112 protein-coding genes and 2 tRNA genes (1 of these 114 only partly in view) are annotated in these 115343 nt (G+C 33.1%); 62 read left to right on the top strand and 52 right to left on the bottom strand.

The genetic code is table 11. The annotated features are described in order from the left end of the window. A protein-coding gene (locus tag FLACHUCJ7_RS03395) for a TspO/MBR family protein (RefSeq protein WP_180907912.1) crosses the window boundary here: on the bottom strand, positions 1 to 243 show its 5' portion. It extends 234 nt beyond the left edge of the window; only the first 243 of its 477 coding nucleotides appear in the window; the start codon lies at positions 241 to 243; the stop codon falls past the left edge of the window. A 146-nt stretch (positions 244 to 389) separates the two neighbouring features. Between FLACHUCJ7_RS03395 and FLACHUCJ7_RS03390 the strand changes: the two genes are divergently transcribed. The 6 genes from FLACHUCJ7_RS03390 (at position 390) to FLACHUCJ7_RS03365 (ending at position 5103) form a co-directional block, all read left to right on the top strand. Then, positions 390 to 1472 carry a diphosphomevalonate/mevalonate 3,5-bisphosphate decarboxylase family protein gene (locus FLACHUCJ7_RS03390; protein WP_180907911.1) on the top strand — a complete coding sequence of 361 codons (1083 nt, stop codon included), beginning with the start codon at positions 390 to 392 and terminating at the stop codon, positions 1470 to 1472. Between the two features lie 30 nt (positions 1473 to 1502). Beyond that, positions 1503 to 1727 (top strand): hypothetical protein, encoded by a 225-nt coding sequence (locus tag FLACHUCJ7_RS03385; RefSeq protein WP_078227044.1) that lies wholly within the window; start codon positions 1503 to 1505, stop codon positions 1725 to 1727. Then, positions 1724 to 2014 carry a type II toxin-antitoxin system RelE/ParE family toxin gene (locus FLACHUCJ7_RS03380; RefSeq protein ID WP_180907910.1) on the top strand — a complete coding sequence of 97 codons (291 nt, stop codon included), beginning with the start codon at positions 1724 to 1726 and terminating at the stop codon, positions 2012 to 2014. Before FLACHUCJ7_RS03385 ends, FLACHUCJ7_RS03380 begins: the two co-directional genes overlap by 4 nt. Positions 2015 to 2031: 17 nt before the next feature. Next, on the top strand, positions 2032 to 2970 hold the full coding sequence (locus tag FLACHUCJ7_RS03375) for a mevalonate kinase family protein (protein WP_180907909.1): 939 nt from the start codon (positions 2032 to 2034) through the stop codon (positions 2968 to 2970). A 32-nt stretch (positions 2971 to 3002) separates the two neighbouring features. After that, complete coding sequence (locus tag FLACHUCJ7_RS03370; protein ID WP_078227047.1) at positions 3003 to 3959, top strand: geranylgeranylglycerol-phosphate geranylgeranyltransferase; 957 nt, start codon at positions 3003 to 3005, stop codon at positions 3957 to 3959. Between the two features lie 235 nt (positions 3960 to 4194). Then, positions 4195 to 5103, top strand: a complete 909-nt coding sequence (locus tag FLACHUCJ7_RS03365) for a pseudouridine synthase (RefSeq protein WP_180907908.1) — start codon at positions 4195 to 4197, stop codon at positions 5101 to 5103. A 72-nt stretch (positions 5104 to 5175) separates the two neighbouring features. On the opposite strand, the gene FLACHUCJ7_RS03360 is transcribed toward FLACHUCJ7_RS03365, so the two are convergent. Further along, positions 5176 to 6276, bottom strand: a complete 1101-nt coding sequence (locus FLACHUCJ7_RS03360) for a DUF4407 domain-containing protein (protein WP_180907907.1) — start codon at positions 6274 to 6276, stop codon at positions 5176 to 5178. A 391-nt stretch (positions 6277 to 6667) separates the two neighbouring features. On the opposite strand from FLACHUCJ7_RS03360, the gene FLACHUCJ7_RS03355 reads away from it, so the two are divergent. Beyond that, complete coding sequence (locus FLACHUCJ7_RS03355) at positions 6668 to 9478, top strand: TonB-dependent receptor (protein ID WP_180907906.1); 2811 nt, start codon at positions 6668 to 6670, stop codon at positions 9476 to 9478. 73 nt (positions 9479 to 9551) lie between these two features. Beyond that, on the top strand, positions 9552 to 10610 hold the full coding sequence (locus FLACHUCJ7_RS03350) for a phytase (protein WP_180907905.1): 1059 nt from the start codon (positions 9552 to 9554) through the stop codon (positions 10608 to 10610). Positions 10611 to 10741: 131 nt separating this feature from the next. Here FLACHUCJ7_RS03350 and pckA read toward each other — a convergent pair whose 3' ends face one another. After that, positions 10742 to 12346: a phosphoenolpyruvate carboxykinase (ATP) gene (gene pckA / locus FLACHUCJ7_RS03345; RefSeq protein WP_180907904.1), complete on the bottom strand. Its 1605-nt coding sequence runs from the start codon at positions 12344 to 12346 to the stop codon at positions 10742 to 10744. A gap of 186 nt (positions 12347 to 12532) precedes the next feature. Next, positions 12533 to 12919 (bottom strand): DUF423 domain-containing protein, encoded by a 387-nt coding sequence (locus FLACHUCJ7_RS03340; protein ID WP_078227053.1) that lies wholly within the window; start codon positions 12917 to 12919, stop codon positions 12533 to 12535. Between the two features lie 329 nt (positions 12920 to 13248). On the opposite strand from FLACHUCJ7_RS03340, the gene FLACHUCJ7_RS03335 reads away from it, so the two are divergent. Beyond that, complete coding sequence (locus FLACHUCJ7_RS03335; RefSeq protein ID WP_180907903.1) at positions 13249 to 14613, top strand: saccharopine dehydrogenase family protein; 1365 nt, start codon at positions 13249 to 13251, stop codon at positions 14611 to 14613. Positions 14614 to 14677: 64 nt separating this feature from the next. On the opposite strand, the gene FLACHUCJ7_RS03330 is transcribed toward FLACHUCJ7_RS03335, so the two are convergent. From FLACHUCJ7_RS03330 to FLACHUCJ7_RS03310, 5 genes are all read right to left on the bottom strand, one after another. Further along, positions 14678 to 15412: an energy transducer TonB gene (locus FLACHUCJ7_RS03330; protein ID WP_180907902.1), complete on the bottom strand. Its 735-nt coding sequence runs from the start codon at positions 15410 to 15412 to the stop codon at positions 14678 to 14680. A 72-nt stretch (positions 15413 to 15484) separates the two neighbouring features. Continuing rightward, positions 15485 to 16708 (bottom strand): M56 family metallopeptidase, encoded by a 1224-nt coding sequence (locus FLACHUCJ7_RS03325; protein WP_180907901.1) that lies wholly within the window; start codon positions 16706 to 16708, stop codon positions 15485 to 15487. Beyond that, positions 16705 to 17076 carry a BlaI/MecI/CopY family transcriptional regulator gene (locus FLACHUCJ7_RS03320; protein ID WP_031454206.1) on the bottom strand — a complete coding sequence of 124 codons (372 nt, stop codon included), beginning with the start codon at positions 17074 to 17076 and terminating at the stop codon, positions 16705 to 16707. Before FLACHUCJ7_RS03320 ends, FLACHUCJ7_RS03325 begins: the two co-directional genes overlap by 4 nt. A 12-nt stretch (positions 17077 to 17088) precedes the next feature. Further along, entirely contained in the window at positions 17089 to 17511 is a 423-nt protein-coding gene (locus tag FLACHUCJ7_RS03315) for a hypothetical protein (RefSeq protein WP_180907900.1), read from the bottom strand. A gap of 313 nt (positions 17512 to 17824) precedes the next feature. Beyond that, positions 17825 to 19213 carry a dipeptidase gene (locus FLACHUCJ7_RS03310; RefSeq protein ID WP_180907899.1) on the bottom strand — a complete coding sequence of 463 codons (1389 nt, stop codon included), beginning with the start codon at positions 19211 to 19213 and terminating at the stop codon, positions 17825 to 17827. Positions 19214 to 19322: 109 nt separating this feature from the next. Here FLACHUCJ7_RS03310 and FLACHUCJ7_RS03305 point away from each other — a divergent pair. The 3 genes from FLACHUCJ7_RS03305 (at position 19323) to FLACHUCJ7_RS03295 (ending at position 20420) form a co-directional block, all read left to right on the top strand. Then, positions 19323 to 19404: transfer RNA gene (locus tag FLACHUCJ7_RS03305), tRNA-Leu, on the top strand. A gap of 154 nt (positions 19405 to 19558) precedes the next feature. Next, positions 19559 to 20074: a hypothetical protein gene (locus FLACHUCJ7_RS03300; RefSeq protein WP_180907898.1), complete on the top strand. Its 516-nt coding sequence runs from the start codon at positions 19559 to 19561 to the stop codon at positions 20072 to 20074. After that, positions 20067 to 20420, top strand: a complete 354-nt coding sequence (locus FLACHUCJ7_RS03295; RefSeq protein ID WP_180907897.1) for a hypothetical protein — start codon at positions 20067 to 20069, stop codon at positions 20418 to 20420. Before FLACHUCJ7_RS03300 ends, FLACHUCJ7_RS03295 begins: the two co-directional genes overlap by 8 nt. Positions 20421 to 20979: 559 nt before the next feature. Here the strand turns inward: FLACHUCJ7_RS03295 and FLACHUCJ7_RS03290 are convergent. Further along, on the bottom strand, positions 20980 to 21213 hold the full coding sequence (locus FLACHUCJ7_RS03290) for a hypothetical protein (protein WP_180907896.1): 234 nt from the start codon (positions 21211 to 21213) through the stop codon (positions 20980 to 20982). A gap of 82 nt (positions 21214 to 21295) precedes the next feature. On the opposite strand from FLACHUCJ7_RS03290, the gene FLACHUCJ7_RS03285 reads away from it, so the two are divergent. Then, positions 21296 to 21526: a helix-turn-helix domain-containing protein gene (locus tag FLACHUCJ7_RS03285; RefSeq protein ID WP_180907895.1), complete on the top strand. Its 231-nt coding sequence runs from the start codon at positions 21296 to 21298 to the stop codon at positions 21524 to 21526. 152 nt (positions 21527 to 21678) lie between these two features. Next, positions 21679 to 21966 carry a hypothetical protein gene (locus FLACHUCJ7_RS03280; RefSeq protein WP_180907894.1) on the top strand — a complete coding sequence of 96 codons (288 nt, stop codon included), beginning with the start codon at positions 21679 to 21681 and terminating at the stop codon, positions 21964 to 21966. 207 nt (positions 21967 to 22173) lie between these two features. Here the strand turns inward: FLACHUCJ7_RS03280 and FLACHUCJ7_RS03275 are convergent. Next, positions 22174 to 22246 (bottom strand) — tRNA-Phe (locus FLACHUCJ7_RS03275). Positions 22247 to 22389: 143 nt separating this feature from the next. Between FLACHUCJ7_RS03275 and FLACHUCJ7_RS03270 the strand changes: the two genes are divergently transcribed. The 7 genes from FLACHUCJ7_RS03270 to FLACHUCJ7_RS03240 all read left to right on the top strand — a co-directional run bounded on the left by FLACHUCJ7_RS03270 (position 22390) and on the right by FLACHUCJ7_RS03240 (position 29353). Next, positions 22390 to 23124, top strand: a complete 735-nt coding sequence (locus FLACHUCJ7_RS03270; RefSeq protein ID WP_180907893.1) for a type III pantothenate kinase — start codon at positions 22390 to 22392, stop codon at positions 23122 to 23124. Beyond that, positions 23117 to 24343, top strand: coding sequence for a hypothetical protein (locus FLACHUCJ7_RS03265; RefSeq protein ID WP_180907892.1), 1227 nt, complete (start codon positions 23117 to 23119; stop codon positions 24341 to 24343). The genes FLACHUCJ7_RS03270 and FLACHUCJ7_RS03265 overlap by 8 nt, the downstream gene beginning before the upstream one ends. A gap of 51 nt (positions 24344 to 24394) precedes the next feature. Then, a complete protein-coding gene (lptC, locus tag FLACHUCJ7_RS03260; protein WP_031454217.1) occupies positions 24395 to 24952 on the top strand; it encodes an LPS export ABC transporter periplasmic protein LptC in 558 nt (185 codons plus the stop codon). 10 nt (positions 24953 to 24962) lie between these two features. Continuing rightward, entirely contained in the window at positions 24963 to 25154 is a 192-nt protein-coding gene (locus tag FLACHUCJ7_RS03255) for a hypothetical protein (RefSeq protein ID WP_031454218.1), read from the top strand. Positions 25155 to 25160: 6 nt separating this feature from the next. Then, entirely contained in the window at positions 25161 to 26420 is a 1260-nt protein-coding gene (locus FLACHUCJ7_RS03250) for a hemolysin family protein (protein ID WP_078227068.1), read from the top strand. A gap of 108 nt (positions 26421 to 26528) precedes the next feature. After that, positions 26529 to 28628: a peptidylprolyl isomerase gene (locus tag FLACHUCJ7_RS03245; protein ID WP_180907891.1), complete on the top strand. Its 2100-nt coding sequence runs from the start codon at positions 26529 to 26531 to the stop codon at positions 28626 to 28628. A gap of 320 nt (positions 28629 to 28948) precedes the next feature. Continuing rightward, positions 28949 to 29353, top strand: coding sequence for a hypothetical protein (locus FLACHUCJ7_RS03240; RefSeq protein ID WP_223255415.1), 405 nt, complete (start codon positions 28949 to 28951; stop codon positions 29351 to 29353). Positions 29354 to 29379: 26 nt separating this feature from the next. On the opposite strand, the gene FLACHUCJ7_RS03235 is transcribed toward FLACHUCJ7_RS03240, so the two are convergent. Together FLACHUCJ7_RS03235 and FLACHUCJ7_RS03230 are read right to left on the bottom strand one after the other, a co-directional pair. Next, on the bottom strand, positions 29380 to 30300 hold the full coding sequence (locus tag FLACHUCJ7_RS03235; protein ID WP_078227070.1) for a GYDIA family GHMP kinase: 921 nt from the start codon (positions 30298 to 30300) through the stop codon (positions 29380 to 29382). A gap of 129 nt (positions 30301 to 30429) precedes the next feature. Next, positions 30430 to 31728 (bottom strand): hydroxymethylglutaryl-CoA reductase, degradative, encoded by a 1299-nt coding sequence (locus FLACHUCJ7_RS03230; RefSeq protein WP_180907890.1) that lies wholly within the window; start codon positions 31726 to 31728, stop codon positions 30430 to 30432. Positions 31729 to 31909: 181 nt separating this feature from the next. On the opposite strand from FLACHUCJ7_RS03230, the gene FLACHUCJ7_RS03225 reads away from it, so the two are divergent. The 5 genes from FLACHUCJ7_RS03225 (at position 31910) to FLACHUCJ7_RS03205 (ending at position 37527) form a co-directional block, all read left to right on the top strand. Continuing rightward, positions 31910 to 34081, top strand: a complete 2172-nt coding sequence (locus FLACHUCJ7_RS03225; RefSeq protein WP_180907889.1) for a S9 family peptidase — start codon at positions 31910 to 31912, stop codon at positions 34079 to 34081. A gap of 49 nt (positions 34082 to 34130) precedes the next feature. Then, the gene (locus tag FLACHUCJ7_RS03220) at positions 34131 to 35615 is read left to right on the top strand and encodes a peptide MFS transporter (protein ID WP_078227072.1); all 1485 of its coding nucleotides are present in this window, start codon (positions 34131 to 34133) and stop codon (positions 35613 to 35615) included. 48 nt (positions 35616 to 35663) lie between these two features. Continuing rightward, positions 35664 to 36131 carry a thioredoxin family protein gene (locus FLACHUCJ7_RS03215; protein ID WP_180907888.1) on the top strand — a complete coding sequence of 156 codons (468 nt, stop codon included), beginning with the start codon at positions 35664 to 35666 and terminating at the stop codon, positions 36129 to 36131. 229 nt (positions 36132 to 36360) lie between these two features. After that, positions 36361 to 36813: a thioredoxin domain-containing protein gene (locus tag FLACHUCJ7_RS03210; protein ID WP_078227073.1), complete on the top strand. Its 453-nt coding sequence runs from the start codon at positions 36361 to 36363 to the stop codon at positions 36811 to 36813. 264 nt (positions 36814 to 37077) lie between these two features. Beyond that, positions 37078 to 37527, top strand: coding sequence for a hypothetical protein (locus FLACHUCJ7_RS03205; RefSeq protein WP_078227074.1), 450 nt, complete (start codon positions 37078 to 37080; stop codon positions 37525 to 37527). Here the strand turns inward: FLACHUCJ7_RS03205 and FLACHUCJ7_RS03200 are convergent, their stop codons facing one another. The 5 genes from FLACHUCJ7_RS03200 to surE form a co-directional block, all read right to left on the bottom strand. Beyond that, positions 37528 to 39567 carry a ComEC/Rec2 family competence protein gene (locus FLACHUCJ7_RS03200; protein WP_180907887.1) on the bottom strand — a complete coding sequence of 680 codons (2040 nt, stop codon included), beginning with the start codon at positions 39565 to 39567 and terminating at the stop codon, positions 37528 to 37530. A gap of 48 nt (positions 39568 to 39615) precedes the next feature. After that, on the bottom strand, positions 39616 to 40098 hold the full coding sequence (locus FLACHUCJ7_RS03195) for a C40 family peptidase (RefSeq protein WP_180907886.1): 483 nt from the start codon (positions 40096 to 40098) through the stop codon (positions 39616 to 39618). An 11-nt stretch (positions 40099 to 40109) separates the two neighbouring features. Beyond that, positions 40110 to 41228, bottom strand: coding sequence for a lipid-A-disaccharide synthase (gene lpxB, locus FLACHUCJ7_RS03190; RefSeq protein WP_078227076.1), 1119 nt, complete (start codon positions 41226 to 41228; stop codon positions 40110 to 40112). A gap of 70 nt (positions 41229 to 41298) precedes the next feature. Continuing rightward, positions 41299 to 41571: a hypothetical protein gene (locus FLACHUCJ7_RS03185; protein WP_031454233.1), complete on the bottom strand. Its 273-nt coding sequence runs from the start codon at positions 41569 to 41571 to the stop codon at positions 41299 to 41301. Next, the gene (gene surE / locus FLACHUCJ7_RS03180; RefSeq protein WP_078227077.1) at positions 41564 to 42343 is read right to left on the bottom strand and encodes a 5'/3'-nucleotidase SurE; all 780 of its coding nucleotides are present in this window, start codon (positions 42341 to 42343) and stop codon (positions 41564 to 41566) included. The genes FLACHUCJ7_RS03185 and surE overlap by 8 nt, the downstream gene beginning before the upstream one ends. A gap of 201 nt (positions 42344 to 42544) precedes the next feature. Between surE and FLACHUCJ7_RS03175 the strand changes: the two genes are divergently transcribed. Next, on the top strand, positions 42545 to 44731 hold the full coding sequence (locus tag FLACHUCJ7_RS03175) for a carboxy terminal-processing peptidase (protein ID WP_078227078.1): 2187 nt from the start codon (positions 42545 to 42547) through the stop codon (positions 44729 to 44731). An 86-nt stretch (positions 44732 to 44817) separates the two neighbouring features. Further along, on the top strand, positions 44818 to 45597 hold the full coding sequence (locus FLACHUCJ7_RS03170; protein ID WP_180907885.1) for a DNA/RNA non-specific endonuclease: 780 nt from the start codon (positions 44818 to 44820) through the stop codon (positions 45595 to 45597). Here FLACHUCJ7_RS03170 and rpe read toward each other — a convergent pair. From rpe to FLACHUCJ7_RS03155, 3 genes are all read right to left on the bottom strand, one after another. Then, a complete protein-coding gene (rpe, locus tag FLACHUCJ7_RS03165) occupies positions 45574 to 46236 on the bottom strand; it encodes a ribulose-phosphate 3-epimerase (protein WP_078227080.1) in 663 nt (220 codons plus the stop codon). The two genes, FLACHUCJ7_RS03170 and rpe, sit on opposite strands and share 24 nt — an antisense overlap. 193 nt (positions 46237 to 46429) lie before the next feature. Next, on the bottom strand, positions 46430 to 47293 hold the full coding sequence (locus FLACHUCJ7_RS03160) for a sigma-70 family RNA polymerase sigma factor (RefSeq protein ID WP_007804760.1): 864 nt from the start codon (positions 47291 to 47293) through the stop codon (positions 46430 to 46432). Positions 47294 to 47378: 85 nt separating this feature from the next. Next, positions 47379 to 48341, bottom strand: a complete 963-nt coding sequence (locus FLACHUCJ7_RS03155; RefSeq protein ID WP_180907884.1) for a hypothetical protein — start codon at positions 48339 to 48341, stop codon at positions 47379 to 47381. 106 nt (positions 48342 to 48447) lie between these two features. On the opposite strand from FLACHUCJ7_RS03155, the gene FLACHUCJ7_RS03150 reads away from it, so the two are divergent. Both FLACHUCJ7_RS03150 and FLACHUCJ7_RS03145 read left to right on the top strand, forming a co-directional pair. Then, complete coding sequence (locus tag FLACHUCJ7_RS03150; RefSeq protein ID WP_180907883.1) at positions 48448 to 49527, top strand: fatty acid desaturase family protein; 1080 nt, start codon at positions 48448 to 48450, stop codon at positions 49525 to 49527. 34 nt (positions 49528 to 49561) lie between these two features. Beyond that, a complete protein-coding gene (locus FLACHUCJ7_RS03145; protein WP_180907882.1) occupies positions 49562 to 50389 on the top strand; it encodes an LA_2272 family surface repeat-containing protein in 828 nt (275 codons plus the stop codon). A gap of 88 nt (positions 50390 to 50477) precedes the next feature. Here FLACHUCJ7_RS03145 and FLACHUCJ7_RS03140 read toward each other — a convergent pair whose 3' ends face one another. The 5 genes from FLACHUCJ7_RS03140 to FLACHUCJ7_RS03120 all read right to left on the bottom strand — a co-directional run bounded on the left by FLACHUCJ7_RS03140 (position 50478) and on the right by FLACHUCJ7_RS03120 (position 55433). Continuing rightward, positions 50478 to 52613: a polyribonucleotide nucleotidyltransferase gene (locus FLACHUCJ7_RS03140; RefSeq protein WP_180907881.1), complete on the bottom strand. Its 2136-nt coding sequence runs from the start codon at positions 52611 to 52613 to the stop codon at positions 50478 to 50480. Between the two features lie 177 nt (positions 52614 to 52790). Continuing rightward, positions 52791 to 53057 carry a 30S ribosomal protein S15 gene (rpsO, locus tag FLACHUCJ7_RS03135; protein ID WP_007804772.1) on the bottom strand — a complete coding sequence of 89 codons (267 nt, stop codon included), beginning with the start codon at positions 53055 to 53057 and terminating at the stop codon, positions 52791 to 52793. A 112-nt stretch (positions 53058 to 53169) separates the two neighbouring features. Further along, positions 53170 to 54123, bottom strand: a complete 954-nt coding sequence (locus tag FLACHUCJ7_RS03130; RefSeq protein WP_180907880.1) for an energy transducer TonB — start codon at positions 54121 to 54123, stop codon at positions 53170 to 53172. Between the two features lie 132 nt (positions 54124 to 54255). Then, a complete protein-coding gene (locus tag FLACHUCJ7_RS03125; RefSeq protein ID WP_180907879.1) occupies positions 54256 to 54945 on the bottom strand; it encodes a toxin-antitoxin system YwqK family antitoxin in 690 nt (229 codons plus the stop codon). Positions 54946 to 54977: 32 nt separating this feature from the next. Then, positions 54978 to 55433, bottom strand: a complete 456-nt coding sequence (locus FLACHUCJ7_RS03120) for a GAF domain-containing protein (protein WP_031454243.1) — start codon at positions 55431 to 55433, stop codon at positions 54978 to 54980. Between the two features lie 70 nt (positions 55434 to 55503). Between FLACHUCJ7_RS03120 and xrtF the strand changes: the two genes are divergently transcribed. From xrtF to FLACHUCJ7_RS03090, 6 genes are all read left to right on the top strand, one after another. Beyond that, positions 55504 to 56040, top strand: coding sequence for an exosortase family protein XrtF (xrtF, locus tag FLACHUCJ7_RS03115; protein ID WP_078227086.1), 537 nt, complete (start codon positions 55504 to 55506; stop codon positions 56038 to 56040). Next, a complete protein-coding gene (locus tag FLACHUCJ7_RS03110; protein ID WP_180907878.1) occupies positions 56030 to 56476 on the top strand; it encodes an exosortase F system-associated membrane protein in 447 nt (148 codons plus the stop codon). Before xrtF ends, FLACHUCJ7_RS03110 begins: the two co-directional genes overlap by 11 nt. A gap of 45 nt (positions 56477 to 56521) precedes the next feature. Beyond that, a complete protein-coding gene (locus FLACHUCJ7_RS03105; RefSeq protein WP_180907877.1) occupies positions 56522 to 56914 on the top strand; it encodes an HYC_CC_PP family protein in 393 nt (130 codons plus the stop codon). Between the two features lie 115 nt (positions 56915 to 57029). Next, positions 57030 to 59036 (top strand): TonB-dependent receptor plug domain-containing protein, encoded by a 2007-nt coding sequence (locus FLACHUCJ7_RS03100; RefSeq protein WP_180907876.1) that lies wholly within the window; start codon positions 57030 to 57032, stop codon positions 59034 to 59036. A 45-nt stretch (positions 59037 to 59081) separates the two neighbouring features. Further along, positions 59082 to 59423 carry a heavy-metal-associated domain-containing protein gene (locus tag FLACHUCJ7_RS03095; protein WP_031454248.1) on the top strand — a complete coding sequence of 114 codons (342 nt, stop codon included), beginning with the start codon at positions 59082 to 59084 and terminating at the stop codon, positions 59421 to 59423. Between the two features lie 137 nt (positions 59424 to 59560). Further along, the gene (locus tag FLACHUCJ7_RS03090) at positions 59561 to 60241 is read left to right on the top strand and encodes a DedA family protein (RefSeq protein ID WP_031454249.1); all 681 of its coding nucleotides are present in this window, start codon (positions 59561 to 59563) and stop codon (positions 60239 to 60241) included. Between the two features lie 15 nt (positions 60242 to 60256). Here FLACHUCJ7_RS03090 and FLACHUCJ7_RS03085 read toward each other — a convergent pair whose 3' ends face one another. Beyond that, complete coding sequence (locus FLACHUCJ7_RS03085) at positions 60257 to 60844, bottom strand: DUF937 domain-containing protein (protein ID WP_078227088.1); 588 nt, start codon at positions 60842 to 60844, stop codon at positions 60257 to 60259. A gap of 278 nt (positions 60845 to 61122) precedes the next feature. Further along, on the bottom strand, positions 61123 to 61623 hold the full coding sequence (locus FLACHUCJ7_RS03080; protein ID WP_180907875.1) for a DUF456 domain-containing protein: 501 nt from the start codon (positions 61621 to 61623) through the stop codon (positions 61123 to 61125). A gap of 346 nt (positions 61624 to 61969) precedes the next feature. Between FLACHUCJ7_RS03080 and FLACHUCJ7_RS03075 the strand changes: the two genes are divergently transcribed. After that, positions 61970 to 62455, top strand: a complete 486-nt coding sequence (locus tag FLACHUCJ7_RS03075) for a hypothetical protein (protein WP_031454252.1) — start codon at positions 61970 to 61972, stop codon at positions 62453 to 62455. Positions 62456 to 62559: 104 nt separating this feature from the next. Here the strand turns inward: FLACHUCJ7_RS03075 and FLACHUCJ7_RS03070 are convergent, their stop codons facing one another. After that, positions 62560 to 63663, bottom strand: coding sequence for a glycosyltransferase family 2 protein (locus FLACHUCJ7_RS03070; protein WP_180907874.1), 1104 nt, complete (start codon positions 63661 to 63663; stop codon positions 62560 to 62562). Then, positions 63660 to 64604: a lysylphosphatidylglycerol synthase domain-containing protein gene (locus tag FLACHUCJ7_RS03065; RefSeq protein WP_180907873.1), complete on the bottom strand. Its 945-nt coding sequence runs from the start codon at positions 64602 to 64604 to the stop codon at positions 63660 to 63662. Before FLACHUCJ7_RS03065 ends, FLACHUCJ7_RS03070 begins: the two co-directional genes overlap by 4 nt. Positions 64605 to 64751: 147 nt before the next feature. On the opposite strand from FLACHUCJ7_RS03065, the gene ruvC reads away from it, so the two are divergent. Next, positions 64752 to 65306 carry a crossover junction endodeoxyribonuclease RuvC gene (ruvC, locus tag FLACHUCJ7_RS03060; RefSeq protein ID WP_031454255.1) on the top strand — a complete coding sequence of 185 codons (555 nt, stop codon included), beginning with the start codon at positions 64752 to 64754 and terminating at the stop codon, positions 65304 to 65306. 47 nt (positions 65307 to 65353) lie between these two features. Here ruvC and FLACHUCJ7_RS03055 read toward each other — a convergent pair whose 3' ends face one another. After that, complete coding sequence (locus FLACHUCJ7_RS03055; protein ID WP_180907872.1) at positions 65354 to 65902, bottom strand: DUF6252 family protein; 549 nt, start codon at positions 65900 to 65902, stop codon at positions 65354 to 65356. Between the two features lie 81 nt (positions 65903 to 65983). Between FLACHUCJ7_RS03055 and hemW the strand changes: the two genes are divergently transcribed. From hemW to FLACHUCJ7_RS03025, 6 genes are all read left to right on the top strand, one after another. After that, the gene (gene hemW / locus FLACHUCJ7_RS03050; protein ID WP_180907871.1) at positions 65984 to 67120 is read left to right on the top strand and encodes a radical SAM family heme chaperone HemW; all 1137 of its coding nucleotides are present in this window, start codon (positions 65984 to 65986) and stop codon (positions 67118 to 67120) included. A gap of 21 nt (positions 67121 to 67141) precedes the next feature. Continuing rightward, positions 67142 to 67918: a cyclase family protein gene (locus FLACHUCJ7_RS03045; protein WP_180907870.1), complete on the top strand. Its 777-nt coding sequence runs from the start codon at positions 67142 to 67144 to the stop codon at positions 67916 to 67918. Positions 67919 to 68034: 116 nt separating this feature from the next. Further along, a complete protein-coding gene (locus tag FLACHUCJ7_RS03040) occupies positions 68035 to 68439 on the top strand; it encodes a GNAT family N-acetyltransferase (protein ID WP_180907869.1) in 405 nt (134 codons plus the stop codon). Continuing rightward, entirely contained in the window at positions 68439 to 68789 is a 351-nt protein-coding gene (locus FLACHUCJ7_RS03035; protein WP_180907997.1) for a DUF4260 domain-containing protein, read from the top strand. Before FLACHUCJ7_RS03040 ends, FLACHUCJ7_RS03035 begins: the two co-directional genes overlap by 1 nt. A 6-nt stretch (positions 68790 to 68795) precedes the next feature. Then, positions 68796 to 69164, top strand: a complete 369-nt coding sequence (locus tag FLACHUCJ7_RS03030; RefSeq protein WP_078227097.1) for an MmcQ/YjbR family DNA-binding protein — start codon at positions 68796 to 68798, stop codon at positions 69162 to 69164. A gap of 105 nt (positions 69165 to 69269) precedes the next feature. Beyond that, positions 69270 to 69983, top strand: coding sequence for a PH domain-containing protein (locus FLACHUCJ7_RS03025; protein WP_031454262.1), 714 nt, complete (start codon positions 69270 to 69272; stop codon positions 69981 to 69983). Positions 69984 to 70029: 46 nt separating this feature from the next. Here the strand turns inward: FLACHUCJ7_RS03025 and rodA are convergent, their stop codons facing one another. The 6 genes from rodA to purH all read right to left on the bottom strand — a co-directional run bounded on the left by rodA (position 70030) and on the right by purH (position 77305). Further along, complete coding sequence (rodA, locus tag FLACHUCJ7_RS03020) at positions 70030 to 71265, bottom strand: rod shape-determining protein RodA (protein WP_031454263.1); 1236 nt, start codon at positions 71263 to 71265, stop codon at positions 70030 to 70032. An 18-nt stretch (positions 71266 to 71283) separates the two neighbouring features. Next, complete coding sequence (mrdA, locus tag FLACHUCJ7_RS03015; RefSeq protein WP_078227098.1) at positions 71284 to 73260, bottom strand: penicillin-binding protein 2; 1977 nt, start codon at positions 73258 to 73260, stop codon at positions 71284 to 71286. Further along, positions 73257 to 73763: a rod shape-determining protein MreD gene (locus FLACHUCJ7_RS25270; protein ID WP_078227099.1), complete on the bottom strand. Its 507-nt coding sequence runs from the start codon at positions 73761 to 73763 to the stop codon at positions 73257 to 73259. Before FLACHUCJ7_RS25270 ends, mrdA begins: the two co-directional genes overlap by 4 nt. Then, entirely contained in the window at positions 73756 to 74586 is an 831-nt protein-coding gene (mreC, locus tag FLACHUCJ7_RS03010) for a rod shape-determining protein MreC (protein WP_078227100.1), read from the bottom strand. The genes FLACHUCJ7_RS25270 and mreC overlap by 8 nt, the downstream gene beginning before the upstream one ends. A 107-nt stretch (positions 74587 to 74693) precedes the next feature. Further along, the gene (locus FLACHUCJ7_RS03005) at positions 74694 to 75722 is read right to left on the bottom strand and encodes a rod shape-determining protein (RefSeq protein ID WP_078227101.1); all 1029 of its coding nucleotides are present in this window, start codon (positions 75720 to 75722) and stop codon (positions 74694 to 74696) included. Between the two features lie 56 nt (positions 75723 to 75778). Beyond that, the gene (gene purH, locus FLACHUCJ7_RS03000) at positions 75779 to 77305 is read right to left on the bottom strand and encodes a bifunctional phosphoribosylaminoimidazolecarboxamide formyltransferase/IMP cyclohydrolase (protein ID WP_180907868.1); all 1527 of its coding nucleotides are present in this window, start codon (positions 77303 to 77305) and stop codon (positions 75779 to 75781) included. A 165-nt stretch (positions 77306 to 77470) separates the two neighbouring features. Between purH and FLACHUCJ7_RS02995 the strand changes: the two genes are divergently transcribed. Beyond that, positions 77471 to 78718 carry an ABC transporter permease gene (locus FLACHUCJ7_RS02995; protein WP_180907867.1) on the top strand — a complete coding sequence of 416 codons (1248 nt, stop codon included), beginning with the start codon at positions 77471 to 77473 and terminating at the stop codon, positions 78716 to 78718. Positions 78719 to 78763: 45 nt separating this feature from the next. On the opposite strand, the gene FLACHUCJ7_RS02990 is transcribed toward FLACHUCJ7_RS02995, so the two are convergent. The 4 genes from FLACHUCJ7_RS02990 to tamL form a co-directional block, all read right to left on the bottom strand. After that, entirely contained in the window at positions 78764 to 79375 is a 612-nt protein-coding gene (locus FLACHUCJ7_RS02990; RefSeq protein WP_078227107.1) for a hypothetical protein, read from the bottom strand. Between the two features lie 85 nt (positions 79376 to 79460). Next, entirely contained in the window at positions 79461 to 80315 is an 855-nt protein-coding gene (gene accD, locus FLACHUCJ7_RS02985) for an acetyl-CoA carboxylase, carboxyltransferase subunit beta (RefSeq protein ID WP_031454270.1), read from the bottom strand. A gap of 91 nt (positions 80316 to 80406) precedes the next feature. Continuing rightward, complete coding sequence (gene fbaA, locus FLACHUCJ7_RS02980; protein WP_078227108.1) at positions 80407 to 81474, bottom strand: class II fructose-bisphosphate aldolase; 1068 nt, start codon at positions 81472 to 81474, stop codon at positions 80407 to 80409. Positions 81475 to 81533: 59 nt separating this feature from the next. Then, positions 81534 to 84089, bottom strand: coding sequence for a translocation and assembly module lipoprotein TamL (gene tamL / locus FLACHUCJ7_RS02975; RefSeq protein WP_180907866.1), 2556 nt, complete (start codon positions 84087 to 84089; stop codon positions 81534 to 81536). A gap of 37 nt (positions 84090 to 84126) precedes the next feature. Here tamL and FLACHUCJ7_RS02970 point away from each other — a divergent pair, with 37 nt between their 5' ends. Further along, positions 84127 to 84855, top strand: a complete 729-nt coding sequence (locus FLACHUCJ7_RS02970) for a TrmH family RNA methyltransferase (protein ID WP_180907865.1) — start codon at positions 84127 to 84129, stop codon at positions 84853 to 84855. 9 nt (positions 84856 to 84864) lie between these two features. Here the strand turns inward: FLACHUCJ7_RS02970 and porT are convergent, their stop codons facing one another. From porT to FLACHUCJ7_RS02950, 4 genes are all read right to left on the bottom strand, one after another. Then, positions 84865 to 85581, bottom strand: a complete 717-nt coding sequence (gene porT, locus FLACHUCJ7_RS02965) for a type IX secretion/gliding motility protein PorT/SprT (protein ID WP_078227111.1) — start codon at positions 85579 to 85581, stop codon at positions 84865 to 84867. Between the two features lies 1 nt (position 85582). Next, the gene (gene ubiE / locus FLACHUCJ7_RS02960) at positions 85583 to 86314 is read right to left on the bottom strand and encodes a bifunctional demethylmenaquinone methyltransferase/2-methoxy-6-polyprenyl-1,4-benzoquinol methylase UbiE (RefSeq protein ID WP_078227112.1); all 732 of its coding nucleotides are present in this window, start codon (positions 86312 to 86314) and stop codon (positions 85583 to 85585) included. Positions 86315 to 86861: 547 nt separating this feature from the next. Further along, on the bottom strand, positions 86862 to 87344 hold the full coding sequence (locus tag FLACHUCJ7_RS02955; RefSeq protein ID WP_078227113.1) for a dihydrofolate reductase: 483 nt from the start codon (positions 87342 to 87344) through the stop codon (positions 86862 to 86864). Between the two features lie 12 nt (positions 87345 to 87356). Continuing rightward, a complete protein-coding gene (locus FLACHUCJ7_RS02950) occupies positions 87357 to 87701 on the bottom strand; it encodes a 2TM domain-containing protein (protein WP_078227114.1) in 345 nt (114 codons plus the stop codon). 239 nt (positions 87702 to 87940) lie between these two features. On the opposite strand from FLACHUCJ7_RS02950, the gene FLACHUCJ7_RS02945 reads away from it, so the two are divergent. Then, positions 87941 to 88237, top strand: a complete 297-nt coding sequence (locus FLACHUCJ7_RS02945) for an isoamylase early set domain-containing protein (protein ID WP_078227115.1) — start codon at positions 87941 to 87943, stop codon at positions 88235 to 88237. A gap of 38 nt (positions 88238 to 88275) precedes the next feature. Here the strand turns inward: FLACHUCJ7_RS02945 and FLACHUCJ7_RS02940 are convergent, their stop codons facing one another. The 4 genes from FLACHUCJ7_RS02940 to FLACHUCJ7_RS02925 all read right to left on the bottom strand — a co-directional run bounded on the left by FLACHUCJ7_RS02940 (position 88276) and on the right by FLACHUCJ7_RS02925 (position 91876). Next, positions 88276 to 89127, bottom strand: coding sequence for a thymidylate synthase (locus FLACHUCJ7_RS02940; protein WP_180907864.1), 852 nt, complete (start codon positions 89125 to 89127; stop codon positions 88276 to 88278). Between the two features lie 118 nt (positions 89128 to 89245). Next, positions 89246 to 89869 (bottom strand): bifunctional nuclease family protein, encoded by a 624-nt coding sequence (locus FLACHUCJ7_RS02935; protein WP_031454281.1) that lies wholly within the window; start codon positions 89867 to 89869, stop codon positions 89246 to 89248. 162 nt (positions 89870 to 90031) lie between these two features. Then, positions 90032 to 91000 carry an electron transfer flavoprotein subunit alpha/FixB family protein gene (locus FLACHUCJ7_RS02930; protein ID WP_180907863.1) on the bottom strand — a complete coding sequence of 323 codons (969 nt, stop codon included), beginning with the start codon at positions 90998 to 91000 and terminating at the stop codon, positions 90032 to 90034. Between the two features lie 129 nt (positions 91001 to 91129). Beyond that, positions 91130 to 91876 carry an electron transfer flavoprotein subunit beta/FixA family protein gene (locus FLACHUCJ7_RS02925; protein WP_180907862.1) on the bottom strand — a complete coding sequence of 249 codons (747 nt, stop codon included), beginning with the start codon at positions 91874 to 91876 and terminating at the stop codon, positions 91130 to 91132. 538 nt (positions 91877 to 92414) lie between these two features. Between FLACHUCJ7_RS02925 and FLACHUCJ7_RS02920 the strand changes: the two genes are divergently transcribed. From FLACHUCJ7_RS02920 to FLACHUCJ7_RS02865, 12 genes are all read left to right on the top strand, one after another. After that, a complete protein-coding gene (locus tag FLACHUCJ7_RS02920; RefSeq protein WP_031454284.1) occupies positions 92415 to 93392 on the top strand; it encodes a pyruvate dehydrogenase complex E1 component subunit beta in 978 nt (325 codons plus the stop codon). Positions 93393 to 93461: 69 nt separating this feature from the next. Further along, positions 93462 to 95963 (top strand): DUF5686 family protein, encoded by a 2502-nt coding sequence (locus tag FLACHUCJ7_RS02915; RefSeq protein ID WP_078227117.1) that lies wholly within the window; start codon positions 93462 to 93464, stop codon positions 95961 to 95963. A 262-nt stretch (positions 95964 to 96225) separates the two neighbouring features. Next, entirely contained in the window at positions 96226 to 96825 is a 600-nt protein-coding gene (locus FLACHUCJ7_RS02910; protein WP_180907861.1) for a DNA-3-methyladenine glycosylase family protein, read from the top strand. A 212-nt stretch (positions 96826 to 97037) separates the two neighbouring features. Beyond that, positions 97038 to 97568, top strand: a complete 531-nt coding sequence (locus FLACHUCJ7_RS02905; RefSeq protein WP_078227119.1) for an inorganic diphosphatase — start codon at positions 97038 to 97040, stop codon at positions 97566 to 97568. Between the two features lie 108 nt (positions 97569 to 97676). Continuing rightward, the gene (locus FLACHUCJ7_RS02900; protein WP_180907860.1) at positions 97677 to 100250 is read left to right on the top strand and encodes a sodium-translocating pyrophosphatase; all 2574 of its coding nucleotides are present in this window, start codon (positions 97677 to 97679) and stop codon (positions 100248 to 100250) included. 251 nt (positions 100251 to 100501) lie between these two features. After that, on the top strand, positions 100502 to 102310 hold the full coding sequence (locus tag FLACHUCJ7_RS02895) for a type VI secretion system Vgr family protein (protein WP_180907859.1): 1809 nt from the start codon (positions 100502 to 100504) through the stop codon (positions 102308 to 102310). Between the two features lie 18 nt (positions 102311 to 102328). Continuing rightward, a complete protein-coding gene (locus FLACHUCJ7_RS02890; RefSeq protein WP_180907858.1) occupies positions 102329 to 102496 on the top strand; it encodes a hypothetical protein in 168 nt (55 codons plus the stop codon). A gap of 5 nt (positions 102497 to 102501) precedes the next feature. Then, positions 102502 to 104046 carry a hypothetical protein gene (locus tag FLACHUCJ7_RS02885; RefSeq protein ID WP_180907857.1) on the top strand — a complete coding sequence of 515 codons (1545 nt, stop codon included), beginning with the start codon at positions 102502 to 102504 and terminating at the stop codon, positions 104044 to 104046. Next, the gene (locus tag FLACHUCJ7_RS02880; protein WP_180907856.1) at positions 104043 to 104816 is read left to right on the top strand and encodes a hypothetical protein; all 774 of its coding nucleotides are present in this window, start codon (positions 104043 to 104045) and stop codon (positions 104814 to 104816) included. Before FLACHUCJ7_RS02885 ends, FLACHUCJ7_RS02880 begins: the two co-directional genes overlap by 4 nt. 71 nt (positions 104817 to 104887) lie before the next feature. Beyond that, complete coding sequence (locus FLACHUCJ7_RS02875) at positions 104888 to 105088, top strand: hypothetical protein (protein WP_180907855.1); 201 nt, start codon at positions 104888 to 104890, stop codon at positions 105086 to 105088. Continuing rightward, positions 105085 to 105660 carry a hypothetical protein gene (locus FLACHUCJ7_RS02870; RefSeq protein ID WP_180907854.1) on the top strand — a complete coding sequence of 192 codons (576 nt, stop codon included), beginning with the start codon at positions 105085 to 105087 and terminating at the stop codon, positions 105658 to 105660. The genes FLACHUCJ7_RS02875 and FLACHUCJ7_RS02870 overlap by 4 nt, the downstream gene beginning before the upstream one ends. A 160-nt stretch (positions 105661 to 105820) precedes the next feature. After that, complete coding sequence (locus tag FLACHUCJ7_RS02865) at positions 105821 to 106303, top strand: hypothetical protein (protein ID WP_180907853.1); 483 nt, start codon at positions 105821 to 105823, stop codon at positions 106301 to 106303. A gap of 61 nt (positions 106304 to 106364) precedes the next feature. Here the strand turns inward: FLACHUCJ7_RS02865 and FLACHUCJ7_RS02860 are convergent, their stop codons facing one another. Together FLACHUCJ7_RS02860 and FLACHUCJ7_RS02855 are read right to left on the bottom strand one after the other, a co-directional pair. Further along, complete coding sequence (locus FLACHUCJ7_RS02860) at positions 106365 to 106979, bottom strand: deoxynucleoside kinase (RefSeq protein WP_031454292.1); 615 nt, start codon at positions 106977 to 106979, stop codon at positions 106365 to 106367. Further along, positions 106979 to 107794 (bottom strand): hypothetical protein, encoded by an 816-nt coding sequence (locus FLACHUCJ7_RS02855; RefSeq protein ID WP_180907852.1) that lies wholly within the window; start codon positions 107792 to 107794, stop codon positions 106979 to 106981. The genes FLACHUCJ7_RS02860 and FLACHUCJ7_RS02855 overlap by 1 nt, the downstream gene beginning before the upstream one ends. Before the next feature lie 233 nt (positions 107795 to 108027). On the opposite strand from FLACHUCJ7_RS02855, the gene FLACHUCJ7_RS02850 reads away from it, so the two are divergent. The 3 genes from FLACHUCJ7_RS02850 (at position 108028) to FLACHUCJ7_RS02840 (ending at position 113363) form a co-directional block, all read left to right on the top strand. Next, positions 108028 to 108924 carry a GLPGLI family protein gene (locus FLACHUCJ7_RS02850; RefSeq protein WP_180907851.1) on the top strand — a complete coding sequence of 299 codons (897 nt, stop codon included), beginning with the start codon at positions 108028 to 108030 and terminating at the stop codon, positions 108922 to 108924. Positions 108925 to 108967: 43 nt separating this feature from the next. Further along, positions 108968 to 111655: a carboxypeptidase-like regulatory domain-containing protein gene (locus FLACHUCJ7_RS02845; protein WP_180907850.1), complete on the top strand. Its 2688-nt coding sequence runs from the start codon at positions 108968 to 108970 to the stop codon at positions 111653 to 111655. A 235-nt stretch (positions 111656 to 111890) separates the two neighbouring features. Further along, on the top strand, positions 111891 to 113363 hold the full coding sequence (locus tag FLACHUCJ7_RS02840) for a M28 family metallopeptidase (protein WP_180907849.1): 1473 nt from the start codon (positions 111891 to 111893) through the stop codon (positions 113361 to 113363). A 119-nt stretch (positions 113364 to 113482) separates the two neighbouring features. Here the strand turns inward: FLACHUCJ7_RS02840 and metK are convergent, their stop codons facing one another. Then, positions 113483 to 114733, bottom strand: coding sequence for a methionine adenosyltransferase (gene metK, locus FLACHUCJ7_RS02835; protein ID WP_031454297.1), 1251 nt, complete (start codon positions 114731 to 114733; stop codon positions 113483 to 113485). Positions 114734 to 115343 lie beyond the last annotated feature (610 nt).

Genomic DNA, 115343 nt, shown 5'->3' with positions numbered 1-115343 from the left:
TAAAGCTTTTTTTACTTCTTCATTTTGCTCTTTTATTTTATCCCAGACCAATCCTGCGGCAATGGCCATAAAAACATAAAGTAAGGTCCAGACCGGCATGAAAATCCAGTTGGGCGGATTAAAAATTGGTTTTTCAATTGTAGGATACCACCCTACTACACTCGGTCTTGTTACCAGACTTGCAGAATATCCTACTGCTAAACAAACTACTAACGCTATTGCTATTTTTACGAACTTATTCATTGGGTCAAATTTTCTAGTCAAAAATAGTCAAAAAGAAAAATTTTAAAACCATATAATTCATATAAGTTCATTTTAGTAAAAGCTGCTTATATTTCTTATATAACTTATATGGTGAAAAAGTTATCTTTGTCAAAATTTTATATTTCATGTTTACAGCAGCTGATTTTATTCCTAAAACATATTCTTCAACAATTGAAAACGGAAACTTTGAATGGAGTGCTCCAAGCAATATTGCATTGGTGAAATACTGGGGAAAAAAAGAGAACCAGATTCCGGCGAATCCATCGGTAAGTTTTACATTGAATAATTGCAAAACGATTACGAAACTTGCTTTTGAAAAGAAAGAGAGTCAGGATGCTTTTTCATTTGATTTATTATTTGAAGGAAAAGCAAAAGAAGATTTTAATCCAAAAATCAGAAAGTTTTTAGAGCGAATTGAACTATATCTGCCTTTTTTGAAAGAGTATCATTTTACGATTGATACACATAATACCTTTCCGCACAGCTCGGGAATTGCTTCTTCTGCATCCGGAATGGCGGCTTTGGCAATGAATTTTATGAGTTTAGAAAAAAAGCTCAACCCGGAAATGACAGACGATTATTTTTATCAGAAAGCATCATTTTTAGCCCGTTTAGGTTCAGGAAGTGCATGCCGAAGCGTGAAAGGAAACGTTGTCGTTTGGGGCGAACAGAAAAATATAAAAGGAAGTTCAGATTTATTCGGAGTTGAATTTCCGCATGCAATTCACGAAAATTTCTATAATTATCAGGATACCATTTTATTGGTTGATAAAGGAGAAAAACAGGTTACGAGCACGGTTGGACATGATTTAATGCACAATCATCCGTATGCCTACAGCCGTTTTGCGCAGGCACACGAGAATCTTGATAAATTAATCGCTATTTTCGAAAGTGGAAATGTAGAAGAGTTTATCAAAGTTATAGAAAGTGAAGCTCTGACTTTACACGCCATGATGATGACTTCGATGCCTTATTTTATCCTCATGAAGCCAAACACATTACAAATTATTAACGCCATCTGGAAATTCAGAGCCGAAACAAAAACTCCGGTTTGTTTTACCCTTGATGCCGGTGCAAACGTGCATGTGCTTTATCCTGAAAATGTAAAAGAAAAAGTATTACAATTTATTAAGAACGAATTAGTTGGCTTTTGTCAAAATGGTCAGTACATTTGCGACGAAATTGGTGATGGCGCAATTGCATTATAATTTTGCGTATCTTTAGTTAAATTTTTGATTATGGACATTCAATTAGAAAAACTTGAACTGATAAAGTTGTTAGTAGATACAGAAGATCCGACTATATTAAAATCTATTCGAAAAATTTTCAAAAAAGAACAGAAAGATTGGTGGGATGACTTGACTGATGAGCAAAAAGAGGATCTTGAACTAAGCATGCAGGAATTTGAAAGAGGAGAAGTTGTGGGTTATGAATCAATTTTAAAAAGACACGGTTTAGGTTGAGAAATATCGAATTTACTCTAAGAGCCGAAAGATCTTTCGAAAAAATTTTGAGCTACATCGAAACAAAATGGTCAACAAAAAGAAAAATTGATTTTCTGAAAAAATTTGATAAATCAATTTCAGCAATTCTTTTACATCCGGAAAGTTTTCCTTACAGTGAAAAAAACAAAATGATTAGAAAATGTGTTCTAACAAGACAGACTACTTTTTATTATGTTTTTAGTTCAAAACAAATAACTATTATCAACTTTTTCGGCACCAGACAAGACCCAAATCAAATAAAGTAAAGACATAAAATAAACATATGAAAGGACCATTATTTTACTCAAAAATATTACTCTTTGGAGAATACGGAATCATTCGCGACTCTAAAGGACTTTCTATTCCTTATAATTTTTACAATGGAGCACTAAAGAAAGATGAAAACCCTTCTGCAGAAGCCATTGCCTCAAATGCAAGTTTAAAACGCTATACCATTTATCTGGAAAACTTACAAACAGAACAGCCTGATCTGGTTGCTTTTGATTTGGCATCTTTAAAAAGCGATGTTGAAACCGGAATGTATTTTGATTCCAGTATTCCGCAAGGATATGGAGTGGGAAGCAGTGGTGCTTTGGTTGCGGCTATTTATGACAAATATGCGACTCACAAAATTACGGTTCTTGAGAATCTGACCCGTGAAAAATTATTGCAGTTAAAAAATATATTTGCTCAAATGGAGAGTTTTTTCCACGGAAAAAGTTCCGGACTGGATCCGTTAAACAGTTATTTGAGTATCCCGATTTTAATTAATTCTAAAGATAATATCGAAGCAACCGGTATTCCGACGCAGAGTTTTGACGGAAAAGGAGCAGTGTTTTTATTAGATTCAGGAATTGTGGGGGAAACGGCTCCAATGGTCAATATCTTCATGGAAAACCTGAAAGACAAAGGTTTCCGTACGATGTTAAAAAACCAATTCGTAAAATATACCGATGCCTGTGTAGAAAACTTTTTGCACGGGGATATGAAATCGTTGTTTACCAATACTAAAAAGCTTTCTAAAGTCGTTTTAAACAATTTTAAGCCTATGATTCCGGAGCAATTTCACGGAATCTGGCAACACGGGATTGATACCAATGATTATTATTTAAAACTTTGCGGTTCTGGCGGTGGCGGTTACATTTTAGGTTTTACCGAAGATTTAGAGCGTGCTAAAGTTTCATTAAAAGAGTATAAGTTAGAAGTTGTTTATCAATTTTAAATTTATACTTTTCCAAACTTTAATTCCGTATGATGTTAAGCAGACAGCACAAACTTTTAGTAATGAAAATTGTCAGTCTGTTCTCTGTAGTAAGAGGTTACAATATTCCTATTATCATTTTAGCACAATATTTATCAGCTATTTTTATACTCGCACCTGAAAAAAGAGCACTTGATATTTTATTGGATTCTTATTTGTTTCTCATTGTATTTGCTTCGGCAGTTACAATTGCTTCGGGGTATATTATCAATAATTTTTACGACAGTCAGAAAGACTTAATCAACAGACCCAACAAATCCATGCTGGATCGTCTGGTAAGTCAAAAAACAAAACTTTCGGTTTATTTCTCTCTGAATTTTATGGCTGTTTTGATGGCTTTTATTGTTTCATGGCGTGCTTCTTTATTTTTTTCGTGCTATATTTTCCTCATTTGGTTTTACTCTCATAAAATAAAAAAATATGCTATTATCGGAAACCTAACAGCTGCCTTTCTGGCTGTTTTGCCTTTTTTTGCCATTTTGTTATATTTTTATAACCAAATTTCATTTGAAGAAATAGAAAACCACAGGAGCCATTTTACCATTATTTCATCTCACGCCATATTTCTTTTTTTATTATTACTGATTAGGGAAATGATAAAAGATCTTGAAAATTTAAAAGGTGATCTGGCCAATAATTACCAAACTATTCCAATACTTTATAATGAAGCTATTTCGAAAAAAGTTATTACGGTTTTAACCTTTCTAACGATACTTCCGGTTTACGTATTAATCAATGTTTATGACGTAGGCTACATGGATATTTATTTCTATGTATGTTTTATAACATTACTTTTTTTTCTGCTTTATTTATGGAAATCAAATTCCAAAGAGCAATACTTATTACTTCATAATGTGCTTAAGTTTTTGATTGTTTCGGGCGTTTTTTGCATTGTTTTGATTAACCCGAGTGTGTTGTGGCACGGAAAGCAGCTGATTTCGAATTTTTAGGGTTTATTTCGCAGAGATTCACATAGAATTCCGCAGACACACAGAGATTTATTAAAGAAACTTTGCGAAACTTGATCTTAACCTTTGTTAATCTCTGTGAGACATCCTTTATAATGATTAAAAATGCCAATTGTGAGCTCCTGACTCATCAAAACTGTATTGCTATCAATCTAACAACATTGAACTTAAGATTTATTAGCAGGAAAAAACTATCTTTGCACAAATTACAGAATTTATGAACAACAAGGAAGGGAATAATAAAAGAGGCGGATCGAGACCAAACAGCTCAAAATCAAACTCCGGCAAGCCAAAACCTCCTATGGCAAAGCGTGCTCAAGGGCCGAAGAAAGTGAACCCTGCTGTTAAGGCAGCCGAAGAAGAGAAAGCACAAAAAATTAAAAAACAAAATCAGGCTCCAAAAAGACAAAAAGCTTCTGACGAAATACGTTTGAATAAATATATTTCGAATTCAGGTGTTTGTTCGCGTCGTGATGCAGATATATACATTCAGTCAGGAAACGTTAAAGTAAATGGCGTTCCGGTTACTGAAATGGGGTATTTAGTAAAATTAAATGATGTGGTAAACTTTGACGGAGTGGTTTTAACTCCTGAAAAGAAAGAATACATATTACTGAATAAGCCAAAAAACTTTACAACTGCATTAGACGAAGGTCAGGAATATCGTAACGTTCTTGAATTAGTTCGTGGTTCTACAACGGCTAAAATTGCTCCGATTGGCAGAATGGACAAAAATACTACGGGATTGTTATTGTTTACGAATGATACAGACATGATTCGTAAGTTTACCTTACCGAGTCAGAAATCGTCTAAAATTTATCAGGTTTCATTAGATAAAAACCTGAAATTTGAGGATTTAGAGAAAATAAGCAAAGGTTTGGTTCTTGATGGACACCGGGTATTTGTTGAAGAAATCAGTTATATTGATAACGAACCAAAAAGTGAAGTTGGTCTTAAACTGCGTTCATCGAATGTAAAAGTGGTACGTGCTATTTTTGAAAACTTTGATTATGATGTCTTGCGTATTGATCGTGTGTCTTTTGCAGGTTTGACTAAAAAGAATCTGCCAAGAGGAAACTGGCGTTTTTTGACAGATCAGGAAATCATCAATTTGAAAAATGTTTAAGAAAAACGATTCAATATTATTTAAAAAACCTATTTTGCTTCAGTAAAATAGGTTTTTTATTTTCTTGTGTGTCTATAAAGTTGCCTTTTGTTTTTCTACAAAATTATGCGATTGCAGCTCTAACAATTCGGTTGCATTTTTTCGCTGTAGATTGTACAGGTTCCTATCTTCGGCAATATCAGCATATACTTTGTTGTGCATTTCCGCACTTGTTTTAATCAGTAACTCACGCTGGTATTTATTTTGTTCCAAAGTGGCTTTCATGGCAGTTTCAGCTTCTTCCTGTTTAATATCGAATTCGCCTTTTGGAGCCAGCAATTTGGCAATTATAGGAGAAGTTTCGATTGCTAAAAATAATAGCATAATAAAAAATGACGGTAGCCACGGTAATTTGTTCAATGCATTGATTCTCGCCATTAATCCATCAAAACCTTCAATGATTGGCTGTGTCTGTGAAACTTTTTTGTCTAAATCGGCCTGAAGCTGTTTGCCTGTTTTTTCTTTTTCGGCAATTTTGGCTTCGTTAGTGGCTTTTAAAGTTTCGAATTCCTTGAAAGCAGCATCGTGTTTTTCTCTCTTTTCTTTATAAACCGGGCCTTTTCCTAATCTTTTAGTTCCTGTAGTCCCTTCGGCTTCTGTAATGTAAGTTGAGTATAAAGCATTTACTTCTTTCTCTTTTTGCAGAATATCAGCTTTTAGAGCAGCAATTTCAGCCTTATTTTTATCCAAATCCGATTGAAAATAAGTTCCTATTTGCTTTTTATTCGCAAGTTCCATTTCGTTTTTTTCCTTTAATAAAACGGTATTGATTTCTTTTTCGAAAATTTTGATTTCGAGTGGTTTCGAAATTACAATAGCAATAATAATTGCCAGTATAATTCTGGGAGTCGCCTGTAGAAATTCATCCATTAGACGATCTCTTTTTTTAATAGTAGAAACGATAAAACGATCCAGGTTGAAAATAAGTAAACTCCATACAAACCCAAAAATCAGAGCAGGATAAATAGAGTCAAAAACGGTAAAAAGTGCATAAGCACTGGCCAGAAAAGCCATTACTGCAGTAAAAAAAACGGTGGCGCCAATACCAACATATTTGGTTTGTTCGCCTTCTGAACAGCTTTCGAGAAGCTTTCTGTCGGCTCCTGAACACAGGATAAAAAATTGTTTTAACATGATTGATGATTTTTGATTGATAAGGCAAATTTAACGCCAAAAATTCAATTGCAACGAAAATCGTTGATTTGTTTTTACTTGTAAATCAATTATTTGGTGTTTTTATAATTGTTTAAGTCCATAGTAATTAGTTTTTTGTTTATCGAATAAGAAATAAAATTCATTTGGCTATCTAAATTTCGGTCTTTATAAAAACTACAATGTTATTCGTGAATAACTCACACATTAAACTAATCACTAATTACTCAATGGATATGCTATTTCAATGTTACATAAACATTACTATTTTTTGTTTTGAAACACTCAATCATAACATTATATTAATTTTTTTTAACAGCTTTAATAACATTCAGGTTTTAGTTTCGCAACCGAAAATTAAACCAAACACACAATGAAAAATTTTTATGTGGCAGCAATGCTGTTTTTATTAACGCTGACGAGTTATGCTCAAAAAGCAATAATATCAGGAAAGGTATTAGATGCTGATGACAAACTTCCTTTACCGGGAGCGATGATTCAGATTGTTGGGGAGAACAAATACACTGTCTCTGACTACAATGGCCGTTTTGAATTGCTTAATATTAATATTGGAACGTATCAGGTAACTGTAAAATATATTGGATATACTGCCATTACTCAGGAAATCACAGTAGAACAGGGTAAAAACAACGTGATCGATTTTGCGCTTAAAACTACAGGAACAGAATTGAATGAGGTTGTAGTGGGAGATATTTTAAAAGGTCAGGCAAAAGCCCTGAACCAGCAAAAAAATAACAAGAATATCGGAAACGTAATTTCATCAGATCAGGTAGGCCGTTTCCCGGATGCCAATGTGGGTGATGCTTTAAAACGTGTTCCGGGTATCACGATGCAAAATGATCAGGGTGAAGCACGTAACATTATTATTAGAGGTTTAGCTCCGTCTTTGAACTCTGTAACGTTAAATGGTGACCGAATCCCATCTGCAGAAGGGGACAACAGAAACGTTCAGATGGATTTGATTCCTTCTGATATGATTTCGACTATCGAAGTAAATAAAACACTTACATCAGACATGGATGCTGATGCTATTGGAGGTTCTGTAAATTTAGTTACCAGAGCAACTCCAAATGGTGAGAGAATCTCAGCAACGCTTGCCGGAGGTTATCTTCCAATTCGTGAAAATGCTTCTTATACAGCCGGATTAGTGTATGGTAACAGATTTGCCAACAATAAATTAGGAGTAGTTGTTAGTGGATCTTACAATAATGTTGATTACGGTTCTGATAACATCGAAAACGAATGGGTAAAAGACGATTTCGGAAACCAGTATTTGCAGGCTTCAGAAATTAGAAAATATGACGTACAGCGTATCCGTAGAAGTGGGTCGATTGCTTTAGACTATAAATTTGATGAGAACAACAGTATTTTCGCCAATGCAATTTACAATTGGAGAGACGACAGGGAAAACCGTTTCAGAACTACTTATGATGATATTGAGCCGCTTTATAATGGCGAAGAAATTATTGGTTTTGAAGGTCGTGTAAAACGCCAGACAAAAGGTGGAGCAGATAATAATCGCAATAAAAACAGAAGATTAGAAGATCAGCGAGTTCAGAATTATTCGATTCGTGGAGAGCATTTAATCAGTTCAAAATTAGATTTAGACTGGTCGGCCAACTATGCAAAAGCAAGAGAGTATCGTCCTGAAGAGCGTTACATCGAATACCGTCAGAAAGGTTTAGAGATGTTCCAGGATTTATCTGATCCGAGATTTCCTTTACTGACATCTGTTGGTGAATCTACAGATGAATTTAAATTTAATTCAGTTTCAGAAAACACAGATGAGACAAGCGAAAGCGAATTTGGTGCAAAAGTGAATATCCGTTTTCCATTTTCTGTGATTGCGGGCGAAAAAGGAAGACTAAGAACAGGGCTTAGATTACGTTTAAAAGAAAAAGAAAGAAATAATAATTTCTACGCTTACGAGCCAATCAATGACGGAATGGAATTATTATCTGAAGTTCCAACCAGCTATTTTGATGGAAAAAACTTTAATCCGGGAAGTAAATATGTACCGGGAACTTTTGCTTCGGCTAATTTCTTAGGAAGTTTAGACCTTAACAACGCCAGTTTATTTGATAAAGAAGCAGATGCGGCTGAGTATTTGGCTGTAAACTATAACGCTAAAGAAAGAATTACTGCTGCTTATGTAAGATGGGATCAGGATTTTAATGATAAACTTTCAATGGTTTTAGGTTTCCGTGTTGAAAACACACACATCGATTATACAGGAAACCGCGTTTTAGATGAAGAAGAATTAGAAAGTCAAATCAATACGACAAACTCTTATACTAATTTATTGCCAAGTCTTTCATTTCAATACAATGCTACAAAAGATTTAGTTTTAAGAGCTGCTGCAACTACGGCATTAGCAAGACCAAACTATTATGCATTGGCGCCTTATGTAAACAATATTGCGGCAGATAAAGAAATTACGGCTGGTAATCCGGATCTTGATGTAACGTATTCATACAATTATGATTTCATGGTTGAGAATTATTTCAAATCGGTTGGATTAATTTCAGGAGGTGTTTTTTACAAAAAATTAAATGATTTCATTTACAATTACAGCGATAATCAATATACAGATGCAAAATTTGCTGCAGATTTCCCAAATCAGGTGAATCCAATTCCGGCTGGTGAAAACTGGTCATTTGTACAATCCAGAAACGGAGATCAGGTTGATGTTTATGGTTTTGAGGTAGCACTTCAGCGTCAGTTAGATTTCCTGCCTGGTAAATTCTTAAAAGGTTTTGGTATTTATTTAAACTATACATACACTAAATCCAAAGCAAAAGGAATTGCTGACGAAGACGGAAATGAAAGAAACAACATCAGTCTTCCTGGAACTGCTCCGCACATGTTCAACGGATCATTATCATGGGAAAACAAACGTTTCTCTGCAAGAATTTCTACTAACTTCACATCCGATTATTTAGATGAATTAGGTTCAGAAGCATACAACGACAGTTTCTATGACAAACAATTTTTCTTAGATGCGAATGCTTCTTATAAAATTACACCTAAACTTCGCTTTTTTGCAGAAGCCAATAACTTAACAAATCAGCCGTTGCGTTACTATCAGGGAATTGAATCGAATACAAAACAAGCTGAATACTATCAGGCCCGTTACAATTTCGGATTGAAATTAGACTTGTAAAACCTGTTTTTTAAAATTCTTAAATTAGACAGAGTTTAACGGCTCTGTCTAATTGCATAAAATACATTATAAAATGAAGAATAAATCTATAATTGCCCTTTTACTTTTAGCACTTTCATTCACAGCGTGTAAAGATGATAAACTGGCTCCTGTTGCACCAAATGCGGTAAAACCAACAGCTGTTACCGAAGCTTTGCCTCATGACACTGACGATCCTTCAATATGGATTCACCCAACTGATGCTACAAAAAGTATTATTGTGGGAACAGATAAAGATACAGACGGTGGTTTGTATGCTTTTGATCTGAATGGAAAAATTCTTAAAAAATCAATTCCTTTAAAACGCCCGAACAATGTTGATATCGCTTACGGATTGATTATTGACGGAAAAAAAGTTGATATCGCTGTTACAACTGAGCGTGAAAGCAACAAAATCAGAGTTTTCAGCCTGCCGAATTTAGACCCAATTGACAACGGAGGAATTTCGGTTTTTGAAGGGGAAGAGTTGCGTGACCCAATGGGAGTTTCTTTATACACAAGACCAACTGACGGTAAAATATTTGCTATTGTGGGAAGAAAATCTGGTCCTTCAGGAAGTTATTTATGGCAGTATGAACTTTCGGGTTCCGGTAAAAACGCTGTTGGAAAAGTAGTTCGCAAATTTGGAGCTTACAGCGGAAAGAAAGAAATTGAAGCCATTGCTGTTGATAATGAATTAGGCGCAATTTACTATTGCGATGAACAAGTTGGAATCAGAAAATACAAAGCAGATCCGGCTTTAAACGACAATAAAGAATTGGCTTTCTTCGGTCAGAAAGATTTCAAAGCAGATCATGAAGGAATTGCGATTTACAAAAAAACAGATTCTACGGGATATATTTTAGTATCAAACCAACAAGCAAACACGTTTATGGTGTATCCGAGAGAAGGTGTTAACGGAAATCCAGACAGCTATAAATTACTGGCAGAAGTTCCAACGTCAACAATTGAATGCGATGGTGCCGATGTAACCAGCGTTAATTTAGGCGGAAAATACAAAAACGGTCTTTTTGTAGCTATGAGTAACGGAATGACATTTCATTATTACGCATGGGATTTGATCCAGAAGCGTATTGACGAAGTAAAAAAATAAATTTTCAGTGTTGTTTTCAGTCGCAGTACAGTGTTTAGTGTTTATTTTTATTTTTTAGCTGCGATTGGAAACCAAACAAAAAAGCTGTTCATGACGAACAGCTTTTTTTAGTTTGAATTAAATAATCTTCCTTATTCTGTTTTTGGTGCGCCTGCTAAAATTTCAGCATTCGCAAACTCTTCAAATTTGGCAAAATTGGCTTTGAATTTCTGAGCCAGTTCGATTGCCTTTTTATCATATAACGCAGGATCTTCCCAAGTATTTCTCGGATTCAATATTTCGCTTGGAACATTTGGGCAGGATTGCGGTTTTGCAATTCCAAATACTTTATGGTTTACGTACTCCACATTGTCCAGTTCTCCGTTTAGAGCTGCCGTAATCATCGCACGGGTGTATTTTAATTTCATACGGCTTCCGGTTCCGTAAGCTCCGCCAGTCCATCCAGTATTGATTAACCATACTTTTACATCAGCATCTTTCATTTTTTTGCTTAGCATTTCAGCATATTTTGTTGGATGCAAAGGCATAAATGGTGCTCCAAAACAAGCAGAAAAATTAGGCTGAGGTTCTGTTACACCTGCTTCAGTTCCGGCTACTTTTGCTGTATAGCCCGAAATAAAATGATAAGCGGCCTGACCCGGAGTCAGTTTTGAGATAGGAGGCAAAATTCCGAAAGAATCTGCCGTTAAGAAAAATATATTTTTAGGATTATGGCCAATAGAACCCGGTTGAATATTATCGATATGTGTTATTGGATAGCTCACGCGTGTGTTTTGCGTAATCGAAACATTATCATAATCAACTTCGTTAGTTCCTGCTTTGAAAACCACATTTTCTAAAAGCGCTCCTTTTTTTATAGCTCTAAAAATATCCGGTTCATTTTCTTCAGATAAGTTGATTACTTTGGCGTAACAGCCGCCTTCAAAGTTAAAAACGGTATTTTCGCTTGTCCATCCGTGTTCATCGTCACCAATTAATTTACGTTCCGGATCTGCAGATAAGGTTGTTTTTCCTGTTCCGGATAAACCAAAGAAAATAGCAGTATCTCCGGCTTCACCCACATTGGCGCTGCAGTGCATTGGCAACGTATTTTCGAAAACCGGTAAAATGAAATTCAAGGCAGAGAAAATTCCTTTTTTCATTTCTCCTGTGTAACCTGTTCCGCCAATTAAGGCTACTTTTTTGGTAAAATCCAAAATAGCAAAATTAGACTGTCGTGTGCCGTCTACAGCAGGATCTGCCATAAAACCTGGCGCACAGATTACCGTCCAGTCAGGAGTAAAGTTAGCCAACTCGCTTTCTTCAGGTCTTAAAAACATATTGTAGCAAAACAAGTTCGACCAGGCTGTTTCTGTTACTACCCGAACATTTAGTCTGTAATTTGAATCGGAACAAACGTATGAATCGCGTACAAAAACTTCTTTGTCTGATAAAAACTGGGTTACTCTATCATATAGTTTTTCGAAAGCTTCTGGTGAAAACGGAATATTTACATTTCCCCACCATACTTTATCTTCCGTTACAGCATCTTTCACAATAAAACGATCCTGTGGAGAACGTCCTGTAAATTCGCCTGTATTAATGGCCAAAGCACCTGTAGAAGCTTCAACACCCTGCCCTGATTGTAGCGTAATCGCATGCAGTTCATCTGCAGATAATTGATAGTGAACTTTAGCATTTGTAATTCCTAAATCCATGAGCGAAATCGATTGCGAGGAAAGTGTATTCGTTTCCATAAATTTTTGTTGTGTTATAATTTACTTTAAAATGTCAATTTTAAAAATCCAATTAACCAGGAATTTGTGTTACATTATTTATTTATACTAATGAATAACATAAAAAACTCACAGTAATTAGGTTGAGTGTTATATATACAACAAAATTAGGTATTAAATTTTAGATAGAATTTTTTTAAACCAATTTTATGATTTTTTCTTAAAAAAAGTAGCTAAAAGTACAAACCAGGCGAAGATTAATAAGAAACCACCAATTGGAGTTACGAATCCTATAATTTTAAAGTCAACTGAAGTTACATTTTTTGTAGTCAGTAAATAGATCGAACCGGAAAATAATAAAACGCCTCCCAGCACTAAATTATAAATTACTTTTAATGTCTTCAAAGACAACTCTTTTCTGGAAGCGACAAAGAACAAAAAGAAAGCGTGATACATTTGATAACGAACTCCGGTTTCAAAACTTGTTAATTGTTCCGGAGACAATATCTCTTTTAAAGCGTGCGCACCAAAAGCACCAAAGATAATCGCTATCATTCCAAAAAGAGCTGCTGTAATAATTATTTTTCTTTCCATGTTTATGTATTTAATGACGTTGTTGAAATTTAATCAGGTATCAGGCTGGGTCCATTCGACTTCGCTCAGGATAAACTTAGTCGAAGCTCTTTCCGATTATTCTTTTGATCTGATTATTGTATCAAAATTAAATTTCTAATCAATTTCACTCAACGAAGAGTGTTTTTATTATCACAAAAATACTCTTAATTCGACCAAACAAAAAACAATTCAAATACACTTTTCAAAAAAATCTGATTTACTTTGTTTCATTTATTTTAAAAAGTTTACCATTCTTCAATTGTTATTTTTGTAACAATTTACTATGTTTGTGTTATATATGTAAATTTATGAGAACTATTCTAATCATTGGAGCGGGAAGATCCGCATCTTCCCTGATACGATATTTGCTTTTAAAATCTGAAAGTGAAAATTTACATATTGTAGTTGCCGATTTATCTTTGGCTTTGGCCGAAAAGAAAATCAATAAACAGCCTAATGCTACTCCAATTGCCCTTAACATTTTTGATGTTGAAGAAAGAAAAGCTGCCATTGAAAAAGCCTCTATTGTAATTTCGATGCTTCCGGCCTATTTACATATTGAAATTGCAAAAGACTGTCTGCAATTCAAGAAACATCTCGTTACTGCTTCCTACATAAGCGATGCCATGATGGAACTTGACGAAGAAGCCCGAAAAAACAATTTAATTTTCATGAATGAAATTGGTCTCGATCCGGGAATAGACCACATGAGCGCCATGAAAGTTATTGACGAAATTAGATCGAAAGGCGGTAAAATGCTGCTTTTTGAATCTTTCTGCGGCGGATTGGTAGCTCCTGAGTCAGATAACAATTTGTGGAATTACAAATTTACCTGGGCACCCAGAAATGTAGTTTTAGCAGGGCAGGGTGGTGCAGCAAAATTTATTCAGGAAGGAACTTATAAATACATTCCTTATGGAAGTTTATTTCGCAGAACTGAATTTCTTGAAGTTGAAGGTTACGGAAAATTTGAGGCCTATTCTAACCGTGATTCACTTAAATACCGGTCAATATATGGTTTAGATGATATTTTGACTTTATACAGAGGAACAATTAGAAGAGTTGGTTTTTCAAAAGCATGGAACATGTTTGTGCAACTGGGCATGACAGACGACAGTTATATCATGGAGGATTCTGAAAACATGAGTTACCGTCAGTTTACCAATTCATTTTTGCCTTATCACCCAACAGATTCGGTCGAAATAAAAATGCGTTTGATTTTAAAAATCGATCAGGACGATATTATGTGGGATAAACTTTTAGAACTGGATTTATTTAACCCAAATAAAAAAGTAAATCTTCCCAATGCAACTCCGGCACAGATTCTGGAAAAAATACTGACTGACAGCTGGACGCTTGAACAGGATGATAAAGATATGATTGTGATGTACCATAAATTTGGTTACGAACTGAATGGAGAGAAGAAACAAATCGACTCAAAAATGGTTTGCATAGGTGATGATCAGACGTATACGGCAATGGCAAAAACCGTTGGATTACCTGTTGCCATAGCCACATTATTGATTTTGAATGGAAAAATTACAACTCCGGGCGTACAGCTTCCAATCAATAAAGAGGTGTATTTGCCTATTTTAGATGAACTGGAAAGTTACGGCGTTATTTTTAACGAGCAAAACATGCCATATTTTGGATATAATCCGGACTTATTTTAACGGATTTATTTTTAGTTTTTGAATTTTAAAATCCGCTTCTTGTATAAAGGAGCGGATTTTTTAACTAATTTTCTGATTGAATTGTAACAGGCAGACTGTAAGCAGTGCTAACGGCTGTTCCATCTTTGAGTTTGCCCGGAATCCATTTTTTATTCAATTTTAAGCATCGTATGGCTTCCTCTCCTGTACCATAACCAATATCTTTTAAAATTGTAGTTTGTCCAATTGAACCGTCTTTTTCAATTACAAAAGCTATAACAAGCTTTCCTTTTAATCCCACTTTTTCAGGAGTTTTAAACTGTTTTGAAAGATCTTTATAAAAATTTTGCAAACCTCCCGGGTAAGTTGGTTTTTCAAAGACTTCTGCTACTGAATATATCTTTTCTTCAATCTTTTCAGTTGCTTCAATATTAATAGGTAAAGAGTATAAAACCCGAACCGTTTCTCCTTTGTATTTTCCAGGAATCCACTTTGGGCAATTTTGAAGCACACGGATGGCTTCTCTTCCTGTTCCATAACCAATATCTCTTAAAACTCTTATATCTACTAAAGAACCGTCTTTTTCAATGATAAATGTAACGTAGATTTTTCCTGCTAATCCCTGAATTTTTGGTGTTTGATAATTAGCTCCTATAAAGTCATAAAATTTCTGAATACCACCCGGAAAGGCTGGAGTTTCATCTAACTCGGACATGTTTTTATAGTCATTAGTAGCTGAGTTAATTTCTTTCTGAGCTTTTATTTCAAAGGAAATAAGGGCAATAAGCAACGAAAGTAGAGGTAAAAGTTTTTTTGTCATTCCCACAGTTTGGATGGTTTTTATTAGATTAAAACAACTGCAATTTTAATAAATAAGATAACACAAATGTTTTTATTTTTTTGCTGCCTGAATTTGGATTGGCAGACTATACAAAACCCGGACCGGTTTTCCTTTTACAGAACCCGAAGTCCATTGTGGAGAAAGTTTCAATACCCGAATCGCTTCTCTTCCCAGTCCATAGCCTAAATCTTTTAAAACTTTTATCTCAGACAAAGAGCCTTCTTTCTCAACTACAAATTGCAGGTAAAGTTTTCCTGAAACGTTGTTTTTAGCCGCTTTTGACGGCATTTTAAAATTTTCGCCTATAAACTTATAAAACGCTTCCATTCCTCCAGGAAATACAGGCTGTTTTTCAATTGAATTAACAGCCACTGCCTGATTATCATCTTTGAATGTTTCACTCTTTTCCTGAGCAACACTTTCATGACTAAATACAAATAATAGTAAACCTGAAAATGTAATTATAGTAAATGCTTTTAGGGCCGATTTGATTTTGGATTGTTTTTTGGTCATCATAACAAAACGTTTTTTGGTTATTAAATAATTGATAGTACTCGCCAAATTAATACTGGTTTTATCTGAAGCTATTTCAAGTAATAAATTCTGATATTCTGAAATTGAATTGTATCGAATATTAACTGCTTCGTCTGCCAGAAATTCATGATTAAGTTTAATCGCTTTTTTGTACAAAATAAGGACTGGATTAAACCAAAACACAATTTGTAAAATTTCTATAAAAAGAATATCCAAAGTATGTTTTTGCTGCAAGTGCGCTTTTTCATGCGTTATTAATTCTACTGGGATTTTGTTGTTTTCGAATGCTGCTTTATTAATGAAAATTGTATTCCAAAACGAATGTGGCAGTGTACTTTCTTCGATTAGAATGATTTTTTCTTCGTTTATGAATTGTGTTTCATTTACCTGAATTTTTCTATAGAATGTATACAGATTCAATATGAAACGAATAATTAAAACCGAAACCACAAGAAAATAGATTCCAAAAAGAACATTAGTCAGATTTAGATAATCAACTACTGTTTTTAAATTTTCATTGCTTTTCTGAACCACTAATTCATCTAAACTGAAAGATCCTATTTTATTGGAAGCGGCAGATTGAAATGAAATGATTTGTAATGGAATTAAAACACTAAAAACCAAACTCAAAAGCAGATAAGCCCGATTAAAACGAAACATTTTTTCGCTTGCCAGCCCTACTTTATATCCTGTATAAAAAAACAAAAACAGTAATCCTGATTTTAATAGATATTCAATCATTTTTTCTTCTTTTGAATTTCTGAATCGATTATTTTTTTAAGCTCTTCCAGTTCCAAAGTTGACAAATTGGTTTCGGTGGTAAAGAAAGAAGCAAATTGTGAAGCCGAATTATTAAAGAAATTACTAATCAGACCTTTTACATGTTTAGAGAAATAATCTGTTTTTTTGACCAACGGATAATATTCCCTTGAATTCCCAAATTCGTTGTAAGCCACAAACTTCTTGTCAATCATACGTTTTAAAAGTGTTGCAACGGTGGTTGTGGCAGGTTTTGGTTCCGGATACGCTTCTAGCAGATCTTTCATGAAGGCTTTTTCAAGCTTCCAGAGATGCTCCATTAATTGTTCTTCTGAGTTTGATAGTTGCATGTTTTGAGTTTTTTATTCTAAGTTTTGTTCTGAAACTAAATTCCCTTTATTGTATTTCCTGATTTCTGTTAACTTTCCTTTATCGGAATAGAATTTCCAGTCTCCAAAATAAAACCAGTGTGTTTCGATAGAATCGGTTTCTACTTTTGTTTTTCCTTTTGATTGCAGTTTTCTGTTTTGATGATAATATTTTACGGTACAGATTCCGTTTTTGTATTTTTCGGTTTTATAGATTTTCCCGTTAATGTAGGATTTCCATTTTTTTACCGGCTGGTCGTCTTTGTAATATTCGTACGATTTATAATGAGTACTGTCTTCAGAATATTCCTCAATCCATACTCCCTGCTTTTTCTTTTCAATCTTTTGATTGATTAAATGAGGTTTACAGCCAAGAAGAAATGCACCACACAAGAATATTACAAAAAGGTTTTTCATAGCGTTTGCTCTACATTTATAGATTTGTTTCTACAAATGTAGAATAAAATTTTAAATATGAAAGAAAAAAGTTTCAATATTTAAATAAAACTATAATTTTCAATACTTTGGGATTGCGTTAGGGATAGCAGCGGCATCCTTTTTATTTTTCCTTTAAAAATAAAAAGATATAGCGGATAGCCCGGCCGTAGGTAACGCCCGAATCAATAGCAATAGCAAATTTCAATGGCAAATTTCAATAGGAATATCAACTTGAAAACTCAAAAAAAAATCCGCTCATTGCTGAACGGATTTTGAATTTTTATAAAACGAATTACTTCGAAAGCGCTACAAAATATTTGTAAAACAACGGAATAGTCTCAATTCCTTTCAGGTAATTAAAGATTCCGAAATGTTCGTTTGGTGAGTGAATTGCATCACTGTCGAGACCGAAGCCCATTAAAATGGTTTTGCTTTTTAGTTCTTTTTCGAACAATGACACAATTGGAATACTGCCACCGGAACGAACCGGAATGGCCGGAACTCCAAAAGTTTCCGTATAGGCTTTGTTTGCTGCCTGATACCCAATACTGTCAATTGGCGTAACGTAACCCTGACCTCCGTGATGCGGCGTCACTTTTACTGTAACTCCGGCAGGAGCAATATTGGTGAAATGTTTGGTAAACAGTTCTGTAATCTCATGCCAATCCTGATTCGGAACCAGACGCATCGAGATTTTAGCAAAAGCTTTGCTGGCAATAACTGTTTTGGCGCCTTCACCCTGATAACCGCCCCAGATTCCGTTTACGTCTAATGTTGGACGAATTGAGTTGCGTTCGTTGGTTACATAGCCTTTTTCGCCATAAACATCAGCAATGTTTAAGGCATTTTTATATTTTTCTAAACTGAAAGGCGCTTTTGCCATTTCGGCTCTTTCTTCTGCAGATAATTCCTGTACTTTATCGTAGAATCTCGGAATCGTAATATGATTGTCTTCGTCGTGAAGAGAAGCAATCATTTTTGCCAGAATATTAATTGGATTCGCTACAGCTCCACCGTATAAACCGGAGTGCAGGTCGCGATTTGGTCCTGTAACTTCAACTTCTACATAACTCAAACCTCTTAAACCAGTTGTAATTGAAGGCTGTTGGTTCGAAATCATTCCGGTGTCTGAAATTAAGATTACATCGTTTTTCAGTTTTTCCTGATTGCGTTCTACAAACCAGGCTAAACTTGCAGAGCCTACTTCTTCTTCACCTTCGATCATGAATTTTACGTTGCAAGGCAGTGTATTGCTTTGTACCATATATTCAAGTGCTTTTACGTGCATGTACATTTGGCCTTTGTCGTCGCAGGCACCACGGGCGAAAATAGCGCCTTCGGGATGAATATCGGTTGTTTTGATAACGGGTTCAAAAGGGGGAGAGGTCCATAATTCCATTGGATCCGGTGGCTGAACATCATAATGGCCGTACACTAAAACGGTAGGTAAATTAGGGTCGATTATTTTCTCTCCATAAATAATTGGATAACCCGGAGTATCGCAAATTTCGACAAAATCGCAGCCTGCTTTTGATAAACTTACTTTTACAGCTTCGGCCGTGTCAATAACATCTTGAGAGTATGCGGTGTCGGCACTTACCGACGGAATTTTTAATAATTCGATCAATTCACTGATAAACCGATCTTTATGTTGTTGAACGTAGGACTTAATGTTTTCCATTTAAATTATTTTTATAGAAAACCAAATATACAAAAAAGAGAATTAATATTTTTTTTCAAATTTTTCTTTGAATATTCGAAAGTATGCTTATCTTTGCACCCACAATTACGCGGATATGGTGAAATTGGTAGACATGCCAGACTTAGGATCTGGTGCCGCAAGGCGTGTAGGTTCGAGTCCTATTATCCGCACTAAAAAAGCTTCTGAAGATAATTCAGGAGCTTTTTTGTTTAATTGCAATTCATTTTAATAGACATTATAAAACTTCTTATAAATCAAAAAACTTATGTCTACTAATAAATTATTCTTTTCTATATTTGACAGATTGCTAAACAAATACAGTAAATGATAAAACAAAAATTAGAAAATATTTTATCCTTAAATGGCATTTCAATTTTAATTGGAATTGTCGGAGGTGTTTTTGGCATAATATCAGTATTTATTGATTGGGAAACTCAATTGAGTATTAAGTGGTTTGCTGCTTTATGGATAGTATATTCATTTGTTCTAATTATCTCTATAAAATTAACTTATGATATTTCAAAGACTCATTCATTAAAAAGGATAAATAGTAAAATCCTTCAATTTTCAAGAGCAAATCTTCTTCTTTTAGCAGAAAATAATAACAATTTGGAATTTTCTCAAACAGTATCCATTTATTATATTAAAGACAATTTTCAATTATTCTTCGCAAATGGCTATGTTCAAAATATTCAAGAAAAGCTTGTACAAATAAAAATTATTTCATTCGACGAAGATTTTACAACGACTCATGATGAAGAATATAGCCGAATTCTTAACAATGAAAGCAACGCTCTATCATCACTATTAATTAATAATTATCTTCGCTATAATGGATAACTCAATAACAAATATTTTAGTAGCCAGTAAAATTGATGACTTTCAAATTGTCATAAATAAAGGATCCAATGATAGAGTCGGTTCTTATATGAGATTTCTTGTATATGAAGAAGGACAAGAAATTTTTGATCCTCATTCAAAAAAAAGTTTAGGAAAACTTGAAATTCCAAAAGGCTTTTTCAAAGTTCAACATATTCAAGAGCAAATGACCGTTTTAGTATCTGAATTAAAAAAAGAAAAAAATATATTCCAAATTGCCTTGTTGGTAAAAGAACTAGATGTAGAAAAAGAGATGTTGACTACAATTAAGGTTGGTGACAAGGTAAAGATCGTTAATCAAATATGATGTTAATAATCCATACTTATACCACATCTTGTTTTAACAATTTTCAAAATTTCTTCTTTAGTTCTAAAAAGGAAGCTTTTAAATATCTTTGTTGGTAAATTAGGAGAAAATAAAAAAAGTAACCCAATATTTGTCATTCCGAGGAACGAGGAATCTTCACAAGAAACTCGCCAACAGTGCGTGCTCAGCTCGTGGAGATTCCTCGTTCCTCGGAATGACAAACGGTACATAAAACAAACTACTCTCAACATTCAAATAAAGATCTAAAGCTTCTGTTAATCTATTTAGACAATAAATCAATACTATTAGTTAAGGGTGCCTTAAGAACACATCCAGATAATAAAAACTATAATTATTGAGATAACCACAATCACACTATGGGTTTGTTGATCTTTTGATTTGTCATTATTGCACCAATGACACACTTTACCACTAAATGGCGTTTCTTTACCACAGTTACTACATTTCATCTTAATTATTTGTTTCAATTAATAATAGTCAAAACTAATTTATAGAAATGATTGTACTTTACGGATTTCCATATTCTTCAAATCAAGTTTCACTCAACATCTAAATAAGGATCTAATGCTTCTGCTAATCTATTCATACAGTAAAAACTTTTTTCAAGATTGCTAATTTCAGTTTGTACGGTTTCGCATTCTCTTAATGCACTTAAAGCTAGTATATAATTTACTTGTCGTATTGCCTTAGCCATATCTTTAGGATTAATACTGTTCGTGAAAAAATCAATTAACCTAGTTTCTGTTTCTTTTGAAAGGCTTCCTGTAATCATTGTCTTGTTTTTTATTCAAATATAAAAATTTTAGACACAAATTTGTGTCTTATTAAAAAATAATTGTTATGACTTTTGAAATATGAATATTTCAGAAGATACTTTTATAACAAATCTTGGGATTCACATTAGACAACTGCGTGAAAAAAAAGGTTTATCCCAACAAGCTTTAGCTGATGATTGTGATATTCCAAGAAATCAAATTGGCAGAATTGAAAGAGCTGAAATAAATACAGGTATAAAAACTCTTATACGAATAGCAAATGCTTTAGATATTGATCTTAAAGAATTGCTTGGTTTTACTTTGAAATAAAAACCTATACTAAAGAAATGCTGCTATCTAAAGAAAGGAAAACAGAAATGTTCGTTTTTACATTACTAAGCATAATTCTCTTAAGCAGTTTTATAAACTTCAGAAATCTGCATGTGAAGTTTTACAACAAAACCGGAGAAAACATAGATTCATTGGTAGTAGCAGGAACTTTAATCGGCCACTTGAAAAATAATAGTTCAACCGAATATATTGATTTTAAAGATTTTCTTTTTGATGGCAGTGAACCATATGAACAAATTAGTGGCTACATGAATAACAAAAAAACACATCAACTCAATTGGAGCTGGTGTGGCACAGAGAGAAATAGAATATCTAAAGGATCATATATTTTTGACTTAAAGAAAAAAATAGATGAGAAAGGCAATACTTGTCTATACTTGGTAAAACATAATAAAAAAATCTTCTGGGAAGAAAACTAAATCAAAAACCATAAAAACACTTCCAACTAAAAGCAGTCGCAAAGTCTTTATTTTAAGAGGATTTAAAAAGATTCAGGCAGATTATTTCTAAAAGTTTTGAGAGGCTGCTTTATGCTCAAATTTATCACTTAACAAGTTTGGGATTGATCCGGAATCAATAGAAAATTAATAAAAACAAAAAACCCGAATATTGCTATTCGGGTTTTGTGGTACCTCCAGGGATCGAACCAGGGACACATGGATTTTCAGTCCATTGCTCTACCATCTGAGCTAAGGTACCGTGCTTATTAATTCACTTTGTTTCAGTTTTCGTATGTTTCTGTGAACGTGTTTGCGGGTGCAAAGATAGAATCATTTTTCGTTTATCCAAAACATTTTTTTAAAAAAATCAATTCGTACCTTCGCCGTGGTAAATAAATAAATATGGTTTTAACAGTTGATATTGGTAATACCCGAATTAAAGCTGCTGTTTTTGAGGGGAGTACTGTTTTGGGAAAATTTGTTTTTGAGAAAAATGAACTCGAAAAAAAAATTAAAAAAATTTTAAAAAAATTTCAAAACTGCTCTGATTTAGTCGTTGCATCAGTCGGAAATATCGAAAGACAATCTTTTTTGGCTTTAGAAAAAGAACTTAATATTCATTTTTTGACCCATGAGGATGTTTTTCCTTTTGTAAATAAATATGCAACCCCAAAAACTTTAGGAATAGACAGGATGGTTTTGGCTGCGGGAGCCACTTTACAATTCCCCAAACAAAACAGATTAGTTATTGATGCCGGAACATGTATAACCTACGATTTTATCGACGAATTTGATCATTATTTAGGCGGAGCAATTTCTCCGGGCCTGCGATTGCGTTACGAAACGTTACATAATTACACAGCTAAGCTGCCTTTGTTGAGTCTGGAAGCACCGGATTCCTATATAGGAAACAGTACTTTTCAGGCAATACATTCAGGGATTGTCAATGGTTTCGTCTATGAGATTGACGGTTTTATCGATGAATATCGCGCAAATTATTCAAATTTTATAATAATTTTAACGGGAGGTGATGCAGAATTTTTGGCTAAACGATTAAAAAATACCATATTTGCCAATTCAAATTTCTTACTTGAGAGTTTGAACCAAACATTTCAATATAAAATCAACAATGATTAAAAAAATTATACTAAGCGCTTGTTTGCTTATTTCGTTCGTTTCATTTGCTCAGCAAGGTACTGCTTCACCTTATTCATTCTACGGAATTGGGGATATCAAATTTAAAGGAACTTTAGAAAACAGGTCAATGGGAGGTGTTTCGGTTGAGCAGGATAGTATTCACTTAAATGTTGAGAATCCTGCAAGTTATGCCAGTCTTATGCAAACTACTTTTACGGTTGGTGGTACTTACGGAACTTCAAAAGTAAAGTCACAAACGGAGACAGCCAGTTCTACAAGGTCAACCTTTGATTATTTACTTTTAGGAATCCCAATGGGTAAATTTGGAGCAGGATTTGGATTGATTCCGGTTTCATCAGTTGGTTATAAAATTAGAAATGATAATTCAGGTACAGAGGGTCTTACAAGTTCTCAATATGAAGGAAAAGGAGGCTTGAATAAAGTCTTTTTGGCATTAGGCTACAAAATAAAACCAAATTGGAGTGTAGGTGCTGATATGCAATACAACTTTGGTAAAATTGAAACTACCAGTATAGAAGCCATTACAGGAGTTGCAAGCGCTACAAGAGAAATTAATACTTCAACCTTATCAGGGGTTAATTTTAATATTGGTACGATGTATCAAACTAAGATTTATAAAAAAACAGAATTATTTACCAGTTTGTCTTATACTTTTGGAAGCAATCTAAAATCAGACAGTGAAAGAACTATTGAGGTTGATGGTGATGCAACTTCAGTAGATGACCTGAATAGTTCTACTTTAAAATTACCAAACAAATTAACTATTGGTGCAGGTATTGGAGAGGCAAGAAAATGGTTAGTAGGTACTACGGTAGCTTTTCAGGGTAATGGTAAGTTTCAAAATTATTATAACACAAGTGACGATGTGCGTTATGAGAAATATGCAAAATATGCAATTGGTGGGTATTACCTTCCCAACTACGCTTCATTTACAAGTTATTTAAGCCGAGTTACCTATAGGGCAGGATTGAAATATGAAAAAATTGGTCTTATTGTAAATAATGAATCAATAAAAGATGTTGGTGTGACATTAGGAGCTGGTTTTCCTATTACGGGAACTTTTTCTAATGTAAATTTTGGAATTGAATATGGTAAAAAAGGAACGGTTTCTTCAAATTTGATTCAGGAAAATTACCTAAACTTTAGCTTAAGTTTCTCTTTTAATGACAAATGGTTCGTAAAAAGTAAATTCAACTAATGCTTAAATTTATGTTTTTATAAGCTCAATACAATTTACTACATTTGGCGAATGAATTTACCAAAAAGACATACTATTATAACCGTTGTCACAGTTCTTGCTGTGACACTGTTTTTTGGTTGCGAAAGTAATTTTAAAGAAGTTCAGAAAATTAACTTTTCAGAATTTTTTCCTGCAACAGATGCTGATACAATCAATATAAAATATACAGATTCTGGCCGTATAACCGGTGTTTTGAAAAGCCGTAAAATGTTGGATTATGCCAGTGTTGATTTTCCTTTTACAGAATTTCCTAAAGGAATTGATGTTACATTATATGATAAAAAACAAAAACGTACTTTTATAGTGGCAAATTATGCGGTTTCTTACAAGCAAACGGGCATAATTGATTTGCTGGGAAAAGTAAAGATTACGTCTGAGGCCGGGCAGGTGCTTGAGACAGAACAACTATATTTTGATCAGAAAAACGAATGGTTTTACACCGAAAGAAAATTTAAGCTTACGGATGCAAAAGGAGTTTCGCATGGTCAGGGAATAGATTTTAGCAAAGATTTTAAAGTGATAAATTCACAACGGGTAAGCGGAGAAATTGAAGCCGACGAAGAATAAAATATAAATTATGAATTACTTAAAATATACACAATACGTTTACTTATTAATTGCAGGTGCTTTTATTTATGATGGAATTACAAAGTTAAGCGATGCTGATGGAACTCCCTGGCTTAGTTTTTTGATTGCAGGTGTAAGTGTTTTTATGTTTTTCTTCAGAAGAAAGTTTTCTAAGAAATTTGACGATCATTATAAAAAATAGTAAAAAATGGAAATTAGTATTATAATACTATGTTTAATACTATCAGCCTTTTTTTCAGGAATGGAAATAGCTTTTATTTCCTCTAATAAAATTTATCTTGAAATCGAAAAAAAACAAGATAATTTTGTTTCCGGAATATTAACAAAACTTACAGAAAAACCATCCAAATTTATTGCGGCAATGCTTATTGGTAACAATGTAGCGTTAGTTGTTTATGGTTTTTTTACCGCAGATTTGATTCTGAAATGCATTACAAATTTAGGGTATCAATTTTCTGATTATACGAATTTGTTTCTCCTCACTTTAATCTCTACTTTTATTATTTTAATAACGGCAGAGTTTTTTCCAAAAGTTTTTTTTCAGATTTATGCCAATTCTCTAATTCGGATTTTTGCCATTCCGGCTTATATTTTTTACCGGTTGTTCTATTATATTTCAACTTTCTTTATTTGGATTTCTGATTTTATTCTAAGAAAATTTTTTAAGACAAAAGGAGATCAGGTACAGTTGTTTTTTAGTAAAATTGAACTTGGGAATTATATTTCTGAGCAGCTGAATGCAGCTGAAGACAATGAAGAAGTCGATTCTGAGATTCAAATTTTTCAGAATGCATTAGAGTTTTCAGGGGTAAAGGCACGAGATATAATGACCCCGCGAACAGAAATTGTAGATATAGATTTATTTGACAGTGTTTCTGATCTTAAATCTTTATTTATAGAAACAGGCTATTCTAAAATTATTGTGAGTCAAAATTCTTTGGATGATATTGTAGGATATGTGCATTCTTTTGATTTGTTTAAAAAACCAAAAACAATAAAGTCAGTTTTGATGGCAGTTGAATTTGTGCCTGAAACAATTTTGATAAAAGATGCTTTGAACTTACTGATCAAGAAAAGGCGAAATGTGGCTGTTGTTCTGGATGAATATGGCGGGACTTCAGGAATTATTACGATAGAGGATATTGTAGAAGAACTTTTTGGTGAAATTGAAGATGAACATGATCTGGATGAAGAATTAATCGAACAGGAAATAAAGGAGGGAGTATATCTTTTTTCGGCAAGGTTAGAGGTTGAATATTTAAATGAAACCTATAAATTAGGAATCCCGGAAAGTGATTCTTACGGAACCTTAGGAGGATTTATTGTTGACTATACGAAAGATATTCCTTATAAAAGCGAAAAAATTAGTATTGGAAATTATCGTTTTGTGATAGAAGAATGTTCCAACAAGAAAATCGAATTAGTAAAAATGACTATAAAAGAATAATTTTTTTAATAATTTTAAAAAAAAGTCGAAAATAAAACTCTAGTTGTATTGTTATTAACCAGATAATTGTATTTTCGCAAACTGAATATAAAATTAACGATAATAAAAATGGCAGTTTTAGCAAAAATTAGACAGCGTTCCGCATTATTGATAGGAGTTATTGCACTTGCATTATTTGCATTTATAATACAAGATCTTTTCAATAGCGGTACTTTTGGTCAAAGTTCAAAAGATGTAGGAAGCATCGATGGAAAGGATATTTCATTTGAAGACTTTAGAGTTAAAGTTAGTAATGTTGAAAAAAGTGGGCAAGGAATTACTTCCACTGAAGCTGCAAACAGAGTATGGGATCAGGAAGTTTCAATCGCTTTATTATCAACCCAGTTTGATAAATTAGGATTGAGAGTTGGAGAAAAACACCTTCTGGAAGTTTTAAAAGCGGATCCTAATATTGGTAAAAATCCAATGTTCTTAAATGCTGCAGGTATGTTTGATATTACTAAATTCAAAGAATACTTTAAAGCAAATCCTGAAGCAGCTCAGTTTATTACTGAAAAAGAAAAAGATGCTACTTTAAATGCAAAATTCCAAATCTACAACACTCTTGTAAAATCAGGTCTTTATACTACTGCCAGCGAAGGAAAGCTGAAATATGAAATGGAAGCAAACAAAGTAAATTTTGCGTATGCTGCCGCTTTATACTCTTCTATTAAAGATAGTGAAGTAAAAATTTCTGATTCAGAGATTGTGGATTACATGAAGAAAAACGAGAAAAAATTCAAAGCTGATGCAACTCGTGAAATTCAATATGTATTAGTTGAAGACAAACCTTCAAAAGAAGATGAAGCTGAAATTAAAGCTAAAATTACTGCGCTTTTAAACGGAAGAGTAGAGTATAATGCTAAAACCGGTAAAAATGATACATTACCTGGATTTAGAAATGCTACAAACGTAGCTGAATTTGTAAACGCGAATTCAGATGTACCTTATGATTCAACCTATATTGCTAAAAATTCTTTACCTGCAGTAGATGCGGATAAATTATTTAGTTTAGCTCCGGGTCAAATTTATGGACCATATGTTTTTGGAAAATACTATGCTATTTCTAAATCATTAGGATTCAAATCAGGTGTGAATGCTAAAGCAAGTCACATTTTAATTGGTTATGAAGGATCTCAGACTCCAAACCAAAAAGAAAAAAGAACAAAAGAAGAGGCTAAAGCTAAAGCCGAAGATATTTTAAAACAAGTTCAGGCAAATCCTGATAGTTTCATGATGCTGGCTTTTACAAGTTCTGATGATTCATCTGCTCAGCAAGGCGGTGATTTAGGATATTTTGGTCCAAACCAAATGGTAAAACCTTTCAATGATTTTGTGTTCAGTAACGGAATTGGAAAAGTTGGTTTAGTTGAAACTCCATTCGGATTTCATATTATTAAAATTACTGATAAACAAGACGGAATTCGTTTAGCTACCATTGCTCAAAAAATTCAGCCTTCTGAAGCTACTTCTGATAAAATATTTACATTGGCAACAAAATTTGAAATGGATGCCGCTGATAAAGATTTTAATGCTACAGCTAAACAATTAGGGTTAAAAGTTGAAGCTCCTATATCAGCTAAAGCTATGGATGAGTCTTTTGGTCCATTAGGAAACCAACGTGCTATTGTAAGATGGGCATTTGATAAAGAAACAAAAGAAGGAGATGTAAAACGTTTTGAAATCGCAAATATTGGTCACGTAATTGCACAATACAAAAGCGAAAACAAATCAGGTTTAGTATCTGTTACATTAGCAAGACCTTATGTAGAGCCAATCTTAAAGAACAAGAAAAAAGCAGAAATATTAAAAGCGAAAATGACAGGTTCAAGTATCGAAGCTATCGCTAAAACTGCTGGGGTTAAAGTTCAACAAGCAACAAATGTTACTATGGAAAACCCTACTTTACCAGGTGGAGTTGGTCAGGAGCCTAAAGTTGTAGGTAATGCGTTTGCATTGTCAGCTAATAAAATTTCGGCTCCAATCGAGGGGAATACGGGAGTTTATGTTGTAAAAAATATCAGTACTATTAAAGCACCAGCTATTGCTAATCATGCTGAATATGTATCGAAAGTAAAAGCTCAAAGCGCATCTGATGCAAGCAGAATTTTGCCGGCTTTGAAGAACAATGCTAAAATAGAAGATAACAGATTACAGTTTAATTACTAATCTTAGTAAAATAAAGTAAGACACAAACCCGAAACGTTTTAAATGTTTCGGGTTTTTCTTTGCTCTAAAAAAATGTTTTGTAAGATATTTTTGTAATAAACTGAGTTTCATAGCCTTAATCATATAGGGATAATAGAAATATGATTTAAAAAATTTGGGATATTCAATTTATTACAGTTAATTTGTCAGAATTTTTGTTTTAACAAAATAAATTTAATTAGGAAATATTAAAAAAATTACGAAAAAGATGATAGGTAAATGCTTTAATAATCAGGTATTTAATTTGTTTTATGTTTAAGTTTTTTAGCAAAAAACCTAAGGTGTATTCCAAAATTGAGAATCATATTTTTGGAATAATAACTGAACTTTTAAAAGTTAGTAACACAGACATTAATGTCGATGAATTAGGCGGCAAGTACTATTTAAGTAATGAAGAACAGCATTTTAAAGTTACCATATTAAGTAACGATTATGTTATACGACTAACCAATACCCGCGATTCTGTCGCTGAAAAGTATGACAAGGTTTTTGTTGAAGATGTTTTAAGAGCTGTAAAAGAAGAAAAACATCGCAGAATGGAATTAGTTTATGATTCGATTACCAATAGTATAGAGAAAATGGCTGAGCGCCTGCATAATACTCTTATCGAATCTAATGAACTGGAAAATGAGAAAGTCAGACATTTGGAATCTGAGCCTATTAGTGATCAGAAAGTAAATTTTTAATTAGTATTTTTTTATTGATAAAACAATTACTCTCGTAAAATCATTTCATCATAAGTAAGTATTGTATCATATCCTTTTGATGCAAAATAATGTCTTGGGTTATCTTTAGAAATTACCATTACAAAATCACCACCCCACGCACCAAGACTTTTAACAACTCCGTTAAAATCAGGAAAAGCCTTTTCCTTAATAGTTTGCAGCTCGAGTATATCACTAATATGAATCTCGTGATTTTGTAAAGATTGAGCAAATTCTTTCAATGTTTTTGCTTTGATAACCGCATCAGTAATTTTATTATTGTCAAGTATGTTTTTGCTTAAATGATTGTTTTTGTTGTTATAGTAAGCACTAATGGCTTGTTTGCTGCTTTGCTTTTTATTGAGATATACAAAATAAATGTTTTGAGAAAAATCCGGATTAAAATTTATGGATTCTACAATAGGGGAACTGTTTTCTAAGCGATAAATAATCGGACTATCGTTTTGTGCACAGGCGATATCGTAGCCACTTCCTCCAAAACTGTTTTTGAGTAGCGTGAAAGCATCAATTTGTGTCCACTGTGCAATGTTGTTGAGTAAAGTTGAAGATGTTCCTAATCCCCAGTTTTTAGGAAACGTCAGTTGTGTTATTGCTTTATATCCGTTAGCATTATCAATGAAAACAGGATTTAAAAGATAGGCTTCATGTAATATAGTAATCAGCGTTGTTTTTACGGTTTCAATTTCTGCCTTTACATTATTAATTATTTCATTGAACGAAATAGTATCTTCGAACCAAATTTTTTCATCAATATTGTAGCTTTTCCATTGAATTTCCTGATTTGAACCGTTTTCAATAATTAGATTTTGGCCAAATTTTGTTGGTAATGCAAAAGCTTTTGCGCCGTCAAGGACTAAATATTCTCCTGTTATTAAAAGTTTTCCGTTGCTGTAAAAGGTTCTTTTCATTCGTTGTTTTTTAGCCCCGATGGTAACGATATCTTTTTGTGGCTGACCCGATAGCTATCGGGAGCCACAAAAGAATTAGTGGACAGCGGGAATAGCTTCATCCATAGATTATGCTTCTGGATGATAATATTATTTTCTTAGATTTTCAATAAATTCTACTACAGCGTTATGAGATATGGCCGTTTTTTTAAAATGAGTTTTAATTAAATGGCGCTCTTCTTCGTTGGCCTCAAATTGATTGATTATATTATTGAGGTGCATTTTCATGTGGCCTTCCTGAATACCAGTTGTAGTTAGAGAGCGCAAAGCGGCAAAATTTTGTGCTAAACCCGCTACGGCAACAATTTCCATTAATTCTTTGGCTGAAGGTTTTTGGAGAATTTCTAAACACAATTTTACCAGGGGATGTAATGAAGTTAATCCGCCAACTGTACCTAAAGCTAGTGGGATTTCAAGCCAAAAAGTAAAAATTCCGTTTTCAATTTTAGCATGAGATAAACTCGCGTATTGTCCATTTTTTGATGCATAGGCATGAACACCGGCTTCAACTGCTCTGAAGTCATTTCCTGTTGCCAGAACCACAGCATCAACACCATTCATGATCCCTTTGTTGTGTGTCACGGCTCTGAATGGTTCAACCTCGGCAATTTGTACAGCCTGCACAAATCGTTCGGCAAAATCCCTGGGATTTGGGATATGTTTTTCGGTTAGATCTTCAATTTGACATGAAACTTCGGCTCTTACAATGCAATTTGGAACATAATTTGACAAAATGCTCATTATAACCTCAATTTCTAAGTTTGCATTTTGTGCTTCATCTTTTAAGGTTGTTGCAAATTGTTCCAGGCATGAATTAATAAAATTTGCTCCCATGCTGTCTTTCGTTTCAAATGTTGCATGTAACTGGAAGTAATTATCGAGCAGGTCTCTTTTGTCTTTTAAATAAATGTCCAGAATTCCACCACCACGTTGTTGCATGTTTTTAGTAATATTTTGCGTGTCAGAAAAGAATTTTGGCTTTATTTTATTGAAGAAAGCGTTTAATTTTTCAGCATCTCCATTAAAAGTAAAATGAACTTGTCCTATTTTTTCGGTATCTATTACGGTTGCTTTAAAACCTCCACGTGTTGCCCAGTATTTTGCAGATTTTGAGGCGGCTGCGACTACTGAACTTTCTTCAATTGCCATCGGAATGGTTTTGTACTTTCCGTTAATCAGGAAATTTGGAGCAACACCAAGCGGAATATATAAATTGGTTATAGTGTTTTCAATAAATTCATCATGTAATTGCTGAAGCTTTTCGTCTGTATTCCAGTAATTTCTTATAATGTTTAAGGCTTCTTCGGGGGTTGAAAAGTATTCATTTGCAATCCAGTTTATTTTTTCTTTTTTGGATAATTTAGAAAATCCGGCAACGGCGTTGTTCATTCTCAGTCTATTAAGTAGTGTAGTGGTTGCAAAGATACCATTTTAAGCGTTTTATTTGAAATGTTTTTTTTATTCAAAAAGGATTTAAATTTTATTTTTTTAACATTTAACAGTTAAAATGTGTATTATGTTCGATTTTTTTACTAAAATTGGACTCTTTTTTATATTTAAAATAATCCTGATGAATTCAAGTAAAATTACTGTAATGCTTTTGTTTTTAGTTGCTACGGTTTTTGGGCAACAAAAAATAACAGTCGAAAATATTTATAGCGGAGCATTTCGTGCTAAAGGAATGGACGAACTGCAATCGTTAAAAAACACATATCAATATACTGTTTTAAATGTTGATCAGGCCAGCAGAAGCATGCAGATTGATTTATATGATTTTGCAACCCTCAAAAAAGTATCAAATTTAATAGATACAAAAAATCATGCGGTACTTGCAGACGGTATAGACAGCTATACTTTTGATGCGTCAGAAAAAAAGATTTTAATTGCCTGTAACTCCAATCAGATATTTCGCCACTCGTTTACAGCAGATTATTTTTTATATGATATTACATCCAAATCACTAACAAAACTTTTTGATTTTCAGGTTCAGGAACCAACTTTTTCGCCGGATGGAACCAAAATTGCTTATGCCAAAGAAAATAATCTTTACGTATATGATGTTGCCTCAAAAAAATCTACAGCAGTCACCACTGATGGAAAGAAAAACGCAATTATAAATGGTATAACGGATTGGGTTTATGAAGAAGAATTTGCTTTTGTCCGGGCATTCGACTGGAGTAAAGACAGTAAAAAACTAGCTTATATCCGTTTTGATGAAAGTCAGGTTCCGGAATTTTCGATGTCTATGTTTCATAAAGATTTATATCCGTCGATTGAAACATTCAAATATCCTAAAGCAGGAGAAAAAAATTCAGAAGTTTCTTTGCATATTTTTGATGTAGCGGGAAATAGCACTAAAAAAGTTGATTTAGCAAATTATAATGACTTTTACATCGCAAGACTACAATGGACAAATGATAATAATACTTTATCAGCTCAGGTTTTAAATCGCCATCAGGATAATCTTGATTTGTTGTTTGTAGATGGGACTACGGGTTTAGCAAAAGTGGTTCTGAATGAAAAAGATAAGGCATATATTGATGTTACAGATAATTTGACATTCTTAAAAGATAACAGTTTTATCTGGACCAGCGAAAAAGATGGATTTAATCATATTTATTTATATGATAAAGCCGGAAAACTTAAAAATCAGGTTACAAAAGGAAACTGGGAAGTGACTTCATACTACGGTTTCGACGAAAAAACAAAAACTATTTTCTACCAGTCTACAGAAAATGGTTCTATCAACAGAGCAGTTTACCGTATTTCATTGGACGGAAAAAACAAAACAGCTTTAACTGCTAAAATTGGAACAAATTCAGCTACTTTCAGTCCAAATTTCCAATTCTTTATTAATACTTTCTCCAGTAATTTACAGCCTACAACTTATACTTTAAATGAAGCGAAAACCGGAAAAGAAATTCAGGTGATTGAAGATAATAAGGCACTTGCTACTAAATTAACAGCTTATAATTTACCTGCAAAAGAATTCTTTGTTTTAAAAACGGCTAAAGGAAATGAATTAAATGCCTGGATTTTAAAACCAAAAGATTTCGATCCTTCTAAAAAATATCCTGTTTTTATGTACCAATATTCAGGTCCGGGATCTCAACAGGTAAATAACGACTGGAACAACACTGATGATTATTGGTTTTTATCACTTACTCAGCAAGGTTGCATTGTAGCCTGTGTTGATGGTAGAGGTACAGGTTTTAAAGGTGCTGATTTCAAAAAAGTAACGCAAAAAGAATTAGGAAAATTTGAAGTAGAAGATCAAATCGATGCAGCAAAAGTAATAGGTGCTTATCCATATGTGGATGCTTCAAGAATTGGCATTTTCGGATGGAGTTATGGTGGTTTCATGGCTTCAAACTGTATTTTTCAGGGCGCAGATGTTTTCAAAATGGCAATTGCAGTTGCTCCGGTAACCAACTGGCGTTTTTATGATAGTGTTTACACAGAAAGATATATGCAGACTCCACAAGAAAATGCTAGCGGATACGATCAGAATTCTCCAATCAACCACGTTGATAAATTAAAAGGTAAATTTTTATTGATTCACGGTTCCGGTGATGATAACGTTCATGTTCAAAATTCGATGCAAATGATGGAGGCTTTAATTCAGGCTAATAAACAATTTGATTCTCAAATATATCCGGATAAAAATCACGGTATTTATGGTGGGAAAACAAGAATTCAGCTCTACAATAAAATGACTAATTTCATTAAAGAAAATTTATAATAAACATACGGAATAGAGGTATTTAATACAATTCAACTTAAATAAATATATGGAACAAAATTTAACAATAGAACAAATTCAAGACTTTAAAGGGAAATATCCAAAACAATTGTGGTCTTTATTTATGGTTGAAATGTGGGAACGTTTTTGCTTTTATGGCATGCGTGGGGTTCTTACTTTTTTTATGGTGGATCAGCTGCTTTTAAAAGATGACGCAGCAAGTTTGCAATATGGTGCTATTCAGGCTTTTGTTTATGCATTTACATTTATTGGCGGTATCTTTGCAGATAAAGTTTTAGGCTTTAAAAAATCGTTGTTTTTTGGGGGTGTAGTGATGATCCTTGGGAATTTGCTTATTGCTTTTTCCCCTCAAACGATGTTTTATTATGGAATTGCTTTCTCAATTATTGGAACTGGTTTTTTTAAACCTAATATTTCTTCTATGGTGGGTGAACTTTACCATGAAAAAGATCCAAGAAGAGATGCCGGTTACGGAATGTTTTATGCAGGTATAAATATTGGAGGGCTTTTTGGAGGAGCTTTGTGTATTTATTTAGGGAAATATCACTCTTGGTCATTGTGTTTTCTGGCCGCAGCAATAGTAATGGTTTTAGGATTGATCACTTTTTTATATACTAAGAAAAATTTAGGTCCAATTGGAAATTCTCCATTATTAGAATTGCCGGCACAAAAAAGAAAAATTCGTGAGATTGCAGTTTATGTAGGTTCTATATTAAGTATTCCGTTGATTTTTATAATGGTAAAGAATACAAGTTATACAGATTATTTCATGTATACTATAGGCACTGTTGCAGTTGGATACTTTATTTTTGAATTGATAAAACTGGGAGAGATTAGTTTGCAAAAGAAGTTATTTGCAGCCTTTATATTTATTTTTTGTTATTTCTTATTCATGGCTATATTTGAGCAAAGTGGAGGTTCTCTGTCTCTTTTTGCAAAAGATAATTTAAAAAGTAGTTTGTTGTTTTTTCATATAGATCCTAATATTGTAAATAATAGTTCGAATACTTTTTTCGTAATTGTTTTTAGTCCGCTGGCAGGTCTGCTTTGGCTTTGGCTTGCTAATAAGAAAATTGAACCTAATACGATTATTAAATTTGGAATAGGATTTTTGTTTTTAGCCGCGTCTTTTTTTATTTTTTACTACACCAGGTTTTTTGCAGATGAAAATGGAATGACTTCATTAAACATATTTACTTTAGCTTATTTAGTTACTACTTTGGGAGAGCTTTGTTTGGGGCCAATTGGGATGTCTATTATTACCAAATTATCTCCAAAAAGATTATTTGGTATGATGATGGGTTTGTGGTTCCTTGCAAGTGCATTTGGACAGTTAGCGGCTGGAAAATTAGGTGCTGAAATGTCGAAATCTAATACAGGGTCTTCATTGTTGTCTAAATTACAATCATATACAGATGGTTATTATCAATTAGCTATCTATGCATTGATTGCAGGGGTGGGACTTATTGTTTTGTCTCCCTTTGTTAAAAAATTAATGCAAGAAGTAAAATAGGCATTTTTCAGTAGTATTTTTGTTTAAATTTTAAGAAAATAAATCGACATGAAAAAAATATTTATACTGGTATTTTTTATAATTGGTTCTTTTGCTGTAAAGGCTCAGGAGCTAAATTGGCATACTGACATAAAGGAAGCAATAACGGTAAGTAACAAGGAAAAAAAACCATTACTCATGTTTTTTACTGGAAGTGATTGGTGTGGTTGGTGTATCCGTTTGCAAAATGAAGTCCTGAAAACACCAGAATTTCAAAAATGGGCCAAAGAAAATGTAATTCTGGTTGAATTGGACTATCCAAGAAGAACTGCTCAAACACCAGAGATTAAAACTCAAAATGCTGAATTGCAACAAGCTTTTGCTATCCAAGGATATCCAACAGTTCATTTTGCCAGTGCAGAAAGCAAGGATGGAAAAGTAAATTTTAAGGGGCTAGGACAGACGGGGTACGTTGCCGGAGGTCCAACGGCTTGGCTTGCTGTAGCTGATGGAATAATTAAATCTCAAAAGATGTAAAAAAACATTTTTAATAAATATTAAAAATCCTCTCACTTCAAAGTGAGAGGATTTTTTGTTTTAGTAAGAAAATGTGTTTTAATTTCTGTGTAGTAGTTTCGATAAATATTTTATATTGATAAAATATTATGGCTAAAAAAATGTATTGTATAATTTTAAGTGTAAAAAATCTTGTATAATTAAAATATAATGTTAATTTCGTTTTGCTAACCAACCAAATCTTTATATTATGAATAAAAAACTACTTCTATTAATTTTCTTTTTAGGGACAATAACTTTTCAAGCCCAAAATTTAGTTTGGAAGACCAGTATGGATACTGCTATCGCTGCAAGTAATGAAGAAAATAAGCCGATGTTGATTTTTTTTACTGCTTCGAGTGCTCCAAATAATCTACAAAATGAAGTTTTTAAAACACCTGATTTTGCAGTTTGGTCTAGAGATAATGTGATTTTAGTTAAATTAGATCTATCTGATGCTAATGCCTCAGATACGGATAAAGAGCAAAATGTCAAGCTTAAAAATGCGTTTGGCGTTGAAGATTTACCCGAAGTTTGCTTTGCAAGTGCATCCATCAGAAAAAATAAAACTACTTTTCAGGCTCTTGGTAAAATTGGATATAAGCCGGGAGGTGCTAAAGCATGGATTTCTGAGTCAGAAGCTATTTTGCATCCAAGTGAATAGTAGCTTAGGTAAGCTTCTTACTTTATTCGTACAACCCTTTCTTGGTAATTGCTGGAAAGGGTTTTTTATTTAAAAGAAATTAGGCAGTAGTTGAATAATTGAAATTTTAAAGTATTAAAAATTCAATTAAATTTAAAATTTTAATCATAAATTATTGATTTCATTTTAATACTTTTTAGCAATAAATATTGTTTTCAAATGGATCTTTCGATGTTTATTTTATGTTAATTTAGTTTTATTAATATAATCGAAAACCAATTAAATATGACCCGAAAATTACTTATTCTTGCATTCTTTCTGATTAATATTTCAATGAAATCGCAGGTATTAGAGTGGAAAACTAACATTACAGATGCTATACTTCTAAGCAATGAAATAAGAAAACCAATGCTAATTTTATTTACAGCAGCAAATGCTCCTGAAAATTTGCAAAATGAAGTTTTTAACACGGAAGATTTTGAGAAATGGTCTCGAAAAAATGTTATTTTAGTAAAACTTGACTTATCTGATACTGAAATGTCAACCGAAGAAAGAGATCAGAATATTAAATTGAAAAATGCCTTTGGAGTCGCAAATCTGCCCGAAGTGTACTTAGCAAAAGCTTTTATAAGAAATGATGAAAGATCTTTTAGTGTATTGGGTAAGCTGCCGTACAATTTCACAGGAGTTGATGGTTGGATAAACGATTCTAATTTAATATTGAATGCACAATAATTAATTACTTAGTTTGTAAAATCCTTTTTCAGTAATAGAATGAAAAGGGATTTTTTGTTTCACGCAAGTCGTTTTCCAATATTTTTGAATCGAATATGAATTTGATGCATCTGCGATAACAATTTTAGGGTGAGTGCTTTTTAAAAGACGATTTAAATTTATTTTTGGAGATTGTATTAGCAGCAAAATATCTGGTTGCACATTCTCTAAATAAATACCTGAACTATCAATAATAAAAATCTTTTTATTATTAAAATACAAAGTGTTTCTAATTTTTGTTTCCTTTTTCAACAGGCTAAAATTGCCAATTAAATAAGAATTTAAAACGTTATTTTTTGATATTTTTTTTAACGGCTCATTGTTGTAAAAAAGAGTAACATTTTTTCCGTTTCTTTCAGATATACTTGTTTTTTTCTTTATGTTGTAAACAATGATTTCTTGTTGGCTCTGGACTTCTTTTTTTGTAAGCAAAAAAGAAAGCTGTAAAATAATTACAGAACTCAAAACTGCAGTCAGTTTTAAATAATTTGGTTTTTTTATCCAAACTATAGTTAATGTTATCCATAAGTAAAAAGCAAATAAATAATAAGTGTTAAAACTAATGTCTCTTATTACAAATGAATCAAATGAAGCTACAAAATGAATGACCTTATTTAGCAGATAAATACTTTTTTCTAAGATTTTGACCAGGAATTGTGGTGCTATATTAAAAATAGCCAAAATCATGACTATTATTCCGATAACCATGATGAAAGATAAAATTGGAATAATAATAATGTTAGTTACAAAAAACAGTCCGGGAAATTGATGGAAATAATATAAACACAGTGGCAGGGTTCCAATTTGTGCAGCAAATGATACAGTTAAGACATTCCAGATGTTTGCGGTAATTTTGTTTTTGGGATTCCATAAACTTTTTAATATTGGCTGTAGCCAGAGAATAAAAAATAGTGCCAAATAACTTAGTTGGAAACCAATGTCCAATAAAAAGTAAGGCTCAAAAAGTAATATTAAGAGTATTGAAACTAATAAAGTATGATAGGTATTGCCATTTCGGCGTAAATGATTGCCAATGGCCAAAAATGAAAACATCACCACAGATCGTAAGACACAGGGAGATAAACCTGAAATTATGGCAAATATAATTAGTGAAGTTAAAATCGCAATTAACTTTATAAAAGAACCTTTTGGGGTATTGCCAATTGGTTTTAGAATAAAAGCAATAAACAACATAATAAAACCTACATGAAGTCCTGATACCGAAAGGATGTGTGTAGCACCTGAAAATTGATAATCCTGAACAATATCAGGTGATATTTCTTGTCTCTGCCCTAAGATAAGGGCTAAGGCGACATTCATTTCATTCGGATTAAAATGGTTTTGGGTAAGATTGTTTACAATCCTTGTATGCAATTTTGCTGTGTAATACCAAATGTCTTTTCGTATTCTTTTATTAATGCTGATTTCTGATTTTGCAGCATAAACCTGTGCATAGATTTGTTTGTCATTTAAGTATTTACTGTAATCAAACTGATTCGGATTTTTGGGAGAAGAATTGTTTTGTAAGGTAGTTTTTAGCTGAATTATATTTCCAATTATAAGTGAATTGGGTAAACAGTCTTTTTGAATGTTTATAATAATGCGCCCTGAATAATGCTGATTATCAATTTTACTGATTAAAGCAATATATCTGTCATTATAATCATTCGCTTTTAATTTTTCACGCAGACAAAGGGTTATGTTTTGTGGTTTTTCAAAAGCTTTTTTACAATTTGTATAATTTGTTTTTTGTAATGATTCGGTATGAAATAATAAAGTTACGCTGCCGATTAAAAATGATATCACATATGTATTTATAGTAAATAGATTAATGAATTGCTTTTTTTTCCTGGATAAAAAATAAGAGACAGTAAACGTAAGTAGTACAGTAGCTAAAGCAGAATTTATTGACAATAGAGGCGGTTGCCAAAAGTAGGCGGTCAAAATACCAATTATAAAACAAATTGTGATTTTTGTCAGAGGAAATTTTAATACTTTCATATCATAAAAGTATAAAAAAATGTAAGAAAAATACTTTTTTATTTGAGCTTATTCAACTATCCTGTTAATTTGAGCAAATGAATTTTTATAGTAAGTTTCTTTTGTTGAAGAAATAATTACTCCTTTTGACGTAGAGGAGTGTACAAATTTTATTTCTTCACGGTTGACTTCTGTTATGAGTCCAACATGATTAATTTGCTTGCTTTTATTGGTTTTAAAGAAAATTAAATCTCCTTTTTTGGCATCATCAAATTTGATTATTTTTCCAATCTTCGATTGTTCATAAGAGCTTCTGGGTAGTTTTATGTTTTCTTTTTCAAAAGTAGAATATACTAATCCCGAACAGTCAAAACCAGCTTTGGTAGTTCCGGCAGCTTTGTAACGAGTACCAATATTATCAGTAGCAGTTTCAATCAAATTATTTACAATGTATTTTGTTTCATGTTTAGATTCCTTACTAACATTAGTTGAACCTGTTTTGCATGATACTGACAAAATAGAAAATAGGATTAGAAATAGTGCCTTTTTCAAAACGATAAAATTTATTGTTTTTTTAAATCTTCAACTATAAGTTTAGCAGTTTTTTTACTGGCTCCAATTCCTCCAAGTTTTTGTTCTAAGATATCATATTTCTTTAAAAGATCCTGACGATAATCCGGTGTTAGTAATTTTTGTAATTCGTCTTTAATTCTTTTTGTATTGCATTCATTTTGAATTAATTCGGTTACTACTTCTTCGTCCATGATTAAATTGACCAGTGAAATATATTTTAAGGTTATAATGCGCTTTGCAATTTGATAGGATGCCCAGCTTCCTTTATAGCAAACAACTTCCGGAACTTTGAAAAGTGCAGTTTCTAAAGTTGCTGTCCCTGAGGTTACTAAAGCAGCTGTTGAAGATCGAAGTAAATCATATGTTTTATTCGAAATAAATTTGATGTTTTTATTCGAAATAAACTGTTGGTAAAAATCAAAATCCTGACTAGGCGCACCTGCAATTACAAATTGATACTCTTTAAAGTCATCAACAACGCTTAACATTACGCTTAACATTTTGGTAATTTCCTGTTTGCGGCTTCCGGGTAAAACTGCTACAATTGGTTTGTCACTCAATTGATTTTCTTTCCTAAAGATATTTTCGTCAAAAACAGGCTGGTTGTGAATCGCATCAATTAAAGGATGCCCAACAAATTCTACCGGAAATTCATGTTTATCTTCGTAAAAGCTTTTTTCGAAAGGCAAAATTACAAACATTTTATCTACATCATTTTTTATCGCAGTAATTCGGTTTTCTTTCCAGGCCCAAATTTGAGGAGAAATGTAATAATGAGTTTTATAATGTAATGCTTTTGCCCATTTTGCAATTCGCATATTGAATCCCGGATAATCAATAAAAATGATGACATCCGGTTTAAATTCTAAAATATCTTTTTTGCAGAATTTAATATTATTTAAAATGGTTTTTAAATTAAAAACCACTTCTATGAATCCCATGAAGGCCAATTCACGATAATGTTTTACTAAAGTCCCGCCTGTTTTTTGCATTAAATCTCCTCCCCAAAATCTAATTTCAGCTTTGGGGTCTTCTTCATATAAGGCTTTCATTAAATTAGAACCGTGTAAATCGCCAGAGGCTTCACCTGCAATAATGTAGTATTTCATGAGTAGATAGTGTTTCTTGAATAATCACCTGAATTTAATGAAGGTGAAAAATGTAATGCAAAGATATAACTTAAGTCAGTAAAGTTGAAATTGCCAAAACAATCACTGCTAAAATGACTCCGCCAGCCATAAACTCTTTGTCCTTTTTTAATAAAACCGCAAAAACGATAAGATCCAAAGTTGTGCCTAATGTGATGACTTTTCCTAAATATCCATTTTCTTTAATTGTTTGTATTCCAGTAGAAAGATCAAATTTTGTAAAAAAGGTAATGAACAAATAACTTCCAAATAAAGAAGTGAAAATCCCAATAATAAAGCCTGTAAATATGTCCTTTTTATTCATTTAGAGCCCATGTGTTTAGTTGTTGAATTGCATGATGTGCAGTTAAGTCAAATTGAACAGGAACAACAGAAATGTATCCATTTTCTAATGCCCATTCATCAGTGTCATCTCCTTTATCCTGATTTACGAATTCGCCTGAAAGCCAGTAGTAGTCCTTTCCAAAAGGCGTTTGTCGTTTGTCAAATTTTTCTACCCAGAGGGCCTTTGCCTGTCTGCAGATTTTAATGCCTTTGATTTCTTTTTCTTTTAACTTCGGGAAATTAACATTTAAAATAACACCATGAGGTAATTTTTTTTCAAGGGTTTCTAAGACTATTTTTTTCACAAATGTTTTGGCTGGCTCAAAATCAGCATTCCAATTATAATCTAGTAATGAAAATCCTATAGCCGGAATCCCTTCTATTCCCGCTTCAACAGCGGCACTCATAGTTCCTGAATAAATCACATTTATAGAAGAATTTGAGCCGTGATTGATTCCGGACACACATAAATCAGGTTTTCTCTTCAAAATTTCATTTACTGCCAGTTTTACACAATCTACAGGAGTTCCTGAGCAGCTATATTCTGTAATAGTGTCGTTTTCTTTTGATATTTTATCTAAATATAAAGTATTGTTGATAGTTATGGCATGTCCCATAGCACTTTGAGGCTTATCTGGTGCAACAACAATCACTTCACCAATAGTTGCCATAACATCAATTAAAGTTCTGATTCCGGGAGCTGAAATGCCATCATCGTTTGTTACTAATATTAAAGGCTTTTTGTTTTTCATGGTAAGAATTATTGTGAATATAAGATTTTGAAGACAAATGTAGGAACAGATTTTCTTAGAATAGTAACAAATGAACTAAAATTTGTCAACTAACTTATCTAAGCTTTTTGCGATTCAAAGATTTTCATATCTTTAACAAAAAATTATAGTAGACTTGGCTTTTTTGGCTTGGTTTTTACCATAACTTAGATTAAAAAATTGATGAATGCTATTATTAAATTTATGAAACGAAATTATAAAATCCTCATAGCCGTATTATGCTTGTCTGTAACTTTGTTTGCATTCAAAGTAAATGCAGATAAAACCATAGATCCGGATCCAAATAAAGACAAAATGCTTTTGGAGTTATTGGCCTTCGTTATAGAAAAAGGACATTATAATCCGCCACCTATAGATGATGAATTTTCAAAAGGAATTTTTAAAGATTATATTGAAGCGCTTGATCCTTCAAAACGTTTTTTTCTGCAATCTGATATTGATGAATTTAAGCAATATGAATTAATGCTGGATGATCAGTTTATTAATAAAGATTTGACGTTTTTTAATCTTACTTATACGAGATTAATGAAGCGTATGGAAGAAAGCAAAAAAAGGTATAAAGTTCTTTTGGCACAGCCATTCAATTATAATATAGATGAGACTTTTAATGCAGATTATGAGACGATTCCGTATGCAAAAAATACAGCTGAAATAAATGAAAGATGGAGAAAACAAATTAAATTGTCAACTCTTTCATCTTTAGTAACAAAACAAAAATTAGAGGAAGATAAAAAGAAAACGGATCCGGCTTATAAAATAAAATCGTTTGAAGCTTTGGAAAAAGAAACACGTGAAAGTTCTTTAAAATCTTTGGATGAGTCTTTTGGGAACATAAAAGATTTGGACAAAGGCGACTGGTTTTCGGTTTACATCAATTCAATTATGACTCGTTTTGATCCTCATACAAGTTACTTTGCACCAGAGGAAAAAGATCGTTTTGATGTAAATATTAGCGGAAAATTAGAAGGAATTGGTGCTCGTTTGACTAAGAAAAATGACTTTACTCAAATAGATGAATTAATTTCAGGAGGGCCTGCATGGAAAGGAAAACAGCTTGAAGCGGGTGATTTAATCATAAAAGTAGGGCAAGGTAATGAAGAGCCTGTAGATGTAGTAGGGATGCGTCTTGATGATGTAGTGAAAAAAATTAAAGGACGAAAAGGAACAGAAGTAAAGCTTACTGTAAAAAAAGTAGATGGAACAATCAAAGTTATTTCAATCATTAGAGATGTTGTAGAAATCGAAGAAACATATGCAAAATCAAGTATTGTTGAAAAAAATGGATTAAAATATGGTGTAATTTATTTACCTAAATTTTATATTGATTTTGAAAATAAAGATGGTAGAGATGCCGGTAAAGATATCGCAATAGAAGTTGAAAGACTTAAAAAAGAAAACATCAGCGGAATTGTACTTGATGTGCGTGATGATGGTGGAGGATCACTATCTACTGTAGTTGATATTGCTGGATTATTTATTGAAGAAGGCCCAATTGTTCAGGTAAAATCTGCGGGGAAAAAGAAAGAGGTTTTATATGACAAGGATAAAAAAATTGAATGGGATGGACCTTTGGTAATAATGGTAAATAGTTTCTCTGCTTCGGCATCTGAGATATTGGCAGCAGCAATACAGGATTACAAGCGAGGTGTTATCATTGGCAGTAAACAAACTTATGGTAAAGGTACAGTGCAAACAGTTATCGACTTAAATCAGTTTGTTCGTAATAGTGAGTTTGGAGATTTTGGAGCATTAAAAGCAACAGCCCAAAAATTCTACAGAATTAATGGTGGTTCAACTCAATTAGAAGGAGTAAAAAGTGATGTTGTTATGCCGGACCGTTATGCTTATTTAAAAATGGGTGAACGCGATATGGATAATGCAATGCCTTGGGATAAAATAGATCCTGCAAACTATACTATGTGGAATTCAAATGAAAATTTTAATCAGGCGATCCTTAATAGTAAAAACAGAATTGCTGAAAATCCTCAATTTAAATTAATTGAAGATAATGCAAAATGGATTGATGTTAAAAACAAAGAGAATACTTATAGTTTAAATATTAAAAGTTTTAAAGCAACACAAGAGCAAGTAGAAAGTGAAGGCAAGAAATATAAACCAATCGCTGATTATAAAAATAATTTAGTTTTTAAATCGTTGCCTTATGAAAATGCTGAAATTGCTAATGACGCTTCTTTAAAAGAAAAAAGAGAAGCCTGGCATCAGGCTTTGGCAAAAGATGTTTATGTTGAAGAGGCTCTGAACGTATTAGATGATTTACAGGCTAAAACCAATCTTAATAGACAAACTAATTCGTCTAAAATTAAAAAAGATAAACTGGTTAAATCATAATTTTTTGAAAATTAGTTGAATTTATAATCAAAGCTCCATATTTTTTAAAATTATGGAGCTTTTTTTCAAAAATATAATCATTGAACATGAAAAAAATACTCGTTTTATTTATAATCACACTATTTATTGTCTCTTGTAAAAAAGACAAAAACGAAAAAGAAACACTGTTGGCACAAAATACTTTTGTCACTTCAATACAAGATGTTTCAAAAGCGGGTTATACAATCGCATATTTACCTACTTCTACAACAAAGCAAATTGTAAAACATGATTATTACACATTGTCATATAATGAAAAATTTGAGCAGGCAGAATGGGTAGCATACGAATTGAAAAAAGAGTACTTGAAAAATAATGATTTCAAAAGACCTTATTTTATTGAAGATCCGAAGGTAACAACTGGCTCGGCAGATTGGAGAAATTATAAAAAATCCGGATACGATAAAGGGCATCTTTGTCCTGCAGGAGACATGGAATTTGATAAAAAAGCATACGACGATACATTTTATACTTCGAATATTTCGCCTCAGAATCATGAATTTAATAGCGGTGTATGGAATCGCTTAGAAAACAAAGTTCGTTATTGGGCAGAAAAATATAATGATGTATACGTTGTGACGGGAGGAGTTTTGAAAGATTCTGATATAAAAATAGGAACAGAAGAGGTTTCTGTTCCTAAATATTTTTATAAAATTGTTGTGACTAAATCAGGAAAGGAACATAAGGCTATTGCTTTTTTAATTCCGAATGAAAAAAGTCAAAAAGGAATTTATGAATTTGTAGTCCCAGTTGAAACTTTAGAAAAAATGACCGGAATTGATTTCTTCCCTAATTTAAAAAACTTAAAAAGCAGTAAGGACTTTTAAATCGGCAATAGTTGATGTTGGGTTTTCTGCTTTAAAAACAAAGCTTCCTGCAACTAATACATCAGCTCCTGCTTCTGTTAATTGTTTTGCATTTTTATTGGTTACACCGCCGTCAATTTCTATTAGTGTTGGAGCGTTTTTACGGTTAATTAATGCTTTTAGTTTTCTTACTTTGTCATAAGTGTTTTCTATGAACGACTGGCCTCCAAAACCGGGATTTACACTCATAATGCAAACTAAATCAATATCATTGATTACATCTTCTAATAAATCTATATTTGTGTGAGGATTGATTGCGACTCCTGCTTTCATTCCTTCAGCTTTAATAGCTTGAAGAGTTCTGTGCAGATGAGTGCAGGCTTCATAATGTACACTTAGGATATTTGCTCCTAAATCTGCAAAAGTTTTAATATATCGATCCGGATCAATAATCATTAAATGAACATCGATGGTTTTTTTTGCATGTTTAGCAATAGCTTCTAAAACTGGCATTCCAAAAGAAATATTCGGAACAAAAACCCCATCCATAATATCAATATGAAACCAGTCAGCCTGACTGTTGTTGATCATTTCGATATCACGCTGTAAATTGGCAAAATCAGCTGCAAGAACAGAAGGAGCAATAAGTGTATTTTTCATTGTGTGGTTGTTGTGTTATTTTTTGCAAAGGTAATTATAAAAAATAAAAAACTCCGGTAATCAGCCGGAGTTTCAATCATCAATCAAAAAACGAACAGTCAATCAAACTGTTGTCTGCGTTACAAAGGTTTCATATTTCATATATCAAGTTACAAAAAATAACCTGAAACTTTAAACCTGAAACAAATATTGTTTAACCTAAATAGGTTTTAAGAATTTTACTTCTTGAGGTGTGTTTCAATCTACGGATTGCTTTTTCTTTAATCTGACGTACACGCTCACGGGTTAAGTCAAAAGTTTCTCCAATTTCTTCCAAAGTCATTGGATGTTGGTCGCCAAGACCAAAATACAAACGAACTACGTCTGCTTCTCTTGGAGTTAATGTTTCTAATGAACGCTCGATTTCAGTACGTAAAGATTCGTGAATTAATTCTCTGTCAGGGTTTGGAGATTCTCCCGAACGTAATACGTCATAAAGGTTAGAATCTTCACCTTCAACAAGAGGTGCATCCATAGATAAGTGACGACCCGAGTTTTTCATAGATTCTTTTACGTCATTTACAGTCATATCAAGTTCTTTTGCAATTTCTTCAGCAGAAGGCGGACGTTCATTAGATTGCTCTAATAGCGCATACATTTTGTTGATTTTATTGATAGAACCAATTTTGTTTAATGGTAAACGAACAATACGTGATTGTTCTGCCAAAGCCTGAAGAATCGATTGACGAATCCACCATACAGCGTAAGAAATGAATTTGAATCCACGGGTTTCATCAAAACGCTGAGCTGCTTTAATCAATCCTAAGTTTCCTTCATTAATTAAGTCAGGAAGAGTTAATCCTTGATTTTGATATTGTTTAGCCACAGATACTACGAAACGTAGGTTGGCTTTTGTTAATTTCTCTAATGCTCTTTGATCACCGGCCTTTATTCTTTGTGCTAATTCTACCTCTTCATCGGCGGTAATTAGGTCAACTTTTCCAATTTCTTGTAGATATTTGTCTAACGATGCAGTTTCACGATTGGTTACCTGCTTGGTAATTTTAAGTTGTCTCATGTTGTTGTCTCCCTATTTTTTTAAAGTGTACAAATGGTTATACGTAAGAAGATGCAAAAAAGTTACAGATGAAGAAAAAATATTTTTAAAATAATAAATCAACTTCAGAATTTATTCTTTCCTGGTAATGATCTATTTTTCGTATTGCTCTGTTAAAGAATAGATTCTGTTCTTTAATTCCGGATTGTCCCAAGGGTTTTGAATTGATAATTTGCTGTTTAAAAAACTGATGTACATTCTTGCAGCTTTCTTCATTATCAGTAATGAAATATCCTAGCAGGGTATATGGAACAAACATGGTAAGTTTTTCAGGAGTTTCTATCATCATGTTGTTATTTAATAATATGAGTTCATTATAATAGAGGGCAAAATTAGTATTAGAAGCATTGCATTTTTCCTGAATTAAATGTACAATCCTTTTTAAGTCTTTACATAATGCATTTGCACTTTTTAGATTCAGTAGCCCTGATTCATAAAAGTATAAAATTTGCTGTAAACTGCTGTTGATTGTAGTGTCATTCCAAACTTCATTTACGCTAGTATTTTCATATGTTTTTTTTAGTGTTTGCATGTATTCCGAAAAAGATTCATCGATTACGAAATTTTCAAAAGCAACTTTCTTCTGGTTTGTTTTTAAAAGATTTAACCATACAAAAGCCTTAAATTTTGATAAAATTGTACCGTCCATAAAATAAAATAGCGGAATGTCTTTCGCGGAATAAAACAAGGTTGTTTTTGGATTTTTGGTTAAAAATGCTATCTGTTCAGCAGATGATTTGAAATACTGCAGCATGTCCTTTAAGGTTTCAATCTCAATTGTTTTTTCGATAATAACCTTTTCTTTTTTCGAAAATAAATTGTCCAAAGAAATATTGTAATGGCTAGCTAGTTTAATGGTCTCGTCGATAGAGAATTTACACTTTTGGGAGATTCTTCGGTGTGATGCATCGTAACTGATTTCCAGGATAGCGGCGATTTCATCTATTAACGATTCAGACTTAGAAACTTTACTTCTAATTGCTTTTAAAAAAGATTCCTGATGTTTCATAATTTGTGATAATCGCAAATATAGAAAATACTTTTATTAGTTTTTGCAAATGCAGATGTGATAATTGCAATAGTTTTGCTCTGTAATTTTAAAATAATCTATAATTATGAAAGCTAAATATTTCAATAAATCGGCAGATGAAAAGCTATTTTTTCTTGCTTTAAAAGAAAAAGTTAATGATAAACTCAAAGATAAAACCGTTTCGCATGGAGATGCAAGATTTTGGTTTAAAGGTTTATTTTGGACTCTAATCTGCTACTCGTCGTATTCGTTGTTATTCTTGAACATTGATAAAACTATTTTTTGGCTTTTATATGTGGTTTTTCAATTGTCAGGATTATTGATCGGATTCAGTTTTGGACATGATGCGTCTCATGATACGGCATTCAGAAATAAAAAAGCAAATTCAGTGTTACACTTTTTTAGTTTTGTGACAGTAGGAATCGATCCTTTACTTTGGGGATTAAGGCATATTCGGTCACATCATTTGTATGCAAATGTTGAAGGAAGTGATATTGATATAGATAAAAATCCATTTTTGAGGCTGAGCCCAACGCATCCATGGAAACCAAAGCATAAATATCAGGCATATTATGCGCCATTTGTTTATATGTTTACTTTACTGCATTCTGTTTTTATGAGCGATTGGGTGTATTTGTTTTCAGATGAATACGACTGGATGAAACGAGGAGTTTCAAAGGCTGAATTATACTTTAGATTTTTACTGTATAAAGTGTTTTATTTTTCTTTAGTGTTAGCGCTTCCGTTATTGTACGCTGACTTTTCCTGGACTTTTATTGTGTTGACTTTTCTAACCGCTAGTGCTTTTACATCGATGGTGTTTATTATCATGCTTGTGGGGACGCATTTTTTTGATGGAGCAGATTATCCACAGCCTGAGGGAGAATTTCTTGAGCATACCTGGGCGGTTCATCAATTATACACTAGTTGTGATTGGGATGCCAATAAAGGTTGGGCAAGGTTTTTAAGCGGTGGGTCAAATTGCCATGCGGCACATCACCTCTTTCCTAATATCTGTCATACTAATTATAGTGAAATAAATGAGATAATCGAAGAAACTACAAAAGAATACAAACAGCCTTATCATCATAAGACCTTATTTGAAATGATGTTTTCGCATTTTAAGCATTTACACAAAATGGGGAAGCCTGAATTTTATAATTAAAAAAGGTTTTAATGTGTAATTAAAATAAAAAATCATGAAAACATTAAATAAAAAAGGAGTTTTAAAACCAGGAAGATGTCAATATGCCTTAATTATAATAATGTTCAGTGTATTGAGTTTTGGACAGCATAATTTTTCAAAAGTGACAGATCATACACAGGTAAACAATATTGCTTTAGATTCTTCTGTAATATTAGATGGAAAAGAAATAAAGCTGGATTATTTCAGATGGAAATCTGATAATAATTTAAGAAATGACAGCGTTAAAATTTTCAGTTTGTCGCCAATTTCTAAAAGAGTTAATAAAGTAAATGGTTTTGCTCTGGGGGCAGGCCATTTTGAAAATCAAAACATTCAACTTCAGGTAATTAATGGGCTAAATATTGAGGCTAGTCCTATATCATTAGCTCTCATTTCTTTTTCTATAAATGTTCCATTTGAGTCATTATTTGTGGGGATTAATGACAATGTTATAAGTAATGTCGCTTTTTTTGATGACAACATAAAAAGTTATATAAAAGTAAATGGATTAAATGTGAGTTCGGGTGGTTTTATGGGAGGGGCAGAAGTGAGAGGAATCAATATTTCAATATTTTCAGGGATGAATAAAATGAATGGTTTTTCTGTTGGCGGGATATTAAATACTAAAAATTTCAACGGGTTAAGTATTTCAGGTTTAGCTAATTTATCTGATTTTGGGAATGGTATTCAGATTGGGATTTCGAATGTTTCACGAAGACATAATGGAATTCAGCTCGGATTATTTAATAATTCTAAAGAATTGCGAGGAGTGCAATTTGGGCTTTGGAATACAAATGGAAAGCGTAAACTTCCTTTTTTTAACTGGCAGTTTAAGAAATAAAAAGAAACGTATTTAATCGAAAAACCCCAAATTCATTTATTGAATTTGGGGTTTTCTATGAATAAACCTTTAGTAAACTAAGATCTGATTACTCTTTTTTCTCCTCACGTGGAGGTCTAGGAACAAGTGCTTTTTTAGACACTTTTTCTTTTTTAGTTTTAGGGTCAACTCCTAAGTATTTTACTTGGAATACATCTCCCATTTTAACTACGTCAGCAACGTTTTCAGTACGTTCCCAAGCTAATTCAGATACGTGAAGCAATACTTCGTTTCCTGGGGCAGCAGTATATTCTACAACAGCACCAAAATCTAACATTTTGATTACTTTAACTTCGTAAGCTTCTCCCATTTGAGGTTTGAATGTGATAGATTGGATTTTTGCCAATACCGCTTCAATTCCTGCAGGATCTGTACCTAAGATTTCGATAACACCTTGTTCGTCAACTTCGTTGATTACAATAGTTGTTCCCGTAGCTTTTTGTAATTCCTGAATTACTTTTCCTCCAGGACCAATTAATGCTCCAATAAAGTTTCCAGGGATAGTTCTGGTGATGATTTTTGGTGAATGTGCTTTTACATCAGCTCTTGGAGCAGCAATAGTTTCAGTTAATTTTCCTAAAATATGCAAACGTCCGTCGCGAGCCTGAGATAAAGCCTGCTCCATAATATCATAACGTAAACCATCAATTTTGATGTCCATTTGACAAGCAGTGATACCATCAGCAGTTCCTGTTACTTTAAAGTCCATGTCTCCTAAGTGATCTTCATCTCCTAAAATATCAGACAATACCGCAAATTTCTCTCCGTCAGTAATCAATCCCATAGCAATCCCAGAAACTGGTTTTACCATTTGAACTCCGGCATCCATAAGCGCCATTGTTCCGGCACAAACCGTTGCCATAGAAGAAGAACCGTTAGATTCTAGAACCTCAGAAACAATACGGATTGTATAAGGACAATCTGCAGGGATCATATTTTTTAATGCTCTTTGAGCCAGATTACCGTGACCAACTTCTCTTCTTGAAGTTCCTCTTAATGGTTTTGCTTCACCAGTAGAGAAAGGAGGGAAGTTATAGTGTAAGTAGAATTTCTCTTCGCCTTGTTCAGATGGAGAATCAATTTGGTTTGCTTCTCTTGAAGTTCCTAAAGTTACAGTTGCCAAAGCCTGAGTTTCCCCACGAGTAAATAAAGCAGAACCGTGAACTCTTGGTAGATAATCAGTTTCACACCAAATTGGTCTGATATCTGTAGTTTTTCTACCATCTAAACGAATTCCTAATTCTAAAACTACATTACGAACAGCTTCTTTGTTTGTTTTGTAGAAATATTTACCAACTAAATCACCGTCAGCAGCTAATTCTTCTTCTGTAAATAAGGCTTTTACTTCTTCTTTTACTTCAGCAAAAGCAGCGCTTCTTTCGTGTTTTGCAGATCCGACTTTTGCAATAGCATAAATTTTATCGTATGCCGCCGCTTTTACTTTTTTGTAAATTTCTTCGTTCTCTTTCTCGCCTTCGTAAGTACGGATTTCCTTTTTACCAAAAGCTTTCTGTAAACGATATTGAGCCTGAATTTGAACTTTGATAGCTTCGTGAGCGAATTTAATAGCTTCGATCATTTCAGCTTCTGAAATTTCTTTCATCTCACCTTCAACCATGGCAACAGAATCCATTGAAGCTCCGATCATCATATCGATATCAGATTTTTCTAGTTCTTCTCTGCTTGGGTTGATCACTAATTTTCCGTCGATACGTGCAACACGAACTTCAGAAATCAAGTTGTAAAATGGAATGTCTGAAACTGCTAATGCTGCAGAAGCCGCTAAACCAGCCAATGCATCTGGCATAACTTCTCCGTCGTGAGACATTAACTGAATCATAACTTGTGTTTCAGCATGGTAATCGTCTGGGAAAAGCGGACGCAATACACGGTCAACTAATCTCATTGTCAATACTTCGCTGTCGCTTGGACGTGCTTCTCTTTTAAAGAAACCTCCAGGGAAACGACCTGCTGCTGCAAATTTTTCGCGGTAATCTACCGTTAACGGTAAAAAATCAACGCCTGGGTTGCTGGTGCGAGCTGAAACTGCTGTTGCAAGAATCATCGTGTCGCCCATTCTTACTACTACAGAACCGTCAGCTTGTTTGGCTAAACGTCCTGTCTCGATTGTGATGCTTCTGCCATCACCTAAATCGATCTTTTCTACAAATAATTGTGGAATCATAAATTTTTTTCCTTATTGATTATACAATGGGTTTTAGTTGTGTTGTAGTGTTGTTGTGTGTAGTTGTTGTTATCTAAAACCCAATGAAAAACCAAACTTTTTTTCTTGTAACAGCCTGAAAGACTTGTATTTTGTAAAAACAAAAAGAGGCACTTTCGCACCTCTTTTCTATATTGATTATTTTCTGATATTCAATACTTTGATAATCTCACGATATCTGTTAATCTCTTTCTTTTTCAAGTAATCCAACAAAGCTCTTCTTTTACCTACTAATAGTACAAGAGAACGCTCAGTGTTGTAATCGTGACGATTTTTTTTCAAGTGTTCAGTTAAGTGAGAAATTCTGTAAGTGAACAATGCAATTTGACCTTCTGCGCTTCCAGTGTTTGTTGCACCACCGTGTTGTGCGAAAATCTCTTCTTTCTTTTCTTTAGTTAAATACATTCCAATATTATTTAATGATTTTTATGTATGTCTGACAACTTTTGTAAGACGGGTGCAAATTTACTATTTATTTTTGGAATTGCAAGATAATGGTAAATTTAAATTTAGAAGCTTACATATTAGTGGAGCTTTGAATAGTGATTGGTAATGTATATTGACATCTCACTTTTATTCCTCTGATTTCTCCGGGATTCCATTTTTCAGAATTTGTTATAACTCTTATAGCTTCTTCGTCAGTCCCATATCCAAAACTTTTTATTGTTTTGGGCTCCACAAGCTTGCCTTCTTCGTCAACTATAAAGCTAGTTATGACTTTACCGTTGATACCTGTTGGCACATTATATTTGAAGTTTCTCCCAACATATGCATAAAATTTCTCTAATCCATTTTTAGGTTCTGGTTTTTTCTTTATTACAGTATAATTGTGAGCTACTTTTTCACTGTCAATACTAACGCCCGAAACTAGTTTCTGGTTTTTATAGTTTTCACTAAAAGTATATCCTGTTTTTCTGTCGTAACCTTCCCAAAGACCATCTTTAAACCCATTTCTTACTTGTCCCGAAGCAAAGAACATTTCGCCGGTTTCTTCATACTCACCATTACCATCTATGACTTTCTGTTTGCTGTTACTGCTCCAAAATTGATTGACTTTATATAAGGATGTCTTTTTTTTCTCATCTACTATATATTCGCCTTCTTCTTTTAAAATTCCGTTTTCATACCATTTGGTTTCTTTGCCGCTTAAAAGATTGCTTACGTAATTTGAAACGGATTTTTTAATACCGTTTTCATAATAAAAAATGAATTCTCCTGTTTTTGAGTCGCCTTCTTTTGTTTTGGATAATCCTTCTTTTTCTAATACTCCGGATTTATAATAATCGCTGACTTGATAAATGTCTGGGTTTTTAGAATAATATCCTTTTATAACCCGGTAATATTTATGGTTTTCCTGAGAAGTTTTTTGCCATAATGAATCGAGATAGATGGTTTTGATATTAGAAGTTACTTGTGAAATAACTAATTTTGGAATTAAAAAAAATAGTACTGAATACAAAATCGGTTTCATAAATGTGGTTAGTTAGAAAACGAATGTATGATTTTTAATACAATTTAACAACTTATTGATTTACAATTCTAAAAGCATTTGTTTGTTTTGTGTAAAATGTATTCATTTTATAGCTGTTAATAATGAAATAAACTATTTCTGAATATTTTTCACTGTAGCTTTTTTATTTAAGGAAGAATAAGAAAGTTTAATATTGTTTTCGTCTATGCTAAATCCTGAAATTAAAATTCCCTGATCATAATTATCGGTAAATGAAATTTTACGGAAAGCATCGTTTCCAGTCCACACACCTTGTTTTAGTCCGTCTTTAAGAGTTCCTTTTTGTGTTACAAATTTATCTGTTTCTTCATATTCACCATTTCCGTCAATTACGGTTTGGTTATTGTTTTCATCCCAATAATTAAGAATTAAGGTTTGTGATGTTTTCTTTTTAGGATCCCATAGGTTCTGTTTTTCAGACTTTTTACTTTGGTTTTCGTACCAGTTAATTTCTTTACCGGACTTATGATCTTCAGAATAATTTACAACCGATTCCTTTGCGCCGTTTTTGTAATAATAGATAAATTCCCCATCTTTTTTCAAAAAATCTCTGTCTAAGGTTGCGCCTGTCATTTTTTTTCTTCCGTTTTTATAAAAATCAGTAACAACGTATCTGACACTTTTTTGAGAATAATTGGTAATTACCCGAGTGTAACTATAGTTATCTGGTTTTGCTTCACAATTTAACGAATCAAGAAAAAATTTTTTCGAGACCATGTTAATTTGTGCAAATAGGTTTGCTGAAACTAAAAGAAGAAATACTATGAAGATGTTTTTTTGCATTCAGGTCTATTTTTTATATAAAAATAGGGCTTCTAGAATAATTTAGCAACTTCTTGATTTACGAATTCAAGGAACCTCTCGTCAGCTTCTGTAAAAGGATCAATCACGTGACTGTCAATGTCAATCTGACCGATATTTATGCTGTTTACAAATAATGGTACCACTATTTCAGATTTTACAGTAAAACTACAGGCAATATAATTATCCTGTGCTTTTACATCGGGCACTACAAAATTAGCGTTGCTTTCGGCAACTTGTCCGCAAATCCCTTTTCCAAAAGGAATTACGGTATGATCTGTTTCGGCACCAACGTAGGGTCCTAAATGCAAGGTTTTGTTTTCATGATTGGCAAAATAAAAGCCAACCCAGTTATAATATTCTATATTTGTGTTTAGTAATTGACAGATTGCTAATAATTTATCATCTCTGTCCTTATTTGAATCAGCTACAATAGCGCTTACTTTGGGTTGTAATTCCTGAAATGTCATAATTTAAATATTTATACAAAAGTATTTAAAGCTGAACTCAAAAAATATATAAATTTGAAAAAAAAATCTTTTGAAAAAATATTTAATACAATTTAAACCCTTCCTTCTTTTTATAGGTACTTTTTTTTTAGCTTATATTATACTCACTTTAGGGTACAAGCTTTATTTAAACAGTTTTGAAGCGAATGATGTGGATGGAGTTACAAATATTGTTGGCCGAAATGTTGAACAAATAATGAATTTATTTAATTGTGATATCAAAATTCAAAAAAACCAATTATCTCCTTTTCTGGAAGTTTGGTATAATAAAAAACGTACAGTTCGAATTGTGGAAGGCTGTAATGCGGTAAGCGTGCTTATTCTGTTTGTCTCTTTTGTAGTTGCTTTTTCAGGAAAATTTAAAGCAACTATATTATTCATCTTGGCAGGAAGCCTTTGTATTTATATTTTGAATGTGATTCGAATCGCTATTTTAACCGTTTTGATATATCGTTTTCCGGAAAATGTGCATATTTTGCACGGAGTCCTTTTTCCTTTAATTATTTATGGGTTGGTTTTTTTATTATGGATATTTTGGATTAATAAATTTTCAAAGTATGCTAAATAAAATATATGAACATAAAGCTAAAATTCTAATTGCAACATTGATTGTATTGTGTTTTATAGGAATAAGGGCTTTTGAAAGTCAATTATTTTATGATCCCTTTTTGAATTATTTTGAATCCAATTTTAAAAATGCACCATTTCCTGAAGTAGATGTTTTTAAACTTTTTTATGGACTTTTCTTTCGTTATTTTTTTAATACCCTTTTATCATTAATGCTTATTTATGTTTTATTTAGGGATCTTGAGGGTTTAAAATTCAGCACTTTTATGTATGGATTTTTTTTATTGGTATTGTTTGGGATGTTTTTTATAATTATAACTTATTTTCCAAAGGCAAATTGGTTACTTTTTTATGTGAGAAGGTTTATTATTCAACCCATATTTGTACTGCTATTCATTCCTGCTTTTTACTATCAGAAACAAAATATCAAAAAATAACATTTTATTAGATTGTTTTTAAAGGCTTTTAAATACTTTTGCAGTATGAATTTAAAGAAATGCACAGGACTATTTTTAGCTTTCCTATTGTTGGTTTCCAACATTGGATTTGCTCTTGATGTGCATTATTGCGGAGGAAAGATTGCTTCTGTTTCATTAAGTACTACAGTATCTCCTGTTAAAAAGTGCTGCGGAGATAAAGAGAAAAAGTCTTCTTGTTGTAAAGACAAAGTGGTTAAATTTGAAAAGAAATCAGATAATGCTACTGTTAAGGTGTTCTTTTTTCAACTTTCTTTTCCAGCGTTAATTAAGGAATATACACCAATTGCTTTTTTGTCTGTACCAAATTTCAAAAACAATCAGGTTATTTCGTATTATGCAGATGCAAATGCGCCCCCCTTATTCAAATTATACAATCAATACATTTTTTATTCCTGATTTTAATGTTTAGAATCAAGCCCTTTTATTGTGGCTTGTAACTGTCTGTTTTAATATTTCTTCTTTGTTAAGAATGGTTAAATCAGAATTTCTAAATAACATTAAAATCTTTTTTATGCAAAAAAATATCATGCTTTTTATGATGATTTTGCTTTCTGTTTCTGTGTTTTCGCAAGAAGATTTAGAGGAAGTAAAAATAACTAAAAAGCAAAAAGGAATTAAGAAATCCTATACCCTTACTGCTAATACAACTGTTATTACAAGTAAGGAACTACTGAAAGCTGCTTGTTGTAATCTTGCAGAAAGTTTTGAAACCAATCCGTCAATCGATGTTAATTTTTCGGATGCTTTAACGGGAACAAAGCAAATAAAAATGCTGGGATTGACAAGCCCGTATTTGATGATTACCGAAGAAAATATTCCCTCTGTTCGCGGTGCTTCTCAAGCCTACGGATTGTCATTTACACCCGGAACCTGGATAGAAAGTGTTCAGATTACAAAAGGTGCAGGAAGTGTAATAAATGGGTATGAAAGTATTTCGGGACAAATAAATACAGAGCTTTTAAAGCCTCTAAACGATATTCCCTTTTTTCTTAATGCTTACGGATCTACTGATGCCCGTTTTGAATTGAATACCCACTTCAATAAAAAATTATCAGATAAGTGGGCAACAAGTTTGTTTTTGCACGGAAATGCACGCGTGGCAAAAAATGATATGAACGATGACGGGTTTCTGGATAATCCGTTAGGAAAACAAATCAATATTTTAAACCGATATCAATATTATGATCCCGAAAGCGGTTTGGTAAGTTTTATCAATTTCAGATATATGAATGATAAAAAACAAACAGGGGAAGTGGATTTTGATAAAGACAGAGATCGTGGAACAACAAATCATTGGGGATCAGAAATCAATACAGAACGATTTGATGTTTCTACTAAAATTGGATACGTTTTTAAAGATATGCCATATCAAAGTATTGGTTTTCAAAATGCTTTTAATAGTCATAAACAAGATTCGTATTTCGGTTTAAATCAGTATGATATTAAGCAGAATAGTTTTTATTCGAATTTAATTTTCAATTCGATTATCAATAATACAATGCATAAATTTACAACGGGGTTGAATTTTACTTATGATCAATATCAGGAATTTGTTAACATAAACGATTATAGTAGAATTGATAATTCTGTTGGAGCATTTTTTGAATACACCTATGATAATGCGGATAATTTCAGTCTGATTTTGGGAGCAAGAGTAGATAATCATAACCGGTTGGGTTTTTTTGCTACACCTCGTCTTCATGTTCGCTACAATCCCTGGAAAGATGGGGTTCTTCGTCTTTCTGCTGGAAGAGGAAAACGTTCGGCAAATATTTTTGCTGAAAATCAACAGCTTTTTGCAAGCTCAAGAACTTTTTCAATTTTAGATAATAACGGAAAAGTTTATGGTTTGAATCCTGAAATTGCCTGGAACTATGGTTTGAGTTTTTCTCAGAAATTTAAACTTTTTAATAAAAATGCTGAGGCAGGTTTTGATATCTACAGAACTGATTTTCAAAATCAGGCCGTTGTCGATTTGATGCAAAGTCCGCAGGAAGTTTTGTTCTATAACTTAAAAGGAAATTCATTCGCAAATAGTTTGCAAGTAGAGTTTAACTATGAGTTGATTCATAATTTGAATCTAAGAACAGCATACAAATATTATGATATCCAAACAGATTATTTAAGAGGGACTTTTCAGAGACCACTTCAGGCAAAACATCGTTTTTCAGGAAACCTGGAATACGAAACTAATTTAAATGATGATAGACAATGGAAATTTGATTATACCTTTAATTGGTCCGGAAAACAACAATTGCCATATACTGCATCAAATCCTGTGTCCGATCAATTTTCAGATTTTTCACCTTCGTATGCTGTTATGAATGCACAGATAACCCGAGTTTTTTCATCAGTTTTTGAAGTCTATATTGGAGGGGAAAACATTGGAAATTACAAACAGAAAAAAGCAATTTTGGGTGCTGATGATCCTTTTGGCTCTAACTTTGATGCTTCTGTAGCATATGCTCCAATTTTTGGGCAGATGTATTATGCAGGATTGCGTTTTAAAATAAAATAATTACAATATCAATTTCAAAAATCAATAACATTAATATTTAATAAAATGAACAGAATAATTTTAATAGCATTAGTGACTTTTTTAGGATTTTCAGCTCAGGCTCAAACTAAAAAAAATAAAAACTTAAAATACACTACAGAGGTAAATGGTAATTGCGAACAATGTAAAAAACGAATTGAAAAAGCAGCATTTAGTGTGCCGGGGGTAAAAACTGCCAATTGGGATATCAGTTCACATCAACTGACGGTGATTTTAAATGAAGAGAAATCATCAACAGCAGATTTAAACAATGCAGTTGCAAAGGTAGGCCACGATACAAAAGAGGTAAAAGCAACTCAAAAAGATTATGACAATTTACACACTTGTTGTAAATATGAGAGAGAATAATTATTCACGGCCCGGGTTTAAAGCCTGGGCTTTTTAATAGTTAATTTATGTTTAAAATACCGTAATTTATTGTGGTTAAACTAAATTATTGTTAATTTCACAGCTTTATAATTTCAATAATAAACCCCCCATAGTATATGAATAATTTTGACTGGTCTCAATTAATAAATCCTGAGTTTTATATTAATTTAAGCATAGGCGGAATTCAAATAGGTTTGTATATTGTATTGTTTATTGTTTTTGCAGAAACAGGATTGTTTGCGGGTTTTTTTCTACCAGGAGACAGTTTGTTGTTTTTAGCAGGAATTTACAGTGGGGAACTGATTGAAAATATGATTTTTATTCCGAATGATTTCCTAAACGTCTTTTTACTATCGTTTTTGGTAGCAATCATGGGAGTTTTAGGAAATATGACCGGTTATTGGTTTGGTGCCAAAAGCGGTTATTATTTGTTTAAGAAAGAAGACAGTTTCTGGTTCAAAAAGAAATACCTCTTACAATCGAAAGATTTCTTCGAAAAGTATGGAGGTAAGGCTATAATTTATGCAAGGTTTTTACCAATTTTCAGAACATTTGCTCCAATTGTGGCAGGTATAGTTTCTATGGATAAGAAGAAATTTATGTTCTATAATATTTTGAGTTCCTTTTTATGGTCTTTTATATTGATATTCGCAGGCCATTACCTATATGGAGTGTTTTTAAAACAAGGAATTGACCTGAAACATCATATTGAATATATCATCATAATCATTGTAATTATTTCTACATTCCCTGTTTTATTGAAGCTTTTGAAGAAAAGACCAATTGAGAAAATTTAATTTTAGTTTATAAAATTAAATGTTTCCAAATAGATTAAAAATTGATCTTGCAAAACGCGAATTATTTTTTTCTTCTACAGTTTCATAACAAGAAAATCCTAAAATAATTTTTATTCCAGGAGGTATACTGTTCAGTATATCTCTTTTTTGTTCATCTAAAAGTAATTTTAAACTTGTGGTTACTTCCGCATTAAACTTCAAATAAGAAATAACGAGTAAAGTAGAAAAATTCAGCACTTCACGTGCTGTTTCACTTTTTATGCCAACTTCATTCGAAATCATTTCGGTAATTCTGGCTTTTTTACTGGTGAAAATCTGTTCTAAGAGTTGATTTCCTTCTAATTTGTAATTTTCGTCTACAGATAAAATTCGGGAAGAAGCAAAATCGACTTCTTTGTAAAATGCTGAGTCCTGAACAAGTTCAGTCATTTCTTCTAATGTTTTCTCATTAAAATTGTTGTAGCATCCCATTAACACAGTTCCTAACGAAACGTCGATAGCCTTAATTAATAAAGCATCATTTTCGAAGTAAAATTTGTTCAGTTTTGAGATAACATTGGACGAGATAAAGCGGCGTAGTTCAATTTGTAGATTTGGGGTCATAATTGTATACTGGATTAATTAATAAATGCTGTCAATAACCGATTAAATGTGGTATTTTGTCGTTTATAATGATAAAAATATAAAATAAATTAACATATCCAAAAAATAAGTTAAATATTTTGCTTTGCCTTTTTTGTAGTTTAATTAACAATTATTGATAATATCAATAAATATAAAGGCTACTTATTAAAATAAAGTAATAAATATTTAAAAATATTTTTATTTTTTAGATGTAAAGTTTTAAAATATAAGAAAAAACTTAAATTTAAATTATACGTTTAAAAAAGTAAACTTCTGTTCTGCCAGATTACATTAAGAAAAAGCCCCATATAAATTACACATAATAAAAAATTTATAAAACTGGATGCTAAAAACCCAATCAATGAACCTGTTGCGGCCTTAAATGCCCTTTTATGATTTTTCGAATCATACAGCATTTCTCCTATAAATGCACCTGCAAAAGGCCCTATAATTACTCCAAAAGGTATGGGTGCAAGAATGCCGACTATTAAGCCTATATTAGTTCCCCAAACACCGAAAGAACTGCCTCCAAAATGTTTTGTTCCTTTTGCAGGAATTATATAGTCCAAAATTGTGATGATAACCATGATTATAAAAGTGATTCCTAAAACCCAATAGTTGTTTTCGACTGCTTTTGTTAAATAGAGCAATAATAATCCAACCCAGCAACTCAGTAAGCCCGGTAATACAGGTAAAAAGCTACCCATAATTCCGATAAGCATACATATAAAACCAAGTAATACCAATAGTAAATCCATAATGTTTTTGTAATTAAATTTTTTTATTTTCAGATAATATTCCAATCTATTTATAAGGAGAAAGCAATCTTTAATTAATCCGCTAAAAGAAAAGTACACTATATAAATGTAATAAGAAAAAAGTTCAAAATTTTTTGATGAAGAATTTGATATGCTTTTATAATATTAATAAAAATAGAGTTTAAAATTATTTAACCTTATGTCTATTGTCTCGTGAACGAAAAGATAGTGGAATACAAATAAAGAATACGCATCATAAAAACTATGAAGAATATCTGGAATACGAAGGTTCTCAAAAAAAATAATTGTATTTTTATACCTTATAGTTCAATTCAACATCAAAATCTTGAAGCCGTATTTTCTTTTATTATTTTTTATATTTTTCAGTTCTTGTCAATATTTTGACAAGCAGGTTCCGTCTGAAAAAGAATTACTTCAAAAAGAATTAAAATCAATCAACTGGCAAGAAGTTGACGAATATCCATCAGTTGCAGATTGTGAGAAGATTAACGATAAAAAACAGCGTCAACAATGTTTTTTCGAAATCATGTCACAGCTTATTCAGGAAAAATTAGACATCGACACACTCTCAATTTTGTATCCCGAATTAGATACCATAGAAGTCAAAGTAACTGTTTTTCCTAATGCTACCCTGAAATTTGAACCGCAATTCCCTAAAGATTCAGCCACTTATGATACGATAAAAATAGACAGTATTCTTCGTGCCCGATTGATCGATTTTCCAAAAGTAAATCCTGCTATTAAACGCGGAATTCCGGTAAAATCACAATTTATTTTACCTGTAATTCTCAAGGAAAAAGATAGTAAATAAAATAAGAAGCTATTCCTGCTGTCCGCTGTATCTTTTTGTTTTTAAAGAAAAAACAAAAAGGATGTCGCTTCCATCTGGGCTAGGGCATCGGGATTCTAATAAAATTATATTTTAAAACGGCGGTCTTTCCATTCATAAGAACCAAACAAACTGTACAAAGCTACTGTTGTACTAAAAAAAGGATAAAGTAAACTGCTCAAAAGCAAACTTTTTATTTTTCCTTTAGTCAAAAAAAGATTGGTAACATAAAGCAAGACAAAGTCTGTCACAAATTTTAAAAAAGCAAACAAAACAAAAACCGGATAGGGCCAAATCCCAAAACAAACAAAGAAAAATCCGAGTACAAAACTCAAATTACCAAGAAAGACAACCAGTCCCAATAACTTTCCAAAGAGGCTTTGATATGAGCTTGTTTTTGCCGCCCAGCGTACTCGTTGATAAAATAAGCTTTTCAAGGTTTCAGTTGGTTTAGTGAGAACAATGGCTTCTTTAGCTTTTAAATAATGAACTTCTTTTGGAAATCTCTCAATCGCTTTTTGCAATAAAAAAACATCATCTCCACTGGCAATTTTATCGTTTCCGTCAAACCCGTTTAGCTTTTCAAACAATGATTTCGTGTAAGCAAAATTGGCACCATTGCACATAAAAGCCCGGTTAAGTCCAAAGCTCCCAATTGTAGCTCCTTGCAGACTGGTTAAATCTAATTGTTGAAAATGATCTAAAAAAGAGTTTTTACATTCATACGTTATAGCTCCTGCAAGCATCGAGATTTCATTTTTCTGAATGTAGTTGTCGAATGTCAGAAGCCAATTTTCAGAGGCAATACAATCGGCATCGGTAGTAATTACCCAATCGGTTTTTACATGCTGCATTGCGGTAGTGATGGCATCTTTTTTGGGTGAATTTGAAATACGAATATTGTCTGTTTGTGAAATGTGAAATGTAAAATGTGGAATGTGAAATTTTTCGTCAGAACCATCATCAACCAAAATCACTTTGAATAAATCCTTAGGATAATTAAGATTCGAAAAGCTCTCCAGAAGTATAGGCAAATTTTCTGCTTCATTGCGAAACGGGACTATAATCGTAAAACTTGTTTTGGGTTCTAAATTTGATTTTTGATATTTTTTGACTTTAAAAAAACCATAAATCAGCAAGCCGATTGTTATCACATAAATTTTTAATATGACGAACAATATCGGGATCATGCTGCTGTTTTGGTTTTAAAATTCAATACATAATAACTGCCTATAAGTACAGGTAAAACGACGTTTAAAAGCCACATGAGTGTACTAATGAAAACCACAATCCATTCGTTTACACCTAAAATTCCGAAGAAATAGATTGCAACGCTGCCTTTTACCGCAAAATCTAAAAACTGAAAAGTAGGTAATGAAGAGGCCAAAAAATAGACAGAAGTGATGGCCGCCAGTAAGGTCAAATAGGGTAAATGAACTTCAAAAGCGAGAAACAAAAAGTAATATTGGTGTGAGAAAACCAGATAACGGCAAATACCTAAAAAGATATTTTTCTGATGAATATGTTTTGGAATCTCATTGATCTTATGAATTAGTTTTTCAATTGAATATCCCTTTACTTTTATCTTTTTTATTGAAAACAATAGAATCAGGATCAGTAAAAATCCGCCAAATAAAATCAATACTGTTTTCGTGGTAATGACATTGTACAGCGCATTGAAATACAACAGACCAAAAATGCCAAAAATAATAGTGAGAATCATTTGTATTCCGTTGCATATTAAGTTCAGAAAAACCACTTTTTTAGCTTCAGATTTTGGGTAATACAACGCTTTTCCTGCGTATTCGCCAACTCCGTTTGGGGTGAAAATTCCGGCGGTTAAAGCCGCAAGAACCTGTTTTGTGGCTTCTCCTAAAGATATTGGGTAAATAACATTGACTAAATTCTGCCATTTTAAAATTTCAAAATAGCGGTTTAAAACACTTAAAAGCAAGATAAATCCAACTCCCAAAACCGACTGATTTTTTCGAAACAAGGTAATGAACTTCTGCCAGTCCAGTTTATCATTGTTCGCCAGCTGATCGTAAATAAAATAAAATGCACCGCCAACAATCAAAAGTTTGGCCACAAGAACAAGGAATTGCTTAGCTTTGTGAGGAATTGAAATCATGCCGCAAAAGTAATACAAAGTATTGTAATAATGCTATCCCACAAAGATTCACAAAGCAATCACAAAGACACACAGAGAAAACTAAAAAAACTTTGTTAATCTCTGTGTTAACTTAGCGGAACTTTGTGTAACCCAAACAAAAAACACTTGACAAAAGAACGCATCATATTAGGTATTGATCCCGGAACCACGATTATGGGTTTTGGACTGATTAAAGTAACCAATAAAAAAATGGAATTTTTGCAGTTGAACGAATTGCAGCTTTCTAAATACGACAATCATTACCAAAAATTAAAAATCATCTTTGAAAGAACTATCGAATTAATTGAAACGCATCATCCCGATGAAATTGCGATAGAAGCGCCTTTCTTTGGAAAAAACGTTCAGTCTATGCTGAAATTAGGCCGTGCACAAGGTGTTGCAATGGCAGCTGGGCTTTCAAGAGACATTCCAATTACGGAATACGAACCTAAAAAAATAAAAATGGCGATTACCGGAAACGGAAATGCCAGTAAAGAGCAGGTTGCCAAAATGCTTCAGCAACTTTTAGGCTTAAAAGAATTACCCAAAAATCTCGACTCAACTGATGGTTTGGCAGCTGCGGTCTGCCATCATTTCAATTCAGGAAAAGTTGTCGCCGGAAAAAGTTATTCGGGCTGGGATGCTTTTGTGAAACAGAATGAGGATAAAATTAGAAAGTAGCCAGATTAATTTTAATCAATCTGGCTAATGTGTAAAATTTGCAAATATTATTTTATATCCTCGTACTGATAATTAAATGTACCATCTGTAACAGTATAATTTGTGTCTTTTTGATCTGTGTAAGTTGAAGAAGTTGTGAAATTAAATTTCCCTTTTACAACTTTCTTTTGTGAGTTAATTTCGGTTATAGTAATCGAACCTTCTTTTGTATACTCCAATTCATTTGTTTCGCTGTCTGTTAAGTCGATTGCATGAGTAATTGGATTGTCTTGATCTGTAGTAAATTTGTAAGTTCCAACCTTAATATCTGTTCTTTTTAACCAAATATTGATTTCTGGATTACCCAAAATACCTCCTTGTCTTCCTTGAAGCATCACAAAGTCTGCTTTAGGATAATAAGACCAGATATTAGTTGAAGAATACAAGTTTGTCCCGAAAGGATTATTTGCTTTAAATGACTTTCCGTTAATTGTAGCAGTCATAGCAAATTCAGGTGATGTACCAGGATTTGGCTCATTATTTTCTGAACTATCATCTGAAGAACAAGAAAATAATAAAAATGGTAAAATAAGAAGCAACTGAGTAATTTTTTTCATGATATAATTTATAGATTTGGCCAAAACTAATAAATATTTTATACTTTATTAAGAATATTCAGTTTATTAAATAATAATTTTATGTCTGGAATCTACATTCATATACCATTTTGTAAACAAGCTTGCCACTATTGTGATTTTCATTTTTCAACTTCAATGAAAAAGAAAGACGATATGGTTTTAGCATTAGCTAAAGAAATTGCCATGCGTAAAAAGGAGTTTGAGCATGAGATTGTAGAGACCATATATTTTGGAGGAGGAACGCCTTCAGTTTTAAATAATGAAGAAATCAACTTTTTGATTTCAGAAGTTTACAGGAATTACAAAGTCACCAAAAAACCTGAAATTACACTTGAGGCAAATCCTGATGATTTGTCTTCAGAACGAATTTTAGAATTGTCTAAAAGTCCTGTAAATCGTCTCAGTATTGGAATTCAGTCTTTCTATGAAGACGATTTGAAGATGATGAATCGTGCTCATAATTCGGCGGAAGCCAAAAAATGTCTGGAAGAAGCGACAAAATACTTCGAGAACATTTCGCTCGATTTGATTTACGGAATCCCTGGAATGAGCGACGAAATGTGGAAACAGAATATTCAGACTGCTTTGGATTTTGGCATTCCGCATATTTCGAGTTACGCGCTGACAGTTGAACCGAAAACTGCCTTGAGCAAATTAATTCAAACCGGAAAAATTGCCGAACCGCAAGATGAAGCAGCTTCAAATCATTTTATGATTTTGGTTGAAATGCTTCAGAAAAACGGTTTCATCCATTACGAATTATCGAATTTTGGAAAAGAAAATTATTTCTCCAAAAACAATTCGGCTTACTGGTTAGGAAAAAAATACATAGGAATAGGCCCTTCGGCGCATAGCTATGATGGAGAAAAAAGAGGCTGGAATGTCGCAAATAATTCATTGTACTTAAAATCTATTCAGGAAAATGTTTTGCCTATAGAAACTGAAATTCTAACCGTTTCAGATCGTTATAATGAATATATTATGACAGGTTTACGAACTATTTGGGGTGTTTCATTAGATCGAATAGAGAATGAATTTGGCTTGGATTATTTGAATTATTTGCAAAAACAAAGCAAGAAATTTTTAAATGATGACTTGGTTTCGATTGAAAATAATATTTTGAAACCTACAGCTAAAGGAAAATTCTTAACCGATGGAATAGCAAGTGATCTCTTTTACTTAAATTTGGAAGAATAATAAACCTTGCGGTTAAACAATATGATAGCAAAAATCAGCAATTTTGAAATCGACTTATCAAAGCCTATTGATATTTCTATTCCGTTAACAAATACTGAGGAAAATCCAATTGCGTGGTACATCGAAAAACCAGCTATTGAACCAGTAGTTTTTGGTGACTGGATAGGGAAAGTTTCTGAAGGGAAATCATCTACCAACTTCAATAATATCTTTTTTAATCCGCATGGGCACGGGACACATACAGAATGTCTGGGACATATTACCAAAGATTTTTACAGTATAAATCAGTCTTTAAGAAAGTTTTTCTTTTTTGCGAGATTAATTACTGTTGAGCCTGAAAAAACGGGAGAAGATTTTGTGATTACGAAAGAGCAGATTTCAAAAGTTATGAATGTTTCGGGTTTTTCAAAAACAGAAGCGATTATCATCAGAACGCTTCCCAATCTAAAAGATAAAAAATCAAGAAAGTATTCAAATACAAATCCTCCCTATTTGTCTGAAGAAGCCGCGATTTTTATCCGCGAAAGCGAAATTCAGCATTTGTTAATTGACTTGCCAAGTGTTGATCGTGAGCATGATGAAGGGAAATTATTGGCACACAAAGCTTTTTGGAATGTTAAGAATACACATAATTTAAACAGCGATGCGCTTTTAGATGCGACAATTACAGAAATGATTTTTGTACCAAACGAAATTCAGGATGGGGATTATTTGCTCAATCTGCAAATTGCTTCTTTTGAAAATGATGCAAGTCCCAGCAAGCCTGTTTTGTATGCTATTTCAAACTTTCAACTGTAACTTTAGTAGTGCTCTTCGTTTTTTTTCAGCCAATTAAAAACGATAAAGAAATGAAAATGTAATGAATACGAAACAGCTTAAAAAAATTGTTTAAAAGAATAGAATGTTCAAAAATTATGAATCAGATTACCATCTCTACAGATAAAAGCAAACTTGATATTTTGTTCATTCAAAATTTTCTAAAAGATATTTACTGGGCTGCCGGAAGAACAATAGATGAAGTACAAACTACGATTGATGCTTCGGTTTGTTTTGGAATTTATTTGGATGACAAACAAATTGGTTTTGCAAGAGTAATTACAGATTATGTTGTTTTTGGATATGTAATGGATGTTTTTATTACAGAAGAGCATCGTGGAAAAGGATATTCGTCAATTTTAATTGAAAATATGATGAAGGAACCGTTACTGAAAGATATCAAAATCTGGCGTCTCGCAACAACAGATGCACACTTTTTATATGAAAAATTCGGATTTACAAAACTCAACCATCCTGAAAAAATGATGGAAAAAATATTATGATGAATATAATTATCAAGTTAGAGGAAACTGCTTTATTTATTCTCGGAATCTATTTGTTCAGTCTTTTAAGTTTTGAATGGTGGTGGTTATTAGTTTTAATTTTAGGTCCTGATGTATCGATGCTGGGTTATATATTTGGAGACAAAAGCGGAGCATTTTTTTATAATGTATTTCATCATAAAGGAATTGCAGTTTTATTTTATATTTTAGGGTCGTATTTTAAAATTGAAGACTTGCAATTAGCCGGAATTATTTTACTTTCACATTCTGCAATGGATCGGATTTTTGGTTATGGTCTCAAATATGAAAAAGGTTTTAAATACACTCATTTAGGTGAAATTGGTAAATAAGCAATCATGAATTTAGAAACATATTACGAATATTGCCTTTCTAAAAAAGGCGTAACAGAACATTTTCCTTTTGATGAAGATACTCTGGTGTTTAAGGTTGGCGGAAAAATGTTTGCCTTATCTTCTTTATCCCAATGGGAAAAGAATGAAGCTTCAGCTAATTTGAAATGCGATCCGGAACGTGCGCAGGAACTCAGAGCAGAATATGACGAAATTAAACCGGGATTTCACATGAGCAAAGTGCATTGGAATACGATTGCATTAAACGGAAATTTACCGACATCTTTTGTTAAAGAACTTATTGATCATTCGTACGAATTGGTTTTCAAAAGTTTGACAAAGAAAATTCAGAATGAAATTATCGACCCGGGGTAAAATTTTACCGAACGGGCGGAGCAATTAGAAAATTAGGCATTACATTTGTAAGGAATGTCAAAAACATAACACTCAATTAATTTGCAACTTAGTAGTTTATAGAATATGAAAGAACAATTTAAAAAATTTCTGAACGAAGAACAAGATCCGAAAGCAATTGAAAAAATTACTTCAAAACTCAGTGATTTATTAATGAAGGGAGAAGAAGTAGGGTATATCGCGGTTCAAAAAAAACCAGCAATTACTGTTTTTCCTGACAGTATTGTATTAACGAATAAAAGAATTATTATTTGTGAGCCTAAAAACTTAGGGCTTTCGATGGATTTTACAGATTATACCTGGGACAATATAGCGGGTGCTTTTGTAAAAGAAAATATTCTGGGCTCAGAATTCTCATTTAACACAAATACTGATTTCTCAATTTCGATAGATTATATCCCAAAAATTCAGGCTAGAAAAATATATACTTACGCAAAAGAACAATTAGATTTGCTAAAAAATCCGGTAACTATTGAAGCGCCGGTTTTTGAAAATGCAAAGCCAGAAGTAGAAAGCGAAAGCATTGTTGAAGATGATATTGAAGAGGTTGAAACGGAAGAAGTGTCAAATTTTGCAGAAATTATTCCGGCAACAACTCCGTATGAAACTTTTGAGACAATCCAGCCAATTCCTGCTTCAACTGGGGAACGCAAACTAAGTGATTTGTCAAAAGAAGAACTTTTTGATAAATTACAGAATTATAAAAAGTTATTGGATAATGGCTTGATTCTGCAGGGAGAGTATGATGCTTATAAAAAAGAAATTTTAAGTTATATGTAATAAAAAAATCCGAAGCTTTATACTTCGGATTTTTTTATTTTTTTGGTTACCATTCATTGACTTTATTGGCATCCATTTTTAAGAATATAAAAAGCAAAATCGTAAATCCCCATAGTCCGGATCCACCATAAGAAAAGAAAGGCAAAGGAACTCCAATTGTTGGAAAAATACCGACTACCATGGCAATGTTTACAAAAAAGTGAATGAATAAAATTCCTGCAACACAATATCCGTATACCCGGCTAAATTTTGTTTTTTGCCTTTCGGCTAAATAAATAATTCTTAAAAGTAATCCGGCAAATAAGGCAATAACAATAAAGGAGCCGGCAAAACCCCATTCTTCACCCACAGTTGTAAATATATAATCTGTGTGCTGTTCAGGGACAAAACCACCTTTTGTTTGGGTTCCTTCTAAAAACCCTTTTCCAAGCCACCCACCAGATCCAATAGCAATTTCAGATTGATTAGTATTGTATCCAATACCTTTCATATCAACCGTTTTTCCTAATAATATGTTGAAACGGTCTCTGTGATGTTGTTTAAACACATGTTCAAAAACATAATTTACAGAAAAAACAAAAGCCGAAATAATAGCCAGAAGTATGCTGCTTAATATAATGTTTCGATCAACTGTCCGTCCTTTAAAATATATAATAATAAGTACCGCCAATGCAAGTAAAATAACAACGTAAGGTTCTAAAATGAGTGTTAATACAAATAAAAGGATAGTGATAAAACCTGTCCAGACATACCAGGATGGAAGACCTTCCCGATATAAAACAATAATAAAAATACTATAAATTAAAGCGCTCCCGGGATCTGGTTGCGGTAAAATCAAAATTACAGGCAGGAATATTATGGCAAGTGCCTGAATTTGGCGATTAGTTTCTTTTAAATTAATCTGTGTGTCGCTTAGATATTTAGCCAATGCCAATGATGTAGCTGCTTTTGCAAATTCTGAAGGCTGAAGTGTAAAACTTCCTATGGCATACCAGCATCTTTGTCCGGCAATTGTTTTTCCAAATAGAAATAATCCGGCCAATGATAGTAGTGAAACCCCAAAAATAATACTGGCATATTTTTCATAGAATTTTCCATCAACAAACAAAACAATGAAAATTAATGGTATCGTACAGGCGATAAATATTAACTGCTTTTCATAAGTTCCTTCTGTAGAAGAAAGGGAAGATGAATATATATTTAGCCAGCCCAGAATAACCAGAACACTGTAGATAATAACACTTATCCAATCAATATTATTTTTTACGCTTTGATTTTTCATTTGAAATGGAAGTCCTTATTAATTTCGTTTGATAGAATCTACTTTAGTTTTTGAAATTATTTTTTTGCTTTTTGCGATAGAATCTTTTCTTTGTATATTTAGCTTAATGGCATTTGCAATAGAGTCCTTTGTTCTTAGATCTTTCTTAATAACTTCTGAAAGTCCGCCTAATTTTGCATATTCACTTTGTAAACTTTTGTTTAAAACCCTAACTTCTAAATCGGTTCTTGAAATTTTTCTTTTTAAATATTTTTCAATCATTAAACTCGCAATTGGACCTGCTACTGTTGCTCCAAATCCTCCATTTTCAATCATAATGGCAATGGCGATTTTCGGGTTATCTTTAGGTGCAAAAGCCACAAAAATAGAGTGATCTTTAAGTTTTTCTCTTTTACCGTTTATTTTGGCATAATTTTCAGCTGTTCCCGTTTTTCCACAAATATCAATTCCGGGCACATTTAAACCATGTGCAGTACCTAGATTATAAACATCGAATAGCCCACTAATAACAGGGGGGAAATATTTTTTATCGATGGTTGTTACGTGTTTAGTAGTAAACTTTGCATCAATCTTTTTGCCTTCTATTTTTTTGATAATATGAGGCGTATAATAATATCCCTGATTGGCAACAGTTGCCATCATATTTGCTAATTGAATTGGAGTCATCAAAACTTCCCCCTGACCAATTGCATTTGATACAATCGTAGTGCTTCGCCAGCCTCCATTAGGATATATTTTTTTATACGTTTTTGAAGTAGGAATATTTCCTCTTTTACCGGTTGGCAAATCATAGCCCATAAACTGACCAAGTCCAAAACTTTTAACGTGATCGCTCCAAACATCCACTGCCTTTGCCGGATTATTGTATTTGTTGATGGTAAGCATGTAAGATTGGGCAAAATAGGTATTACATGAATTATAGATACCATTATGTAATTGATGCGGTCCAAAACCATGGCATTTCATAAAACGTCCTCTTCCGTAGCTAAAACCGTGATGACACATAAAAGTAGTCTGCTCATTGATTACGCCTTCTTGTAATGCAACTAAACCGGTTAAGATTTTAAAAGGTGAGCCTGGCGGATACTCTGCTAACAGTCCTCTGTCATATAAAGGTTTTGCTATAGAGTCATGATATAACAGCGTATAGTTTTTAGAACGCTGCCTTCCAACTAAAATACCTGGATCATATGAAGGAGCGGTAACAAGTGCTAGAATTTCACCTGTTTTAGGTTCAAGAGCAACAATACCACCTCGTTTATTGATCATTAATTCTTCGCCGTATTTTTGAAGTTCAGCATCAATAGTTAAATTAATATCTTCTCCTTGCACCGCAATAGTATCGTACTTCCCATCCTTATAGGAACCAATTTCTCGATTATACTTGTCTTTTTGGATATATTTTACGCCTTTTATCCCTCTCAGTACTTCTTCGTAGCTTTCTTCAACGCCTTGTTTACCAATTAAATCACCACTGTTATAATAAGGGTTTTTTGCAATCTGGCTTTCGTTTACCTGAGTGACACCTCCAAAAACATTAGCGCCATAATCTACTTCGTAATCACGTAGGGATCGTTTTTGAAAATAGAAACCTTCATATTTTCTTATTTTCTCCTGAAAAGCGGCAAATTCTGTTTTGTTTAATTGGGGTAAAAATACAGAAGGTAATCTGGGACTATAAACCTTTGCTTTTGCTACTCTTTTTTCGTAGTCTTCTTTTGTAATGTGTAATAACTCACAGAATTCAGCAATATTAAGATCGTCTTTAATATCCCTCGGAATTACCATGATATCATAAGAAGATTGATTTGCAACAAGCAGTTTTCCGTATCTGTCGTAAATATAGCCACGTTCAGGGTAATCATATTTTATTTTAATAGCATTATTTTCTGATTTCAATTTGAAAGAATCATCAATAACCTGCAAATAAAATATCCTGATCACTAGCAAAGATGCTGCAATAATAATTAAAGTGGGCAGCAGGACTTTTCTCATCGTTTATTTGGCTTAATAAGATATATAATTATGATAGAAATGAGTATCGTGAAAACAGAACTGAATAGGGTCCTGAGTAAAATATCCAAGATGAATTTAAATTCAAAGGCCAGAAGAATAAATAATACTATATGGTGTAGTAAAACAGAAACCAAAATGAATGAAAATCGTTCAGGTGTTAATGACTCATTTAGTTTTATAGTTTGATATTCATAACTTAATCCGAAGGAAAACTTAAAAATATAAGGTCTGTAATACGATAAAATTACGCATGAAGCAGCGTGAATTCCACCTGAATTACAGAACATGTCCATAGTAAGGCCTAATAAAAAACTGGAAATTATTAAACCGGTTCTATTACTGTTTACTGGATATAAAATGATATATAGAATATACGGAAAAGGACTTATGTATCCTAGGAAATTCATATTATTAAAAATAACAATCTGAATTGCCAGCAACATAATAAATCGAAAAATATTGACTAACAATGTGCTATTCATCTTTTTCCTTGTTTTTGTTTTCTAAATTAATTAGTTCTTCCCTTCCCTTACTTTTAATGATATAAACATGTCCTAAATTAGTCATGTCGTTAAATAATTTGACATCAATGGTGTAGAATGTCGTTTTTGTGTTGGTATAATATTTATCAACTACACCAATATTAATGTTTTCAGGGAAAATTACAGATTGTCCACCTGTAACAATAGTATCTCCCTTTCTAACAGAAGCCAGTCTGGGAACATCGGTTAATTGTACAGTACCTGTGCTTTTTCCATCCCAGGTTAGAGAACCAAAATGATTTGATTTTTTTAGTTTTGCATTAATCTGCGATTTCATATTCAGAATGCTAATCACGGTTGAGTAATTTGGTGAAGTATTGTCTACAATACCAATAATGCCTAAACTATTTATTACCCCCATATCTTGTTTGACTCCTTCGTTTGATCCGGAATTCAAAGTAATATAGTTTTCATGTGTACTATATGAATTATGAATTACTTTCGAAACAATGATATCAGCTGGTTTGACACCTTTAATGCTATCAATCATTGGCGCTTTGGTGGTGTCTTCTTTATTAAATAAAAGACTTTTTAATCTTGCGTTTTCAAGTACCAGTTCGTCATTTTCAGTTCTCAAATTCAAATACTCATTTACATTGTTTATTTTTTCATAAACGCCGCCGCTAATAAAGTTAGCAGAACTGATCATTCTGCTCCTGTGAAAAGAGTGAGATTGGATTGTGAGTGCCAACGAAATACCTAAAAGCAGCAAAAACAGCAATCGATTACTGTTTCTTATAATGAAATTAAAAATTTGCTGCATTTCTTGTTCGGTTATTTTGTTTCAGGATATGCTTTGGGTTCAAATTTTATTAGAGTCAAATGATTCAATTTGACTCTAATAAAAATATATTGATTGTTATTTTTATCTTACTTGATTAAGATACTTTTAAATTTTGCAATGTTTTTAAGTGCCATTCCTGTTCCACGAACAACTGCTCTTAATGGATCTTCGGCGATGTAAACAGGTAAATCTGTTTTTTGTGAAATACGTTTGTCAAGACCTCTTAACATCGATCCTCCACCAGCTAAATAAATACCAGTGTTGTAAATATCAGCAGCTAATTCAGGAGGTGTTTGAGATAAAGTTTCCATTACAGCATCTTCGATACGCTGAATTGATTTGTCTAATGCTTTGGCAATTTCGCGGTAAGAAACATCAACTTGTTTTGGTTTACCGGTAAGTAAATCTCTACCCTGAACTGACATGTCTTCTGGAGGACTTTCTAAATCTTCGATAGCGGCTCCAATTTGAATTTTTATTTTCTCTGCGGTACTTTCTCCAACAAAAAGGTTGTGTTGTGTACGCATATAATAAACAATATCATTTGTGAAAACGTCACCCGCAATTTTCACAGATTTGTCACATACAATTCCACCTAAAGCGATAACGGCAATTTCAGTTGTACCACCACCTATATCTACAATCATATTTCCTTTTGGTTGCATGATATCGATACCAATACCAATTGCTGCTGCCATTGGCTCGTGAATCAAATAAACTTCTTTTCCGTTTACTCTTTCACAAGATTCTTTTACAGCACGCATCTCAACTTCAGTAATACCAGAAGGAATACATACTACCATTCGTAAAGCTGGAGTAAACATTCTTTTCTTTAATGCAGGTATGCTTTTAATGAACATATTGATCATTTTTTCTGAAGCATCAAAATCGGCAATTACACCATCCTTCAAAGGCCTTATGGTCTTGATGTTTTCATGCGTTTTACCTTGCATCATGTTGGCTTCTTTTCCAACAGCAATGATTTTGCCAGAAACTCTATCGCGTGCAACGATAGATGGGCTATCAATAACAACTTTATCATTATGTATGATTAAAGTGTTTGCGGTACCAAGGTCTATCGCAATATCCTCGGTCATGAAATCAAAAAATCCCATAAGTTTGTTAGGGGTTTAAAATGTTATAATTAATTTATCGAACAAAGTTAAACAAATTAATGTTTAAAATGACGTGTTCCTGTAAATACCATTGCAAGATTATTTTCGTTGCAATAATTTATGCTTAATTCATCTTTTATCGAACCACCTGGCTGAATTACTGCCGTTATTCCTGCTTTTTTGGCTAATTCTACACAATCCGGAAAAGGGAAAAATGCATCGCTAGCCATAGAAGCTCCAGTTAAATCAAATCCAAAAGCTTTTGCTTTATCTACTGCCTGAACCAAAGCATCAACTCTTGAAGTCTGACCAGTTCCTGACGAAATTAATGTTCCGTTTTTTGCAAAAACAATCGTATTCGATTTTGTGTTTTTACAAATTTTTGAAGCAAATATTAAATCTTCTATTTCCTGAGCGGTAGGCTCTGTAGTAGTAACGGTTTTTAAATGCTCTTTAGTATCAGTGATATTATTTCTATCCTGAATTAACACTCCGTTAAGACATGTTCTTACTTGTCTTGAAGGTAATGCAACTTCATTTTGAACTAATATGATTCTGTTTTTCTTTTCTTGTAAAACACTAATTGCTTCGTCATCATAACTTGGAGCGATAACTACTTCGCAAAATAATTTGTTAATTTCCTGCGCTGTTGCTAAATCAATTTTAGTATTGGCAATCAAAACACCTCCAAAAGCAGATGTAGGATCGCAAGCCAAAGCGGCTAAATAAGCTTCGCTGATTGTTTTTCTTGAAGCTAATCCACAAGCGTTATTATGTTTTAAGATAGCGAATGTTGGTCCGTCTGTTTTGAATTCAGCAATTAAATTGACAGCAGCGTCAACATCTAATAAATTGTTGTATGATAATTCTTTTCCGTGAACTTTTTTGAACATAGCGTCAAAATCTCCAAAGAAAAACCCTTTTTGATGCGGATTTTCTCCATACCTCAAAACCTGACCGTCTGCAATACTTTCTTTGTAAATAGTTTCATCAGTCTTGAAATAATTAAAAATGGCACCATCATAGTGAGAAGAAACATGGAATGCTTTTGTAGCAAGTAATCTTCTGTTTTCAAGAGTTGTGGCTCCATTTTGTTCTGTAATCAAATCTAAAAGCAGGCTGTATTCGTTAACCGAAGCAACAATTACAGTGTCTTTGAAGTTTTTTGCACCCGCACGGATTAATGAAATTCCGCCAATATCAATTTTTTCAATAATATCTTGTTCGCTTGCACCTGAAGCAACTGTTTTTTCAAATGGATACAAATCAACAATTACCAAATCAATCTGAGGAAGATCAAATTCTTTCATTTGCTGAACATCACTTTCGTTATCCTGACGATTTAAAATTCCGCCAAAAATTTTCGGGTGTAATGTTTTTACTCTTCCGCCAAGAATTTCAGGGAAAGAAGTAATATCTTCAACAGGAACTACCGGAATGCCAAGGTTTTTAATGAAATCTTCAGTTCCGCCAGTCGAGTAAAGAGTAACGTTTTGTTCGTGTAATTTTCTAACGATTGGTTCTAATCCATCTTTCGAAAAAACAGAAATTAATGCTGATTGTATTGTTTTAGTTGTACTCATTGTGTAGTTATAATTTTCAGACTGCAAAAGTAGTTTTTTTTGATAATATATTTAAAGGAATTCTTGTAACATTATATTAAAAAAAACTACTGATGAGTTAGTTACCTTTTGTTAGGTTTTTGATTTAAATTTATTGAATTTTACTTTATCGAAAAAAACAAAAATATGCTACTTTATCTTAGGTTATTAAAAGAAAGTCTGAGTTTTGCAATTAATGCTTTACGAAATAATAAGTTGCGAACTTTATTGTCACTATTGGGCGTGACAATTGGTATTTTTTCGATCATTGCTGTACTTGCTGCTGTGGATTCTTTAGACAGGAAAATTTCTAAAGATCTGAGCAGTTTAGATAAAAATACGATTTATTTAATGAAATATAACTTTGGTCCATCTGAAATTCCACAATGGAAGAGAGAACAGTTTCCGAATGTAAAATATGATGAATACATCGCTTTAAAAAATTCGCTAAATAATACAGATCAGGTAGGTTATCAGCTTTTTGTGAATCGTGAAAGTTTAAAATACGATTCAAAAACCGTTGCTGATGTAAATATGATTCCTTCTTCATTTGAAATGGTCGATATTGATGGATTAAGTTTCGAGAAAGGAAGATTTTATAACGAATCAGAATCAAATTCAGGAACTCCGGTAATTGTTTTAGGATATGATATCGCCAACGGACTTTTTGGAGAAAGTGATCCTATCGGAAAAAGTATTCGTTTGTACGGACAACGCTTCACGGTTATTGGCGTAATGACAAAACAAGGAGCAGGCTTTTTTGGTGATAGTAACGATACTTCAGTTTATTTTCCGGCTAATTTTTTACGCAGAATGTACGGGGATAGCGATGCAATGACGCCCGTAATTGTTTTAAAACCTGTAAAAGGTATTGATATGGATGCCTATAAAGCAGAAGTGGCACAAAAACTAAGAGCAATTCGCGGAATGAAAGCAGGGGAGATGGATAATTTTTTTATTAACGTACTTTCTGGTTTTACCGATTTTATTGATGGAATTTTAGGTCAGATGAATGTGGTAGGGTGGATTATCAGCGGATTTTCTCTTTTAGTTGGAGGTTTCGGAATCGCCAATATTATGTTCGTTTCCGTAAAAGAAAGAACCAATTTAATTGGAATTCAAAAATCCCTGGGAGCTAAAAACCGATTTATTTTATTTCAGTTTTTATTCGAAGCCATAATTCTTTCTGTAATTGGCGGGATTATTGGTTTACTGATGGTTTGGGGAATTGCACTTATTCTAACAAAAGCACTCGATTTTGAATTTGTTCTAAGTTTTGGAAATATAATTTTAGGAACAACACTGGCCGCTCTTATCGGATTAATTTCAGGAATTTTGCCTGCAATTTCGGCCGCAAACTTGGATCCGGTTGAAGCGATTAGAACGGGAATGTAGTTTTTTAAGTGCTGAGATTCTGAGTTGCTAAGTCTTTATTTTTTTTTAATTCGAATAGGAGGCTTTATAAATTGAATCAGGAAATTTAATTCTTGTTTTGTCCCATTTAATATTTCTATAATTGTAGTAACCATTAACTTTCTTGTATTTTAAGACAGTATCTTCTTCTTGTGTTGTTCTTCGGATAACAACAAAATCACGATCTCTTTTGAAAAAATTTAGAGATCTATTTAAGTCGAAAAAAACTTTCGCCTTTAAGGTGTCAGATTGAGATGCAATAAAAGTTTGATTTCGAAAATCATCTTTGTAATTCAATTTAATAAAATCGTAAATGTTTTTATTCGAAATTTCAATTATATCCTCGGGCTGTAAGTTTGTGAAGTATGGGATTGTATCAGCTGTTGGTGTTCCACAGACTGCTCCTATTCCTTTGCGTTGAAAGTAATAGGCTGTGGAGTCAGAGTTAATTATAAATGTATTAGTTCCATATACAAGCCAACCTGGAGGAGGTAAAGGAGCTGGCATAGTGTCTTTGTCGTGAATTATCGCATGGTTTTCCTGAGAAATTATATAAGGAATGTTTTCTTGTTGATTTTCTTTCTTGTTACAATTTAAAAGAAGAAAACAAATCATAAAACCAATAAAAACTCTTTTCATATAAATAAGATTTAAAATAAAGATATAAAAAAATCTCACCTGCAAGTAAGCGGATGAGATTTTGATATTTTTAGAAGTTAAAAAACTATCTAATACTATTATTCTGAATTAAATCAATATACAAATTGATTTTGTCTTTCAAATCTTTTCTAGGCGTAATAAAGTCTAGGAAACCATGCTCTAAAAGAAACTCAGCAGTTTGAAAACCTTCCGGTAAATCTTTTCCGGTAGTATCACGAACCACACGCGGACCGGCAAAACCAATCAAAGCACCTGGCTCAGATATGTTTATATCTCCTAACATGGCATAAGACGCAGTAGTTCCACCAGTAGTTGGGTCAGTACATAAAGAAATGTATGGTAAGCCGGCTTCGGCAAGTTGTGCTAATTTTACAGAAGTTTTTGCCAATTGCATTAAAGAATAAGCAGCTTCCATCATACGGGCACCACCTGACTTAGAAATCATTACAAAAGGTAATTTGTTTTTGATCGCATGATCAATACCTCTTGCGATTTTTTCACCTACAACTGCTCCCATAGATCCGCCAATAAAAGCGAAATCCATACAGCAGATTACAAGTTCTTTTCCTTTCGATTTTCCTACTCCGGTACGTACAGCGTCTTTAAGATGTGTTTTTTCCATTACATCTTTCAATCGCTCAGCATATTTTTTTGTGTCCACAAAATGCAAAGGATCTTTTGATGTCATGTTTTTATCCAACTCAACAAATTCATTGTTGTCGAATAAAATTTCAAAATAGATTGCGCTTCCAATTCTAACGTGAAAATCATCTTCAGGACTTACGAATAAATTTCTCGCTAATTCATCAGCGTCAATAATTTTTCCAGTAGGAGATTTGTACCACAATCCTTTCGGAACGTCCATCTTATCTTCTGTAGCAGTCGTAATCCCTTTTTCCTGTCTTTTAAACCAAGCCATTTGTTCTAGTGTTCAGTGTTCAGTAATCAATTTTTAGTGTTCAGTTTTTAGCGTTTAGTAAAACTGAACACTAAAAACTGAACACTGAATACTATAAAGTATTTACGTTATTCAAATCTGCAAAAGCTTGCTCAAGTCTTGCGTTGAATGTCACTTCGCTTTCACGAACCCATCTTCTTGGGTCATAATATTTTTTGTTTGGAACATCTGCACCTTCAGGGTTACCAATTTGAGATTTCAAATACTCAAGATTTTTAACCATATAATCACGGATTCCTTCAGTGTATGCAAATTGTAAATCTGTATCGATGTTCATTTTGATAACTCCGTAGCTAATTCCTTCTCTGATTTCTTCAAGTGTAGAACCTGAACCTCCGTGGAAAACGAAATCTACCGGGTTGTGTCCAGTGTTGAATTTGTTTTGAACGTAATCCTGAGAATTTTTTAAGATTTTTGGAGTTAATTTTACGTTTCCTGGTTTGTAAACACCGTGAACGTTTCCAAAAGCAGCGGCAATTGTAAATTTAGGACTTATTTTAGATAATTCTTCGTAAGCATAAGCAACTTCTTCTGGCTGCGTATATAATTTTGAGCTGTCTACATCAGAGTTGTCAACACCATCTTCTTCTCCACCTGTAATACCAAGCTCGATTTCTAATGTCATTCCCATTTTGCTCATTCTGGCCAAATATTCTTTACAGATTTCAATGTTTTCTTCGATTGGCTCCTCAGACAAATCGATCATGTGAGAACTGAATAATGGTTTCCCTGTTTCTGCAAAATGTTTTTCAGATGCATCTAACAAACCATCAATCCAAGGCAATAATTTTTTTGCGCAGTGGTCAGTATGTAAAATTACAGTTGCACCGTAGGCTTCTGCTAAAGTATGAATGTGTTTTGCTCCTGCGATTCCACCAGCTATTGCTGCTTTTTCACCTGCATTAGATAATCCTTTTCCAGCGTTAAATTGTGCTCCTCCGTTTGAAAACTGAATGATAACCGGTGCGTTAAGTTTTGCAGCAGTTTCAAGAACTCCGTTAATTGTACTTGAGCCTGTTACGTTTACTGCAGGAAGTGCAAATCCTTTTTCTTTTGCATAATTAAAGATTTCCTGTACTTGATCTCCTGTAGCCACTCCTGGTTTAATATTGTGTGCCATTGTAATTTTTTTTAGTTGTTTTTAGGTTTTTAGGTTGCAAAAATAAGAATTAATTAGCATTAGAATGGATAATTTATCCCAAAATTTAAAACCGAGTGCCCAAAATTGTATTCTTTAAACCATCTGTCTCCCTTGTCATGCGCCGGATTATAAGTCTTAAAGCCTAAATCTAAACGAATAACAAAAAAGCTTAAATCGTACCGTAAACCAAATCCGGATCCTAAAGCAATTTCATCGAAATCGTTTAAGCTGGAGAATTTTGCTTTTTCATCAGTTACATTATCGAGAACATTCCAGATATTTCCGGCATCTGCAAAAATTGCCCCCTTAACATCTCCGAAAATTTTGAACCTAAATTCGCCACTAAGAGCGATTTTCATATTGGCTTCATTAAAATCATTTACGGCATTTGTACTTCCGGGGCCTAATGCATAAGGTTGCCATGCACGATTGTCATTTGAACCCCCGGAATAATAACTTCGCGAAAAAGGAATGTAATCTGAGTTTCCAAAAGGAATTGCTATTCCAAAAAAGCTTCTCACAGCCAATACTTTTTCTTTTCCAAAATCCCAGTGCTTGATGTAGTCAAATTCGGTTTTTAAGTATTCGGAATATGCCAGATTAAAGATCTCGTAATCGCCATTTGAATTTTTTGGTAAACTTGCCACATTTGAAATAGCCGATAACAAAGTACCTGCAGATTCTATTTTGGTTTTAAATTGATAAAAGGTATTATCTGCTAAATCCTTTTTAGTTGTTTTGGTAAACGTATAACTGGTGGCTAAAATAAAATCATTTTCAGTTAAACGTACTCTTCTTTCTTCTATGCTTTCAACATCTTTGTATTCCGGATCTGATGGTGTTAGTGCTGTTCTTTTATTTATAACATCATCTGTAAAACCTGTTGTTCCCTCATTTATTTTCAAATTTCCGTTATTATCAACATTAGATTCAGTAACATTATATACGTTTGCAATATTGTTTAATTCATCATAAGAAGAAGTATAAACCTTAAAATAATTAGCAGGGTTTAGGTTACGAACATATTGTGCATTTAGTAAATCTAATTTTGCAGAATTATATCTTTTTGGAGACCAAAGATAGGATAGACCCCCGGTGAAACTTTCTTTGTCCAGTCCGATGTTCCTTTGTTTAGAAAAACCAGCCGCTATTGATGTAGATGGAATCATGCTTTTTGGAATAATCTTTTCAGTGCCAAAAGGCATTAGAATTCTCGGGAAATTAAGTTTCATGTCAACTCCATATTCAGAAACATTAAAGAAATTATCATTAGGATTCGCCATGTCTTTTGATGAACCTATATTTGCACGGGCAGAAATTTCTAAGGTTTCAGCTCTGTTAAAGACATTTCGAATTGTTTCTGAAACACTGGCTCCAATTCCAAAATCCTGGATATTGGAATGGGTTAAATCTAAAGTAGCTCCAAAACTGTATTTTTTTCTTGGCGTTAAATAAACTTTTGCAATTAATGATTGTGATGTAGAATCCCGTTTGTCAACTTCGTATTGTATCGATGGATAATTGAAAATTTTCAGATTGTTTAAATAACGTGTTGAAAGAGTAGTTCTAAAATCAGCATAAGTTCCGCCCTTGGTAATAAAAATCGCGTCTGTAATAGCGCGGGGTTTGTATTTTAATTTGTCATAACTATACAAATTAAAGTTGTTGTAGGTAGTACTGTCCTTAATTTGGCTTTTTGCACGTGCGGGAGAATAATCAGTATAAATATTAACGTCACTTATTTTATACAATTTAAAAGGTTCTGTTCTGCTGGAATCCTTTTCTTGTATGCTGTTGTTTTTAATAATTAGATTTATATCTGCTTTGTTTTTTTTACCAATAGTGTCAACGTCGAAAGTAACATAAGTTGGTTGAAAAAAGTAGGCACCGTGATTTCTAAAATAGGTAGTAATACGATTTTTTTCTTCTTCAAAATCACTTGTTTTAAATTGATTTCCTGATTTTAAAACAGAAGGCTCAGGATTTTTTGTATATAATGAATCTAAAGCCGGAGTGCTAATACTGGTTCTAATAGAATCTAAAGTGTAAACAGGTCCGGTTGTAATATTGTAATTAATTTTTGCCTTTTTATAACCTACGCTGTCTATGTTGTAATTCGTTGCTACATTAAAATATCCGTTGTTAAAATAATAAGATTTTAAGCGAAGTAAAGTTTTTTTAGTTTTTGAGGTATCAATAATTACAGGAGCTTCACCGGTTTTCTTTAAGAACTCATGAATTCCTTTGTACAAAAAAGATTGCCCAAGACGATCAACTTGCTTAGCAGATAATATTTTCGACTGACGTTCGTATTTGCCCGGGTTGTTTTTAAATTTTGCCTGATAGGAAGAATCGGGATTTAATTTCGCCAGATTATATAGATTTAATCGCAGCTTGTATCCTAATAAATTACTATTAGGTTTTTGATACATTTGATTTGAAGCGGTTTCATCATTTGTAGATTTGCCATTTACAATAATGTCATTTTTTGTAAGTAAGCTTTTTCCGTTTGGGACTCTTTTCACAGCATTACAAGCGCAAATAAATATTGCTATTAGAATAAATGCTGTTATTTTTGTAAAAATCTTTTTCAAGTGTTTTTAAATATTTAATTCAAAAGTACATTATTTTATGATTAGTAAAAACCAAATAAAACTTATATCAGGTTTACATCAAAAAAAGCAACGTTTTGCTAATCAATTATTTTTTGCTGAAGGAATAAAAGTAATTCAGGAATTGTTGCAATCCAATTTTGAATTAGAGCATTTATTTACCACACAAAATGATTTTGAAACAGTTGCGTTTTCAAAACGTGTTTCTATTACTGAACAAGAACTTAAAAAAATAAGCGCTTTGTCAACTCCAAATACATGTTTGGCTGTATTCAAAATTCCTGCCGAAAATTCTATAATCGACTCAGGCTTAATTGTAGCTTTAGACGATATACGTGATCCGGGAAATTTAGGAACCATTTTAAGGCTTTGCGACTGGTTTGGAATTCAACAAATTATTTGCTCAAAAGAGACAGTTGATATTTACAATCCTAAAGTAGTTCAGGCCACAATGGGGTCTATTACAAGAGTAAATGTTAATTATGTTGATTTGAAATCTTTTATAACAAACGCAAAATTGCCTGTTTTTGGAACTTTTATGAATGGTGAAAATATTTATCAATCTGTATTGCCTCAAAACGGAATCATTATTATGGGTAATGAAGCCAATGGTATTTCAGCAGAGATTGAAAAAATGGTAACAAGCCGACTCACAATTCCCAGATTTGGGACACTACAAAAAACTGAAAGTTTAAATGTAGCCACCGCCACCGCTATTGTTCTTAGTGAGTTTAAACGAAATTGTTAAGCTTTTGTTTTAATGAAAAGTAAAATTTATTAAAATTGCTCTCGATTTCATAGAATCTATGTTGTCTGTCCAGGGACTATTTGGATTTTCAGGTGTTTTATTGTCCCTGATTAATTCATCCGTTATGCCAAACATACCCCTGATAGATGGCGAAAAAATAAAATACTCTGAGAAGATATCTATACCGAAACCAATTTCATAAGCAGAACTCCAGGTTTTTGCTCTAAATGTACCTTCGAAATTATCATCTCTGGATTTTGAATTACTGGATAAATTTAAAGTTGTAGAAAGTCCTCCTGTTAAAAACGGGCGTATATTTCCGGTGCGTAAAGCTGAAAATTTCAATAACAAAGGAAAATGAATGTAAGTACTGTTAACTTCTCTTAAATAATCATTTTCTGAAGTGAAATTAGCAAAATGTAAATCTCGTTTTGTATAGTACAAACCTGGTTCAAAACGTAAATTGATGTATTCCTGCAATCTTAAATCTGCGACAACCCCAACATTAAACCCTGTTGTTTTTTTTACCTGGATATCCTGTACGACTTCTTTGTAATCAAATTTGAAATCAAAGCTGTTAAAACCTAAATAATACCCAAAGTATAGGCGTTGTTTTTGCCAGTTTTCCAGGTTAATAATAGGGTCTTTGCTAAACATACTTTTAGCAAATTGAGAATATCCCTGTGTCGATAATACTAATAAAATTAAGATTACTGTTTTTTTCATACTATTTTTTAGAAGCAGAATATAGGGTTGCTACACCAAAAGTTTGCGGCATTGCCACAACATCTATAAACCCAATTTTTCTCAAAATATTGTTCAAAGCTTCTCCATAAGGAAAAGCAGCTGCGGATTCTGATAAATATCCATAAGCTGAATTATCTTTGGAGAATAATTTTCCGATAATTGGAAGTATATTTTTGGTGTAAAAACGATATCCTTGTTTATAAGGTGTTTTAACAGGAACTGAAGTTTCTAAAATTACAAATACACCATTTGGTTTTAAAACTCTTAAAATTTCGGCAAAGCCTTTTTCTAAATTCTCAAAATTTCTAACACCAAAACTAACAGTTATGGCATCAAAGTAATTATCCTCAAAAGGCATATTTTCAGAATCAGCTAAGACTAATTCAATTCTGTTTGAAAGTTTTTTTTCTTCTACTTTTTTTCTGCCAACTTCAAGCATTCCGGCTGAAATATCTAGGCCAATAATTTTTTCGGCATTACTTTGTGCCATCAAAATGGCAAGATCTCCGGTTCCAGTAGCAATGTCAAGTATAATTTTTGGTTTTGAATCAGAAACTATTTTCAAAACTTTTTTACGCCATTTTACATCTATTCCAAACGAAATTACACGATTTAAATTATCGTAGTTTCCTGATATAGTGTCAAACATTTGTGCAACTTGTTCTTTTTTGCCTAATGTTGAGTTTTTGTACGGAGTTATTTTTTCAGACATTTTTTTTATTTACGCAAATATAACATAAAGTATTTAACTGCAATTGTGTTTCTCAATTACGATAGAAAATGTTTTTTCAGACTTGGTTATAAAATCACTAAAAGTGGGTATTGTAGGTAAAGTATTTATTGGTCAATTTAGCATCTGTAAAAATGTTAATATTTTTTCAATGATAAATAGAGATACAATGACCCAAATCAAATGGGTGCTCCTTGCGCTTAGCATCTCATTTGTTCTTGTAAGCTGTTTTGAAAGTACTGTTTTTGAGAGCAGTATTATATTTAAAGTGCAAAATACGTTCTTAGGATTAAATTTGTTTTTGGAAATTTTAATTTTCTTTGCCTTTAGTACCTTCGTGGTATTTGGTATTAAGGGTTTTTTTGAGATGTACTCTCAAAAAATATCAAATGTTATCATATTCCTTTCCGGAGTATTTTTAATATTTGTAATTTTTATTTTATGTTATCAAATATTGTTTCAGGAGTAGGTCATTGCTCTAATCATTGGATTTAAATAAAAACATCCTCAAGAAATTGAGGATGTTTTTTTATTTTTTGATATACGTTTCATACGTATAGTCATAAAGATGGGTGTCATCTTTGAAGTTTTCTTCGGATTCTACCAATTGCCATTCCCTTTCATTAAATTTAGGGAAAAAGGCATCAGCGTCAAAAGTATGATGTACGCGTGTTATTTCTATTATATCAGCATACTGTAATCCTAAAGTATAAATTTCTCCTCCTCCTATAATATATGAGTCTTCGTTTTCTGGGCATAGTGCAATTGCTTTTTCAATACTGTCAACCACAATACAACCTCCTGGGTTGTAATTTTCCTGACGGGATATTACAATATGCGTCCTGTTTGGTAACGGTTTCGGGAAACTTTCAAAAGTTTTTCTCCCCATTATAATATGGTGATTGGTCGTAAGAGATTTGAATCTTTTAAAATCATTTGGGAGATGCCAGACTAATTTGTTTTTTTTTCCCAAGGCATTGTTTTCGGCAACGGCCGCTATCATTATAAGCATAGTATATTAAAACTAAATATTATTTTCAAGAGTTTCACTTATGGAAGATTCTAATTGATTGATTCTCTTTTGCTGAAGTGAAACTAAGCGTTCGATCTGCTCTCTTTCCCATTTTTTATTCATAAATCTATCGGTTATGTAAATTTTTATGAAGTGCAAAATAAAAATAAAAAACCATAATGTAATGATCCAAATACACCAATTTTTTTCTTCACCAATACGTAATCCAAAAAAAACATCAGCAACAAATAAGAATAAACTTCCTAACAGAAAAAGTACAAAATGAAAATATAATACTTTTTTTTGTCTAATTCTTTTACGGGCATATTCGTATTGTTCGTGCACTTCTTTTTCCATAAATTATTAAAAATTAGAATATAAAGTTATAATTTATTTTGAGAACTCACTATTTTCAATAAATAATATTTGCTTCAAAATTGGCGATAAATCCGAATTCAAAAATTTTAAGGCTTTAAAATAGGGATATTGTAAAAAAAAATGTTTCTAATTGCCAGAATGATAAATCATATCGATAGGCATTGTTTACTGAACTGAATTCGCGAACTTTGAGGTATAAACCTAAAAATGAAACTGTTATGTCTTTAAAAAAGCAATTTGTAAAAACTAAACCAGTTGTGAAAGTTACATTTTCAATTGATGCCAAAGATGCTGATTCTGTAGCTGTGGTAGGAGATTTTAATAACTGGAACATAGAGGAAGGAACTTTGAGTAAACTAAAAAACGGAACTTTTAAAGCTACTTATGACTTGGTAAAAGATGCTATTTATGAGTTTAAGTATGTAATTGATGGATTGTATGTGAATGATCCTGAAGCAGATTCATACAGATGGAATGATTTTGCAGGAAGTGAAAATAGTGTTTTAGTTTTATAAAAAAATCCGCTTAAATTTAAGCGGATTTTTTTATAAAACTATACAGCAACACTTCCTTTTATTCCCGCGTGTGGTTCGTAATCTAAAAGTGTAAAATCATTATAATCAAAATCAAAGATGTTTTTAATCTCAGGATTTAAAATCATTTTTGGTAATGGTTTTGGTTCACGTGTTAATTGCAATTCCAGTTGTTCGAAATGATTGTTGTAAATGTGGACGTCACCAAAAGTATGAATAAATTCACCATATTCTAAATCGCAAACCTGGGCAATCATCATGGTCAATAAAGCATAAGAAGCAATATTAAAAGGAACGCCTAAAAAGATATCAGCACTTCGTTGGTACAATTGACAGGATAATTTTCCTTTTGTTTCACCTTTTTCGAGATCCGGACTGCTTACATAAAACTGAAAAAAGGCATGGCAGGGAGGTAAGGCAGCTTTATTGTTTGCTACATTTTCCTCAAATGATTTTTTAGTATCCGGAAGAACTGATGGATTCCATGCCGAAACTAACATTCTTCGGCTGTTTGGATTTGTTTTTAACTCGGTAATTAACTCAGAAATCTGATCGATTTCCTCGCTGTTCCAATTGCGCCATTGATGCCCGTAAACCGGTCCTAAATCACCATTTGAGTCTGCCCAGGCATCCCATATTTTTACTCCGTTTTCCTGGAGGTATTTGATATTAGTATCTCCTTTTAAAAACCAAAGCAATTCATAAATAATTGACTTTAAGTGTAATTTTTTGGTTGTGACCATTGGAAAGCCTTCGCTTAAATCAAAACGCATCTGGTAGCCAAAGACGCTTTTAGTTCCGGTTCCGGTTCGGTCACCTTTTTGATTGCCGTTTTCTAAAACGTGTTTTACCAGGTCTAAGTATTGTTTCATGATTGCTTTAAGCTTTAAGCCGTAAGCTTTAGGCTTTTTCCTAATTGCTTTTAGCTTGTTTTTTTATGTTTTGTGCTTTAAGCTTATTGCCTAAAGCTTATGGCTTATAGCCTTAAAATTATCTTCTTGAAATTTCGTCTCTGATTTTTGCTGCTTTTTCATAATCTTCCTGAGAAACGGCCTGATCTAAAAGTTCGTTTAGCTCTTGTAAACTGTGTTTAGCATAAACATCTCCGGATTGATTGGTTTCTTCTTCATGCCCAAAAGTTTCGGGATTAGAAAGTACATCATCAAGTTCCTGAGAACCCTGATCAGCGTCAGCAGTATTCGATTTCAAATAAATTCCTGCTTTATCTAAAATATTTTTATAAGTAAAAATTGGAGCGCTAAACCTCAATGCTAAAGCAATTGCATCAGATGTTCTTGCATCAATAATTTCTTCGATTTTATCTCTTTCGCAAATTAAACTTGAATAAAAGACACCGTCAACTAATTTGTGAATAATGACTTGCTTTACAACGATATCAAATCTTTCAGCGAAATTTTTGAATAAATCATGTGTTAATGGGCGAGGAGGTTTAATTTCTTTTTCTAATGCAATAGCGATTGACTGGGCTTCAAAAGCACCAATAACAATTGGTAATTTTCTTTCGCCATCGACTTCGTTCAAAATTAAGGCATAAGCGCCATTTTGAGTTTGACTGTATGAAATTCCTTTTATTGATAGTTTTACTAGACTCATATATGTTTGTAAAAAAGGCACTTAGTACCTCATTTTAATACTTTTTTTGATTCGAAATAAAGGTGCAATTTTAATCAAAAAATATGGAACAAAAAAGCCACCTAAAGCAAAGATACAATTATCTTGTTTTTAGGTGGCTATATTTTTATAGAGATTTTTAAATTATGAATGCTGTGCTTTAAAAGCTTTTAATTTCTCAATTAAATTTGGCACGATTTCAAATGCGTCTCCAACTATACCATAATCCGCTACTTTAAAGAAAGGAGCTTCGGGATCACTATTTATAACCACTTTTACTTTTGATGAGTTGATACCTGCGATATGCTGGATAGCTCCGGAAATTCCAACTGCAATATATAAATTTGTGGCAACTGGCTTGCCTGTTTGTCCAACGTGTTCACTGTGAGGTCTCCATCCTAAATCAGAAACTGGTTTAGAGCATGCAGTTGCGGCTCCTAAAACTGCAGCTAAATCTTCAATTAATCCCCAGTTTTCAGGACCCTTTAATCCGCGCCCTCCGGAAACTACTATATCTGCGTCAGCTATTGAAACTTTACCGCTTACTTTTTCGACAGATTCTACTTTTACACCAAAATCGTTATCTCCAATTGTAGGATTAAAATCTTCTTCTGTTGCAGATTCTGTACTTTCAAAAATTCCGTAAGAGTTTTTAGCAAGTCCAAGAACCTTAATATCTGTGCTAATTTCTGTGATGTTGAAAGCTTTGTTTGAAAAAGCATTTCTTTTTACCTGAAAAGGAGCTGTACTAACTGGTAATCCAACCACATTTGAAGCAAAACCGGCCTCTAAAGAAACGGCTACCAATGATGAAAGATAAATACTGTCTGTTGTTGAAGAAAGCAAAACTAATTTAGTGGCTTCTTTTTGAGCTGCCTGTTTAATTACATCAGCGTAAGCTTTCGCTGTAAAGCCAGCTAATTTCTCATTGTTTACTTTTAAAACTTTATCAACTCCGTATTTAGCTAATTCGCTAACATCACTGATGTTTACAGCCAAAGCCGTAACAGTAGTGCCTAATGACTCAGCTACTTTTTTAGCATAAGAAGCCAATTCAAAAGCTACTTTTTTAAATTTTCCTTCTGCAGATTCTGCATATATTAATATTGACATAATAATTTTAGATTTTAGATTTGTGATTAACGATTTTAGATTTGTGATTAACGATTTTAGAGTAACTAAATTTTTGATTTTAAATCTGAAATCAAAAATTGTTAATCTTAATTCATTCAATAAAATATCTTAAATCACCTTTGCTTCGTTGTGTAATAAATTGATTAGCTCATCTAAGTTATCTGCAGGAACTAATTTCACTGCTGACTTAGGAGCTGGTTTTTCAAATTTCACTGCCTTAGTGTTTATCGGCGCATCAACAGGCTCAAGAATCGTAAGGGCTTTTGTTCTTGCTGTCATAATTCCTCTCATGTTAGGAATACGAAGATCTTTTTCTTCAACAAGACCTTTTTGTCCTCCAATGATTAATGGAAGAGTAGTGCTTACAGTTTCTTTTCCACCGTCGATTTCACGAACTGCTTTTACGTTATTACCATCAACAGTCAAACTTGTGCAGGAATTTAAGAAGTTTGAACCTAAAATTCCGGCAATCATTCCAGGAACCATTCCGCCATTATAATCTAAAGATTCTTTACCGGCAATTACTAAGTCGTATCCGCCATTTTTGATTACTTCAGCCAATTGTTTTGCAACAAAAAATCCGTCAGTAGGGTTTGCATTTATACGAATCGCTTCGTTTGCACCTATTGCCAAAGCTTTGCGTAAAGTTGGTTCAGTATCAGGACCTCCTACATTTACAACGGTTACGTTAGCTCCTTGTTGTTCCTGAAACCAAATTGCACGTGTTAAACCAAACTCGTCATTAGGATTAATTACATATTGTACACCATTGGTATCAAATTCTGAGTCACCATTGGAGAAGTTGATTTTTGAAGTAGTATCAGGCACATGGCTGATGCAAACTAGTATTTTCATAAGTATATATTTTGAATTTATAATATGCTTTTACAAATTTAGAATTTAATTTGGAATAATTATACTATGCACGCATAATATTTTTAAAAACTATTACGTTTTCGCTTAAGACCGGAAAATATAAAGAGTGTTAGATTAAAAACATTATTTCAGAATGAATTAAAAGCGCCGTTTAGAAAGATTTTTATTGCAAATATTAAATTTTCAAATAGTTGTGATTTTTAAAAAGTAATTTCCGTTTTTTAAAACTTTGTATAATTATAGCCTGCTTCTTTTTGATTGCACTACTTAAAAGAAACTTTTTAGCATTGAAGAATCCAACAAATTATAATAAGTTTGTCTGAAAAAAATAATTATTTGCATAATCTTTATAAAGAAATCGATTTCGTAATTAAGGAAAAGGTACTTTTTAGGTTGAAAACAGCAGTAAACTATAATTAATGCAGAATCTTCCTTTTTTTTAGACTTAATTTATGCTTTTAAGTTATTTAAAATATTTATTTTTGCTCATCAGAAAAAAAGAACATAATATACAACTATGAGAACAATACAATTTAGAGAGGCCATTTGCGAAGCGATGAGCGAAGAAATGCGTCACGATGAATCCATATATTTAATGGGCGAAGAAGTTGCAGAATATAACGGAGCATACAAAGCTTCAAAAGGGATGCTTGCTGAATTTGGCGAAAAAAGAGTAATTGATACTCCAATTGCTGAACTTGGTTTTACAGGAATTGCAGTAGGTTCTGCAATGAATGGTAACCGACCAATTGTAGAATATATGACTTTCAACTTCTGTTTAGTTGGTATTGATCAAATTATAAATAATGCTGCTAAAATGCGTCAAATGACAGGTGGACAATTTAATGTGCCTATCGTTTTTCGTGGACCAACTGCTTCTGCAGGTCAATTAGGAGCAACTCACTCTCAGGCTTTAGAAAACTGGTTTGCTAACACTCCGGGACTTAAAGTTGTAGTTCCTTCGACACCTTACGATGCTAAAGGACTTTTGAAATCAGCTATCCGTGATAATGATCCTGTAATCTTCATGGAATCTGAGCAAATGTATGGTGATAAAGGAGAAGTGCCGGACGGAGAATATACAATTCCGTTAGGAGTTGCCGATGTTAAACGTGAAGGAAAAGATGTTACGATTGTTTCTTTTGGAAAAATTATCAAAGAAGCTTTTATTGCTGCTGATGAATTAGCCAAAGAAGGAATCTCTTGTGAGATCATCGATTTAAGAACCGTTCGTCCAATGGATAATGAAGCGATCTTAAAATCAGTTAAAAAAACAAATCGTTTGGTTATCTTAGAAGAAGCCTGGCCATTTGCCAGCATTTCATCTGAAATCACCTATATTGTACAAGAGCAGGCTTTTGACTTTCTTGATGCGCCAATTCAGCGTATTACAACAGCTGATACACCAGCACCTTACTCTCCTGTTTTACTAAAAGACTGGCTGCCAAATGCAGCTGATGTAGTAAAAGCAGTGAAAAAAGTAATGTACAAATAATAATACATACAAAATTCATAAAAACTTCATCAGTCATAGTTCATTGATGAAGTTTTTTTTTGCCGTAATATGAAAAGAATAATTTTCCTTAGTCTGTTTTTTGTATTTGCTTTTGCAAATAATGCTTTAGCGCAAACTAAAGTGAGTGGAATTGTTATGGACAAATCCAATCAGCCTATTCCGTTTGCAAATGTTGTTTTCAAGGGTTCAAATACGGGTATCGTTTCAAATGAAGATGGTCGTTTTTATTTAGAATCGCCAAATACTTATACTGCTTTACTGGTTACTTCGGCAGGATTTTCAGATAAAGAAATTCCTTTAGAAAAAGCTGTAAACTATGATTTTAAGATTGTTTTAAACGAGCCCGAGGCACTTAGTGAAGTTGTCATTTTTACAGGGAAAACATCAAAAAAGAATAATCCGGCATTGGATATTTTGAGAAAAATATGGGAAAGAAAACGTAAAAACGGTCTCTACCAATTCAATCAATATCAAATGCAGAAGTACGAAAAAGTCGAATTTGACATGAACACTATTGATAGTGCTTTTATGAAAAATAAACTTTTTAAAGGAATGGAGTTTGTTTTCAAGCATGTGGATACTTCTGATGTTACCGGAAAAACCTATTTACCAATTTTTATCAACGAATCTGTTTATGACGTTTACGGGGATAATAAATTAAAAAAAGTAAAGGAAAACATTACAGGAAACAAAATGTCCGGATTCAATGGGAATCAGCAGATTTTGTCTTTTGTAAAAGATCTTTATTCGGACTATAATATTTACGATAATCACCTTAAATTTTTTGATAAGAGTTTTACAAGCCCACTTTCGAAAACAGGAATAGATGTTTATAATTACGTACTGAAAGACAGTGCTTTTATAGACAAAAAATGGTGTTATAATATTGTTTTTTATCCAAGACGTAAAAACGAATTAACTTTTAAGGGAGATTTCTGGGTAAACGACACAACTTTTGCCATTAAGAAAATTAATATGGGCGTTACTAAAAGTGCTAATATTAACTGGGTAAAAGATATTTATATCGAACAGGAATTTGAAGTTGAAAACGACTCGGTTTTTCTTTTGACACGTGACTATATGATGTCTGATTTTGCTTTAAACAAAAAGGAAAAATCAAAAGGAGTTTATGGAAAACGAACGACTTTGTATCGCAATCATAAATTCAACATTCAAAAACCGGAAAAATTTTATAAAGAAGAAGTCAATTTTATAGACAACGCTGTTTATCAACGACCGGATGAATTTTGGGAAGAAAATCGTTTTGAAAAGCTAAACAAAGATGAGCAGGGTATTTATAAAATGCTCGATACTTTACAGACAGTCAAGAAATTTAAACAGCTTTATAGTTTAGTTTCCATTTTAGGAAGTGGTTATGTCGAATTTAAAAACTTTGATTACGGACCTATCTTTTCAACCTTTGGTTATAATGAAGTCGAAGGTTTACGATTAAGAGTTGGAGGAAGAACCTATTTTGGCCCAAATGATCCTTGGCGTATACAAGCCTACACTGCCTATGGCTTTGATGATAATAAGTTCAAATACGGTGTTTCGGGAAAATGGATGGTTGATAAGAAAAACCGAGTAATTATTTCCGGAGGAAACAGGCGTGACATCGAACAAATAGGCGCGAGTTTAACCACTACAAATGATGTTTTAGGAAGAAGTTTTGCTTCTTCGGCTTTGTTTACAACTGGAAGCAACGGAAAACTAACCAATATTAATTTGAGTAACGTTTCTATTGAAATGGAGGCTAAGAAAAACTTTATTGTTTCAGCAGGTTTTTCGTACCGAACGTTAGAATCGGCATCTCAGACATTTAGTTTGGACTACTACAAAGTTCTGCCGTCTGCTTCGGATCCGTCTGGTGTGGTTGAAAATAAAGTGACACAAACTGAGGCCAATATCCAGTTCGAGTTTATGCCAAATCGTAAAACCATTGGTTATGGGGTAGAGCGGGATCTTGTTGATAGTCCTTTCAGTCATTTCTTTGTGAATTTCAGTTATGGACTTAAAGGAGTTATGAATAGTGATTTTGCTTATGAAAAAGTACAATTATTTTATAGGCAGCCCATTATTATAGGACCATTAGGAAGAACAAATATTACCCTTGAAACGGGAAAGACTTTTGGTGCCATTCCGTTAGGATTAATGAGTGTAATTCCGGGGAACCAAACGTATTTTACAATCGAAAATACATTTAGCAACCTGAATTTCTATGAATTTGTAACGGATCAGTATACAACATTGCAATGGAATCATGATTTTGGAGGAAGATTGTTTGCCCGTATTCCATTTATGAGAAAACTGAACTGGAGAGAGTTTGTAGGTATCAGAGCCGTTCATGGAACAATTTCTGATGAAAATCGCGCTTTAAATGCGTCAGGATTACCTTATAATGCCCCGGAAAAAGTATATTGGGAATATAATGCCGGAATTGGAAATATCTTTAAAGTTTTCAGAATTGATTTTTCATGGAGAGGTAATTATTTGAATATGCCGGATGCTGCTAAATTTGCAGTAAAAGGATCTTTCGGATTCTATTTCTAATAAATAAGAAACATAATATTTGTCAATTTCGACGAAGGAGAAATCACACATTAACTCATTATTTGAGCTTGTGTGATTTCTCTTTTTATTTTAAATTAAGTTTTATTTTAAATATTTATTAATTTAGAAGCTATTCCCGCTATTCGTTGCAATCTTTTGTGCCGAACCCCGGCACAAAAGGATTTTCACTACAAACGAAGTTCACTGAACTCCCATTAAAATTAAAGTTAAGTGAAGTAATCGGGGCTAAAAAAATAACGTTATGCAAGAAGCCATCGATTATTTATTAACCAAGAATTCAATATTTCAGGATATTATCGAGAAATATGGATTGCCAACAATTCCCAAAAGGCCTCAGGGTTTTGAAACTTTGGTTTTATTAATTCTCGAACAACAGGTTTCTATAGATTCGGCGAAAGCTACATTCTTAAAAATTAAAGCATATACGACTTGTAATCCGCAGACTATGTTGGTTTTATCTGATGAAGAATTTAGAAATCTTGGTGTGAGCCGTCAGAAAACAAAATACATTAAAATTTTAGCCGAAGCAGTTTTAGATAAAGAATTAGATATCGAAAGCCTGGCGTCAAAATCGGCAAAAGAAGTTCGGGAAGAACTCATTAGATTAAAAGGCATAGGAAACTGGACCATCGATATTTATCTGATGTTTTGTCTTCAGGAACCGGATTTAATTCCGCTTGGAGATATTGCAGTCATAAATACGATCAAAGAATTATTGAATATTCATGACAAAGAGCAAATGGAAATCCATACGAAACAATGGAGCCCGTATCGGTCTTATGCGACCTATTTGCTTTGGCATTATTACTTAAATAAGCGAAATCGTAAGATTACATATTAACTATCTGTTATATAAAAGGAAAGTATGTTAATTAATGAATAAAGTATAGAGATTAATGTATTTTTTTCATTGTAAAAAAGGATTCTTTAGGTTACTTTTGCAACCGAAACCCACAAAAATAAAAAAATATTCCGATGAAATAAAAGTGGGTTCCTGACAACCAAAATTTAAATATCATCGGGAAGAAATTATAGATATAATAAAAAAAGAAAATGACCGCAGACAAACTAACAACTTTCGATGTATTGATCGAAATACCAAGAGGAAGCAGAAATAAATATGAGTACGATTTTGAAATCAAAAGAATGCGTTTCGACAGAATGTTATTCTCTTCGATGATGTACCCGGCAGATTACGGATTTATCCCTGAAACTTTAGCTCTTGACGGTGACCCTCTTGATGTATTGGTTTTGATCAACGAACCAACTTTCCCTGGATGTGTGATAGAAGTTAAGCCAATTGGAGTTTTCCACATGGCAGATGACAAAGGACCGGATGAAAAAATTATCTGTGTGCCGGTTTCTGATCCAATCTGGAATTCATTAAACGACCTTTCTGACATTAACGGACACTTATTAAAAGAAATCGAGCATTTCTTCCAGGTTTACAAAGACCTTGAAAACAAAAAAGTAGATGTAGAAGGATGGGGAGACGTAAACGAAGCATTCGCTATTATTAAAGAATGTACAGATCGTTTTAATCAAATTGAAAACAAACCAGAAGGATTATTTAGTATTAAATAATTTCAGGCATCATATTTTGTAAAAAAAGCAATACTCCGTTAAGAGTATTGCTTTTTTGTTTAAATTCGTTTTGTTAGTTTGTTGACTATTAACCAAAACCAATAAAATATGAATGCATTTATGATTTACCTGCCTATAGTAATGGCAGTTTTAGGATTACTTTTCATGGGAATAAAAAGGAGTTGGGTTTTAAAACAAGATGCCGGCGATGGCAAGATGAAAGAGATTTCAGATTACATTTACGAAGGAGCCTTAGCCTTCTTAAAAGCCGAATATAAGCTATTGACCATCTTCGTAATTATTGCAAGCTTAGCTTTGGCAGGAATTACTTTTATTCCAGGTGTAAAAACACATTTATTAATCGTAGTTGCATTTATTTTTGGCGCATTATTTTCAGCTTATGCAGGTAACATAGGGATGAAAATCGCAACCAAAACAAACGTTAGAACCACTCAGGCAGCCAGAACAAGTTTGCCACAGGCCTTGAAAGTTTCTTTTGGAGGCGGAACCGTAATGGGACTTGGAGTTGCAGGTTTGGCGGTTTTAGGCTTAACCACCTTTTTCATCATATTCTTTAATTTGTTTTCTGGCGGAGTCTGGAAAGACACAGAAACAATGACCGTAGTTCTTGAAACCTTAGCAGGATTTTCACTTGGTGCAGAATCAATTGCATTATTTGCCAGAGTTGGAGGCGGAATCTACACAAAAGCAGCTGATGTTGGGGCTGATTTAGTTGGTAAAGTTGAAGCAGGAATTCCGGAAGATGATCCTCGTAATCCGGCCACAATTGCAGATAACGTGGGAGATAATGTAGGAGACGTTGCGGGTATGGGAGCTGATTTGTTTGGATCTTACGTGGCGACAGTTTTGGCAGCAATGGTTTTGGGGAATTATGTGATAAAAGATATGGGCGGAAGTATCAATGATGCTTTTGGTGGAATTGGGCCAATTTTACTTCCGATGGCAATTGCCGGTTTCGGAATCTTATTCTCCATTATTGGAACTACAGTCGTAAAAATATCAGATGACAATGCAAAAGAAGCACAAGTACAGAAAGCATTAAATATAGGAAACTGGATTTCAATTGTTTTAACCGCGATCGCCTGCTACTTTTTAGTACAATACATGTTGCCCGAAACAATGCAAATGAGTTTTTTTGGAGAAGGCTCTAAAGACATTTCATCAATGCGTGTTTTTTACGCAACATTGGTCGGATTAGTGGTTGGTGGAGCCATTTCATCCGTAACAGAATATTATACAGGATTAGGGACAAAACCAGTATTAGCGATTGTTCAGAAATCATCTACCGGAGCCGGAACTAATGTAATTGCTGGTTTAGCAACGGGAATGATTTCTACTTTTCCAACCGTAATTTTGTTTGCTGCAGCAATCTGGATTTCGTATGCTTTGGCTGGATTTTATGGAGTTGCTTTAGCCGCATCTGCAATGATGGCAACAACGGCTATGCAATTGGCAATAGATGCGTTCGGACCAATTTCAGATAATGCGGGAGGAATCGCAGAGATGAGTGAACTGCCAAAAGAAGTTCGTACCAGAACAGATATTTTAGATTCTGTAGGAAACACAACTGCTGCAACAGGAAAAGGATTTGCAATTGCTTCCGCAGCTTTGACTTCATTGGCCTTATTTGCAGCTTATGTAACGTTTACAGGAATTGACGGAATCAACATCTTCAAAGCGCCAGTTTTAGCCATGTTGTTTGTCGGTGGAATGATTCCGGTTGTTTTCTCCGCTTTAGCGATGAATTCTGTTGGAAAAGCAGCGATGGATATGGTTTACGAAGTGCGTCGCCAGTTTAAGGAAATTCCGGGAATTATGGAAGGAACCGGAAAACCGGAATACGGAAAATGTGTTGAAATTTCTACAAAAGCCGCTTTACGCGAAATGATGCTTCCTGGAATTTTAACAATTGGTTTCCCAATTGCCATTGTACTTTTAGGAAAATTGGTTTATATAGACAATAATCAGTTAATTGCAGAAATGTTGGGAGGATATATGGCTGGAGTTACCGTTTCAGGAGTGCTTTGGGCTGTTTTTCAGAACAACGCAGGAGGTGCTTGGGATAATGCGAAAAAATCTTTTGAAGCAGGAGTAATGATCAACGGCGAAATGACTTATAAAGGTTCTGATGCTCATAAAGCAGCAGTAACCGGAGATACTGTTGGTGATCCGTTTAAAGATACTTCGGGGCCTTCAATGAATATCCTGATCAAATTAACTTGTTTGATTGGTTTGGTGGTTGCGCCTATCTTGGGTGATGGTCATTCTTCTCAAACAAATATTCCGCATTGTGGATTGCCTTCTAAAGAAATGAAGTGTTGCATGAAGACTGAAATGCATGCAGGTGGAGTTTCTAAATGTGGAGATCTGTCTGGCATGACCAAAGAAGAATGTATTAAAATGTGTAAAGAAAAAGGCTGCTCTGAAGAAGAAACTGCAAAATGCCTGGCTCATTTTGATGCAAACGGAAAATACGTTCATCAAAAAACAGATTGTTTTGATACCAGTAAATATGATAAAAAACGTGTTGAAGTTAATTTGGCTACCGTAAACGGAGTTACTAAAGGAACTTTAACAAAAACAGAAAATGGCAAAACAACTACTGAAGTTTTTGAAGGAAGTGAAGCGGAGGTAAAAGCAAAAATTGAAGCTGCCAAATAATTTTTTTTGAAATATAAATGATTATAGAAAATTATTGAGCATACTAAATATAAAGTTTGAATTCATAGAACTGTCAACGCTGTAAGATTTTTGTTTTACAGCGTTTTTTTTGCAGTAAAAATTAGGTTTGATAGCTGTAGTTTTAATATGTAAAAAAAACCGTATAAATTATTAGGAAATATATTTGGATAATTAACTTTAAGGGTTATTTTTGGAAACAAATTCTTACTTAATATGTCACCAAATAACTTATGGGACATTTTTCAGAACAGGTACATATCAGCATAGGGAGTTTTACCCAAAACGTAGTTTATCATAATTTAGAACTGTCACAAAAGATGGCAGATCACCATCATTTTTCTTTTGTGTGGCAATATACAGGCAAGGCGATCATAAATCCGGCAGATCAGGCCAAGGCTTTACGAACGTATCTTGGAGATGAGGTTATCTTTACCTTTAAAAGCCTTACCGGAATCAGGTTAATGAGTAAAGGAATCATAACAGAACTATCCTCCATAGATCTTCACGGAAGTGCCGAAGGATTACATGTTAAAGGTATCAGCCATAGTATAGTGCTGGATGATATGCAAAAATCAAGAGTCTACCAGCAAAGAGGTATGGATAATATCGTATTGGATATTTTAGCAGAAGGGCCGGGAGAGTTCTACGAAAGAGATGCTATAAAATCCACCTATCTTCAGGAATTCAAATATATGGCCCATTATAATGAAACCAATTTTGATTTCTTAAAACGATTGGCAAAACGTTACGGCCAATGGTTCTATTTTGACGGAATGCGAATGCAGTTCGGACAAACCAAAACCAGTAAAATAAAACTCATCAACGGATCTTCGCTGCATGGTTTTAAAATACAGACCAATATGGCTTCTCATAAAATTTCTTTGGGAGGGTATGATTATAATGGAGCCACAAATATTCGTAACTCCTCAGCAAGAACATCCTCAGGAAGCAAAGACAGCTTCGCAGCTGTTGTGGGGCATAACCAGGGAACTGTTACCCAAAACGATTTGAATAATGGAGCTTACACGACCAATGCCCAAAGCAGTGACGAAATCCAAGAAATGGTAAAACTGCAAACCGCAGGCAGCGATGCCAATAGTTTATATTACAGCGGAATATCATATTTTCCGTTGGGTCTTGGTCAGGTTTTTAGCATTATAAACCAGACTGTAGAGCACGAACTGATTGTGACAGAAGTGACACACCTTTCGCAAGTTCATGGAAACTATGCCTGTAATTTCAAAGCCATTCCTGCAGATGTTGCCGCACCATATTATACAGATGTCCATGCCTTTGCCAAAGCCGAAACACAGTCTGCCAAGGTAAAAGACAACAATGATCCAGAAGGATTAGGGCGTGTAAAAGTACAGTTTAACTGGGCAGGCGGAAACAATTCAAGCGAGTGGATTCGAATGATACAGCCGCACTCAGGTTCAGGCAAGGGATTTTATTTTATTCCCGAAATCGGCGAAGAGGTTTGGGTAGGTTTTGAAGGAAGCAATGCGCAGAATCCGTATGTTTTAGGAACGCAATATAATGGAAGTGAGTCTAGCGGTTATGCTGATGGCAAAAACAATGTCAAGGCGATTCACACCCGCTCAGGAACTAAAATTATTTTGAATGATGCCGAAGGAAGTATTTTAATTGAAGATCCAAGCGGCAATACATGGAAAATGGATGGTCAGGGAAATATTGATGTAAATGCGCCAAAGAATTTTACAGTAAATGCCGGAGATAATTTTACTGTTACTGCAGGTAAGAATATATCGTTAAGTGCAGGAGAAAATATTGATAATTCTGCAAATAAAGATATTTTTCAAACAGCGGGGCAAGACATTTCTCAAACTGCTGCTGGAGATTTTACTGAAAATGCCAATAATAAAACGGAAGTTATTGAACAGAAACATATTCGAAGTTCATTAGAATCTACTCAACATGCAGAGAAAGTAAGTGTCTTTAGTACTAAAGAAAATATGCTTTTGGAAAGTAGTCAAAAAACTGTTGAAGTAAATAGTGCAGAAAAATCAAATATGTTTTAATCTTTAAAAAATCATTTTATGGCAATCAATAAAACAGCAAAGAATTTATATGTTAGGATTAAAGGGAACTACATTAGTGAAAGTAAAATCTTTCTGGAAACAGCCGAAAAGATTGAAATAGTAGCTACAGAAGAAAATTTGAATTTGACTTCAAATAAAAAAAATCAAATAAAAGGCAATAAATAATAGATATGGCAAATGTAGAATTTAATAGTCCAAGGTTTGTAGTCCCACCCGCAGGCGTAATCGATGCGCAAGCAACAGTGATGTTTAGACCTACCCCAACCTGGAAAGGCGAATTTATGTTTGATTGGATGAGAACAGGTAACGGAACCAACCTTGGGCAAACCAGCCTTGCTGGCGATGTAGATTACCAAACTATTTTGGGAACGTATAACAACAACACAGTTGCCAGCCCATTTGTGGGAGATACAAGAGATGCCAACCGCAACGGTGTTAAAGATTTGTATGATAAACTAATAAGCGAATATCGAAAATTTACCTCATTGAATAGGTTAGATGCCTCAGGTGCAAGTATTGATTATTTAGAACCTAAACTATCGATTTATAAAAATGAAAATGAAAATGTAGATGCTGTTGCAATTTTGCAATTGCAAATTGAAGTTATAGTTGCTCCAGAGGAGTTGATACTTGAATTTGAAAATGATTTTTTTGATATTACAGTATTTACAGGCGCAGCACCTGTTGTGCCATCACTTCTTGCGACACCAGCAACCAATGTATCAGCAACCAATGCAACTGCGCGACCAGAAGACCGAATGAAACAGTTGCAAATAACCAAAACAGTAACGGGTGCCAGTGCTTTTAACACGATGGACATACAAATAAAATGCAAAAAAACTTTTGCAACGGCATACAAAGAAATTAAAGCCTACACCATCATGGCGCACCCAGACCCTGCAAATACCAGCAAAGTTAGAAAACTTGCAGGAATACTCAAAGTTTTGCCCAACGATGCCAGCAAACGAAAAATAAAAAAAATAGTACTCGTTAATGTAATAACCGATATTGATAATGACCCTATTAATACAGTCGAAGAAGGTTTTTTACTGCCAAACGTAACAGAAGCTGGGCAAAAAAACATCATCAGAAAATATTTGCGCCAATCGCTCATCGATCCCGTTTTTGATGTGGAGACTTTAAAATTATTAACTATTCCGGATGGTCGTGATGATTTCAATAGTAAATTTGTAGTTGGCGGAAGATTAAAATGCTACCACAAGCACGGTGCTACTGTGCCCAGAGGCTGGAAAGATATAGATGACTATTTGTACACCAAACTAAAGGCAAAAGCAGGGGTTGGAAATAAATATGACAATTACATGAGAGTCTTTTACATGCCACAAGGTGGTTTTTATATTAATCCAAACAATACTCAAGGGCCTACAGCGGGTTCTCTCGGCGGTTTTACCAGCGGAAATGAACCAAGAAATATTGTGATGCTAAAGGGTGCAGACCTTACCAGTTCTGCTCACGAGGTATATCATTCTCTAAAATTGCCCCATACCTGGGAGAGTAAAAACCACATCAATCCAATATTTAACAGCGAAACAAATCCACAAAGAAACGGCAAGCATTCTTTTAAAGAAAAAACGACCCGTAATTTGATGGATTATGGGCCAAATGGTGCACAATACTTTTTGTACCATTGGCAATGCGTGTTTGCGAACAGTCATGCCACTGCAGAACCTGCACATTATATACCCACACTATGAGAACAATAACTTTACTAATGGCTCTTGTGCTATTTGCCAATTGCAAAGCACAAGTAGAAAACAAAACTGTTACAACAACACTAAATAAAAATAAAATGGAACGACCTATCATTACTCCAGAATTTGAAAAACTGAACCTTGAAGATTACAAAGACGGTTTAATTATTGAAGAATCAATTGGAAATACAGCACCTTATGTAGGATTTAAATACAATAGTTATTCTTATAGAAAAATTAATGATATAGGCACTACTTCACTTCATGGCTCAACAATAGGTCGTTTTGGATATTCATTTACTGCAAAGGACTCTTATTATACTATTGCAAAAGGCTATTATAAGAATGGTTACATACATAGTAAATGTATAATTTCTTCACGTCCTAATCAAAGTATATTTATGGGTAGACAATATTTTTTCAATCAAGAAGGCAAACTAGAAAAAACAGTAGACCACGATCAAGTCTGGGGATTTAGTTATGAAAAAGTGATTGAATATATTCTTGAACGAAAATCACCTTTGTATAGCAAAGATGAATATTGGGGAGCAGAGATAACACAAGAAGGAAAAGAAAAAAAATATTGGCAATTAATTTTAGATACTCAAAAAACTACTAATAAATCAACTTGGGAAATCATCAAACTAGATGCTATGACGGGTGAGATACTGTATCAAATAGAATTTGAAGGCGATAGGATATGGCATGCAGATACATACAATCACAACCCCATAGAAAGAATTATAGTAGCAGACAAAACGCTAAAAAACTAAAAGCATAGTTTTCAATGTGTGGTTGCGAACAGCAAAGCCACTGCAGAACCGGCACATTATATACCCGCACCATGAGAACAACAACATTAATAATAGCTCTTTTGTCATTTGCCAATTGCAAAGCACAAGTAGAAAACAAAAACGTTACAACAACATTAAATAACAACACTAAGGAACGACCAAGCATCACTCCAGAATTTGAAAAACTAAATCTAGAAGATTATAAAAAGGGCTTAATTAAAAAGAAAGAAATTAATGAAAAAAAAATGTGATTGAATTTGATTTTTATGATTATAGGAAAGACGGAATTGAAGGTGTGACTTTTTTAACAGGTTCAACAGCATTAAGAGGTTTCGGCTTTTCATTTACAGCTAAATATTCCTATTATATAATTGGTAAAAGCTATTATACAAACAAGTTCATTGAAAGAAAATGTATTATGTCTTCATTCAATACAAGGATATTAATTGGTAAAGAATACTTTTTTGCCAAAGAGGGAAAACTAGAAAAAACAGAGGACCACGATCAAGGCTGGGATTTTAGTTATGAAAAAGTGATTGAATATATTCTTGAACGAAAATCACCTTTAGTGAGAGAAGATATATATTATGGTGCAGAAATAATACAAGAAGGAAAAGAAAAAAAATATTGGCAATTGATTTTATATACTCAAAAAACTACTAATAAATCTACTTGGGAAATCATCAAACTAGATGCTATGACGGGTGAGATACTCTATCAAATAGAATTTGAAGGCGACAGAATTTATCATGTAGATTTGGGCGATAGCAATCCTAAAGCACTTGAGAGAATTATAGTTGAAGACAAAACGCTAAAAAACTAAAAGAATAGTTTTCAATGCGGGGTTGCGAACAGCAAAGCAATGCAGAAACCTGTACATTATATACCTGTACTATGAGAACAATAACATTACTAATGGCTCTTTTGTTATTTGCCAATTGCAAAGCGCAAGTAGAATAACTTGATATTCAAAAGATGAATCTTTGGTTTCCAGCAATTCTGATAAAACTAGTTTTGCGACATTAGAATGGAAGAAAACATTTGATGCTCGTAATAATAGTAAAAAATATAAAAATAAATTTCCAGTTCATATATTCGTTCAAAGAAGTACAAAGGATAATAAACAACGGTTTGAAGCAGACATAGTTTTACCTAATAATTCTGAAGAACTTTTTAATAAACCATATATAAATCCTCAAACAAGGAGTGTGGAACATTACAATCGTATTGTTATTGGATTAGAAAAAGAAGAGAAAGATTTGCCTTATTTATTTGGTCACATTTGGATTTCCGGGCTAAATAAACAAGAAGAAATTATGCGTTTTCGTGCTGCGAAATTTGATACGATTAGCAGAAAATTTTTAGTTTCAAAATATTCTCTTCCCAAAGGCTTTATATTTCCTAAATGGGAGAAAGGCAAAGAGCTATTAAATACACCGGATGTTGATTATTGGCAAGAGCAATAAAATGAATATAAAAATGCCTCTGAAATTTCAGAGGCATTTTATGTTTTTAAAGAATATATTCCTAAAACAATCCATTCAATTCAGCATCAATTCGGTTAATGATGTTTCCTAAATCTTCAGGATTGTCAACAAAATTAATATTGTCAACATCAATAATCAATAGTTTCCCTTTTGTGTACGTCTGAACCCAGGCTTCGTATCTTTCGTTCAGTCGGCTTAAGTAATCAATTGAAATAGAGTTTTCGTAATCGCGTCCGCGTTTGTGAATCTGTCCCACCAAATTTGGTATAGAACTTCTTAAATAAATCAATAAATCAGGAGCTTTAACCAACGATTCCATTAATTCAAATAAGGATGTATAATTTTCAAAATCACGGCTTGTCATTAATCCCATAGAATACAAGTTGGGAGCAAAAATATAAGCATCTTCGTAAATCGTTCTGTCCTGAATGATTTTTTTTCCGCTTTCACGAATTTGCTGCACCTGACGGAATCTGCTGTTTAAGAAATAAATCTGCAAATTAAATGACCAGCGTTCCATCTGATGGTAAAAATCATCCAGATACGGGTTATCAACAACATCTTCATAATGGGGTTCCCATTTAAAATGCTTGGCCAGTAATTTAGTTAAAGTTGTTTTTCCTGCGCCTATATTTCCTGCTATTGCTATGTGCATTACGGTATTACGATTTTATAATTGGTAATTTCTTTGGCTGTAAAAATAGATAAAATTTGGTCTTTGTAATAGAATTTGTTTAATGATTTTTCAGGAATTCCAATTTCAGAAACGGTTTCAGATCCATCCTTATGAATGTCTTTAAAACACAATAAACCAGCTTTGGTGAAAATATATTGGTTAGGGCTTAAAATCAGTATTTTATCAAAGTCAGAAACTTTTCCTAAAGAGGTTGTTTTGCCAAATATATCACAGGAGAACCAATTGTTTTTTTCATCAATCCAATAAAAAGTATTAAAATCGGTTTGGTAAAATTGGATATTTTCCGTTAAAGGAGTGGAAACTGTTTTGTATTCGTTTTTTAAATAATCAAAAAGACCAATTTGTTGATTCAGCGAATTAAAAATCCATAATTGATTTTGGGTTGACATGCCAATTGCCGTAACCACGATAGGAATATTATTTTGAGAAAAATTGATTTCTGTAATTTTATTCAACTGATTATCCAGCAAAACGACACTGTTAAAATCCTCGTAATACAAAACTATTTTAAGCGGATTCACAATATCTGCTCTGGTAATTTTTTCCAACGAAACATTTTTGTACTCAAAGATTTCCTTTCCTTTTATTTTGCTGAAAACATTGTCTTTAATCTGATACGAAAATCCAAAAGAATCATAGCCTAAAAAAACGTCAGCATCAATAGTAAAATGTGAATCCGGTTTTGAAGCTATCTTCTGATTTTGAGCTAAGACAAAAGAGAAATTACAGGCAATAAAAAGTATACATAAAATTTTGCGTGCAGTTTTTCTCATTTCAATTGGTTTTCTGAAAGCCAAATTACAAAAAAACTACAGTATTAGGAGGTTTAAAATTGATTTTTAGGCAATATTTGATTTTAAACGTTTCCTGAATCTAATAGTCTAATTAATAGGCAATTTTGTCTATACCTTATCAGTATTGATATATTTAATTTTCCGCATTTTAAAAATAGTAATACATTTGAATGTAAGTTTTATCGGATTTACCCAATTTTAAAAAAAGAACAATGAAAAAATTATCATATTGTTTGCTTTTAGTACTTGCTTTTAGTCAGGTACAGGCTCAGAAAGATTTTCAGGGAATGGCCGTTTACGAGTCAAAAACCCAGGCACCAAAATTTGAAGGAATGCGCGGCAATCGTGACATTACCCCCGAAATGCAAAAAAACATGGAAGAAAGGATGAAAAAAATGCTGGAAAAGACATTTATTTTAAACTTCAATAAAGCGGCGTCTATTTACAAAGAAGAAGAAAAATTAGAGGCTCCGGGACAACAAGGCAGTGGAATGAGAATGATGATAAGCTCAATGATGGGGGGTGGAGGTACTTTTTATAAAGATGTAAAAAATAAAACCTATACGGTTGATAAAGAGTTTATGGGAAAAGAATTTTTGGTCAAAGATTCGCTGCCAAAGTTAAATTGGAAATTAGAACAGGAGACCAAACAAATTGGTGGTTATAATTGTTATAAAGCAACTGCAGTAAAAGAAGCCAGTAAAACCGATTTTAGAAATTTGAAACCTAAAAAGGAAGACGATAAAGAGGTGAATGATAAGAATGATAAAAAAGAATCTACAGATAAGAAAACCAACTTCGAAGACAATTTTGAAATTCCAAATGAAATAGTTGTAACAGCCTGGTATTCGCCAGAAATTCCAATTAATCAGGGGCCTGAAAATTATTGGGGACTACCTGGTTTGATTTTAGAGGTTAATGATGGAACGACAACCATTTTATGTTCAAAAATTGTTTTGAATGCCAAAGAAAAGGCTGACATAAAAGAACCGACAAAAGGAAAAGAAATTTCTCAGAAAGAATATGATGAAACAGTAGTAAAAAAAATGAAAGAGTTTAGAGAAATGAATCGTGGACGTGCCGGAGGACCACCGCCAATGGGAAGATAAAACTTCTAAATCTTAAAATTTATTTATCCTAATCATTTTTTTAATGTATAAAATTCTCTGTTTTTTCGTTTTTTTATTTACTTCTATATGCTTTTCCCAAAGTGTTCGTTTTGATGGTTTTATTCAGGATGGACAAAAAAATCCTTTGGAAATGGCCAATATTATGGCGGTTAATTCGGCCACAAAAGCAATGGATTCTTATGGAATCACGAACGATAAAGGAAAGTTTCAATTGACTTTGAAACCCAATACCGCATATCTCGTAAAGATTAGTTACCTCGGAATGAAATCGAAAGAAATTCAAATCACAACTAAAACCGAAAATATAGCTCAGAATATAGTAATGGATGATGTAGGGATCGAGCTTGAAGGAGTTGAGATTGTCCGTGAAATGCCGGTTTCTATAAAGGGTGATACCATTGTATATAATGCAGATTCTTTTAAATCCGGAACAGAAAGAAAACTGGAAGATGTGCTGAAAAAATTGCCGGGAGTTGAGGTAAATGCCGATGGCGAGATTGAAGTAGAAGGAAAAAAGGTCAGTAAATTAATGGTAGAAGGTAAAGACTTTTTTGACGGGGATACCAAATTAGGTGTTAAAAATATTCCTGCCGATGCAATAGATAAAATTCAGGTTTTAAGAAATTATAACGAGGTCAGCGCTTTAAAAGGTCTTGAAAATGATCAGGATAATGTGGCGATGAACATTAAGCTGAAAGAAGGAAAAAAGAACTTCTGGTTTGGTGATGTCACTGCAGGGATTGGTGTTGCAGAGCTTGACAGCCGTTACGTTATCAATCCAAAATTGTTTTATTACAGTCCGAAATACAGTATTAATCTAATTACAAATTTTAATAACATTGGAGAATTGCCAATGACAGCCCAGGATTATTTTAAATTCACAGGCGGATTTAAAAATATGATGAAAAAGGGCGGAAGCAATTTTAATATTTCTTCGAATGACGTAGGAATATCACTTTTAAGGAATAACAGGGCAAAGGAAATTGAAACGAAATTTGGAGCTACCAATTTTGCTTATTCGGTTAATAAAGCATGGAATATAAGCGGTTTCGGAATTCTTTCAACTTCAAAAACCGATTTAGAAACCAAATCCCAAACTACCTATTTAGGTTCTGGAGATCAGCAGAAAAGGGATGAAGAGACTCATCAAAAAAATAATCTGGGGCTTTTTAAATTAAGCTCGACTTATAAACCTAATGATAAATTTCAATTCGATTATGATATTTTAACTAAGCTGACAAAACAGAATGAAGATACAGATTTGCTGCGTGAACAGGTAGTTAATAATATTGCAGGTTCAGAAACTATTTTTACGGCTAAAAAACAAAATCCTACTTCTATAAATCAAAATATGAGTTTGTATTATACGCAAAGCGACAAAAATATTTTTGCTTTTGAAATGCAGCATTTATATCAGGATGAAAATCCTTTTTATAATGCTAATCTACGTACACAGCCTTTTAATTTGTTAGGTTATACTCCAGATCAGCAAAGAAATGATCTAAATCAGGATCGTTTTGTAAAAACTAATAAAGTGGATGCCAAACTGGATTACTATTACATGTTAACACCCAAAAGCAACATCAATATAACATTAGGAAATACATATTCATACCAAAATTTCAACTCCCATATTTTTCAGATTCTGGATAACGGAGATAAAAATGACCTGAACGGTTCGACTAATAATAATGATGTAAACTATAATTTTAATGATACTTTTTTGGGATTCCATTATAAGATTCTGGCTGGTAAATTTACCTTGACACCCGGTGTCAGCCTGCATTCGTATACAATGACAAACACACAATCAGGTACAGATTATTCGCAGAATTTCACAAAAGTATTGCCGGATTTCTTTGCTCTGTATCAAATCAAAAAATCAGAAACCCTGACCTATAATTTTTCCCTGACGAATGATTTTACAGATATCAATCAATTGGCTGAAGGTTATGTTTTGTCAGATTACAGCAGTTTGTTCCGCGGAGATCGCTCATTAGAAAATGCTACTTCACAGGTGCATTCACTTCGTTATTTTAAATATAATATGTTCAATTTTGAGAACATTTTTGCAAATGCAACCTATACCAGAAAAGTAGATGCTATTAAAAACGAAGCAAAATTTATCGGAATCAATCAGGAGTCAAACCCTTATAATTCTAATTTGGCAGATGAAACTTTTTCCGGATTGGGAAGTTATGGCCGTTCATTTTTAAAGAATTACAAAGCTTCGGCAAGTGCAAACCTTAATTGGTCAAAATTCAATAATAGACAAAATGGAGAACCGGCAACAACAGAGAGTTTTACGCAAAGTTATACCGTAAAAGCTTCGACAAATTATAAAAATATGCCCAATATTGAGTTTGGTTATAATATGCTGATCAACAAATACAGCGGTTCGACTTTTTATACCGATAAACCGTTTGCAAAATTAGATTATTATTTCTTAGACAGCTTTTCATTCGTTTCAGAATATGAGTTCTATCATTATTACAACGGAAACAAGTCTGTTGATAACGAATATGATTTTTTAAGTGCCAGTTTAATTTATCAAAAAAAGAACAGTCAATGGGAGTATAAAATAGCGGCCACCAATTTGCTAAATACCAGAAATCTTAACGATGACAACTTCTCGCAGTTTTCTACACGAGTTTCTCAATATACGGTTCAGCCACGATATATTATTTTTTCGATGAAGTATAATTTGTAGAAACTGAAATAGGTGTCACAGCTGAGTGCTGTCACAGCTCTTTTCTAATAAAAGCCTTTGAAAATTATTTCAAAGGCTTTTTCATGTCTTATTTTTTATTTTTATCATCACCTTAATCTCATAAAATAAAAAATGTTGTTCTTAGTTTAATTGTTACATTTTTAGCAATATTTTGACCATAAATCGTTTTTTTATCTTTATAAATTACTAAGTTTGGGATATTAAATTAAAGAATATGAAAAACAAATTAATCTTCCTTTTAATTGCTTCAGGCAGTGTGATGTTTTCACAGGCAATTAAAAAGCCATTAGTTTCTGCAATTACAGATAAAGATCTCAGAACTGATATGTACCAAATGGCTGGCGATCATTTTAATGGTCGTGAAGCAGGAACTTTAGATGAACTTAAAGTATCGATGTGGCTGGCCAACAAAGCAAAAGAAGCCGGAATGGCTCCCGCAGGTGATGACGGAACGTATTTTCAGTTTTTTGATTTGTACAGACATCAGGTTACAGCAAATACAAAGTTTAAAATTGGTCAGAAATCCTATAAATTATGGAGTGAGGTTTTAGTAGCTGAAACAACCAATAGTAAGGTTGAGGCTCCATTGCTTTATTTAGGAGCAGCCACTAATGCTGAAATACAAAAAGCTGATATTAAAGGAAAAGCTGTTGTTATCTTAGCTTCTAAAGAAGGTATTTCAGATGAAATTTCTCTTTTTGACAGACGTTACCCAGGTTTGGTGAAGCAAAAATATTACGATTTATTACTTTCAAAAGGGGCTGCAGCACTTATACTTGTAGCTGATGATTTAGGAGAACAGAGCTGGTCACAAGTCGAACCGCAGATGACAAGAGGGGTTTACGGTATTGAAGGTTTCAGGGATAAAATACCGGTGCCTCCAAGAATGCCTGCATTTTGGCTGCATAAGGATCAGTTAGAATATTTAAAAACCACTAAAGATTTATTATCTACAGAAGTGGTTTCTGAAACGTATAAATATCCATCTGTAAATGTGGTTGGAAAAATTGAAGGAACAGATGCGAAGCTTAAAAATGAGTATGTGCTTTTTAGCGGACATCAGGATCATGACGGTGTAAGGCAAAAATACGGACAGGATTCGATTTACAATGGTGCCGATGATAATGCAAGTACCTGTGTGGCGATGCTGGCAATTGCAAGGGCTTATAAAAAACAACCGGGAAAAAGAACGACTTTGTTTGTTTTTCATGGTTCTGAAGAGAGAGGTTTGTTAGGTTCTAGCTGGTATGCATCGCATCCAACTGTTCCTGAAAAAGATATTATCGCTGTTTTAAATGGTGATATGATTGGAAGAAACAATGTAAATCAGGCAGCATTATTAGGGTCAAGTTCACCTCATGAAAATTCATCCGATCTGGTAGCAATTGCAAAAAAAGCGAATGATGAAGGGCCAAAATTTGATTTGGATAAACTTTGGGACCGACCGGAACATCCGGAGTATTTTTACTTTCGTTCAGATCATTTGCCTTATGCCCGCAAAGGGATTCCGGCTGTGTTCTTTACAAGTGTTTTACATAGCGAATATCATACTCCAATGGACGAATCTGAAAATATTGATTACGTAAAACTGCGTAAAATGACAGAGTGGATGTACAGAACAGGATGGATTTTATCAAACGATGCCAATCGTCCCAAAACATTACAAAATGTAAAATTGGAAAGATAAAAGTCTATTTGATAAAAAATAAAAAACCCGATTTCAAATCAAGAAATCGGGTTTTTGTATGTTTAAGAATAAAGTAGTTGTCAAAAATCTAACAATCTTAGTTAGTCTAATATTCTCAATTAAAGTCCAAATGCAGCTTTTACCTGATCAACAAAATCAAGTTTTTCCCATGTAAACAATTCTACGGTAACTGTTTTTTCGTTTCCGCCCGGAGCAGAGAAAGTTTTAGTTACAGTTTCCGGTTTACGTCCCATGTGTCCGTAAGCGGCAGTTTCGCTGTAGATAGGGTTTCTTAATTTCAAACGTTGCTCAATAAAGTAAGGACGCATATCAAAAATAGCTTCTACTTTTTTAGCGATTTCACCATTCGTTAAATTTACTTTTGAAGTTCCGTAAGTTTCAATGAAAATACCCATTGGCTGAGCAACTCCAATTGCATAAGAAACCTGAACTAAGATTTCGTCGGCCACACCTGCAGCAACTAAGTTTTTAGCGATATGACGTGTAGCATAAGCAGCACTTCTGTCAACTTTACTTGGGTCTTTTCCGGAGAATGCACCACCACCGTGAGCACCTTTTCCACCATAAGTATCAACGATAATTTTTCTTCCCGTTAAACCAGTATCTCCATGAGGTCCTCCAATAACGAATTTTCCTGTTGGGTTAATATGGTAGTTGATTTTATCGTTGAATAAATGTGCGTGCGTTGGGTTTTTAGCAATAATTCTTGGAATCAAAATTTCGATAATATCTTTTTTGATTTTCGCTAACATCGTAGCTTCTTCATCAAAATCATCATGTTGAGTCGAGATAACAATCGCATCAATACGAGTTGGTTTGTTATCATCACTGTATTCTAAAGTAACCTGAGATTTTGCATCCGGACGTAAATACGTGATTTCGTTGTTTTCACGTCTTAAAATCGCTAACTCCTGCAATAATTTATGAGATAAATCAAGAGCCAATGGCATGTAGTTTTCAGTTTCGTTAGTCGCGTAACCAAACATCATTCCCTGATCTCCTGCTCCTTGCTCTTCTGGCTTAGCTCTGTCTACTCCCTGATTAATATCAGCAGATTGTTCGTGAATAGCTGATAAAATTCCACAAGAGTTTGCTTCAAACATATATTCACTTTTAGTATATCCGATTTTACGGATTACCTCACGTGCAATTTGTTGTACATCAAGATAAGTATTCGATTTTACTTCACCTGCTAAAATCACCTGACCAGTTGTAACCAATGTTTCACAAGCTACTTTTGAGTCAGCGTCAAATGCCAGAAAATTATCAATTAATGCATCCGAAATTTGATCTGCAACTTTGTCTGGATGCCCTTCACTAACAGATTCTGACGTAAATAAATAAGCCATAATAATGTATTAAATTAAAATTAAGCGAGGAAAATAATTGCTGAAAAATGCTAAAGAAGAGTTTCTGCTTTAGCATTTTTTACTACTGAAATCAATCTTTCAGTATTCATAACGAACCATTTCATTATGAAGAGGTTGCAATCAGTTCAAATTTTTCCTCTGTTTTCGCGTGCAAAGGTATGAAACCATTTTGATTTGCAAATTAAAGTTCAACTTTTTTTATTTTTTTAAAGAGAAAATTAACATTAGTGTATTAAATTGATAGGGTAATAGAAATTAATTTGTTTTTTATTTGGTGAATTGAAAAAAAGTTCTCAAATTTGCGAAACAAAAGAGAAACAAAATGAATTTAATCGCCAAAAATATGTGCTGTATGATGTCGGAAACTTCCGCTGAGTTCGCTATTGTTTAGTATTAAATCTAAAAATAACAATAAGACCTCTGCATTGCGGAGGTTTTTTTTTTGAATACAATTAAAGTATTTAAAATTGTAAAGGTGAAAGTTGCCGGCTATTTTTACAGGAACCGGAATTACTTAAATTAGGGTTAAAAAAATCAAAAATGAATAATACAGTAAGAAGTAAAATTATGATGTGTTGTAAGATGCCGA

The sequence above is a fragment of the Flavobacterium salmonis genome (assembly GCF_903819435.1).
Lineage (GTDB): Bacteria > Bacteroidota > Bacteroidia > Flavobacteriales > Flavobacteriaceae > Flavobacterium > Flavobacterium chungangense.
This window is presented reverse-complemented; position numbering and strand designations above follow the sequence as displayed.

Coding starts and splice junctions, on each gene's coding strand:
- FLACHUCJ7_RS03390 (WP_180907911.1), top strand. CDS start 390: ATGTTTACAGCAGCTGATTTTATTCCTAAAACATATTCTTCAACAATT.
- FLACHUCJ7_RS03385 (WP_078227044.1), top strand. CDS start 1,503: ATGGACATTCAATTAGAAAAACTTGAACTGATAAAGTTGTTAGTAGAT.
- FLACHUCJ7_RS03375 (WP_180907909.1), top strand. CDS start 2,032: ATGAAAGGACCATTATTTTACTCAAAAATATTACTCTTTGGAGAATAC.
- FLACHUCJ7_RS03370 (WP_078227047.1), top strand. CDS start 3,003: ATGTTAAGCAGACAGCACAAACTTTTAGTAATGAAAATTGTCAGTCTG.
- FLACHUCJ7_RS03365 (WP_180907908.1), top strand. CDS start 4,195: ATGAACAACAAGGAAGGGAATAATAAAAGAGGCGGATCGAGACCAAAC.
- FLACHUCJ7_RS03360 (WP_180907907.1), bottom strand. CDS start 6,276: ATGTTAAAACAATTTTTTATCCTGTGTTCAGGAGCCGACAGAAAGCTT.
- FLACHUCJ7_RS03355 (WP_180907906.1), top strand. CDS start 6,668: ATGAAAAATTTTTATGTGGCAGCAATGCTGTTTTTATTAACGCTGACG.
- FLACHUCJ7_RS03350 (WP_180907905.1), top strand. CDS start 9,552: ATGAAGAATAAATCTATAATTGCCCTTTTACTTTTAGCACTTTCATTC.
- pckA (WP_180907904.1), bottom strand. CDS start 12,346: ATGGAAACGAATACACTTTCCTCGCAATCGATTTCGCTCATGGATTTA.
- FLACHUCJ7_RS03340 (WP_078227053.1), bottom strand. CDS start 12,919: ATGGAAAGAAAAATAATTATTACAGCAGCTCTTTTTGGAATGATAGCG.
- FLACHUCJ7_RS03335 (WP_180907903.1), top strand. CDS start 13,249: ATGAGAACTATTCTAATCATTGGAGCGGGAAGATCCGCATCTTCCCTG.
- FLACHUCJ7_RS03330 (WP_180907902.1), bottom strand. CDS start 15,412: ATGACAAAAAAACTTTTACCTCTACTTTCGTTGCTTATTGCCCTTATT.
- FLACHUCJ7_RS03325 (WP_180907901.1), bottom strand. CDS start 16,708: ATGATTGAATATCTATTAAAATCAGGATTACTGTTTTTGTTTTTTTAT.
- FLACHUCJ7_RS03320 (WP_031454206.1), bottom strand. CDS start 17,076: ATGCAACTATCAAACTCAGAAGAACAATTAATGGAGCATCTCTGGAAG.
- FLACHUCJ7_RS03315 (WP_180907900.1), bottom strand. CDS start 17,511: ATGAAAAACCTTTTTGTAATATTCTTGTGTGGTGCATTTCTTCTTGGC.
- FLACHUCJ7_RS03310 (WP_180907899.1), bottom strand. CDS start 19,213: ATGGAAAACATTAAGTCCTACGTTCAACAACATAAAGATCGGTTTATC.
- FLACHUCJ7_RS03300 (WP_180907898.1), top strand. CDS start 19,559: ATGATAAAACAAAAATTAGAAAATATTTTATCCTTAAATGGCATTTCA.
- FLACHUCJ7_RS03295 (WP_180907897.1), top strand. CDS start 20,067: ATGGATAACTCAATAACAAATATTTTAGTAGCCAGTAAAATTGATGAC.
- FLACHUCJ7_RS03290 (WP_180907896.1), bottom strand. CDS start 21,213: ATGATTACAGGAAGCCTTTCAAAAGAAACAGAAACTAGGTTAATTGAT.
- FLACHUCJ7_RS03285 (WP_180907895.1), top strand. CDS start 21,296: ATGAATATTTCAGAAGATACTTTTATAACAAATCTTGGGATTCACATT.
- FLACHUCJ7_RS03270 (WP_180907893.1), top strand. CDS start 22,390: ATGGTTTTAACAGTTGATATTGGTAATACCCGAATTAAAGCTGCTGTT.
- FLACHUCJ7_RS03265 (WP_180907892.1), top strand. CDS start 23,117: ATGATTAAAAAAATTATACTAAGCGCTTGTTTGCTTATTTCGTTCGTT.
- lptC (WP_031454217.1), top strand. CDS start 24,395: ATGAATTTACCAAAAAGACATACTATTATAACCGTTGTCACAGTTCTT.
- FLACHUCJ7_RS03255 (WP_031454218.1), top strand. CDS start 24,963: ATGAATTACTTAAAATATACACAATACGTTTACTTATTAATTGCAGGT.
- FLACHUCJ7_RS03250 (WP_078227068.1), top strand. CDS start 25,161: ATGGAAATTAGTATTATAATACTATGTTTAATACTATCAGCCTTTTTT.
- FLACHUCJ7_RS03245 (WP_180907891.1), top strand. CDS start 26,529: ATGGCAGTTTTAGCAAAAATTAGACAGCGTTCCGCATTATTGATAGGA.
- FLACHUCJ7_RS03235 (WP_078227070.1), bottom strand. CDS start 30,300: ATGAAAAGAACCTTTTACAGCAACGGAAAACTTTTAATAACAGGAGAA.
- FLACHUCJ7_RS03230 (WP_180907890.1), bottom strand. CDS start 31,728: ATGAACAACGCCGTTGCCGGATTTTCTAAATTATCCAAAAAAGAAAAA.
- FLACHUCJ7_RS03225 (WP_180907889.1), top strand. CDS start 31,910: ATGAATTCAAGTAAAATTACTGTAATGCTTTTGTTTTTAGTTGCTACG.
- FLACHUCJ7_RS03220 (WP_078227072.1), top strand. CDS start 34,131: ATGGAACAAAATTTAACAATAGAACAAATTCAAGACTTTAAAGGGAAA.
- FLACHUCJ7_RS03215 (WP_180907888.1), top strand. CDS start 35,664: ATGAAAAAAATATTTATACTGGTATTTTTTATAATTGGTTCTTTTGCT.
- FLACHUCJ7_RS03210 (WP_078227073.1), top strand. CDS start 36,361: ATGAATAAAAAACTACTTCTATTAATTTTCTTTTTAGGGACAATAACT.
- FLACHUCJ7_RS03205 (WP_078227074.1), top strand. CDS start 37,078: ATGACCCGAAAATTACTTATTCTTGCATTCTTTCTGATTAATATTTCA.
- FLACHUCJ7_RS03200 (WP_180907887.1), bottom strand. CDS start 39,567: ATGAAAGTATTAAAATTTCCTCTGACAAAAATCACAATTTGTTTTATA.
- lpxB (WP_078227076.1), bottom strand. CDS start 41,228: ATGAAATACTACATTATTGCAGGTGAAGCCTCTGGCGATTTACACGGT.
- FLACHUCJ7_RS03185 (WP_031454233.1), bottom strand. CDS start 41,571: ATGAATAAAAAGGACATATTTACAGGCTTTATTATTGGGATTTTCACT.
- surE (WP_078227077.1), bottom strand. CDS start 42,343: ATGAAAAACAAAAAGCCTTTAATATTAGTAACAAACGATGATGGCATT.
- FLACHUCJ7_RS03175 (WP_078227078.1), top strand. CDS start 42,545: ATGAATGCTATTATTAAATTTATGAAACGAAATTATAAAATCCTCATA.
- FLACHUCJ7_RS03170 (WP_180907885.1), top strand. CDS start 44,818: ATGAAAAAAATACTCGTTTTATTTATAATCACACTATTTATTGTCTCT.
- rpe (WP_078227080.1), bottom strand. CDS start 46,236: ATGAAAAATACACTTATTGCTCCTTCTGTTCTTGCAGCTGATTTTGCC.
- FLACHUCJ7_RS03160 (WP_007804760.1), bottom strand. CDS start 47,293: ATGAGACAACTTAAAATTACCAAGCAGGTAACCAATCGTGAAACTGCA.
- FLACHUCJ7_RS03155 (WP_180907884.1), bottom strand. CDS start 48,341: ATGAAACATCAGGAATCTTTTTTAAAAGCAATTAGAAGTAAAGTTTCT.
- FLACHUCJ7_RS03150 (WP_180907883.1), top strand. CDS start 48,448: ATGAAAGCTAAATATTTCAATAAATCGGCAGATGAAAAGCTATTTTTT.
- FLACHUCJ7_RS03145 (WP_180907882.1), top strand. CDS start 49,562: ATGAAAACATTAAATAAAAAAGGAGTTTTAAAACCAGGAAGATGTCAA.
- FLACHUCJ7_RS03140 (WP_180907881.1), bottom strand. CDS start 52,613: ATGATTCCACAATTATTTGTAGAAAAGATCGATTTAGGTGATGGCAGA.
- rpsO (WP_007804772.1), bottom strand. CDS start 53,057: ATGTATTTAACTAAAGAAAAGAAAGAAGAGATTTTCGCACAACACGGT.
- FLACHUCJ7_RS03130 (WP_180907880.1), bottom strand. CDS start 54,123: ATGAAACCGATTTTGTATTCAGTACTATTTTTTTTAATTCCAAAATTA.
- FLACHUCJ7_RS03125 (WP_180907879.1), bottom strand. CDS start 54,945: ATGCAAAAAAACATCTTCATAGTATTTCTTCTTTTAGTTTCAGCAAAC.
- FLACHUCJ7_RS03120 (WP_031454243.1), bottom strand. CDS start 55,433: ATGACATTTCAGGAATTACAACCCAAAGTAAGCGCTATTGTAGCTGAT.
- FLACHUCJ7_RS03110 (WP_180907878.1), top strand. CDS start 56,030: ATGCTAAATAAAATATATGAACATAAAGCTAAAATTCTAATTGCAACA.
- FLACHUCJ7_RS03105 (WP_180907877.1), top strand. CDS start 56,522: ATGAATTTAAAGAAATGCACAGGACTATTTTTAGCTTTCCTATTGTTG.
- FLACHUCJ7_RS03100 (WP_180907876.1), top strand. CDS start 57,030: ATGCAAAAAAATATCATGCTTTTTATGATGATTTTGCTTTCTGTTTCT.
- FLACHUCJ7_RS03095 (WP_031454248.1), top strand. CDS start 59,082: ATGAACAGAATAATTTTAATAGCATTAGTGACTTTTTTAGGATTTTCA.
- FLACHUCJ7_RS03090 (WP_031454249.1), top strand. CDS start 59,561: ATGAATAATTTTGACTGGTCTCAATTAATAAATCCTGAGTTTTATATT.
- FLACHUCJ7_RS03085 (WP_078227088.1), bottom strand. CDS start 60,844: ATGACCCCAAATCTACAAATTGAACTACGCCGCTTTATCTCGTCCAAT.
- FLACHUCJ7_RS03080 (WP_180907875.1), bottom strand. CDS start 61,623: ATGGATTTACTATTGGTATTACTTGGTTTTATATGTATGCTTATCGGA.
- FLACHUCJ7_RS03070 (WP_180907874.1), bottom strand. CDS start 63,663: ATGATCCCGATATTGTTCGTCATATTAAAAATTTATGTGATAACAATC.
- FLACHUCJ7_RS03065 (WP_180907873.1), bottom strand. CDS start 64,604: ATGATTTCAATTCCTCACAAAGCTAAGCAATTCCTTGTTCTTGTGGCC.
- FLACHUCJ7_RS03055 (WP_180907872.1), bottom strand. CDS start 65,902: ATGAAAAAAATTACTCAGTTGCTTCTTATTTTACCATTTTTATTATTT.
- hemW (WP_180907871.1), top strand. CDS start 65,984: ATGTCTGGAATCTACATTCATATACCATTTTGTAAACAAGCTTGCCAC.
- FLACHUCJ7_RS03045 (WP_180907870.1), top strand. CDS start 67,142: ATGATAGCAAAAATCAGCAATTTTGAAATCGACTTATCAAAGCCTATT.
- FLACHUCJ7_RS03040 (WP_180907869.1), top strand. CDS start 68,035: ATGAATCAGATTACCATCTCTACAGATAAAAGCAAACTTGATATTTTG.
- FLACHUCJ7_RS03035 (WP_180907997.1), top strand. CDS start 68,439: ATGAATATAATTATCAAGTTAGAGGAAACTGCTTTATTTATTCTCGGA.
- FLACHUCJ7_RS03030 (WP_078227097.1), top strand. CDS start 68,796: ATGAATTTAGAAACATATTACGAATATTGCCTTTCTAAAAAAGGCGTA.
- FLACHUCJ7_RS03025 (WP_031454262.1), top strand. CDS start 69,270: ATGAAAGAACAATTTAAAAAATTTCTGAACGAAGAACAAGATCCGAAA.
- rodA (WP_031454263.1), bottom strand. CDS start 71,265: ATGAAAAATCAAAGCGTAAAAAATAATATTGATTGGATAAGTGTTATT.
- mrdA (WP_078227098.1), bottom strand. CDS start 73,260: ATGAGAAAAGTCCTGCTGCCCACTTTAATTATTATTGCAGCATCTTTG.
- FLACHUCJ7_RS25270 (WP_078227099.1), bottom strand. CDS start 73,763: ATGAATAGCACATTGTTAGTCAATATTTTTCGATTTATTATGTTGCTG.
- mreC (WP_078227100.1), bottom strand. CDS start 74,586: ATGCAGCAAATTTTTAATTTCATTATAAGAAACAGTAATCGATTGCTG.
- FLACHUCJ7_RS03005 (WP_078227101.1), bottom strand. CDS start 75,722: ATGGGATTTTTTGATTTCATGACCGAGGATATTGCGATAGACCTTGGT.
- purH (WP_180907868.1), bottom strand. CDS start 77,305: ATGAGTACAACTAAAACAATACAATCAGCATTAATTTCTGTTTTTTCG.
- FLACHUCJ7_RS02995 (WP_180907867.1), top strand. CDS start 77,471: ATGCTACTTTATCTTAGGTTATTAAAAGAAAGTCTGAGTTTTGCAATT.
- FLACHUCJ7_RS02990 (WP_078227107.1), bottom strand. CDS start 79,375: ATGAAAAGAGTTTTTATTGGTTTTATGATTTGTTTTCTTCTTTTAAAT.
- accD (WP_031454270.1), bottom strand. CDS start 80,315: ATGGCTTGGTTTAAAAGACAGGAAAAAGGGATTACGACTGCTACAGAA.
- fbaA (WP_078227108.1), bottom strand. CDS start 81,474: ATGGCACACAATATTAAACCAGGAGTGGCTACAGGAGATCAAGTACAG.
- FLACHUCJ7_RS02970 (WP_180907865.1), top strand. CDS start 84,127: ATGATTAGTAAAAACCAAATAAAACTTATATCAGGTTTACATCAAAAA.
- porT (WP_078227111.1), bottom strand. CDS start 85,581: ATGAAAAAAACAGTAATCTTAATTTTATTAGTATTATCGACACAGGGA.
- ubiE (WP_078227112.1), bottom strand. CDS start 86,314: ATGTCTGAAAAAATAACTCCGTACAAAAACTCAACATTAGGCAAAAAA.
- FLACHUCJ7_RS02955 (WP_078227113.1), bottom strand. CDS start 87,344: ATGCTTATAATGATAGCGGCCGTTGCCGAAAACAATGCCTTGGGAAAA.
- FLACHUCJ7_RS02950 (WP_078227114.1), bottom strand. CDS start 87,701: ATGGAAAAAGAAGTGCACGAACAATACGAATATGCCCGTAAAAGAATT.
- FLACHUCJ7_RS02945 (WP_078227115.1), top strand. CDS start 87,941: ATGTCTTTAAAAAAGCAATTTGTAAAAACTAAACCAGTTGTGAAAGTT.
- FLACHUCJ7_RS02940 (WP_180907864.1), bottom strand. CDS start 89,127: ATGAAACAATACTTAGACCTGGTAAAACACGTTTTAGAAAACGGCAAT.
- FLACHUCJ7_RS02935 (WP_031454281.1), bottom strand. CDS start 89,869: ATGAGTCTAGTAAAACTATCAATAAAAGGAATTTCATACAGTCAAACT.
- FLACHUCJ7_RS02930 (WP_180907863.1), bottom strand. CDS start 91,000: ATGTCAATATTAATATATGCAGAATCTGCAGAAGGAAAATTTAAAAAA.
- FLACHUCJ7_RS02925 (WP_180907862.1), bottom strand. CDS start 91,876: ATGAAAATACTAGTTTGCATCAGCCATGTGCCTGATACTACTTCAAAA.
- FLACHUCJ7_RS02920 (WP_031454284.1), top strand. CDS start 92,415: ATGAGAACAATACAATTTAGAGAGGCCATTTGCGAAGCGATGAGCGAA.
- FLACHUCJ7_RS02915 (WP_078227117.1), top strand. CDS start 93,462: ATGAAAAGAATAATTTTCCTTAGTCTGTTTTTTGTATTTGCTTTTGCA.
- FLACHUCJ7_RS02910 (WP_180907861.1), top strand. CDS start 96,226: ATGCAAGAAGCCATCGATTATTTATTAACCAAGAATTCAATATTTCAG.
- FLACHUCJ7_RS02905 (WP_078227119.1), top strand. CDS start 97,038: ATGACCGCAGACAAACTAACAACTTTCGATGTATTGATCGAAATACCA.
- FLACHUCJ7_RS02900 (WP_180907860.1), top strand. CDS start 97,677: ATGAATGCATTTATGATTTACCTGCCTATAGTAATGGCAGTTTTAGGA.
- FLACHUCJ7_RS02895 (WP_180907859.1), top strand. CDS start 100,502: ATGGGACATTTTTCAGAACAGGTACATATCAGCATAGGGAGTTTTACC.
- FLACHUCJ7_RS02890 (WP_180907858.1), top strand. CDS start 102,329: ATGGCAATCAATAAAACAGCAAAGAATTTATATGTTAGGATTAAAGGG.
- FLACHUCJ7_RS02885 (WP_180907857.1), top strand. CDS start 102,502: ATGGCAAATGTAGAATTTAATAGTCCAAGGTTTGTAGTCCCACCCGCA.
- FLACHUCJ7_RS02880 (WP_180907856.1), top strand. CDS start 104,043: ATGAGAACAATAACTTTACTAATGGCTCTTGTGCTATTTGCCAATTGC.
- FLACHUCJ7_RS02875 (WP_180907855.1), top strand. CDS start 104,888: ATGAGAACAACAACATTAATAATAGCTCTTTTGTCATTTGCCAATTGC.
- FLACHUCJ7_RS02860 (WP_031454292.1), bottom strand. CDS start 106,979: ATGCACATAGCAATAGCAGGAAATATAGGCGCAGGAAAAACAACTTTA.
- FLACHUCJ7_RS02855 (WP_180907852.1), bottom strand. CDS start 107,794: ATGAGAAAAACTGCACGCAAAATTTTATGTATACTTTTTATTGCCTGT.
- FLACHUCJ7_RS02850 (WP_180907851.1), top strand. CDS start 108,028: ATGAAAAAATTATCATATTGTTTGCTTTTAGTACTTGCTTTTAGTCAG.
- FLACHUCJ7_RS02845 (WP_180907850.1), top strand. CDS start 108,968: ATGTATAAAATTCTCTGTTTTTTCGTTTTTTTATTTACTTCTATATGC.
- FLACHUCJ7_RS02840 (WP_180907849.1), top strand. CDS start 111,891: ATGAAAAACAAATTAATCTTCCTTTTAATTGCTTCAGGCAGTGTGATG.
- metK (WP_031454297.1), bottom strand. CDS start 114,733: ATGGCTTATTTATTTACGTCAGAATCTGTTAGTGAAGGGCATCCAGAC.